Genomic DNA, 113,267 nt, shown 5'->3' with positions numbered 1-113,267 from the left:
GGATGGCCATGACGACGATCGTCGGACGGATCGCCGGGAGCGTGACGTGCCACAGCTGCCGCCACCGTCCCGCGCCGTCCATCCTGGCCGCCTCGTACAGCTCGTGGTTCACCCCGGCCAGCGCCGCCAGATAGATGATCGTGGTCCACCCGGTGGTCTTCCAGAGCGTCTGGAGGATGATGATCGGCCGGAACCACTCCGGCTGCGCCACGTAGTCGATCTTCTGCCCGCCCACGATCTCGTGGATCCAGCCGGCGAGCACGCCGTAGTCGACGGAGAACAGGATGTACGTCAGCGACGCGACGATCGTCCAGGACAGGAAGTGCGGGATGTAGATCAGCGACTGCACCGAGCGCTTGAGTATGTTGATCCGCAGCTCGTTCAGCATCAGCGCCACGATGATCGGCGCCGGGAAGACGAAGACGATGTTCAACAACGCCAGGACTAGCGTGTTGTACATCAGACGGCCGAAGTCGGGCCCGGTGAACAGGTCTTCGAAGTGCTTGAAGCCCACCCATTGGCTGCCGTTGTAGCCCAGGAACGGCACGAAGTCCTGGAAGGCGATCTGCAACCCGCGCATAGGGACGTACTTGAAGACCAGGAAGTACGCCAGCCCGGGGATGAGCAACAGGTACAGCCATCGGTAGCGCCACAGCGCGCGGCCCCTGCTGGGCTTGCGCCGGTCTACCCTGGCCGCCTTGACCGGTGGCGGCGCCAGGTCGGTGGCCACTCGGCCTCCTTCTTTCTAGGGGAGGGGCCCGTTGCGGGCCCCTCCCGGGTCACATCACTGGCCGAGCTTGGAGACGAGGTCGTTGATCTCCTGGGCGATCTGCGTGCCGCCGCTGTCGTACCAGCGCTTGATCTCGGCCTTCAGCTGATCCTCGGTGATCTGGCCGGCGAGGTACTTGATGCGCGCGTCGGTGACGATGGGGTTGAGCGTCGCGCCCTTCTCCACCGCGGTCGGCGAGACCACCGGAAGGCTCGGGTCGAACACGGCCGTCTTCAGGTCCTCGGCCACGCGCTCCTTGCGCTCGGCCAGGTCCTTCCGGTACGGCTCCTCCGGGGGAACGCGCGGGTAGGCGATACCGGCGGTGCCGGTGCTGGCCTGGGTGCCGAGCTGGATGAACGCCTTGTCGACGTCGTCCTGGAGCTGCTTGACCTTGGGGTCGTCCTGGTTGATCAGGACGGCTTCGCCGTTCTCGACCTTGAAGTTGCGGCCCTCGATGCCGTTGGTGAGCAGGATCTGGCCTTCCTTGCTGGCCAGCTTGTCGAGGGTCTTCAGCAGCTCGTCGAGCTGGGCATCGGTCCTCACGCGCTGCTTGGAGACGGCCAGGATGTCCTTGTAGCCGCTGAACGGCAGGGAGAACTTCTTGCCGTCCGGACGGGAGAGGTTTCCGACCGTGAGGACCTTGTCGCCGTAGTTCTGCGGGTCCTGCTCCTTGAGCAGGTCGAGCAGCTGGGTGGTGCGCACGTCGACGTCGATGATGATGCCGCCCTTGCCCTGGACGAACGGGTCGTTCCACTTGGCGGTGTCGAGCGTGTTCCAGTCGGGGTTGACGAGGCCCTCGCCGATCATCTTCTTCATGAAGCGGTTGGCCTCGAAGAACTCGGGCGTGTCGAACTCCGGCACGAGCTTGCCGTCGCGCTCGCCCCAGTTGTTCGGGGCGCCGAACCAGACGTCGATCACGTTGAACGGGCTGGAGGCCGCGAAAGTGGTGCCCGGCCACTTCGGAATGATCAGGCCGTAGGTGTCCTTCTTGCCGTTGCCGTCCGGGTCCTTCTCGGTGAAGGCCTTGGCGATCTCGTAGAGGTCGTCGGTGGTCTTGGGCGCCTCCAGGCCGACCTTCTCCAGCCAGTCCTTGCGGATCATGACCGCGGAGCGGAGCAGCGGCCTGGTCCGGTACGGGCCGTAGATCTTGCCGTTGATCGAGGAGTTGAGCAGGACCTTCTCGTCACCGACCAGGTTCGGGTACTTCTTGATCTTGTCGGTGAGGTCCCAGAACGCCCCAGCCTGCGCCGCCTTGCCGAACGCCGGCGACTTCGGATCGACCACCATGACGTCGGGGATGTTGGAGGAGGCCAGCGTGACGTTGACCTTCTCCTGGTATTCCGCGTTCGGGACCCAGGTGACCTTGATCTTCTTGCCGAGGAATTTCTCGATCGCCTGGTGCAGCTCCCCCTGAGGGCTGGGAGCGGTGCCGAACAGCTGGGTCATGAAGGTGATGGTGTCGGCGTCGGCCTGGCTCGACTCGCCGCCACCGCCGGTGCCGGAGCAGGCGGATGCCAGCAGGGCCGTCGTCAGCGTTAACGCACCAGCCATGAGGCGACTACGGGATGCGCTCATAGGTTCCCTTTCGAATGCAGGCGAGCCTCGTTCTCCTCGAAGAAGCGCAGGCAGAGCCAGGTGTTGATATAGATCCACGCGCCGATGCTGATCACCGGTGCGAGAACGGGCACCGTCGTGGTCGCATAGACGATCGCCCAGAGCGCGAACATCAGCAGCACGGTGGAGGCCGGCCGGGTCAACGCGAGAAGCGACGCCTTCGGGATGTAGCCCCAGAGCGGCAGCTCGTAGTGCGCGTACAGCGGTCCGATGTACGCCCCGACGGCGGCCAGGACGAGCAGCGCCGCGAACGTCGCGATCCGCAACGCGCCCGATCCCGGACCGAGGACGGAGAAGTACAGGTAGTTGCCCACCAGCACGGTGGCGACCAGCGCCATCGGCAGGACGAGCAACGAGGCCCGGACGAACTCCCGTCGGTAGACGGCCCAGAATTCTGTCCAAACCTGAAACGTTTCATTACGGGCGTGCCTCCGGGCCAGCGTGTACGCGGCCACAGTGGCGGGCCCGAGCCCGAGGATCACGCCTCCCGCGAGGGTGAAGACGATCCACATCAGGTTCAGCTGAACCGCCCAGATGAGCTCTGAGCAGGCAGCTTGAATCCTGATCGACATGGCGGGATGGTTCATCCGGCACCACCTTCTCGTGGCATGTGCACGGATACGGGGGTGGGTTGTTGCACCGTGGTTCCTGCCTAGTTACAAGCCAGTGAACGGCGGTTGGTGCGAAATTAGTGTTGAATCGACTCAAAGTCAATGACGGAACACGCGGAGATTTTGGTACTCGCCGATGAGCGGAGCCATCTGGCGGAAGCCGATTTTGCCTCCTGCCAGGGCGGAGCCGCCGATCGAGCCGTCGTCCTGCCAGCGGAACGAGACCAAATCGTTGATTGAGAAGGTGATCTCCGACCCCTTGACGTCGAGGCGGATCGCGTACGGGCCGTCGGCGTCCAGCGCCGCCGGCAACGGGTCCGGGCCCTGTGCGACCAGGTGGAAGCCGTGACTCTTGCGCAGGTTACAGGTGTGTAGGGCGCGTTCGGAGGCCCACATACGGCGGAAGTAGGAGACGTGGTAGGCGTCGATGTCGCCGTGGTGATACTGCTCGTACGGGCCGGTTCGGGCGGCCAGGGCAGGGTCGAACAGGTCCTCGCCGTTCCTGCCTCTGGCATGGAAGAACATGATGGCCAGGCCCGGCTCCCTGACCGGCCAGAAGTCCCACTCGACGCGGATGTCCGCCGGGAACTCCTCGGGACACCAGAGCACCAGGTTGGCCGCCTGGCCGTCGGAGGGCGGCCGCAGGCTCTCCAGCCGCATCCGGCCCTGCGGGAACGACAGCGCGCCGTCACCCTCCATGCGGAAACCCTCCAGGTCGTCTGGGGTGGCGAGGGGGTTGCTATAGATGATCTCGGGCAACGGGGGTTCCTTCCGGTGGGCACGCCGGCAGGGGCCCTCACCCCTGGAAACGGCATGGCCCGGAATCGGTTGCGGGAAAGCGGTGGAGCGTCAGGCGTCGCGGCGCATGGCGCTGGACTCGCGGACCACCAGGTCCGGCTGGAAGATGACCTGTCTATGGCGATGTTGCTCGGGCTCGGCGACCTCTTCCAGCAGCAGGTCGATGGCCGTGCGCCCGAGCAGCTCGCGCGGCTGCCGCACCGAGGACAGCGGCACCGCGGCCGCCGCGGCGAAGTCGATGTCGTCGTATCCGATGATGGCCAGGTCGTCGGGCACGCGCAGCCCGTGGCTGGCCATCGCCTGTAAGAAACCGAGCGCCATCATGTCGTTGGCGCAGAAGGCCGCGGTGGGACGTTCGGCGGGGGGCAGCGCCGCCACGCGTTCGCCGATGGCCCGCCCCTCGGCGACGGTCAGGGCGGGCGCGGTGGCGGTGAGCAGCTCGACGGCGCCGTCGGCGGCCGCGACGGCGCTGGCGACGCCCGCGTGCCGGTCGGCCACCTGTTTGATGGACGGCGGCCCGCCCACGAACATGATCCGCCGATGCCCGCGTTCGATGAGGTGGGCACCGGCGATCTGCCCGCCGAGCCGGTCGTCGACCGCCACCGAGCACTGAAGCCCGGTGGCGGGGCTGTCGACCAGCACCACGGGCGTGCCCCTGGCGATCAGCTCCTCCAGCCAGGTGTTGTCCGTCTCGACCGGGGTGATCAGTATGCCCATCACCCGCTGCTGTTCGAGCTGGTCGAGGTGGCGGCGCTCGCGGCCGGGGTCGCCGGCGCTGTTGCACAGCACCACCATCGTGTCGTGGTCGTCGGCCACGGACTCGGCGCCCTGGGCCACGTCCACGAAGAACGGGTTGGCCACGTCGAGCACGACGAGCCCGACCGTCCTGCTGCGGCCCACCCGCAGGTGACGGGCCACTTCATTGCGGACGAAGCCGAGCTTCTTGATCGCTTCGAAGACGCGTTCGCGTGTGGCGGGGGACACGATCTCGGGGCGATTGAGCACGTTGCTCACCGTGCCCACCGAGACGCGCGCCAGCTGCGCGACCTCCTTGATGTTCCTGGTCGCCATCGATCCTCACGAGGCCGTGCTGCTGAGAACTCGCTCATCATAGCGGGGTTCAAGATTCTTTTGAATCGTCTCAAAACCTCAAATCGGTCACGACGGCGATGTTGCCGCCACGGCCTTCATGCCGTCGAGCATCAGACCCAGGTATTTCACGGGGCTCGCGGCCACGGGCGCGGGCAGCCGGTCGGGGTGGCAGGTGAACACGTTCAGGAGGTGGATCAGGTCCTCCACGCCGACGTCGGCCCGCATCGAGCCCTCCGCCTGCGCCCTGCGGACGAGGGCGTCGAACTGCTCCACCCACCGCCCCCGCGTCCGCGCGAACTCCTCCCGGTCTGCGATCGCCTCCTCGGGGAGCTCGGCCAGCGCGGTCGCCAGGGCGGCGCGGCCCGGCTCGGCGACCCAGGCGACGAAGTCCCTGATCGCGCTCCAGGCGTCGGACGTGCTCGCCGCGGCCTCGTCCAGGGCGCCGGCCATCGTGTGGACGTAGTGGTCGCCGACGGCCGCGATCAGCGCGTGACGGTCGGGGAAGCGGCGGTAGAGCGTGCCGACGCCGACTCCGGCGCGCTTGGCGATGACCTCCATGGGCGCGTTCACGCCGCGTTCGGCCACGACCTCGGCGGCGGCCGTGACGATCTTGTCCAGGTTCCGCCTCGCGTCCGCACGCATAAGAGACTCCAAAAGTGGACGATCCTATTCCGCTTAGTGTAGCGTCCGACTAACCGGAATTCGATATTCCACTTAGGAGGCGCAATGATCGTGGTAACCGGTGCCACCGGCTCCATCGGCCGCGCGCTGGTCGAACGCCTACGCGGGCACGACGTGCTCGCCGTCGTCCGCCGGCCCGCCGACGACCTGGGGTGCGACTACGCGCTGGCCGACTTCGACGAGCCGGAGACGATCGGAAGGCTGCTCTCACCAGGCGACCGGCTGTTCCTGAACAGCTCGCTCTGGCCCGGTTTCGTCGCGGCCCATCGCGCGGTGATCGACCTGGCGGCGCAGGCGGGCGTGGCGCAGGTGGTGACGGTGTCCGTACGCGGCGCGAAACCGGGGCAGAAGCTCGGCGGCGGCATGCACGGCGAGGTCGACGCCCACCTCAGGAGGTCGGGCGTGCCGTGGTCGATCCTGCAGCCGACCGGGTTCATGCAGAACCTGCCGCGCGACGTCCAGGACGGCCGCCTCTTCGGCTCCTACGGCCCCAAGCAGGTCAACTACATCGACGCCAGGGACATCGCCGAGGTGGCGGCCACCCTGCTCACCCAGCCCGTCGGTCCGGACAGCGACTACGTCCTGACCGGGCCGGAGTCGCTGTCACACGACCAGATCGCCCAGGAGATCAGCGCCGCGCTCGGCCGCCCGGTCCGGTACGTCGACCTGCCGGTCCCAGAGATGGCCGCGCACCTGGAGCGGAAGGGCTTCCCCCAGCCATACGCCACCGACCTGGCCACGCTGATGGCCGAGACCGGCGACGGCCGCTGGTCCAGCACCACCACGACGGTCGAGGATCTGACGGGCCGCCCGCCCCACCCCCTGTCCGTCTTCCTCGCCGACCACAGGGACGCGTTCTCCTGACCGACCGCCCCGCACTCCCCCACGGCCGCCGTGATCGGCATGCGGGGAGTCGATCTCCGACGTCTTCCTCAGCCCTGCGGGCCTCCGGCTCTGCCGGTCGCCCCGGATGACACCGGCAGCGTGAGGCACTGCTGTGTTCCCTGGCGGATGAGTGGATAAGGCTGCCCTGTCTCGTCAACGGGGATGATCGCGCCGCTGGCGGGGAAGCAATCCTCCGCAACGGATCCGACGCCTTGGGCACGGTTGTAGTACACCCGGATGGGCCTGGTCGCGTCCGCCGTGTCCGTGCGGTAGGTGTTCCCTGACAGGCGCAGTTTGGTGCCGCAGTAGTTGATCTGCCCGTACGGCTGGCCCCTGGGCGCCGCGTGCGGGATGAAGACGTCGTTGTCCTTTACGGTGATGTCCTGCCCCCACACGTGTCCGGCGCTGCACGTCGCGCCGGGAGCGCCGGAGAAGAAGGTCATGTGCCCGAAGACGGGGTAGTAGAGGCTTTCCGGAGGCGCCGGCAGGAGGGTGCCACGGATCGTGTTGCCAACGATCCGCATCACCGGCGGCGCGTCCTGGCACAGGAACTTCGTCCCCTGACCTTTGATGACATTGTCGCGCAAGGTGCTGGAGAAGGCGGGATCGGTCTGCCGCTGGACTCGCCGCGCGATGGGAGACGGGTCACTCGCCAGGTCCTGCAGGTGCCGTACCCAGACCGGTGAGGTCAGCTGGATGGAGGATCCTGCGGTGACACAGTACAGGGCGAAGCCGTTCTGGCTGTCGAGCGTGGAGTCCTCCACGACGCCGCCGACGATGCCCATGCCGACGACGTCGCCGCTCTTGCCGAGCGGGTTCTACAGGAACGAGTTGCGCACGGTGACGTTCGCCGTGACCTCTCCGTGCGCCATGGCGATTCCGCCGCCGAGGTTGCCGGTCGCCCGCACCCGGTCGAACAGGATGTTCCCCGTCATCCCGACGGTGTCGCTGCAGGCCGCGTCAATCGGCCTGCCGGTGCCGGGGTCGATCGGAGTCCACTCCGCGTCCCTTATGAAGAGATCCCGGAACTTGACGCCCGTTCCGCTGATGAGGAGAATCCGTATTCGTTCCTTTCGCACAGGGTGACGCTCAGGTCGGACTGCGTCATCTGTTCGACGTTGCCATCGATCTCGAATCCGGAAATGGTCAGATCGTTCGCGTTCTGGAAGGCGAACGGGGTGAACTGGAACTTGTCCGCCTCCATGAACTTTCTGTCCGGCGAGCAGGCCGTCTCACTGACCCTTTTCTCGAAGTCTCCCTTGACCTCGATCTTCGCGCCACGCCCTCTGATCTCCACGTCCCGGCAATCCTGGTAAAGGATGCTTTTGGCCCTGAGATCGGTGGAGAATTGCGTGGCCAGATCGACGATCTTGTCGATGTTGTAGACGCCCGGCGGGTAGAGCAGGGTGGTGCCCGGGTGGGCGCACAGGTGGTCGGCGGCTGCCTGCATCGCCGCGGAGTCGTCCCGGCCGTCGGCCGGGACGGCGCCGAACTGCAGCACCGAGACGGTCCTGCGCCGGGTCGCATCCGGCTCCGCCGCCACCGGGAGCGCTGTTCCCACCACCACAGTCGCCACCGCCACGGGCACCGTCATCCGTCACCATCGCCGCGCCGATTTCTGCCCCATCCATTGCCCCCTTCCCGTCAGAGGGCCATGCGGATGCGCACCTTTTATCCCATCTGACGGATCCCTGTTTTCCCCCGGCCGCCAGCATGCTATCTGACCTTTTCCACATTTACGGGAAGTGCTGCGGTGTGTTTTGCCGCGAATAATGGGCCGCGTTGCGGATTAGTCGCTCTTCGACTTCATCGGGCTATGAGGGCTATGTCGCGGCGGGCGAACGCGGGAGGCGTTCGACGGAGTCGGCCAAGGGTGGGTCCACCACCCGGATCCGGACGGCGCGGAAGGACGCCGGCGTGTCGCGGAGCACGGCCAGTTTGGGATCCGGCACCACCAGGAACGGCTCGGCCTCCAGCGCGAGCAGCGGGGCAAGGCGCCGGTCGCCGCGCAGGGCGTCCACAGCGCGGCGGTCCCCGCCGAGCACCACCGCGTCCAGCTCCCCCAGGTGCGGCGACAACACCCGCACCGCCGTCTCCACCGCGTCGTCGAACGCCTTGTCCGCCTGGTTGCGCCGCCGCCTGGCGAAGCGCTGCTGCGACCAGCCGCCGGCCGCCGTGCGGCCCTGCACCAGCCGCGAGCCGACCTTGGACGCCACCAGCGCCGGACCGTGGAAGACGCCGGCCGCGTAGCCGCCGAGCCGCACCAGGAACACCCCCACCCGCCGCTCGGCCCGGGCGTGGGCGACGAGGTTGCTGACGTGGGGCGGGCCCGGCCGCATGGGCGGGAAGGGCACGTGGAGCTCGGCCAGGGCACCGTCGGCGGCGCTCAGCCGCACCACCTTGCCGTCGCCCGTCGCGGAGAAGGGCCCGTGGCGTTCGGCGAAGCCGTCGATCCACGGGTGCACGCGCTCGGGCGGCACGGTGACCCACCGGCCACCACCCTTGGCCGGACGCGCACTCATGCCTCGAAGGCTAGCGGACCGTGGGACGGGCGACGCATCCGCAGGTCAGCCGCGCCCCGGATACCGAACCGGATTCCCCTCTCAGTTAGTGGGGAACTAAAGCGTAAATGTCGGTTAATTTTGTTTCGCGGGCCTTCTGTGACTCCAGATGATGGCCGGATGATCTGAGGGTGTCCTCCCTGCTCACCAGCCCCCTGGTGGACCTCGACACCGGGGCCGTCATCGCCAACCCCGCCGTCGTGGACCCCGCGGGCACGCTCCGGGCCACGCCGCTGCCCATGATCCTGGAGCTGCCCGTCCACGTGGTGCTGTCGGGCGCGGGGGCGCTCGCGCCGTTGCACGAGGCGCTCCGCCGGGCGGGCAGGCATCCTCGCGAGGCCATCCTGCTGCTCACTGGAGCGTGCCACGAGCAGGACCGGCCGCTGCTGAAGATCGGGCTCAACGGCCTGCGATCGATCGGCTACCTGCTGGGATTCGCCGACGTGGGCTCGTCCGGGGCCTCGCTGGAGGTGGTCACGGACTCCTCGCCGTACCTGCTGGCCCTGGACCCGGAGCTGGTGGCTCGGATCCCGGCCGACCACCGGGCGACCGCGGTGGCACGGTCGGTGGTCACGCTGGCGCGCGGCATCGGCGCGCACGTGATGGCGCCGGGCGTGGAGCGCGAGTCACAGGTCGCGGTGGTCCGCGGCCTGGGCGTGCGGCTCGCGCACGGCCCCCTGCTCGCGCCGGCCCCCGACGGCAAGGTACGGGTGCCGCTCCCGATCGCCGGCGCCTCGCCGGACGCGGCCGTCCTGGGCCCGCGCGTTCAGGAGCTGCTGATCCCCGCGGTGACCTTGCCGGCGGAGGCGAAGGCGGAGGAGGCCGTGGAGGCGTTCGGGCACGAGCCGACGATCACCAGCGTGATCCTGGTGGACGAGTTCCAGCGGCCCAAGGGCAGCCTCGACCGCAGCCGGTTCCTGCTGTCGTTCGCGGCTCGGTTCGGCCACGCCCTGCACGGGTCGAAGCCGGCTCACCGGCTGGCCGACCCGCCGCGTACGGTCCCGCGCACGACCCCGGCCATCGCGGCCATGCAGGCGGCGGGCAAGGACGCCGGCCGCGTCTACGACGACCTGGTCGTGACCGACGAGATGAACCGCTGCCTGGGGATCGTCCGCGTCTCCGACCTGATCAGGGAAGTGGCCGCGGTCAGAAGCTGACGAAGGCTCTCCGGCCCGATATGAAAGACGCATGCGCCTGAACAGACGGGCCCTCCTCGGCACGGGGGTGCTGGCCGGGGTGGCCGCCTGCACGCCCGTGCCCGCCACGCCCGCGCCGACCCCGAAGAAGACGACCTTCGACCCCACGGACTGGGTGTCCGTCCGGGCCCAGTTCATGCTGGATCCGGCGTACGCGCAGTTCGCCGCGTTCGTGCTGGCCCCGGCTCCGGCGGCGGTCCGCGAGGCGATCGGCAAGCACCGGGACGGCCTGGACGCCGACCCTGAGTACACGCCTCCGGGCAATCCCGACCAGGGGATTCGCGAGGTCGCCGCCCACTACTTGGGCGGCCGGCCCGGTGATGTCGCGCTGACCGACAGCACCACGATGGGCCTCGGCCTGCTCTACTCCGGCCTCCGGCTGCGCCCGGGCCAGGACGTGCTGACCACCGAGCACGACTTCCTCGCCACCCACGAAGGCCTGCGGCTGCTGACCGAGCGCACGGGCGCGAAGGTGCGCAGGGTCCGCCTGTACGACGACCCGGCGAAGGCCTCGGCCGACCGCATGGTGTCGGCGATCAAGGACGGGCTCGGCCCGCGCACGCGGGTGGTGGCGATCACCTGGGTGCATTCCAGCACCGGCGTCCGCGTGCCGGTCCGGGCCATCGCCGACATGCTGGCCGAGGCCAACAAGGGCCGCGACGAGGGCGACCGGGCGCTGCTGTGCGTGGACGGGGTGCACGGGTTCGGCGCGATGGCCGACGGGGTGGCGGACCTGGGCTGCGACTTCCTGGCCAGCGGCACGCACAAGTGGCTGTTCGGCCCGCGCGGCACCGGCATCGTGTGGGGCAGGGCCTGGGACGCGCTCGCCCCGATCATCCCCAGCTTCAGCCAGGCCGCCTTCGAGGCCTGGCAGAGCGGCGGGTCGCCGGGCGCGAGCACGGCCGAGCTGGTCACGCCGGGCGGCTACAAGGCCTTCGAGCACCGGTGGGCGATGCCGCAGGCGTTCGCGTTCATGACGGCCATCGGCAAGGACCGCGTCCAGGCGCGCACGCAGGAGCTGGCCGCCAGGCTGAAGGCGGGGCTCAAGGGGATCCCGCACGTCACGCTGGCCACGCCGCAGTCGCCGGAGCTGTCGGCGGGGCTGGTGTGCTGCTCGATCAGCGGCATGCAGCCGTTGGAGGCGGTGCAGCGGCTGCACGGGCAGAAGATCGTGACCAGCGTGACGCCGTACAGCGAGCCGCTGCTGCGCTTCGGCACCAGCATCGTTACCACGCCCGAGCAGGTGGACCAGGCGGTCAAGGCGGTGGCGGGGCTGCGATGAAACCTGGTGGACGGCAGGACGTGCCTGCCGTCCGGCGGCGGTCGCCGTTGCCCCCGCGAGCGGGGACGGAGATCAGAGGCGGCAGGCGTAGATGTCGGTGACCAGGATGGCTCGTGCGCCGATGTCCCACAGCTGATCCATGATCTGCTGGTGGCCCTTGCGGCGGACCATGGCGCGGACGGCGACCCAGCCCTCGCGGTGCAGCGGCGAGACCGTGGGGCCCTCGATGCCCGGCGTGAGCGCGATGGCCTCTTCGATGCGCTCGGCGCGGATGTCGTAGTCCATCATGACGAAGTCGCGGGCGTGGACGACGCCCTGCAAACGGCGGACGAGCTGGGCGGCGCCGGGCGTCTCCGGCACGCCCTCCCGCTTGATCAGCACGGCCTCCGAGTGCATGATCGGGTCGCCGAACACCTCCAGGCCGACGTTGCGCAGCGTGGTGCCGGTCTCGACGACGTCGGCGACCGCGTCGGCCACGCCGAGCCTGATCGCGGTCTCGACGGCGCCGTCCAGCTTGATCACGCGGGCGTCCACGCCCTCGTCGGACAGGTATTTCTCGAGCAGACCGGCATAGGAGGTGGCGATGCGCCGCCCGTTGAGGTCGTTGACCGACGTCATCGTGCCGGCCGCGGCGGCCAGGCGGAAGGTGGAGGCGCCGAAACCGAGCGGCATGACCTCCTCCACCGGCGCGCCGGAGTCGATCAGCATGTCACGGCCGGTGATGCCGACGTCGAGGGTGCCCTCCCCGACGTAGACGGCGATGTCGCGGGGACGCAGGAAGAACAGCTCGCAGCCGTTGTCCTGGTCGACGACGAACAGCTCCTTGCTGTCCCTGCGGGGCCGGTAGCCAGCCTCCTTGAGCATGTGCTGGGCGGCCTCGCTCAGGGCGCCCTTGTTGGGTACTGCCAGACGCAGCATGGTCAGGTCCTCGGTTTCTCTCGCATCTCCAGGGGCTGGCGGCGGGCGCTCGGCGCCCTACAGATGCTTGTAGACCTGGTCGAGACCGATGCCTTTGGCGATCATGAGCACCTGCACGTGGTAGAGGAGCTGCGAGATCTCCTCGGCGGCCCTGTCGTCCGACTCGTGCTCGGCGGCCATCCAGGCCTCGGCGGCCTCCTCGACGACCTTCTTGCCGATGGCATGGACGCCGGCGTCGAGCGCGGCCACGGTGCCCGAGCCCGCGGGCCGGGTCCGGGCCTTGTCTGACAGCTCGGCGAACAGCTCTTCGAAGGTCTTCATGATCACTCTCGTGGATCGGCTGACGTGCTTGACAAGCTTAGTCTGCGCCAGTGGGTGACGCCGCCTCGCGTCCGCCACGCGAGACGGCGCCGGATCACCCGAGAGTCTTCCTCGCCTTCCTTCTCGCCGGCGTAGTGGTTGCAGGCGGCGAAGTTGACCCCGTCGAAGTACGCCGGCGTCTCGAACACCGGCTCCACCCGCTCCTGTCAACGAACACCGGCTGCTCCTCTTCATGGGGCGGTGACGGCTGGCAAGACGCGGCGTACGAGATGTTCCCCGGCCACCGCTGATACGGTTCAGTGAAACGTTCAGAGAGGAGCACGGGTGAAAAGGCCGACGATCGCGGACATCGCCAAACGGGCGGGCGTGTCGAAGGGAGCCGTCTCCTACGCGCTGAACGGCCTGCCCGGCGTCTCCGAGGAGACCAGGGCGCGCATCCAGGCGATCGCCCGGGAGATCGGCTGGCGGCCAAACCTGGCGGCGCGCTCGCTCAGCGGCGCCAGGGCGGACGCCATCGGACTCGTCCTGTGCCGCCCCGCGCGTTTCCTCGGCGTGGAGCCGTTCTTCATGGAGCTGATCAGCGGCATCGAGGGCGAGCTGGCGGCCAGCTCGTGCGCGCTGATGCTCCAGGTGGTGCCCGACCACGAGGCCGAGATCGCGGTCTACCGGCGCTGGTGGGGCGAGGGGAGGGTGGACGGCGCGATCCTGGTCGACCTGCATGTGGACGATCCCCGGATCCCGGTGGTCGAGCGGCTCGGCATGCCCGCGGTCGTGACCGGGCACCCGTCGGGCACCGGCTCGCTGCCCGCGGTGTGGTCGGACGAGGTGGTCGTGTTGCGCGAGGTGATCGAGTATCTCGCGGCGCTCGGCCACCGGCACATCGCCAGGGTGGCCGGGCTGCCGGCGCTGCTCCACACCAGGATCAGGGACGAGGCGTTCGCGGAGATCTGCGCCGAGTCGGGCGTGACCGAGCATCAGGTCGTCCACACCGACTACACGGGCGAGCAGGGGGCCCGGGCGACCCGGCGGCTGCTCAGCTCCCGGGCCAGGCCCAGCGCGATCGTCTACGACAACGACATCATGGCGGTGGCGGGACTGTCGGTCGCCCAGGAGATGCGCCTCGACGTCCCCGCCGACCTGTCGATCGTGGCCTGGGACGACTCGCCGCTCTCCCAGGTGGTGCGGCCGTCGCTGACCGCGGTGACCCGGGACATCCCCGCCGGCGGCGCGCACGCCACGCGGGCCCTGCTCAGGCTGATCGAAACCGGGGAGACGGGGAGCCTGGAGGGGCCGCCGGCGAGCCTGCTGCCCCGGGGCAGCACCGCTCCGGCGGGGAAGCTGGCTTCCCCGGCACTCTGAACGCCTCATCCTCTTTGGATGTCCCGGGCGGGGGGCTTGCCCCGCGCGGGGATGTGACCGAACCGTTTCACAAGCCATGTAGCCACTGGCCAGAGGTCCTGTCGAGGAGAAACATCCCAGCAACCTTGGCGCCCACCTATTGTAACTTACCCGTTTAAGTGGTGAGATCCCTACACATATGAATTGGGCGCCGGTCGTGGGATGCCCTCGCACATCCGCACGCTCCCAGAAGGCGCCCATCCGACCGATAGATCGGATGGCCCATGCGACGAACGATGGCAGCTTGCAGCACGCTCCTGCTGGCGGCTCTGACCGCGGCCTGCGCCACCAGCGGCCAGACGCAGACCCAGCAGGCGGACCAGAACCAGAACGCCCCCGTGACCCTGTCCTTCTGGTCCACGGGCGGGGACGACGAGACCGCGACCTTCCAGAAGGCCGCCGACCTCTACAAGCAGAAGCACCCGAACGTGACGGTCAAGGTGCAGACCCTGTCGTGGTCCGACGCGTACGCCAAGCTGCTGGCGGCGGCCACCAGCCGCAACGGACCCGACATCATCTCCGGCGGCATGACCTGGACCATCCAGTTCGGCGCCAGGGGCGCCATGGTGGACCTGCGCAAGCACGGCGCCGACTCGCTCAAGTCGCAGGCCCTGCCCGCCCAGTGGGAGTCGGCCGTCTCCCCCGACGGCTCGGTCTACGGCGTGCCGCTGGACATGTCGACCCTCGCCCTCTACTACCGCACCGACCTGCTGGAGCAGGCCAAGGTCGAGCCGCCCAAGACCTGGGAGGAGCTGACCGCGGCCATCGGCAAGCTCAAGGCGGCCGGGATCAAGAAGCCCTACGGCCAGGACTGGGGCAACCTCGACTGGATCGGCTACTTCAACTACCTCTACCAGGCGGGCGGCTCCTTCTACACCCCCGACTGCAAGCCCTCCCTCAACACCCCGCAGGCCGAGCAGGCGCTGAAGTACTGGGTGGACCTCTACCGCGAGCACGGCGCGCCCACCGCCACCGTGGAGGGCGCCGACGCGCTGGACACCGGCACCGCGATGGTGGTGGCGGGCAACTGGATCGCCAAGGGCCTCGACGTCAACAAGCCCAAGCTGAAGGGCAAGTGGGCGATGACCACGATCCCCGCGGGCCCCGCCGGGCCGACCACGTTCATCGGCGGCCGGGCCATCGGCGTGACCTCCTTCAGCAAGTACGTCCAGACGGCCACGGACTTCGTCACGTTCATGTACACCGACGAAGCCATCACCGCGATCGCGGACGAGGCCAGGAAGCGGAACATCTCCTACATCCCGCCGCGCCCCGACAAGATCGTGAACGGCTCGGTGTTCACTCCTGAGCAGGCCCAGGTGTTCGAGACCGCGATCAAGACGGGCAAGGCCGCGCCGGGCTGCCCCGGCTGGGACGAGAGCGCGCCGGACGTGACCAAGCAGCTCCAGTCGGCGATCCTCGGCAAGGCGGACATCAAGACCGCGCTGGCGGAGGCCGCCAAGGTCATGGAGCGCAACGCCGGATAGCCACCCCGCGCCGGGACCGGCGTGGCCCGGTCCCGGCCCCTGATCCAGGAGTCTGACATGGCCTCCCCCATCCCCCTGCGCGGCAGGCTGCGCCGCTACGGCACCTCGTACGCGATGCTGCTGCCGTTCCTCGCCCTGTTCGCGGGGTTCCTGCTCTGGCCGCTGGCCAACTCGCTCTACCTGAGCTTCACCAAGTTCGACGGGATCAACCCCGCGACGTTCACCGGTGTGGAGAACTTCGTGCAGCTGGCGTCGGACGGCAGGTTCCGCCACGCGCTGGGCAACACCGCCCTGTACGTGGTGGGTTCGGTCGTGCTCGGCACGCTGCTGTCGCTGGGCCTGGCGCTGGCATTCAACGGCACCGGCTGGCTGCACAGGATCATGCGCACGGTCTTCTTCCTGCCCTCGGTGACCTCCTCCATCGCGCTCATGCTGATGTGGAAGTGGGTCCTGTACCCCAGCGACGTGGGCCTGGCCAACACGATCGTGGACTGGTTCGGCGGCAATGCCGTCGCCTGGCTGGCCACACCGGGCCTGACGATCCCGATCCTGGTGCTCATGTCGGTGTGGGGCGGCATGGGCTACGGCATGGTGCTGTACGTGGCCGGGCTCGGCTCGATCCCCCAGGAGTACTACGAGGCCGCCAAGATCGACGGCGCCTCCACCTGGCGGCAGTTCCGCCACATCACCCTGCCGCTGCTGCGCCCCGTCACCACGTACGTGGTGGTGACCGGCCTGATCGGCGCCTTCCAGGTGTTCGAGGCCGTCTACATCGTCTTCAGTCAGGGCGCCAACACCATCGGCGGCGTGCTCGACTCGGGCCTGATGATCGTCCCCTACCTCTACGACCAGGGATTCACCCACTTCAGGCTGGGCTACGCCTCCGCGATCGCCTGGGTGCTCTTCCTGATCATCTTCGTGATCAGCCTCATCAACCTGCGCGTGGGCCGCGCCATGAAGGAGCTGTGATGGCCGTCGCCCCGATGGACACGATCGCCCCGGTCCAGCAGTCCCCGCACAGGACGGAGACCGGCGGCGGCCGGCGCTCCCGGATCAACGGGCATCTGCTGCGCCTGCCGTTCTACCTGCTGGCGCTGACGATGATCGCGCCGTTCTACTGGCTGCTCATCACGGTGTTCAAACCACCGAGGGAGCTGGCCAGGACGCCGCCGTCGTTCGTGCCCGAGTCTCCCACGTTCGCCAACTTCTACGACCCGGAGTGGAGCCCGCACGCGATCAATCCCGGCCACCTGCAGGGCATATTCCAGCGCTATCAGGTGGACTTCGGGTTCTGGCGGTTCATGTTCAACAGCCTCGTGATAACGACCAGCATCACCGTCGGGTCGCTGCTGATCTGCTCGCTGGCCGCGTACGTGATCGCCAAGCACGACATCAAGGGGCGCAGGACCATCTTCCTGTTGATCATCGCCTCGATGATGGTGCCCTGGCAGACCACGCTGATCCCGAACTACGTGATCATGCGGAATCTGGGCTGGCTGGACAGCTACACGGCCTACATCGTCCCGGCGCTGGCCAAGGCGTTCGTGCTGTTCTTCCTGGTGCAGTTCCTGCAGTCGATACCGAACGAGCTGATCCAGGCGGCCAGGGTGGACGGCGCCGGGGAGTGGCGGATCTGGTGGAAGATCGTGCTGCCGCTGTTGCGGCCGGCGCTCGCCGCGATGTCGATCTTCATTGTGCTGGCGGAGTGGAACAACTTCCTGTGGCCGCTCATCATCGTGCAGAGCGACGAGATGGCGAACATCCCCGTCGCGCTGGCGAGGCTCAACTCCTACTTCGGGGGGCCCGACCACCAGGGCGCGATCATGGCGGGCGGGCTGCTCGCGTCGGTTCCGACGATCGTCTTCTTCCTGATCTTCCAGAAGTACTTCACCAAAGGCATCGCGCTCAGCGGGCTCAAGGGCTGACCCGGTGCGCCTGGAGGAGCTCCAGCAGGTCCCTGTCCACCAGGAACCCGTCGAGCTTCTCGAAGCGCGCGCCGGGCCGCCGGTGCCCGATCACCCCGAACGGCCCCTCGAACTGCCACAACGCGTACCCCCAGCCGAAGGAGGCGAACACGCCGAGCACGTCGGACAGCCAGCGCAGCGCGACGTCGTTCGGCGTGTGCTCGTAGCAGCCGAACTCGCCCACGTGGACGGGGACGCCCTGCCCGGCCACCGCCCGCCACGGGGCGTAGAAGTCACGCAGCCCGGCCCTGTCCCAGTGCCGTCCTTCGTAGTCGCAGGGATAGCGGGGCTCGCTCAGGCCCTGTGAGCCCGGCCACCACTCGGCCCGGTAGTGGCTGACCCTCATCGGCTGGTAGCCGCGGGTGCTGTGGACCACGCCGAGGTCGGCCAGCTCGGGCATGGCCAGATGGCCGCCGCCCAGCCCGTCGATCACGATCGGCCGGTCCGGATCCGCCTGCCGGACCTCGGCCACGACGCGGCGGATCACCGTCTCGTGGGCGGCCCTGGTGAAGCCCCGCTCCCCCACCGAGGGCGGCTCGTTGACGAGGTCGAAGGAGAGCTCGTCGGCGGGCACGCCCCGGTAGCGGCGGGCGAAGCCGGTCCAGATGGCGCTGAAGCCGTCCTGCGCCTCCCGGTCGGCCCAGAGGTTGTGGTGCTCGCTCTCCCAGCCGGTGATCACGTAGCCGGGGGCGCGGTGCAGATTGAGCGAGAAGTGCAGGCCGCGCTCGCGGCAGGCGGCGAGATAGGCGTCCAGCACCTCGATCACCCGCTCGTCCGGATGGGCGTAGTCCAGCCCGTCGGTCCAGAAGCGGTAGTCGCAGGGCATGCGGACGAAGTCGAAGCCCCAGGAGGCGATCGCGTCCAGCGTCCGTTCGTCCACGGGCGCCGGCTCCGCGCCCGGTTCCTTCCAGAACATCCACTGCAGGTTGAACCCGTACCGTCTCATCTCGTCACCACCTCGTTGACGCAGCGCAGCACCGGCGCGCGGACCAGGGCCCGCTCGTCCAGGCCGGCCGTGCGGATCAGGAACTCGGCCCGCTCGCCCGGCAGCAGCGTGACGAGCTGGTCGTCGACCTGCGCGTCCGGGTCCAGCCGGTCGGGGAAGACGGCCAGGTCGCGCAGAAGGGTGCGGGCGGTGACGGTCAGCCGGACCCCCTCCGGCACCCGCTCGGTCGCCGTGTCGTAGCGCGGCTGGGGCAGCCGCAGGTCCCGGTCGGGTGCGAAGAACCACAGCGCCCGCCCCACGGGCGGCCCGCCCGCCGCAGCGCTCGGCTCGGGCGACGGCCCGGCGTGCGCCATGAGCTCGACGGTGATCAGCTCGCTCGCCGGATCCTCCGCCGCGGCGACGGACACGGCAAGCGGCAGGGTGACGGCGGCGCGCGGCGGCACCTCCAGCGCGAGGTCCTGCGCCGCGAGCGCGGCGCCGTCGAAGCCGTGCCGTACGGCCCGCGCCGACGCCCGCCACGGGCGGCCGGTGTCGTTGACGGCCACCACCGCCAGGCCGCCGTCGCGCGGCTGCACGGTCAGCAGCCGGTCGGCGTAGGCCCGGCGCAGCGCGTGGAACAGCGGCTTCTTCCTGCCGTCCCCGTCCACGGCCGACCATGAGGTGACCGGCCAGCAGTCGTTGAGCTGCCACACCACGCTGCCCGCGCAGTCCGGCCACAGGGCCCTGAAGTGCTCGACCCCGAACTGGATGGCGCGCGCCTGGTTGACCTGGGTGAGGTAGTGCCAGTCGTCGAAGGTCTCGGGGACGGGGAAGTGCGGCTCGAGGCCGGCGGCCAGCTTGAGGTTGCCGTCGATCGCCTTCTGGTGGTGGAGCATGCCGCGGGAGTCGGGCATCAGCGGCTCGTCGCTGATCGCCCGGCGGATGGTGGCGTAGGCGGCAGGCCCCTGGAAGCCGAACTCGGCGGCCATGCGTGGCCGGTAGTCGCGGTAGACGGTGTAGTCGCGCCGGTTCCACACGTCCCAGATGTGCATGGTGCCGTGGCCGGGGTCGTTGGGCGGCAGGTCCATGGAGCCCGAGTACGGGCTGCCGGGCCAGTAGGGGCGGGTGGGGTCCAGCTCGGCGACGATGCGCGGCAGCGTCTCCAGGTAGAAGCCGCCTCCCCAGCTGCGTCCCCGGAGAGAGTCCTGCCAGCCCCAGTCGGCGTACCCCTCGATGTTCTCGTTGTTGCCGCACCACAGGACCAGGCTCGGGTGCGGGCTCAGCCGGGCGACCTGCTCGCGGGCCTCGGCCTCCACCTCGCCCCCGATCGGGTCCTCCTCGGGGTAGGCGGCGCACGCGAACGGGAAGTCCTGCCAGACCAGCAGCCCGAGCCGGTCGCACAGGTCGTAGAAGTCCTCGCTCTCGTACAGGCCGCCGCCCCACACCCGGACCAGGTTGACGCCCGCCTCGCACGCCTGGGCGAGCCTGACGCCGTAGCGGTCGCGGGTCACCCTGGTGGGGAAGCAGTCGTCGGGGATCCAGTTCACTCCTCTGACGAACACGTCGACGCCGTTGACGGCCAGCGTGAAGGCGCCGCCCTCGGTGCGCAGCCGCACCTCGCGGAGGCCGATCTCCCGGTGCCACACGTCCTCGCCGGCCGTCACCTCGAGGTCGTAGAGCGCCTGCTCGCCGTACCCTCTCGGCCACCACAGCTCCGGCTCCGGCACCTCCAGCGTGATGACGGCCTCGCTGCGGCCCTCGGGAATCACGGTACGTCCCGACACGCCCTTGATCGTCGCCGTCACCTCGACGGGTCCGGCCTTCTCCACCTGGACGTGGACGTCCACCCTGGCGGCCCCATCCCCGAGGGTGACCAGCGGCCGCACCTGGGCGATCCTGGCCCCGCTCCAGGCGTGCAGCCCGATGGGCCGCCAGATCCCCGCCGTGACCAGCGTCGGCCCCCAGTCCCAGCCGAAGTTGCAGGCCATCTTCCTGATGAACTGGTACGGCTCCGCGTACGACCCCGGCCGCTCCCCCAGCTCTTCACGGAGCCTTTCGGCGTATTCGTACGGCGAGCTGAACATGATTCTTAACCGGTTCTGTCCTTCGCGCAGGAGATTCCGGACGTCGAAGCGGTATGACCGGTGCATGTTGGCCGTCTCGCCCACCCGGGCGCCGTTCAGCTCGATCAGCGCCACCGTGTCGAGCCCTTCGCAGACCAGGTCGGTCCGCTCGTGGCCGGTCGGCGACCAGTCGAAGACGGTCTCGTAGCGCCAGGCCGTGCGGCCGATCCAGGCCAGTCCGTCTTCGTTGTCGTCCAGGTAGGGGTCGGGAATGAGACCGGCGGCGAGCAGGTCGGTGTGCACACACCCGGGCACGGCGGCCGGCACGGGGGCAGGCGCGCCCATGTCGCCGTCTACCGCCTGGACGGTCCATGACTCGTGCAAGGCGCGCTGAAAACCCATGGAACAACTCTCCGGACGTCGATTGAGGCAATAGGCAAGATATCAGCACCTATTCCCCTATTACAGTGCTCGGCAGCCCGGATTTCTGAACCGATTCATATGGTGTCGGCCCGCAAACGAGACTGCCCGCCGCACCTCGCGATGGACGAGGTACGGCGGGCAGGTTGACGCGGGATCGGGGCCTGCTCAGGCCCGTCGGTCAGCGCTCGTAGCGGCGGCCCGAGGAGTTGCGGCGGAAACCGCCGTTGCCACGGTCGTCGCCGCGACCGCCGCCGGAGCGGTAGCCGTCGCGCGGGCCGCGGTCGTCGGCGCGGACGCCGTCACGCGGGCCACGGTCGTCGGTGCGGAAGCCGCGGTCGCGGTCGGCCGAGAACGGGCGGCCGCGGTCGGCGCCGTAGCGGCCGCCGCGGTCCTCGGAGCGGAAGCCGCCGCCTCGCTGGCCGCGGTCGTCCTGGCGGAACGGGCCGTCCTGACGGAAGGGGCCGTCCTGGCGGAAGGGGCGGTCATCGGAACGGAACGGGCGCTCGTCGCGGTAGCTCCGCTCACCGCGGAAGCCGCCAGGACGGCCGTCGCGGCGGCGGTCGTCGCTGATCGTCCGCGGCTCCTGCGCGTGCCCGAACGGCCGCTCGCCCTCACCGTGCCGCCGACCGGCCCCGAACGGCCGGTCGCCGTCCTCGTGCCTGCGCGGGCGACGCTCATCCCCGCGGCCGGCCTCATCGTGGCGGCGGGGACGGCGCTCGCCGTCGAAGTCCCTGCGACCGCGGCGGCCGCGGCGCTCGGAACCCCCGTGCCCACCCTCGCGCCGGGGACGGAGCGGCTTGCGGACGTCCGGCTCCCACACCGGGATGGCCTCGCCGCTGGGCGTGCGGGCGCCCGTCACCTCGGCGACCCGCGGATGTCCCGGGGTGGCCTTGAGACGGAACGGGTGGATCCCGGCGCGCCGGGTGAGCGCGTCGGTCGAGCGGCGCTCGCTGGGCAGCACGAGCGTGACCACGGTGCCCTTCTCACCGGCGCGGGCCGTGCGGCCGCCCCGGTGCAGGTAGCTCTTGTGGTCCTGGGGCGGGTCGACGTGCAGCACCAGGCTGATGTTGTCGACGTGGATGCCGCGTGCCGCGACGTCGGTGCAGACCAGCACGTTGATGGAGCCCTCGCGGAACTCGGCGAGGATGCGGGTGCGCTGGTTCTGGCGCTTGCCGCCGTGCAGACCGCCCGCCTTGACACCGACCCTGGCCAGCTGCTTGCACAGCCGGTCCACGCCGTGCTGGGTGCGCACGAAGATGATGGTGCGGCCCTCACGGTTGGCGATCTCGGCGATGACGTCGAACTTGTCGTCACGCGTGACCTGCATCACGTGGTGCTCCATGGTGTCGACCGGCGAGGTCGCCGGGGCCACGGAGTGGGTGATCGGGTTCCTGAGGAAGCGCTGCACCAGCTTGTCGACGTCGCCGTCGAGCGTGGCGGAGAACAGCAGCCGCTGCCCGTCGGCCGGGGTCTGCGCGAGCAGCTCGGTGACGACGGGGAAGAAGCCGAGGTCGCACATGTGGTCGGCCTCGTCCAGGACGCTCACCTCGACGTCGGACAGCGAGCACTCGCCCTGCCGGATCAGGTCGCCGAGGCGGCCGGGGGTGGCGATGACGATGTCGACGCCGCGCCGCAGCGCCTCGATCTGCTTGCCCATGGACATGCCGCCGACGATGACCTTCATGCGCAGCCCGAGGCCGCGGCCGAGGGGTTCGAGGGCGTCGTGGACCTGGAGCGCGAGCTCGCGGGTCGGCACGAGGATCATCGCGCGGGGGCGGCCCGGCACGGGCTTCACGCCGGCGATGCGGACCATGGTGGGCAGGCCGAAGGCAAGCGTCTTGCCGGAGCCGGTCTGGCCGCGGCCGAGCACGTCGTTGCCGGCGAGCACGTCGGGGATGGTCGCGCTCTGGATGGGGAAGGGACTGTCGATGCCCTGCCGGGCCAGCCCGGTGACGAGCGGCTTGGGCAGGCCCAGCAGCTCGAACTCGGAGGGGCCGCGCTCCTGGGCCGCCTCGACCGGAGAGTCGGTGGCGGTCTCGTCGAGCGAGGGCATGACAGCGTCAAGCATGGTCACGAAAGATCGTGCCTTTCCGTCGAAGTGGCACGTCACTTCTGCGAAAGGACGAGCCGGGAGGTACGGCACACGCCGTACATGGTTCAGGACACCCGCCACCGGGGCGGGTCGATCACAAAGGGGGGATGCACCGGGCACCGGCCGCAGGCGATGCGAGACGTGTAATGAGACGTCGGGTACATCTGTTACCAACGCCGGGATGTTATCGGATATTTCCCGACCGGGTTCGGACCTTCCGAAAACCCTCTATTGGCACGCTGAAGCGGCTGACGCTTTACGTCAGCCGTTACAGCAGAAAAGATCAGACGTTGAAGCCTAGCATACGGAGCTGCTCGCGCCCCTCGTCGGTGATTTTGTCCGGCCCCCAGGGCGGCAGCCAGACCCAGTTGATCTTCACGTCGGAGACCATGCCGTCCAGGGCGGAGTGGGCCTGGTCCTCGATGACGTCGGTCAGCGGGCAGGCCGCGCTGGTCAGCGTCATGTCGATGGTGGCCACGGGCTTGCCGCCGTCGGCCGGGTCGAGGTTGAGCCCGTAGACGAGGCCCAGGTCGACGACGTTGATGCCGAGCTCGGGGTCGACGACGTCCTTGAGCGCCTCCATGACCTCTTCGACGGTGGCCTCACCGTCGAAATCGGTCGGCGTCTCCACTGGCTTGCTCACTGGGCTGCACTCCTCACAACAGCGTCCTTGTAGGCCATCCAGGAAAGCAACGCGCATTTGACGCGCGCCGGGAACTTGGCCACACCCGCGAACGCGACCGCGTCACCGAGCACTTCCTCGTCGGCCTCAACCTGTCCCCTGCCCTGCATGAGCCGGGTGAACTCCTCGACGACGGAGAGCGATTCCTCGACCGTCGAGCCGGTGGCGAGCTCGTGCAGCACGGAGGCGGCGGCCTGGCTGATCGAACAGCCCTGTCCGTCGTAGGAGACGTCCAGGATCTTGCCGGCGTCGCCCACCTTGACCCTGAGCGTGATCTCGTCGCCGCAGGTGGGGTTCACGTGGTGAACCTCGGTGTCGTACGGCTCGCGCAGCCCCCGCCCCTGCGGGTGCTTGTAGTGCTCCAGGATCAGCTCCTGGTACATCGACTCGCCGATCATGGCTATGCGAACACCTTCTGAACGTGATGCAGGCCGCGCACCAGGGCATCGATCTCGCCCGTGGTGTTGTACAGGTAGAACGACGCCCGCGTGGTCGCGGGTATTCCGAACCGCAGGTGCAGCGGTCGCGCGCAGTGGTGGCCGACGCGCACGGCGACGCCGAACTGGTCGTCCAGGATCTGCCCGACGTCGTGCGGGTGGATGCCCTCCAGCGTGAACGACACCGTCCCGCCGCGCCCCTCCAGCGTCTCCGGCCCGATCACGCGCAGGGTGGGCACCTCGCGCAGGGCCTCCAGCGCGTACGCCGTCAGCTCCCGCTCGTGCGCCTCGACGGCCTCCATGCCGACCACCGTGAGGTAGTCGGCAGCCGCGCCGAGCCCGATGGCCTCGACGATCGGCGGCGTGCCGGCCTCGAACTTGTGCGGCACCGGCGCGTACGTCGCACGGTCCATCCAGACCGCCTCGATCATCTCGCCGCCGCCCAGGAACGGGGGCATGGCCTCCAGCAGCTCGGCCCGCCCCCACAGCACGCCGATGCCGGAAGGACCGACCATCTTGTGACCGGTGAAGGCCACGAAGTCGGCGCCCATCTCGGCGACGTTCACCGGGTGGTGCGGCACGGACTGGGAGGCGTCGAGCGCGATGAGCGCCCCGGCCTCGTGCGCCATCCTGGCGAGCTCGGCGACCGGGTTGACGGTGCCGAGCACGTTGGACTGGTGGGCGATCGAGACGATCTTCGTCCGCTCGGTGATCACGCCGGGCGCGAGGTCGAGCCGCCCGTCGTCGGTGACGCCGAACCACTTCAGCGTCGCGCCGGTGCGCTGCGCGAGCAGCTGCCACGGCACGATGTTGGAGTGGTGCTCCATCTCGGAGATGACGATCTCGTCGCCGGGCCCGAGGGTGAAGCGCGGGTCGGTGTTGGCGGGGTTGCCGAAGGAGTAGGCGATGAGGTTGAGCGCCTCGGAGGCGTTCTTGGTGAAGATCACCTCGTTGCGCGACGGCGCGCCGACGAACGCGGCCACCTTGTCGCGGGCGCCCTCGTACGCCTCGGTCGACTCGGCGCCGAGCACGTGCATGGCGCGCCCCACGTTGCTGTAGTGCAGCGCCAGGTGCTCGCGCATGGTCTCGATGACCTGGTTGGGCTTCTGCGAGGAGTTGCCCGAGTCGAGGTAGACGAGCGGGCGCCCGTCGGGCAGCTCGCGGGAGAAGACCGGGAAGTCCTTCCTGATCCTCTCCACGTCCAAGCTGTTCACAGTCATGCAGATGCCTTCGTGTACTGCTCGTAGCCCTCGGCCTCGAGCTTCTCGGCCAGCTCCGGCCCGCCCTCCTCGACGATCCGGCCGCCGGCGAAGACGTGCACGAAGTCCGGCTTCACGTAACGCAGGATGCGGGTGTAGTGCGTGATCAGCAGCACGCCGGTCTCGCCGGAGGCGCGGAAGCGGTTGATGCCCTCGGACACCACGCGCAGCGCGTCCACGTCGAGGCCGGAGTCGGTCTCGTCGAGCACGGCGATCTTCGGCTTGAGCAGCTCCATCTGGAGGATCTCGTGGCGCTTCTTCTCGCCGCCGGAGAAACCCTCGTTGAGGTTGCGCTGGGCGAAGGCCGGGTCGATGGACAGCGCGTCCATGCCGTTCTTGAGGTCCTTGGCGAACTCGCGCAGCTTGGGCGCCTCGCCGCGGACGGCGGTGACGGCCGAGCGCAGGAAGTTCGACACCGACACGCCGGGGACCTCGACCGGATACTGCATGGCGAGGAACAGGCCCGCGCGGGCCCGCTCGTCGACCGACATCTCCAGCAGGTCCACGCCGTCGAGCAGCACCTGGCCGCCGGTGATCGTGTATTTGGGGTGACCGGCGATCGCGTAGGCGAGCGTCGACTTGCCCGAGCCGTTCGGGCCCATGATGGCGTGGGTCTGGCCCGCCGTCACGGTCAGGTTGACGCCGCGCAGGATTTCCTTGTCCTCGACGGCGACGTGGAGTTCGCGGATCTCAAGGGTGGACATGGTTGCTTATGACTCCTTCGAGAGCGAGACGAGCACGTCATCGCCGTCGATCTTGACTGTGTAGACGTTCACGGGCTGGGTGGCGGGCGGTCCGGTGGGCTTGCCGGTGCGGACGTCGAAGCACGAGCCGTGCAGCCAGCACTCCAGCGTGCCGTCGTAGACCTCGCCTTCGCTGAGCTTCACCTCGGCGTGGGAGCAGACATCGTGCAGCGCGAAGACCTCGCCGCCCTTGCGGACGAGCGCGACGGGGGTCTCCCCCACCTCGACGCCGAGGACACCCTGGTCGGGGATGTCATCGACCTTGCAGACCTTCTCGAACACGCTCATCGGGCAAGCTCCGCCTCCACCGCGTTCATCACGCGCTCGCGGATCTCCTCGATCTCGATCTTCTCGATGAGCTGGCCGAGGAAGCCCTTGACGACCAGGCGGCGGGCCTCGTCGTGGGGGATGCCGCGGGCCTGGAGGTAGAAGAGGTGCTCGTCGTCGAGGCGGCCGGAGGCGGAGGCGTGCCCCGCGCCGGCGACCTCGCCGGTGAGGATCTCCAGGTTGGGCACCGAGTCGGCGCGGGCGCCGTCGGTGAGGATGAGGTTGCGGTTGAGCTCGTAGGTGTCGGTGCCCTCGGCCTCGACCCTGATGATCACGTCGCCGATCCAGACGGCGTGGGCGTCCTCGCCCTGCAGCGCGCCGCGGTAGTCGACGTTGCTCTTGCAGTTGGGCTGCGAGTGGTCGACCAGGAGGCGGTGCTCCAGGTGCTGGCCGGCGTCCACGAAGTAGACGCCCATCAGGTCGGCGTCGCCGCCCGGCGCGGTATAGGACACGCTGGGCGACAGGCGCACGAGGTCGCCGCCGAGCGTGACCGCGAAGCTCTTGAACGTGGCGTCCTTGGCGAGCTGGGCGTGGTGGTGCGAGACGTGCACCGCGTCGTCGTCCCACTCCTGCAGGGTGACGACTTTCAGCGTGGCGCCCTCGCCGACCACGAACTCGACGTTGTCGGCGTAGACCGCGCTGCCCTCGTGCTCGATGACCACGGTGGCCTGCGCCAGCGGCTCGACCACGATCACGGTGTGGCCGTAGGCCGCGCCGTCGCCGCCCTGCCCCTTGACCTTGATGGAGACGGACTCGTCGGGCACGGCCTCCTTGGGCACGGTCACGACCAGCGCCTCCTCGAAGGCGGCGTACGCCTGGGCGCTGACGCGGTCGGCCGGCACGTACGCCTTGCCGATGCGCTCGTCGTCACGGCCGACCGTCTCGACGCGCACGCCCTCGGGGGCGAACGCCACGGCGCCGACCTTGCCGTGCGGCTCGGCCTTGCCGTTGTGCAGCCCCTTGAGGCGCGAGAGCGGCGTGAAGCGCCACGCCTCCTCGCGCCCGGTCGGGACCTCGAAGTCGGCCAGGTCGTAGGACGCCTTCTCGTGCAAGGTCGACAGGGGCTTCTCGTTCAGGCCCATTTAGCCGACGGCTCCTTCCATCTGCAGCTCGATCAGCCGGTTCAGCTCGAGCGCGTATTCCATGGGCAGCTCACGCGCGATCGGCTCCACGAAGCCGCGCACGATCATCGCCATCGCCTCGTCCTCGTCGAGCCCACGGCTCATGAGGTAGAACAGCTGGTCCTCGCTGACCTTGGAGACCGTGGCCTCGTGGCCCATCGAGACGTCGTCCTCGCGGACGTCGACGTACGGGTAGGTGTCGGAGCGGCTGATCTGGTCGACCAGCAGCGCGTCGCACTTGACGGTGCTGGCGCTGCCGTGGGCGCCCTCCTCGATCTGCACGAGACCGCGGTAGGAGGTGCGGCCGCCGCCGCGCGCCACCGACTTGGAGATCACGCTGGAGCTCGTGTGGGGCGCCAGGTGCACCATCTTGGAGCCGGCGTCCTGGTGCTGGCCCTCGCCCGCGAACGCGACGCTCAGCGTCTCGCCCTTGGCGTGCTGGCCCATCAGGTAGACGGCCGGGTACTTCATCGTGACCTTGGAGCCGATGTTGCCGTCGATCCACTCCATGGTGGCGCCCTCGTAGGCGACGGCGCGCTTGGTGACCAGGTTGTAGACGTTGTTCGACCAGTTCTGGATGGTCGTGTAGCGGCAGCGGGCGTTCTTCTTCACGATGATCTCGACGACCGCGCTGTGCAGGGAATCGGAGGAGTAGATCGGCGCGGTGCAGCCCTCGACGTAGTGGACGTAGGAGTTCTCGTCCACGATGATCAGGGTGCGCTCGAACTGGCCCATGTTCTCGGTGTTGATCCGGAAGTAGGCCTGCAGCGGGATCTCGACCTCGACGTTCGGCGGCACGTAGATGAACGAGCCACCGGACCACACGGCGGTGTTGAGCGCGGCGAACTTGTTGTCGCCCACCGGGATCACCGAGCCGAAGTATTCCTGGAAGATCTCCGGGTGCTCCCTCAGGCCCGTGTCGGTGTCGAGGAAGATGACGCCCTTCTCCTCGAGGTCCTCACGGATCTTGTGGTAGACGACCTCGGACTCGTACTGGGCCGCGACGCCGGCGATGAGGCGCTGCTTCTCCGCCTCGGGGATGCCGAGCTTGTCGTAGGTGTTCTTGATGTCGGCGGGCAGCTCGTCCCAGGAGGCGGCCTGCTTCTCCGTCGAGCGCACGAAGTATTTGATGTTGTCGAAGTCGATGTCCGTCAGGTCGGCGCCCCAGGTGGGGAGAGGCTTCTTCTGGAACAGCCGGAGACCCTTGAGGCGAAGGTCGAGCATCCACTCCGGCTCGTTCTTCAGCGCGGAGATCTCGCGGACGACCTCTTCGGACAGGCCGCGCTTGGCCGTCGCACCCGCGATGTCCGGGTCGGCCCAGCCGAACTTGTAATTCCCGAGGCCTTCCAGCTCCGGGCGGTCGGTGACAGTCACCTTCCGGTCTCCTTGCTCTTGTCTCTATGTGCGGATTCGCCCAGCGACTGTGGGCTCACGTGCGTCGTGCAGACCCCGTCGCCGTGGGCGATCGTGGCCAGGCGCTGCACCGGTGTGCCGAGCAGCTGCGCGAACGCCTCCGTCTCGGCCTCGCACAGCTGCGGGAACTCCGCGGCCGCGTGTGCCACCGGGCAGTGATGCTGGCAGAGCTGGTCGCCGCCCGACTTGGCCTTGGTGGCCGAGGCGGCGTACCCCTCCGCCGACAGCGCCTGCGCCAGCACGTGCACGCGCTGGTCGGCCGGCACCGTCCGCATGACCGGCTCCAGCCGCTTGAGCAGGCTCGAGACCTGCGCGCGGGCGAAGTCGGCCACCGCGTCCTGTCCCATGCGCGCGGCGATGTATCGCAGCGCGCTCTCGGCCAGGTCATCGTAGGCGTGCTCGAAAGCACTCCGCCCCGCGTCGGTGATGGCGAACAGCTTGGCCGGCCGTCCGCGGCCGCGCTGACCGCGCGGCCCCACCGTGCGAGGCTCTATCATCCCGTCGGCCAGCAGCGCGTCGAGGTGACGCCGGACGGCGGCGGGCGTGAGCCCGAGCCGCTCGCCCAGGGAGGCGGCCGTGACGGGACCATGCTCAAGAATCAGCCGGGCGACGCGGGCACGAGTGCCGCGCTCGTTGCCTGGCTCCATCATGGGCATGTTTTTCACAACATCAGTGTGCCGTAATTCCTTCCCGCTTCACAAACGAATCGGAGCAGGCCGGCAATGGAATTTGTCACGCAGGGTAGCCTTACCTAACCCATGGACGGGCCAGCACGGCGAAGCTCAGGGCCGCACAGGAGACGAGCCCGAGCATGACCCCCGCCATGGGCACCGCGGTGCCGGCGCCCGCCAGGCCGACCAGCGGGGCGGCCAGCGCGCCGAGCGCGAACTGGAGCACGCCGAGCAGGGCGGAGGCGCTGCCCGCGACCTGGGCGGGCTGCGAGGCGAGCGCGAGCGCGCCCGTGCCGGGCAGCACCAGGCCCTGGCCCAGCATGATCACGAACAGGCCGCCCACGATCCACCACAGGCCGAGCCCGGTGAGCGCGGCGGTCAGCAGCAGGCCGGCGCCGGTCAGTGCGGTGGTCAGCCCGGCGACGACCAGGGCGACCGGCGGCACCCTGCCCGACAGGCGGCCGCCGACCTGGGCCATGGCGGTCAGGCCGAGGGCGTTGAGTCCGAAGATGAGCGAGTACTGCTGCGGCGTGGCGCCGTAGACCTCCTGCAGCACGAACGGCGAGCCGGAGATGTAGCCGAACATCGCCGAGAACGCCAGGCCGCCGGTGAGCGCGTACCCCATGAAGGACCGGTCGCGCAGGAGCTGCCAGAACGTGCGCACGGTGTGCTTCAGCCCGCCGCTCTCCCGCTGGTCGGCGGGCAGCGTCTCGCGCACGCCCGGGAGCACGGCCAGCAGCAGCACCAGGCCCGCGACGCTGAGCGCCACGAACACGCCCCGCCACGAGGTGAACGTCAGGAGCTGCGCCCCCGCGATCGGCGCCAGGATCGGCGCCAGGCCGCTGACCAGCATGAGCGTGGCGAAGATGCGGGCGATGGCGGCGCCGTCGTACAGGTCGCGCACGACCGCGCGCACGATGACCAGGGCCGCGCCGCCGAGGATGCCCTGGAGCAGGCGGAAGGCGATGAGCATGGGCACCGACGGGGCGAACGCGCACAGCAGCGAGGCCACCATGAACCCCGCCACTCCGACGATCAGCGGCACCCTGCGGCCGCGCACGTCGCTCACCGGGCCGGCGATGACCTGGCCGACGGAGACGCCGATGAGGCAGGCGGTGAGGGTGAGCTGGACCTGGGCGGGCGCGCTGAGCATCTCGGAGGTGATGGCGGGCAGCGCGGGGAGGTACATGTCGATGGAGAGGGGTCCGATGGCCGACAGCGCGCCCAGGATCACCAGCAGCAGTCCGCGGCGGCCCTCCTGCTTCGGTCGGACGACGGTGGACGTGGCTTCTGCCACGGACATGCGTGATCCCCTCTCCCTCGCAGGCCGAATCCGGCCCACGGGGGCCCAGAGCTCAAACCCTAATCCGGTCCTCCGAATTCCCGGTCATCAGATATTTCCGCCACCGAAGTCCCGGCCCACCTGGCCGCGTGCTCGCTTGTCGGGGCGCCGTAGGTTCGTCGCGCAGTAGGCACGTCGAGGGTGCCTGCCGACTCCCCGCATCTGCGCATAGGCAGCCATCGCCTCTCCCGGCCTCCCTATACCAGGGCGTCCTTCGGCTCGCCCGCGTCTCGCTCGCCGGCGCGGACGCATCTGCCCACGTGCGCAGCCCGACGCACAGGCGCGGGCCGAGGCACATCAGACGGACGGTGCGGGCCACAGCTCGCGGACAGTGCAGGCCGTGGCCGCGGCAGGCGCGCCCGGAAACCTGGGGGCGCGCCCGGATCGGCGGTGACCTTACGCCGCCGCGGCCCTTACGAGTAAGCCACAGCCCTTACGAGGTCTCGTGGAGCTGGATGATCGAGAACACGGCGCCCTGCGGGTCCATGAGTGCCGAGAACGGCCCGGGCGGCGCGTCCATCGCCCTGACCAGCACCGCTGCGCCCGCCCGCTCGGCGGCCGCGGTGGTGGCGTCGAGGTCCGCGACCGCGAAGTACGTCATCCAGAAGGACGGCGTGCCCTGTGGGTAGTCGGCGGGCATCTCCATCATGCCGGCGATGGCCGGCTCGCCCGAGTGCCACTCGGTGTATTTCATGCCGCCCATGTCGAGCAGCTCGGGCCGCCATCCGAAGACGGTGGAGTAGAACCGCTCTGCGGCAGCCGGATCGCGGCTGACCAGCTCGTTCCAGCAGAGCGAGACGGGCTCGTTGACCAGCTCGGCGCCGTGGTGGTTGCCCGCCTGCCAGGCACCGGTGTGGGAGCCGTCGGGGGCGCGGAAGACGGCCATGCTGCCCTCCTCGAAGACCGCCATAGGCTCCATGACGACGGTGCCGCCCGCCTCCCGCACCCGGCCGGCGAGGGCCGCGACGTCGTCGGTGGCGACGTACGTGTTCCAGGCCGAGGGCATGCCCTCGGCCATGACCGGGCCCAGCCCGGCCACCTTCTTGCCCTGGTAGACGAACATGCCGTAGCCGCCGGCCGCCGGGTCGTCGACCATGTCGGCCTCCCAGCCGAAGATCGCGCCGTAGAAGCGGGCGGATGCGGCGACGTCGGTGCTGGACAAATCCACCCAGCACGGGACTCCGGGGTCATAACCACTACGTTGCGACATCGCAACCTCCTGGGACGTGGAGCTCACGGTCAGACTCTCACCCGGGTGCGAGGGTTTTCGGGAAACCGCCGGGTCAAGACCTGTCCATTTCCGGCCAAGCACACCTACGGCCCGGAGCGCGTGGCGTAGTCCCTAAACTCATGGCCATGGAATCCCCAGCCGTCGAGATCGTCGACCTGGTCAAACGCTACGGCGGCACCACCGCCATCGACGGCCTCTCCCTCCGTGCCGAGCGCGCCGCGGTGACCGCCGTCCTGGGTCCCAACGGCGCGGGCAAGACGTCCACGGTCGAGATCTGCGAGGGGTTCCGCGCGGCCGACTCGGGCACCGTCAGGGTCCTCGGGCTGGCGCCCGACCGGCCCGAGCTGCGGCCGCGGGTGGGGGTCATGCTTCAGGCGGGCGGGGTGCCGCCGGCGATGCGCTGCGGCGAGTGGCTGCGGCTGGTCTCGCGCTTCTACGCCCGTCCGCTCGACTCCGGCGCGCTGCTGGCGCGGTTGGGGCTGTCCGATCACGTGCGCACCCCGTACCGGCGGCTGTCGGGCGGGCAGCAGCAGCGGCTGTCGCTGGCGGCGGCCGTGATCGGGCGTCCCGAGCTGGTCTTCCTCGACGAGCCGACGGCCGGGCTGGACCCGCAGGCCCGGCACGCCTGCTGGGAGCTGGTGGGCGAGCTGCGGCAGGCCGGCGTGTCGGTGGTGCTGACCACGCACCACATGGACGAGGCGGAGCGGCTGGCCGACCACGTGGTGATCATCGACAGGGGGCGCGTGGTGGCCGAGGGCACGCCCGCCTCGCTGACCGGTGCGGAGCGGCAGCTCAGGTTCCGGGCCCGGCCGGGTCTGGCGCTGGAGGAGCTGCTCAACGCGCTCCCTGCGGGCAGCGCGGCCAAGGAGTCGCCCGCGGGGCACTACATCATCGAGGGCCTGGTGGGGCCGGAGCTGCTGGCCACGGTGACGGCCTGGTGCGCGGCCGAGGGCGTCACGGCCGACGACCTGCGCATCGAGCGGCGCACCCTCGAGGACGTCTTCCTCGAGCTGACCGGCAGGGAGCTGCGATGACCGCGTCCGCCACGATCCTCACCATCGGCAGGGAGCCCGCGACGAGCACGTCCGCCACGATCCTCTTCACCGGACAGCAGCCCGCGACAGGCGCGTCCCCCGCCGTCCTCCTCACTGGACGAGAGGCCGCGACGGGTGCGTCCTCCGCCGTCCTTCTCGCCGGATGGAGGTCGCGATGAGCGGGCGCGAGCGGGGCTCTGGTGGCGCGGCCGCGCTGGACTTCACCCCCGCACCGGGCGCGGCGCCGTTCCCGCGCATGGTGCTCGCCCAGGCGGGCGCGGAGATCCGCGCGATGCTCCGGAACGGCGAGCAGCTGCTGCTCACGCTGATCATCCCGGTGCTGCTGCTGGTCGGCTTCTCGCTGGCGCCGCTGATCGACGTCGGCGGCGGCCGCCGCATCGACTTCCTGGCGCCGGGCGTGCTGGCGCTGGCCGTGATGTCCACGGCGTTCACGGGGCAGGCCATCGCGACCGGCTTCGAGCGCCGTTACGGCGTGCTCAAGCGGCTGGGCGCGACGCCGCTGTCCCGGGCCGGGCTCATGATGGCCAAGACGGCCGCCGTGGTGGCGGTGGAGGGCATCCAGGCCGTACTGATCGTGGCCGTGGGGCTGGCGCTGGGGTGGCGACCGCAGGGGTCGTTCCTGGGCGCGGCGCTGCTGGTCGTGCTGGGCACGGCCGCGTTCAGCGGGCTCGGGCTGCTGATGGCGGGCGTGCTGCGGGCGGAGGCGACGCTGGCCGCGGCCAACCTCGTCTACCTGGTGCTGCTGGGCGCCGGCGGGGTGATCTTCCCGCTGTCGAAGTTCCCCGAGGGCGTGCGGCCGGTGCTGGAGGCGCTGCCCATCTCGGCGCTGACCGGCGGGCTGCGCTCGGTGCTCGCCGAGGGCGCGGCGCTGCCGCTGGGCCCGCTGGCCGTGCTCGCCGCCTGGGCTGTGGTGTCGCTGGCGCTGGTGTCGCGCACGTTCCGCTGGGAGTGACGCCCGGCCTGTTTCGCTGGGAGAGACGCCCGGCGCGGTGTGGGTGCGCGCGGTGCAGGTGCCCGCGATGCAGGTGCGCGATGCCGGGTCCGCGATGCGGGCGCGCGATGCCGGGTCCGGGACTCACTCGGGCTGGGGCTGAGGCCGGTCGGCCTGGAGGGCGCCGTAGCGGCGGCGGGTGAGGGCGGCGATCGCGGTCAGCGGGATCGCGGCGGCCGCGGCGATGCCGAACAGCAGCGGATAGCGTCCCGCCTCGGCCAGCGGCCCGGCCGCCCACGACGCGACCGCGCTGCCCACGAACAGCGCGGAGGCGAAGAACGCGATCGTGGTGCCCCTGGCCTCCGGCACCACCGAGGTGGCCCAGGTCTGCAGCGAGGAGTGCAGGAAGGACCAGCCTCCGCCGAGCAGCAGCGCCGTCACCGCCACGGTGACCATGTTCACGTGCGCCGACACGAGCGCGAAGCCCACGCACAGCTGCGTGCCGCCCACGGTCATCAGCACCGGCACCGGCCAGCGCCCCGACAGCCACTTGACCAGTTTCGACAATGCCCACAGGCCCAGTCCGTACGCGGTGATGCCGAGGCCCGCCACGGCCGCGGCCACGCCCGCGTGCTCCAGCGCGGTCGCCAGGAACGGCATGGCGCCGAGCATGATCGCGCCTTCGGTGAACGCCAGCGCGAAGACGAGCAGGGCCCACCGCTGCCCGAGGACCATGCCCACGTACCGGGACACGCCGGGTGCTGCTCCCCGGTGCCGGGCACGGGACGGCTCCGGCAGCGTGCGCAGTGCGAGAGCGCAGATCAGGGCGCAGGCGGCCGGCACGGCGAAGGCGACCCGCCAGTTCACCAGCCCAGCCAGAGCGCCGCCCAGGCCCGTGGCCGCGGCCGTGCCGAGCGCGGCGGCGCCCATCAGGTCCGTGAGCGCGCGCTGCCGCACGGCGGGCTCCACGGTGTCGCCCACGTACGTCAGGCCCGTGGGGATCACCGCGCCGAAGCAGGCGCCGGCCACGACCCTGGCCGCCACCAGCGCTCCCAGCGTCGGCATCAGCGCCGACACCAGCCCCGCCAGCGCCGCGACGAGCAACGCGCCGCGCATCACCCGCACCCGGCCGAACCGGTCGGACAGCACGCCCCAGAGCGGCTGCGTCAGCCCGTACGCCAGGTAGTAGCCGCTGGCGGCGGCGACGGACGCCGACAGCGGGACGTTCAGGTCGGTGGCGATCACCACGAGCATCGGGCTGACGGCGAAGCGGTCGAAGCTGCTGACGAACGAGGCGATCGACAGGCCGAGCGGGGGCCGGGCGAGGGCGGCGGGGGCTTCCATGTGGCACCACCCTAAGTCCGGGAATGTCACCCGCCGCGGGTAGGCTCGACCGGTCGTACTCAGACGTTCCTCCCGAGGAGTCCCGTGACCGCCTTCGCCCTCGACGACCCGTTCGATCGCGGCTCCGGCCTGTCCAGATCTGGCCACCTGCTGCGGACGGCCGCGGACTCGATCCCGCCCTCCTCACTGGTGCTGCTGGGGATCGTCTCGGTGCAGCTCGGCGCCGGGTTCGCCAAGGAGCTGTTCACGGCGCTGCCGCCGAGCGCCGTGGTATTCCTGCGCATCGCGGCCGGGGCGCTGATCATGGGCGCGTTCGTCAGGCCGCGGCTGAAGGGGCTGGCCTGGCGCGACTGGGCGGTGGGCCTCGGGTTCGGCGTGACGCTGGCCGTCATGAACCTGTCGTTCTACGAGGCGCTCTCGCGGCTGCCGATGGGCATCGCGGTGGCGATCGAGTTCCTCGGGCCGCTGGGCGTGGCCCTGGCGGCTTCGCGGCGCAGGCTCGACCTGGTGTGGATCGGGCTGGCGGGCCTGGGCGTGGTGCTGCTCGCGCCGTGGGGCGAGTCGGCGTCGGTGAGCTGGGTCGGCATCGGGTTCGCGATGGTGGCCGGCGCCTGCTGGGCCGCCTACATCCTGCTGTCCGCGGCGGCGGGGCGGCGCTTTCCGGGGACGAGCGGGCTGGCGATCGCGATGATCGTGTCGAGCGTGCTGATCGCGCCGGTCGGGATCACGACGGGCGGCGCCGACCTGCTGCAGCCGGAGCTGGTGCTCATCGGGCTGGGTGTGGCGCTGCTGTCATCGGTGATCCCGTACTCGCTGGAGCTGCAGGCGCTGCGGCGCATGCCCAAGCATGTTTTCGGCATCCTGATGAGCCTGGAGCCGGCGGTGGCGGCGCTGATCGGGGTGCTGCTGCTGAGCGAGATCCTGCATGTGCAGCAGTGGGCGGCGATCATCTGCATCGTGGCCGCCAGCCTGGGCTCGACGAGGCGGGCGAAGAAGTAGCAGCCCGGCGGGGCCGCTAAAGACGGCTGGGCGAGCCGTCGTCGTGGGAGGAGGGCCGCCGCGCGCCCAGGATGGGGTCTCTCGGGCGCGCGGCGGAGGGGCTCGGCGTCGGTGGGCGGGGTTGTGCCGAGCCCGCGGAAGGTCAGCGGAGTGCGGGGTTCCGCTTGACCAGGCTTGATGCCGCCCCTCGCCGAATCTCCGGCGGGCGGGCGGACGTGGCCGGTCCGGCGTGGGACCACGGCCACGGGACGGGCCTCCGGCGGTTTTCCTCGCTCAGTCAGCCCGGAATGAGAGTACCTCTATTGACGGGTGCCCGATCCCAGAATGTCGGAAATCAGTGTTCAGCCCAGATGCCGCGTACATGGCCGATGTGCTCGTCCATGATCTGCGCGACGGCCGCGCTGTCGCCGCTCTTGAGCGCGTCGAGCAGCGCCAGGTGCTCCCTGGCCGAGTCGCCCAGCGTGCCGCGCTCGGACAGCTGTGACAGGCCGTAGAGCCTGGCCCTGTTGCGCAGGTCGCGGACGACCGAGACGAGGTGGGCGTTGCCGGACAGGGCCAGCAGCTCGACGTGGAAGCGCAGGTCGGCGTCGACGTACGCGAGCAGGTCGCCCCGCTCGCTGGCCGCGACGATCTCCTCGGCGATGGGCCTGAGCCGCTCGAACTCCTCGGTCCGCGAGCTGTCGGCCAGCCGCGCCACCGTGGGCACCTCGATGAGCTGGCGGATCTCGGTGAGCTCGTCGAGGTCGCGGTCGGACAGCTCGGTCACCCGGAAGCCCTTGTTGCGCACCGCCTCGACCAGGCCCTCCTTGGCCAGGTCGAGCATGGCCTCGCGTACGGGCGTGGCGGACACGCCGAACTGCGCGGCCAGCACCGGCGCGGAGTAGACCACCCCGGGCCGCATCTCACCGGTGATCAGCGCGGCCCGCAGCGCGTGCGCGACCTGCTCGCGCAGGCTCTGGCGCTCCCCCACCATCGGCAGGTCGAGGCGATCCTCGGCAGCCATCCGCCCATCCCTCCTACTTCCACGCCTCGTAGGCGGCAGCCGCGACCACGAGGTCCTCCCACGCCATGCCCGTGCTCTTGAACACGCGCGGCCCAGGGCCGGCGAGCACCTCCCCGGCGATCAGCTCGGCGAGGTTCCCGGCGAGATGACCAGTGGTGATCGTACCTTGACGGATGGGGATGACCACATCTCCGGCCTCCGCCAGGGCGGCCGCCCTGGCCTCGACGACCACGGTGGCGCGGGCGACGAGGTCGCCGTCGAGCTCGCGGGCGCCGGGCTCGTGCGACCCGACGGCGACGACGGTTACGCCGTCGCGGGCGAGCATACCGGGGAACAGGGGTTTTCTGGCGGTGGTGCAGCACGCCACGAGATCGGCTTCCGCGACGGCCGCCGCCACCGCCTCGCTCAACCTCCACCCTGCCACGTCCGCCCGCAGTCGCCGGTCCACCCGTCCCCCTGTCTCACCGGCCCGGTGCCCGTGTGCCGGGCGTGCGGGCTCCCGCCGCGGTGACCCGGCCTCGCCTCCCGAGACGGCGGCCTCACCTCCAGTCCGGTCAGCGACACCTATGGGCAGAGCAGCGGCACCTCCGGAGACAGCGCCCTCGCGTCCGTACACGGCCGCCTCTCCTCCGGGCGGGGCAGCGGCGTGTTCGTGAGGAGCGGCGGCATCGCCGGTCGCCGCCGAGGGCGCGTGGCCGGAGGCAGCAGGCACACCCCCGGACGTGGGAGGCGCGCCGCCGGACGCATCGGACGCACCCCCGCACACGTGAGGCGCGCCGCCGGGTGCGGCGGGCGGGTGGTGGGTGAGGGCGCGGGACGGGAGGCCGAGAGTACGGCAGCGGGCGGCGAGGGACTCGGCGCGTTCCCGGTCGCGGCCCACGATCGTCACCTCGGTGATGGGGCGTACCTCCCGGAAGGCCACCACGTGCCCCCACGCCTGCGGCCCGCTGCCGAACACCACCAGCTTCCCCCCGCCCGGCTCGGCCAGATGGCGGACGGCGAGGGCGGAGACGGCCGGCGTGCGCAGGGAGGTGAGGGCGATGCCGTCCATGGCGGCCAGCGGCGCGAGCGTGTCGCCGTCCAGCAGCAGGTACGTCCCCTGGATCCGGGGCAGCCCCCGCTCCGGGTTGCCGGGCGCGATGGTGACGGCCTTCACGCCCACGTACCGTCCTGCCGCGGCGGGCATCAGCAGGAGCTGCCCCGCGGGCACGTCCACTACGGGCCGCTGCGGCGTGGCCTCGGGGTCGAGCCCGCCCCGCAGGGCGTCCTCGAGGACCCGGACGGCCCGCCCGACGGGCACCAGCCGCTCCAGGGCGGCGGCGTCGAGATACGGCAGAGCGCTCATCGCAGCGTGAACCCCGCGCCGATCGGATCCTCGGGATCCAGCTCGAACGTGTGCCGCCCGGTCCGGTACGCGATGCCCTCGATCTCCGGCACGACCCCCTCCGCCACGACCTCGGCCACCCGGGCCCGGAAGACGCTGCCGACGACGCTGCGGTGGACCAGCGTGCCGCGCAGACCGGAGTCGTGCAGCAGCGCCAGCCGGGCCGCCGTGCCGGACCCGCACGGTGAGCGGTCCACCTCCCCGTCGGCGAACACGGTGACGTTCCGCTGGTGCGTCGCACCCTCCGCATCCGGCAGCTCGTCGTAGAAGATCACCCCGTACACGCCGGAGAGCCGCTCGTCCGAAGGATGCCGGGAGGCCGGGTGACCGGCGAGGCCGGCCTTGATGCGGCGGGCGTGCTCGATGAGCGCCGTCAGATGCCGGGGCTCCACGGACAGCCCCAGGGCTCCGGCGGGGACGGACGCGTAGATCGCGCCGCCGTACGCCACGTCCACCTTGACGCCGCCGGCCGCCACGTCACGCGCGATCACGTACGACGGCACGCTCACGAACGTGACGGCCCGCACCCGCCCTCCGGACATGCGCACCCGGGCCGTGACCCGCCCGGACGGCACGTCGATCACCACGTCCGTCTCGCCGTCGGGCCCGGCCTGGACCAGGCCCTCCTGCACCGCGTACGCGCCCAGCGCGATCGTGCCGTGCCCGCACGCGGTGGAGAAGCCGTCCTTGTGCCAGAAGAGCGCCCCGAAGCGGGCGCCGGGGTCGTTCGGCGGGACGAGGAAGCAGCCGTACATGTCGGCGTGGCCGCGCGGCTCGTGGCACAGCAGCCGCCGCACGTCGTCGAACTTCTCCTTGGCGGCCTCGCGGCGCGCGAGCACGTCGGCGCCGGGGATCTCGCCCACGCCCCCGGTCACGATCCGGAACGGCTCGCCCCCCGTGTGGTAGTCGACGGTCGTAATCACAGTTCGAACCCAGCCGGGAACGGATCGCGCGGATCCAGGAAGTATTGAGCGGTGCCGGTGATCCAGGCGCGGCCGGTGATCGACGGGACGACCGCGGGAGCGCCGCCCACGGAGGTCTCCTCCAGCAGCCTGCCCACGAACCGGGTCCCGATGAACGACTCGTTGACGAAGCCCCGGCCGAGCGGCAGCTCGCCGCGGGCGTGCAGCTGCGCCATGCGGGCGCTGGTGCCGGTGCCGCACGGTGAGCGATCGAACCAGCCGGGATGGATGGCCATGGCGTGCCGCGAGTGGTGGGCGTCGGAGCCGGGGGCGGCGAAGTAGACGTGGTGGCAGCCGCGGATGCGGTCGTCCTCGCGGTGCACGGGCTGGTCGGCGGCGTTGATCGCCTCCATGGTGGCGAGGCCGGCGGCGATGATCTCGTTCTTGGCCTTGCGGTCGAAGGGCAGGCCGTAGGAGTCGAGGTTCACGATGGCGTAGAAGTTGCCGCCGTACGCCAGGTCGTACGGGATCTCCCCGAATCCGGGCACGGTGACGACGGCGTCGAGCCGGTCGCTGTAGGAGGGCACGTTGCGCAGCGTCACCGACATGGCCATCCCGTCCTCGACGGCCACGTCCACGACCACGAGCCCGGCCGGCACCTCCAGGCGCACGGTGGTGACCGGCTCCACGACCTCCACCATGCCGGTCTCGACCAGCACGGTGGCCACGCCGATCGTGCCGTGCCCGCACATCGGCAGCAGCCCGGACACCTCGATGAACAGCACCCCGAAGTCCGCGTCCGGCCTCGTGGGCGGCTGCAGGATGGCGCCGCTCATGGCCGCGTGGCCGCGCGGCTCGGTCATCAGCAGGGTGCGGATGTGGTCGAGGTTGTCACGGAAGTACACGCGCCGCTCGGCCATGGTGGCGCCGGGGATCACGCCCACCCCACCGGTGATCACGCGGGTGGGCATGCCCTCGGTGTGGGAGTCGACGGCGTGGAAAACCCGTTTGGTCCTCATCTCAGCCCTTCTGCCAGTGCCTTCTCGGTCGCGGCCCGTACGACGGCGGCTTGCTCGTCCGTGAGCGGCTGCCTGGGGTGCCTGCACGGCCCGCCGTACCGGCCCGCGAGGTCCATGGACAGCTTGATGGCCTGGACGAACTCCGTCTTGGAGTCCCAGCGCAGCAGGGGATGCAGCTTCTTGTAAAGAGGCAGCGCGGTGGCGAGGTCGCCGGCGACCGCGGCCCGGTAGAGCGCCACGTTGGAGGCGGGCAGCGCGTTGGGGTACCCGGCGATCCATCCGACCGCCCCGGCCACGGCGAGCTCCAGCAGCACGTCGTCGGAGCCGATGAGCAGGTCGAGCTCGGGGGCCAGCTCGGCGATCTCGTACGCGCGCCGCGGGTCCCCGCTGAACTCCTTGACCGCCACGATCAGGCCCTCCTCGTGCAGCCTGGCCAGCAGCGCGGGGGTCAGGTCGACCTTGGTGTCGTACGGGTTGTTGTAGGCCACGATCGGCACCCCGGCCTTGGCGACCTCGCGGTAGTGCGCGAGGACGGCCCGCTCGTCGGCCCGGTAGGAGTTGGGCGGCAGGAGGAGCACCGAGCCGCAGCCCGCCTCGGCCGCCTGCTCGGCCCAGCGGCGCGACTCCGCGGCGCCGTAAGCGCCCGCCCCGGCCATCACGTTGGGACCCCCGACGGCCTCGACCGCCGTCTCGATCACCCGGGTCCGCTCCTCGGGGGTGAGCGTCTGGTACTCGCCGAGCGACCCGTTGGGCACGACGCCGTCGCAGCCGTTCGCGACCAGCCAGCGGCAGTGCGCGGCGTAGCCGTCGAAGTCGACGGACAGGTCGTCGCGCAGGGGCAGCGCGGTGGCCACCATGACGCCCTGCCAGGGCTTGCTGCGATGTTCCATCAGGAGTCCTCCATGTCGGGTGTTCCAGAGTGCGAGGGGCTGTCGAGGTCGCTCAGGGTGCCGTCGAGGGTGCCGTCCAGGGCGCTGAGGGTGCCCAGGGTGACGGGCTGGGCGATGGGGCGGCGCGGTGGCTGGGGCGGCTCTCCGGCCAGGCAGGACACGGCGTAACCGCAGACGCGGCCCTGGCACCAGCCCATGCCCGGCCTGGCCAGCAGCTTGATCGAGCGGGCGTCGGTGGCGCCGAGCTCCTGCGCCTCACGTACGCGCGCCAGCGGCACCTCCTCGCACCGGCACACGAGCGTGTCGTCACGCAACCACCCTTGCCAGCCCGGTTTGACGGGGTATGCCCGCTGCAACGCCTCCCCGAACGCCTGCCACCGCGCCCGCCGCCGCACCCACACCCCGGCCACCTCCCCGGCCGCCACCTCGCCCCGGCCAGGACCCGCGACACCGGAAGGCTCCGCCACACGGGAGCCTCCTCCGGCACTGGCCGACCCTGCGGCACTGACGAGCCCTGCGGCGCTGCCGAAGTCCGTGCGGTCAGCGTCAGCGCGGCCAGCGTGGGGGCGGAAGCCGGCGTCAGCCCGGCCGGCTTCGGGGCGGCGGCCGGGGTCAGCGCAGCCGGCCTGGGGGCGGCGAGTGGCGGCGACGACGGAGCGGCCGGCGATGCGGCCCTCCAGTTCGGCCAGGCGCCAGCCGCCCACGCCGGTGGGCTCGCCCGCCGCCCAGACGCCCGGCACGCTCGTGCGCTGCGCGTCGTCGACCCGCAGCACGGGGCTGCCGTCCACGTCGTACCGGGTCCCGCAGCCGAGCTGCACGCCGAGCTCGATCTGCGGCACGAACCCGTATCCGACCGCCACGGTGTCGCACTCCACGACGCGGGTGGCGAGAACGTTCCACTCCCGGTCGAGGCGGGCCACGGTGACGGCCTCCACCTCGCGCTCCCCGTGCGCCGCGACCACCGCCTGCCGCGTAAGGTACGGAACCCGGTGCCGGGCCAGGCTCACCGCGTACCCGGCGGCCTCACCGAGCCTGCCCAGGGCCAGCACGGGATGCCTGGCCAGCCCGAGACCGCGATTGGCCTCGAACACGCCGAGCACCCGCGCCCCGGCCTCCGCCAGCCCGGCCGCCACGGGCAGCAGGAACGGCCCGGTACCGGAGACGACGACCCGCCGGCCCGCCACCACGCCGTTGCCCTTGAGCAGCGCCTGCGCGCCGCCCGCCGTGAGCACGCCGGGCAGGTCCCAGCCGGGGAACGGCAGCGGCCGGTCGTACGCGCCGGTTGCGATGAGCAATCGCCGCCCGCGCAGGACGACCGGCCGCTCTCCCCGCGCACCCGCGGACGCTGCGGAGTCCGGCGAATGCGGGGAGCTCGATGGGCCGTGCGGCGTCACGCAGTGCACGGCCAGGGCGCCGTCCGGCTCGCGTGAGACGCTCCACACCTGGTGCCGCGGCAGCACGTCGGCCCGTTCGCCCAGGGCGCGCGCCAGCCGCAGGAACCGCTCCAGCCCGGACGCCCTGCCGGGAACGGCCGGATGCCGGAAGTACTGGCCGCCGAGCCGCGCCGAGGAGTCCACGAGCGCCACCCGGAGCCCGGCCAGCGCCGCCGTGAGCGCGCCCGCCACTCCCGCTGGCCCGCCGCCGACGACCACCAGGTCGTACGCCGCATCCCCGCCGTCCCCACGCCTCCGGGCCACGTCGTCAGTCATGACGTCGTCACCTCGTCCCCTGGCGCCGCCTCGGCCAGGCAGGCGCGTTCGGGCGCCCGCCCGTTCACCGAGACCAGACAGTCGAAGCAGACCCCGATGCCGCAGAACAGCCCGCGGGGCCGCCCGCCGAACCGGGTCGTGCGCCACGAGCGCACGCCGGCCGCGTGCAGCGCTGCGCCGATCGTCTGGCCGGGCACGACCGGCACGGGCCGGCCGTCGACCGTGATGTGGAACGTCACTGGGACTCCAGGGGGAAGCGGTCCGGGCGGAAGGGGCGCAGGTCCAGGTCGGGCCGGACGCCGGTGAGGACCTGCGCGAGCAGGTGTCCGGTGGCCGGGGCGAGCCCGATGCCGGCGCCCTCGTGCCCGCACGCATGGTAGAGCCCCGGCAGGCGTGGGTCGGGGCCGATGACGGGCAGGTGGTCGGGGCAGTACGGCCGGAACCCGCAGTACGACCGGATGGCCCGCACGTCGCGCAGCGCGGGGAAGAGCGCGACCGCCTGCGCGGCCAGCCGGGCGAGCACCGGCACCGACGTCGTCCGGTCGAACCCCACCCGCTCCCTGCTGGCGCCGATCAGCACGGTCCCGGCCAGGGTGCCCTCGACGACGGCCGACGTCTCCAGCCCGGCGGAGTCGCTGGCCACGTTGGTCACGTACGCGGCCGTGTAGACCTTGTGCCTGATCAGCGGCTCCCGCAGCGGCTCCGTGACCAGGATGAACCCGCGCCTCGGCAGGACCGGCAGGCACACGCCCGCCAGCGCCGCCACCTCCCCGCCCCAGGTGCCGGCCGCGTTGATCACCGCGCCGCCGAGCACGTCGCCGCGCGAGGTGCGCACGCCGGTCACCCGCTCACCCGACCGCGTGAAGCCGGTCACCTCGGCCCCGAGGCGCAGGCGGAGCGTGCCGCGTCCGTAGCGGTCGGCGCCGTGCTTGAGCAGGGCGGCGGCCGCCAGCATGGGCTGGACCTGGGCATCCTGGGGGTAGTAGACGCCGCCGGCCAGGCCGTCGGCCAGGTGGGGCTCGTAGTCGCGCAACGCGTGGGCGGGCACGACGGCGTGCTCGACGCCCTGCTTGGCGGCGAGGCCGGCGAGCCGCCGCTGGACCTCGGGGGTCTCGGCGACGACCAGCCCGCCCTTGGCCTCGAACTCGAACCCGCCGTGCTCGGCCAGCGCCCGCCAGAGCCGGTTGGACAGCACGGCGAGCTCCAGCTCCGGCCCGGGCTCCTTGTCGGACACCAGCACGTTGCCCTCGCCCGAGCCGGTCGTGCCGCCCGCCACGGGCCCGCGGTCGACCACGGTCACGTCGAGTCCGGCCCGCGCGGCGTAGTAAGCGCAGGCCGCTCCCACGACGCCGGCTCCGACGACGATGACGTCGGACATCACCACCTCCCCATCGGTAATATGTCACATACCTTCGTGAGGGAAAAGACCTCTTCCTTTGTCCGGCGCTTGCGGGGTGTCCCGCAGGGAGCTCTTCCTTTGCTCGGATTTGCGGAGCGCCCCCGCAGGGGCTTGAGAAGCCCGTTCCCGGTGACGGGACCGGCCGGTCAGGCCCGTACCATCGATGACGTGAAGCTACCCACGGACCATCCCAACCCTCTCGTGCGCCGCCTGTTCTCCTTCTGGGCGCCGACCACGCAGTCGATGCGGGGCTGGGCGATGGCGTCCGTGGTGGTCAACGCGGGCATCGCGGTGACCGGCGCGGGCGTGCGCGTCACCGGCTCCGGGCTCGGGTGCCCGACCTGGCCGAGGTGCACGCCGGACAGCTTCATCCCGGTGCCGCACCCCGAGGTGTCGATCTTCAACATGCTGATCGAGTTCGGCAACCGGCTGGTCACGTTCCTGGTGCTGGCCGTGGGGGCGGCGTGCGTGATCGCCGCATGGCGCATGGCGCCGCGCCGCAGGTCACTGGTGCGGCTGGCCCTGCTCCAGCCGGCGGGCGTCGTGGTCCAGGCCCTGTGGGGCGGGCTGGTGGTCAACACCATGCTCAACCCGTTCACGGTGGGCATGCACTTCCTCATCTCGGCCGGGCTGATCGCCGCCTGCTGGATGCTGTACGCCCGCGCGGGCGAGGGCGACGGCCCGGTGCGGCGGGTGGCGCACCGCGACATCCGCAGGCTCGGCCACGTGCTGCTGGCCGCGGTGTTCGCGCTGCTGGTGGCCGGCGTGGTGGTGACCGGCACGGGGCCCCACTCCGGCGACGCGATGGCATCGCGCTTCGACCTCGACATCGAGGCCGTGGCGAGGGTGCACGCCGACGTCGCCTATGTCGTCGTGGGGCTGACGTTCGCGCTGCTGTTCGCGCTCCACGTGAGCGACTCGACGCGGGCGGCCCGGCGGGCGGCGCTGGCGCTGTTCGCGGTGGAGCTGCTGCAGGGCGTGATCGGCTACACGCAATACTTCCTGGCCGTGCCCGCCGCCCTGGTCCTGCTGCACGTGCTCGGCTCCACGCTGGTCTGGATCTTCACCCTCAGGGTCGTCACCTCGCTCCGCACCCGCGAGCCGGCGCCGTCCCCGGCCCCCTCCCCCACCGAAGCACCCGCCACTGTCTGAGCGGATGTGCCAGGGTTGATGGCGGAATGTCGGCCACTCCCCCGGCCCACGGAGGGTGTTCTTTGTTACGAAAGGTCCGCCCCTCTCGGAAGGCGCTGCGCCGGACGTACCAAGGTCTGGTGCTGCTCAGCGTGCTCGCCCTCGCCCCCATGACGTGGGCCTGGCTCAGCAGTACGGGGCACCGGGTGACGGCCGAGCACGAGCGCTGGCTGGAGCGGGTGCCCGCGGCTCAGGCCGCGCTGGTGCTCGGCGCGGGACTGTACGGCACTCAGCCCACCCCGATGCTGGCCCGCAGGCTCGACATCTCCGCCGAGCTCTACCGGGCCGGCAAGGTGCGTGCCCTGCTGCTGTCGGGCGACAACAGCCGCAAGGAGTACGACGAGCCCACGGCCATGCGCGACTACCTGCGGGCCAAGGGTGTGCCGGACGCGGTGATGGTGCTGGACTACGCCGGTTTCGACACGTGGGACTCGTGCGTGCGGGCGCGCAAGGTGTTCGGCGCCGCCCGGGTGACCGTGGTCACGCAGGAGTTCCACATGCCGAGGGCCGTGACGCTGTGCCGCACGGCCGGGCTGGAGACGTTCGGCGTGGGCGACGACTCGTCGCGGCAGTGGCCCGGGCCCACGTACGTGTACGCCGCCCGCGAGTTGTTCGCCACCGCCAAGGCGTTCGCCGACGCGAAGATCCTGGACTCCGACCCGGTGTTCCCCGGCCCGCGCGAGGTCTCCCTGACCCGCATCCTGAGTCAGCCGGGCGCGCCGGGGGCGTAGCCGGGCGGCGGCGTGCCCCTGGCGACCGACCCGGCGTGCATCGAGGGCACCGGGAAGTCGGCGCGGGCGGTGCTCATGCACTCCAGCAGTGCCCGCTGCTCCTCGTGGAAGGTCTGCTCGTCGACCATGTGACGGGCGGCCCGCTCGTGCAGCAGCCCCAGCTCGGTGGCGGCCAGCTGGTAGTCGCGCATCGCGCGCAGCCCCCGCTTGCCGCCGTGGGCCCTGGCCCACTGCCTGGCCTGGCGGCGCCGGGAGAACGCCGACAGCATGTAGATGTCGGCCTCGCCGACGAGCTTGGTCGGCTCGTACGGCGGCAGATAGCGCTGAATGAGCGCCACGATGCGCCGCCGGTCCCTGAACACCACGCCGATGAGCACGATCAGCACCATCAGCAGCGTCAGATAGGCCACGATGAGCCCGGGGAAGCCGCCGTAGGAGGCCAGGCCGTTCCACAGGCCGTGCAGGATCATGGCGCCCGACCAGCCGGCCAGGATGTAGAACACCCGCTCGGAGCCCCGACGCTGGGCGGCGTACGCGACGGCGACGCCGATCATCGAGCTGAACAGCGGATGCGCCAGCGGCGACAGGATGCCGCGCAGCACCACCGTGACCGCCAGGCCCTTGACGCCCGAGGTGGACAGGGCGGCCAGGTAGTAGCTGACGTTCTCGCTCATGGCGAAACCGAGGCCGACCATGCTGGCGTAGATGATGCCGTCGGTGGGCCCGTCCAGCTCGGCCCGGCGGAATTTGAGCAGGCCCAGCAGCACCAGGCCCTTCATCGTCTCCTCGACCACGGGGGCGCCGAACGTGGCCGCGATGTTGCGCGCGCTGTCTTCCGACAGCTTGACGACGTCCTTGATGTAGTCGAGGTTGAGCGAGTTGACCACGCCGGCGACCAGCACCGCGATGCCCGCGCCCCACGCGAAGGCGAAGATCAGGTTGCTGCGCGGCTCCGGCTCCAGCCGGTCGAGCGCCAGCACCGCCGCCAGCAGCAGCGGCACCGGCGCCAGCGCCATCGTGAGCGCGATGAAGAACTGCACCGGAGCGCCGTTGAGCACGTCGAACGAGAAGGACACGAGGGTGCAGATGCCGGTGAGGACCAGCCCGATGATCAACGCGAACGACGGGCGGTCCTTCAACACCCAGCGTGGATCACGGCTCGCCATAGGGTGACTTTACTGGATCAGAGTGCGGGAGGCCGTGCTCGCCGGCACAGTGACGATCAAGGCCACGGCCTGTGTCGCAGGTCCGGAGCACGGTGTGGCCGGCGGCGGACCGGTCGTGCAGCAGGTCGGGACGGCGGGTGCGCCCGCCGTGGCGGCCCGGCCCCTTCGCCGCGGTCACGAGGGCCGGCGGCGCCGGATAGCCACTCGTCACCGTCCGGACATGGCGTTCGTGCACTTCCACCACGTCCGATTCCACGGCGGGGACCCGTCCGATCTCGCCCGGAGCAGAGGCCGGGCGGATCAGGCCAGCAGCGGGTCGATGGCGACGGCGAGGAAGAGCAGCGCCAGGTAGGCGTTGGACCAGTGGAAGAAGCGCATCGGCCGCAGGTCGACACCGGTCTTGCCGGCGTTGAGCCGGGCCAGCAGGCGGTGGACCTCCCACAGGCACATCGCCCCCAGCGCGCCTGCCGCGATCGGGTAGAACAGCGTGGTGCCCGCCACCGGCCACAGCGCCAGCGAGCACAGCACGGTCGCCCACGTGTAGGCGATGGACTCGAGGATGACCCGCCGCTCGGTGGCCACGACGGGCAGCATCGGCACCTTGGCCGCCGCGTAGTCCTCCTTGTAGCGCATGGCCAGCGTCCAGGTGTGCGGCGGAGTCCAGAAGAACACCACGCCGAACAGCACCAGCGGCGCCCAGTCGAGCCGCTCGGTGATGCCCGCCCAGCCGATCATCACCGGCATGCAGCCCGCGATGCCGCCCCACACGATGTTCTGGGCCGTGCGCCGCTTGAGGATCATCGAGTAGACCAGCACGTAGAACAGGATCGCGCCGAGGGACAGCAGGGCCGCCAGCCAGTTGGTGGTGACCCAGAGCCCCGCCGTGGACAGGACGCCGAGCACGATGCCGAAGATCAGCGCGCCCCGCGGCGACACCTGGTGCCGGGCCAGCGGCCGGCGGCGGGTGCGGCGCATCTTCTGGTCGATGTCGCGATCCACGTAACAGTTGAGCGCGTTGGCGCTGCCCGCCGACAGGGTGCCGAACACCATGACCGCGATGGACGTCCACAGCGGCGGCAGGCCGCCGGCCGCGAGGAACATCACCGGCAGCGTCGTGATCAGCAGCAGCTCGATGATCCGCGGCTTGGTGAGCGCGATGTAGGCCTTGACGATCATGCCGATCGAGCGCGGCGCCTCCACCTGCGGTGATGGGGCCGTCGCGTGCCTGTTGGTCAGCACCGTCAAGGCGCTTCCAGCCTGTGCGGGGTCAACGCGTAACCTCTGATAAGAGCGGATCCATGGGTGGGCGCCGGTGACGCCTCTGCGAACCCAACAAACTGTAGTCGCAGGGTGGGCCGGTCCGGCCAATGGGGGGCTTGCGCCAGTCATGGACACGCGAGGGTGGATATGGAATTGATCGCCAACTCCACTCGGTTAGGGTCCCATGTGGGCGGGATAGCCAACCGGCACAACCGATGACAACTAGATTCCGGAGATCGAGCACTTGAGCACCGAACTCGTGCCAGCCCTTGAATGGACCGACCTGGACAAGCAGGCGGTCGACGTCGTTCGAGCACTGGCGATGGACGCAGTGGAGAAGGCGGGCTCGGGTCACCCCGGCACCGCCATGAGCCTGGCCCCCGCCGCATACCTGCTGTTCCAGCGTGTGATGCGCCACGACCCCACCGATCCCACCTGGATCGGCCGGGACCGTTTCGTGCTGTCGTGCGGCCACACCAGCCTGACGCTCTACATCCAGCTCTACCTTTCCGGCTACGGTCTGACCCTCGACGACCTCAGGCGCCTGCGCCAGTGGGACAGCCTCACGCCGGGCCACCCCGAGTACGGCCACACGGCCGGCGTCGAGACGACCACCGGCCCGCTCGGCCAGGGCCTCGGCAACGCGGTCGGCATGGCGATGGCCGCCCGCCGCGAGCGCGGCCTGTTCGACCCCGACGCCGAGCTCGGCTCCTCGCCGTTCGACCACCACATCTGGTGCTTCGTCAGCGACGGCGACATCGAGGAGGGCATCAGCCACGAGGCCAGCGCCCTCGCCGGCCACCAGAAGCTGGGCAACCTCATCGTCGTGTGGGACGACAACCACATCTCCATCGAGGACGACACGCTGATCGCCAAGTCCGAGGACGTGGTCAAGCGCTACGAGGCCTACGGCTGGCACACCGAGAGCGTCGACTGGACGGCGGGCGACGACTACCACGAGGACGTCCAGGCCCTCTACGACGCCCTCCAGGCGGCCAAGGCCGAGACCGACCGGCCGTCGTTCATCCGCCTGCGCACGATCATCGGCTGGCCGGCGCCCAACAAGCGCAACACCGGCAAGATCCACGGCTCGGCCCTGGGCGAGGCGGAGATCGCCGCCACCAAGGAACTGCTCGGCATGGACCCGGCCGTGACCTTCCACGTGCCCGACGCGGTGATCTCTCACGCCCGCGAGGTCGCGCAGCGCGGCCGCACCGCGCACGCCGAGTGGGAGAAGGGCTACGCCGAATGGCGTCTGGCCAACCCCGAGCGCGCCGAGGAGCTCGACCGCATCTCCCACCGGGTGCTGCCCAACGGCTGGTACAAGGCGCTGCCGTCGTTCGACGCCGGCGCGTCGATCGCCACCCGCAAGGCGTCGGGCGAGGTGCTGAGCGCGCTGGCGCCGGTGCTGCCCGAGCTGTGGGGCGGCTCGGCCGACCTGGCCGAGTCCAACAACACCACGATGAAGGGCGAGCCGTCCTTCATCCCGGAGGAATACCAGACCAAGGAGTTCCCCGGTAACCGCTACGGCCGCACGCTGCACTTCGGCATCCGCGAGCACGCCATGGGCGCCATTCTCAACGGCATCGCCCTGCACGGCGGCACCCGCCCGTACGGCGGCACGTTCCTGGTCTTCTCCGACTACATGCGCCCCGCGGTGCGCCTGGCCGCCCTCATGAAGCTGCCGGTCACGTACGTCTGGACGCACGACTCCATCGGCCTGGGCGAGGACGGCCCCACCCACCAGCCGATCGAGCACCTGTGGTCGCTGCGCGCGATCCCCGGCCTCGACGTCGTGCGCCCGGCCGACGCCAACGAGACGGCGCACGCCTGGAAGACCGTGCTGGAGCACAAGGACCGTCCCGCCGCGCTCTGCCTGACCCGGCAGAACCTGCCGGTCTACGAGGGCACCAGCGCCGACGGCGTGGCCCGCGGCGGCTACGTGCTGCGCGAGGCCTCCGACGGCCAGCCCAGGGTCATCATCATCGCCACCGGCAGCGAGGTGCAGCTCGCCGTGGAGGGCCGCGAGCTGCTCGAGGCGCAGGGCATCCCCACGCGAGTGGTCTCCATGCCGTGTGTCGAGTGGTTCAACGGGCAGGATTCCGCATACAGGCAGACCGTTCTGCCGTCGTCGATCAGAGCTCGGGTCGCGGTCGAGGCGGGCGTCGCGCTCGGCTGGCACCAGTACGTCGGGGAATGCGGCGAAGTGGTCAGCCTCGAACACTTCGGTGCGTCGGCTCCGTACAAGACTGTGTACGAGCAGTTCGGGCTGACGGCCGAACGCGTGGCGGCGGCGGCACATGCGAGCCTGGCCAAGCTTGGCCAGGAAAAGGGCGAGACGACGGGAAACTGAAGAGAACATGAGCGAGATCCTCAACAAGCTGTCCGGCCAGGGCGTGGCCATCTGGCTCGACGACATCAGCCGTGAGCGCCTGCGCAGCGGCAACCTCGAGCAGCTGATCAAGGAGAAGAACGTCGTCGGGGTCACGTCCAACCCGACGATCTTCGCCGGCGCGCTCAGCAAGGGCGACGCCTACGACGTGCAGCTGCACGACCTGGCCGTCCGTGGCGTGACCGTGGACGAGGCGGTGCGCGCGATCACGACGTACGACATCCGCTGGGCCTGCGACGTGCTGCGCCCGGTCTACGACGCCACCGGCGGCGTGGACGGCCGCGTGTCGCTGGAGGTCGACCCGCGCCTGGCCCACGAGAGCGAGAAGACCGTGGCCGAGGCCCGGGCGCTGTGGTGGATGGTCGACCGGCCCAACCTGTTCATCAAGATCCCGGCGACGCTCGAGGGCCTGCCGGCGATCACGCAGGCCATCTCCGAGGGCATCAGCGTCAACGTCACGCTGATCTTCTCGCTGGAGCGCTACCGCGCGGTCATGGACGCCTGGCTGGCCGGCCTGGAGGCCGCGCAGGCCAAGGGGCTCAACCTGGCCACGATCGAGTCGGTGGCCTCGTTCTTCGTCAGCCGGGTCGACACCGAGATCGACAAGCGGCTCGACAAGCTGGGCAAGCCGGAGCTGAAGGGCAAGGCGGCCGTGGCCAACGCGCGGCTGGCGTACGCGGCGTACGAGGAGGTCATGAACTCCGAGCGCTGGCAGCGCCTGCGGGCCGCCGGCGCCCGGCCGCAGCGCCCGCTGTGGGCCTCGACCGGCGTGAAGAACCCCGAATACGCCGACACCCTCTACGTCGACCAGCTCGTCGCCCCCGGCACGGTCAACACGATGCCGGAGAAGACACTCGACGCGACCGCCGACCACGCCGACATCACCGGCGACACCGTGCGCCCGTTCTACGAGGACGCCTGGAACGTCATGGCGGCGCTCAAGGAGGCCGGCGTCGACTACGACGACGTGGTGAAGGTGCTGGAGGAGGAGGGCGTGCAGAAGTTCGAGGCGTCCTGGAACGAGCTGCTCGAGAGCGTCAGCAAGAACCTGGTTCCGTGATGGACGTGCTCTACCGCGACGGAGGGGTGGCTTCGGCCGCCGCCTCCGTCGCGGGGCGCCTCTCCGCCGACGGCGTGCCCGCCCGGCTCGCCGCCGGCGACCCCACGCTGTGGGGCGAGGACGCCGAGACGCGGGCGGTGCCGTTCCGCGTCTCCCGCGAGCTGCTGCCCGAGCTGGGCGAGCTCGCCGCCCGGGCCGGGGCCGCGGGCCTGACGAACGTGGTGCTGGCCGCGACGGGCGGCCCGGCGCTGGCCGCGGAGGTGATCTGCGACACCGCGGACGTGCCGCTCACCGTGCTCGACACGACCGACCCCGGGCAGGTGCGGCGCGCGCTGGCCGAGCCGCTGGAGCCGACGGTCCTGGTGGTGGCGGGCCAGGCTGTGGAGACCGACTGCGTGCTGCGGATCTACGAGGAGCTGTTCGCGCAGGCCGGCCTCGCGAGCGCCGACCGGATCGTGGTCGTGGCCGATCCCGGCTCGCCGCTGGGCCGGCGGGCCGCCGAGCGCGGCCACCACCTGGTGCCCGACACGACGACCGGCGGCCAGGGCCCGGCCGACGGCGTCTGGCGTCCGGCGCTGTCCGCGGCGGCGCTGGTGCCGAGCGCGCTGGCGGGCGCCGACGTGGAGCGCCTGCTCGACGAGGCAGGCGAGGTGCTGCCGCTGCTGTCACTTGACGAGGGCAACCCCGGGCTGGCCCTCGGGGCGGCGCTCGGCGGCGCGGCGCTGGCCGGGCGCGACAAGCTGCTGCTGGAGGACCAGCTGTCGGCCATCGCCGGGCTGCCCGGCTGGATCGAGCAGCTGATCGCCGAGGCCACCGGCAAGCAGGGCAGGGGGATCCTGCCGGTCGTGGGCGCCGACCCCAACCGGGCCGCGGACGAGCTGGTCGTCGCCATCGAGTCGGACGTCGGGGACGTGCGCGTGGACGGACCCCTGGGGGCGCAGTTCCTGGTCTGGGAGTACGCCGCCGCCGTCGCCGCGCTGCTGCTGGAGACCGACCCGGCCGCCCGGCCGGACCTGGCCGAGTCCGAGGACAACACCTCCGCCCTGCTGGCCCTGCCCGACCTGCCCACGGGCGCGCCCTCGCTGGTCGACGGCCCGGTCGAGGTGTACGGGCCGACGGGGGCCAAGGACCTGCAAGGCGTGTTCGCCGACCTGCTGCACGCGATCCCCGCGGACGGCTACCTGTCGGTGACGGCCTACCTCGACCGGCTGGCGGCGTTCGACGCGCCGGTGCCCGACGGGGCCGACTTCGAGCAGATGACCGACGCCTGGATGATGGCCGACCCGGCCACGCTGCGGGCGTTGCTGGCGCTGCGTACCGACCGGCCGGTGACGTTCGGGTGGGGGCCGCGGTTCCTGCACTCGACCGGCCAGTACCACAAGGGCGGGCCCCAGAACGGGGTGTTCCTGCAGATCACCGGGGTGGTGACCGAGGACGTCGCGGTCCCCGGCCTGCCGCACACCCTGGGCCGTCTCCAGCTCGCCCAGGCCCTCGGCGACCTGGAGGCGCTCGCCACGCGCGGGCGGCCCGCCGTACGCCTGCATTTGACCGACCGCGCGGCAGGAGTCGCGCACCTGCTCGCAGCCGCACAGGAGGTTTGAGATGACAGACCCGGCAGCACCCCCTGAGGAATCCGTCACCACGGCTGCGCCCGCGGAGGAGGCCGTCACCGCGGCGGCGGCCGTCGCGGGCACGTCGACCACGCTGGACGTGGTGGCCGCCAACCCGCTGCGGGACCCGCGCGACAAGCGGCTGCCCCGCGTGGCGGGACCGTGCGTGATGGTGTTGTTCGGCGTGACGGGTGACCTGGCCAAGCGCAAGCTGCTGCCGGCGATCTACGACCTGGGGAACCGGGGGCTGCTGCCGCCGGGGTTCTCGCTGGTCGGTTTCGCCCGGCGTGATTGGAAAGACCAGGATTTCGCCCAGCTGACGCACGACGCGGTCAAGGCGCACGCGAGGACGCCGTTCCGTGAGGAGGTCTGGAAGCAGCTGCTCGAGGGCATCCACTTCGTGCCCGGCGAGTTCTCCGACGACGGGGCCTTCGACGCGCTGGCCATGGCCTTGGCCGAGATCGACCAGACGCGCGGCACTGGCGGAAACTACGCGTTCTACCTTTCGGTGCCGCCGAAGTTCTTCCCCTTGGTGGTGGAGCAGCTCAAGCGCACCGGGCTGGCCGACGCGCCCGAAGGGTCGTGGCGGCGAGTCGTGATCGAGAAGCCGTTCGGTCACAACCTGCAGTCGGCCCACGAGCTCAACGAGATCACCACGTCGGCGTTCCCGGAGAGCTCGATCTTCCGGATCGACCACTACCTGGGCAAGGAGACCGTCCAGAACATCATGGCGCTGAGGTTCGCCAACAACCTCTACGAGCCGATCTGGAACCGCGGCTTCGTCGACCACGTGCAGATCACGATGGCCGAGGACATCGGCATCGGCGGGCGCGCGGGCTACTACGACGGCATCGGCGCGGCCCGCGACGTGATCCAGAACCACCTGCTCCAGCTCCTCGCGCTGGTCGCGATGGAGGACCCGACCTCGTTCGACGCCCAGGCGCTGCGGCGGGAGAAGGAGAAGGTGCTCAAGGCCGTGCAGTTGCCGGCCAACCTGGGGCTCAACACGGCGCGCGGCCAATACTCGGCGGGCTGGCAGGGCGGTGAGAAGGTCGTCGGCTACCTGGAGGAAGAGGGCATCTCGCGCGAGTCGATCACCGAGACGTACGCCGCCATCAAGCTGGAGATCGCCAACCGGCGGTGGGCGGGAGTGCCGTTCTACCTGCGGACCGGCAAGCGCCTGGGCCGGCGGGTGACCGAGGTGGCGGTGGTGTTCCAGCGGGCGCCGCACCTGCCCTTCAGCAAGGACGACGTCGAGATCCTCGGCCAGAACGCGCTGGTCATCCGGGTGCAGCCGGACGAGGGCATCACCGTGCGGTTCGGGTCCAAGGTTCCCGGGACCGCGATGGAGGTGCGCGACGTGTCCATGGACTTCGCCTACGGCGAGTCGTTCCTGGAGTCGTCACCGGAGGCCTACGAGCGGCTGCTGCTCGACGTGATGATCGGCGACCCGCCGCTCTTCCCGCACCAGCGGGAGGTGGAGTTGTCGTGGAAGATCCTCGACCCGATCGAGGAGTTCTGGGCCACGCAGGGCCAGCCGGAGCCGTACGAGTCCGGCTCGTGGGGGCCGGAGTCGGCGAACGCGATGATGGCCCGCGACGGGCGCGTGTGGAGGAGACTCTAAGTGACGACTTTCATGCTGTCGGACACGACGGCAGGCAAGATCTCGGCGCAGTTCACGCACCTGCGCCACCAGATGGGCGCGCCCGCCATCGGCATGGTCCTGACGCTCGTCGTGGTCTGCGAGGAGCGCCACCAGTACGACGCGCTGCGCGCCGCCAGCGAGGCGGCCCGCGAGCACCCGTCGCGCATCATCGTGGTGATCAACCGTGAGGTCGAGGAGCCCATCAGGCTCGACGCCGAGCTGCGCATCGGCGAGTCCACGCCGGGCGAGGTGGTGGTGCTGCGCCTGTACGGCGAGCTGACCCAGCACGCCGACTCGGTGGTCAGCCCGCTGCTGCTGCCCGACACACCGGTCGTGGCCTGGTGGCCGGGCAAGGCCCCGGACGTGCCGTCCAAGGACGCGATCGGGGCGCTGGCGCAGCGCCGCATCACCGACGCCAGAGGCTTCGATGACGGCGGCGTCACGTCGCTGGTGACCAGGGCCAAGGGGTACGCCCGCGGCGACACCGACCTGGCGTGGGCCCGCCTGACGCCGTGGCGGAGCCTGCTCGCGGCCGCGTTCGACCAGCCGGTGGGCAAGGTGTACGAAGGGGTCGTGGAGGCCTCCTCGGGCAACCCGAGCGCGCCGCTGCTGGCCGCCTGGCTGTCGGAGCGGCTCGGGGTGCACATCGAGGTCCTCGAATCGCCCGGCCCCGGGATCACCACCGTGCGCCTGAAGCTGGACGGGGGCGAGCTGTCCGTGGTCAGGACCGACGCCCGGCTGGCCACGCTCTCGCGCCCGGGCCAGCCGGACCGGAACGTGGCTCTGGCCAGGCGGCACACCTCGGAGCTGATGGCCGAGGAGCTGCGCAGGCTCGACAGCGACGAGATCTACGAGGCCGCGGTCAAGCGGTTCGCCCGGACGTACAAGGGATGACCCGAGAGATCGTGGCTGAGAAAGTAGGGTCTGTGAGCGTCCCCAACGTTGTCGTCCACCGCAGCGCCGACGTCCTGGCCAAGGCCGTCGCGGCGCGGATCATCACCCGCCTGGTGGACATCCAGTCGGCCAGGGGGTCGGCGTCGATCGTGCTGACCGGCGGCACGGTCGGCATCGCGACCCTGGCGGCCATCGCCGACACGCCCGCCCGCGACGCCGTCGACTGGCGGCGTCTGGACGTCTGGTGGGGCGACGAGCGCTTCCTGCCCTCCGGCGACAAGGAGCGCAACGAGACCGGCGCCCGCGAGGCCCTGCTCGACCACGTGGACGTGGACCCCGAACGGGTCCACGTCATGCGCGGTCCCGACTCGGGCATGACGGCGGAGGAGTCGGCCGAGTCCTACGCCGCCGAGCTGCGCGCCGCGGCCCGCCCCGAGGACCACGGCCCGGTGCCGAGCTTCGACGTGATGCTGCTGGGCATGGGCCCGGACGCGCACGTGGCCTCGCTGTTCCCCGGCATGCCGGCGCTGTACGACACGCGCTCGGTGGTCGCCGTCCACGGCTCCCCCAAGCCACCGCCCACCCGCATCTCCCTGACGCTCCCGTCCATCCAGGCGGCGCGGGAGGTGTGGCTGGTGGCGGCCGGCGAGGAGAAGTCGGGCGCGGTCCGCCTGTCCCTGTCGCACTCGGGACCAGTGCAGGTGCCCGCCGCCGGCGCCCGCGGACGCGGCCGCACCCTGTTCCTGCTGGACCGGGCGGCGGCGGCCAAGATCCCGCCGGAGCTGGGACGCCCGGCGTCACCGTGATTTCTCGACCGGCGGCGGTCCGCCGGGTTTGCACGAGAACATCTCTGCGAACCGCCGCTGGGCTATTTCCATGAGCTGGACGAGGTCGTGGTCCTGGTCCCGGGCCGGATTTTTTCTGACGTAGATGGTGATGAGCGAGTTCTTGTTCCCGCAACGGAACCAGGCTCCCACCGTGCGGTAGGGATGGAGCCTGATCTCATAGTCGCTCATCTCCCCCACGCCGAGCTCCCGAGGGATTTTCACCCGGCCTTCCTTCGCACCGCGCCTCATGAAGTTGTCAATGAGCTCCCGCCGGGCGGACACGTCGTAACTCGTGAGGACGATGCTCTGCTCCTCGTTGGAAATCCCGCAGTTATAGCCCTCGGGATCGCGTTTGTCGGAGCCGGCCTTGTAGGCGCCGGTGTATCCGGTCAAATCCGGCACGGCGGCCTGCGGGATGAAATAGCACAGGTAGGGAGGCCGGTCGGCGATGGGACGCCGGGCCGGCGACGTGGCGGATGTCGGGACAGACGTGGCGGGAGTCGGGATAACCGCTCCGTCCGGCGTACAGGAAGCGCTCGACATGACCATGGCGCCCAGACAAAGCGTCACCGCCAGAGGCCTAACCACCGGAGGCGTCCTTCGGCTTCTCGATGCCGACGTTCCTGTCGAAATCGTTCGCGCCGTTGAGGATGTTCGACTGCGCTTTTCCGAAGTCGTCCGGCACGGTGGAGTTCCTGCGCAGCCACTCCTCGAAATTCTCGTGTTCATGTGCGGTCATGTCCTCGAGAGCCTTGATCCGCGGCGGATCGCCCACCACGAAAGGCCCGCGCAGGTCATCACGACGGTAGTTTTCGTGGGCCACGGTGGAGGATTGGAGCATCTGTTTCACCATTTCCTGGGCGACTTGTTCGTTCGACGCCGCCTCCCCGTAGGCTTTGGCCGTTTTCCCGCCGCCGTGCCCGGCCTGCTCCGCGAGCCAGTCTCCAGCCTTCGCATAGCCTGCCTTGACGAAGTTCTCGTAAATGGTGCCGGCGGCCTTGATTCCCAGTTTCCCCACCTGGTTGGCCCCGGGAATCGGGACGAGCCCGATCCCGTCCTCAACCAATTTACGGAACTGGGCGTCCACCTCGTCCGCCTCCTTGCCGCGTGCGACCAATCCCTGCTTGCGGGCCTCCAGAAGGTGTCCCAGCGCATTGGAGCCGATCGTGATCTCGTTCTTGGCCCACGACGGGTTGCGTTGCGCCACCGCCTGGTCGATCCGGCCCCGCATGTGCGCCACCTGGCCGAGGAGCAAAGCTTGGTACGCCTTGTCGTCCGACGTGATGTCGAGCAGCACCAAATCGAGTTTCTTCTTGTCGAAACGGGCGAAGACCTCTCCGTCCACGTTCCCCGTGAGGCCGCCATCCGACGGCTTACGAGGAGTCATATAGGTCGCTCGGACGATGTCGTCGGAGTGTTCGGTGAGAATGCGGCCCATGTTGTCACGGATGCCGGCGAGCCGGTCGAGCTCCGAAGGGTTCTTGAAGCGGATTTGTCCGTTGCTGTCGAACGACACGTGCGGTTGTACGTCATCGGCGATGATGTGGGTGGCCGATGCCGCCAGCCGCTTCGACGCCTCGTCGGCGCCCTTCATCGCGGCTTCCATCGCCCCTCCGAGCGACTCTCCCCTGTCGCCCATCCCCCACTGGGGACGCCGGTCATGCAGGAGATACTTGAGCGTGTCCCCATGTCCCAGCAGCGTTTGGGCGTTCTCCCGCGACGCGCCTGCCAGAGTCATCAGCGCGGCGATGGGATCGGCCGCGGCGATGTCCGGCGAGCCCGCGACCGGCCTGGTGTCCATGGGTGCGACGAGGCCGTACGACGCGTCGTCCCGCGGCATGAACGGCACGTGATTCTTCTTCAGGTACTCCCGATCCCATGCGATCATGTCGCGGCCGATCGTGCTCATGAACCACGCGCTGTACTTCGCCCCCGGATCGGCCGCCAGGATCTGCCCGAACGCCCAGTACCCCGCGTACGTCTGCCCCTCCGCTCCCGGCGCCTTGCGTTCCTTCCTGCCCTCCTCGCGCAACGCGTCGAGGAAGCGTGTGCCGACGCGTGTGGGCCTGGCGGGGTCGGTCGCCGCGGCCAGGGCCTTGCTCAGCATGGACAGCAGCGCCCGGTTGTCGCGCCGCATCGCCTCCGTCCTGCCGGGTTCGGTCCCGATGGCCTTGGAGACCCGCGCCGCCATGAGGGCGGGCAGGCTGACGAGGGCCTGCGGGCCGATCTCCTCGAGCAGCGCGGTGGCGAACGCCGGGTCGGACATCCGGTCCTTGTAGGCCGCCAGCCGTTTGAGCGCGTCGGCGTCTCCCTGGGCGGCGGCATGGACCAGCGGCGCCGCCAGCGCCGCCTCGGCACGGACCTTGGCCGGGATCAGGCGCGACTCCTCGATCCGCACCTTCCCCGGCGGCACGACGGCGCCCGGCGCCGGGTTGCCGAACACGTCGGTCTTGACGTTCTGCGCCTCGTAGGCGAGATCCCGCCGCCGGTACAGATCGGGAGCCTGGTCGGTGAGCCAGCGCCCGGTCCGGTCGATCGTCGTGACGCCGGGGTGGGTCGTGCCGAGCATGTCCATCAGCCCGCGCAGCATCGCCGCGCAGTCGGTCAGATCCCTTCCCGCGGTCTGCACGCCGAGCCCGAGCCGGTGCATTTCCCGCGGATCTATGGAGGAGAAGCTCATCGGGCCGCCCCGTTCTCGGGCGGCATGCGCGCGAGCATGTCGCGGAGTTCGTCGATGATGTCCCGCAGTCCTCGCCAGACCTCCGACCGGCGCCGGGTCAGCTCGCCGGCGAAGGCGTCGGCGGCCGGCCCGGTCCAGGTGTTCCCGCTCGCCAGCCGGCTCACCGGGTGATCCAGGCAGTGCCAGTACTGGTCAGACAGCTCCTGGGCGCGGCGCAGGGCCATCACGACATCTTCTCGTGTCGCCATCATGGCCTCCCACCGACGTGGTACGCGCCGTCCGCCTCCTCGCGTTCAATCACATACCACGGTGACATGCCCGGAGCGGGGGCGTCACCCTGTCAGAAAGAGCCGGCATCGACGAGATCGTCGATCTCTTTCAGCAGTGCCTGTTTGCGCTCCTCGCCCAGGTACGAGGCCTGGACCCCGTTCTTGGCGAGCTGGGCGAGTTCCGCCTTTCCAAGGCCGAAGGCCTCCGCCGCCACGCGGTACTCGTTCGCCAGCGTCGTGGCGAACATCGGCGGGTCGTCGCTGTTCAGCGTCACGTACAGTCCCTCCTCCAGCATCCGCGGCAGCGGGTGGTCCTCGATGCGGGCGATCTGCCCGGTGCGGAGGTTGGAGGTCGGGCAGACGTCCAGCGGCAGCTGGGTGTCGCGCAGGTGGGCGACCAGGCGGGGGTCGGCGAGACAGTTGATGCCGTGGCCGATGCGCTCGGCGCCGTAGCCCTCGATGACCTCCCAGATGGTCTCGGGGCCGCTCATCTCGCCGCCGTGCGGGACGCTGTGCAGGCCGGCGGCGCGGGCGGCGGAGAACGCGGAACGGTAGGCGTCGCGATATTTCGGACGTTCCTGTTCGATGCCTCCGATGCCGAAACCTACCAGTGCGGCGGGAGGTTCCTGGAGGGCGTGCTCAACGGTGATCTTCGCGGCCTCCTCGCCGTACTCGCCGGGGATGTCGAAGATGTACGCCATCTCCACCCCGTGGTCGGTCAGCGAGCGGCGGGCGGCCAGGTCGAGCGCCTCGGTGACCTCGCGCATGGGCATGCCGACGACGTGGTGCGCGTACGGCGTGACCTGCAGCTCCGCGTACCGGGCGCCCTGCGGCGCGAGGTCGCGGGCCAGGCCGAGGACGAGGGTGGCCACATCCTCCGGCTCGCGCACCAGCTGGTTGACCGCCCGGTACACCTGGGCGAAGTGCGGGAAGTCGCGGAAGGTGTAGAAGCGGCGCAGTTCCTCCTCCGTCGAGGGGACCTCGCTGCCGGGGTGGCGGCGCGCCAGTTCCAGCACGGTGGGGACCGAGGCCGAGCCGACCAGGTGGACGTGGAGCTCGACCTTGGGCAGCGCGTCGATGAAGGCGTCGATGGTCATGGCCACGACCATAGGTCCGATATTTCTGCCTTAAACAGGGTTTCGCCTTGAATCTCACATAAGAATGTGAGGTTCTCCGGGTGCGTTACGCTAGGTCACGTGACCGACGCAGAAGCGTACGACCGCGGCTTCGCCCAGCTCAGCTCCCACACCGTCGGCCCGCTGCTGGCGCGGGCACACGGCGCCCGCCTGCTCGACGTCGGCTGCGGCACCGGCGTCGTGACAGCGGCGGCGCTCGCCCTGGGCGCCGAGGTCACCGCGGTGGACCCCGATCCGGCCATGGTCGAGCTGGCCGCGCGGCGTCATCCCTACGCGACGATCCGGAAGGCCGCGCTCCCCGATCTGCCGTTCGCGGACGAGGCATTCGATGCGGTGGCCGGAAATTTCGTGATCAATCACGTGCCCGACACCGCCGAGTCGCTCAAGGAGCTGCGCCGGGTGCTGCGCCCGGGCGGGGCGCTGGCCCTGAGCTGGTGGAAGACCGGCGAGATGACCGCCACGAGCGTCTTCGCCGACGCCATCGAGGCGGCCGGGGTGACGTACGAGCCGCCGCCCCGTCCCTTCACCGGCGACGACACGCCTGACCGCTTCACCGCCCTGCTGGCGAGGGCGGGGTTCGAAGGGCCGGCCGTGGAGACCGTGCGGTGGCGGCACCGGGTGGATCTCGACGTCTGGTGGGCGAGCATCGTTCGGGAGCGCGGGCCGCGGTTCGGGGTGATCTCCAGGCAACCGCCGGAGACCGTCGAGCGGATCAGGTGCCACTACACGCGGCTGGCGGCCCCGTACGCCCGCGAGGGCTTCCCGGTGTGCGCCTACCTGGCCCACGCCACCCGCGGAGCCTAGCCCCCGGACCAGGCGTGCACCACTGGCGCCAGGACGCCGTCGACCGACTCCGCGACGAACGCCTCGTCGAACGGCGGCCCGCTGAAGATCATGCGGTGCCACACCAGCGCCTCCGCCACCGCGAACAGCCGCGCGGGATCGACCGGGCGGGCCAGCTCCCCCCGCTCCACCGCCCGCTCGATCAGCGCCTTGACGTCGCCGAGGTCCTTCGTCGGCATGTGCGCGCGCAGCGTGCGCGCCAGCTCCTGGTGGGACACCAGCGTCGAGGAGAGCCCGATGATCAGCGTGTGCTTGCGCTCCACGGCCTCGCACAGGCCGCGGAAGATGGCGGCCAGATCACCGCGGAGCGTCCCGGTGTCCCGCCCCGTCGGCGCGTCCATGTCGAAGCGCCGGCAGATGACGTCGACCACCAGCTCGGGCTTGCCCGCCCAGCGCCGGTAGATGGTGGCCTTGCTGGCCCTGGCGCGCTTGGCGATCTGATCGACCGACATGCGGTCGTAGCCGACCTCTGACAGCAGCTCCATCGTGGCGTCGAGAATGGCCCTTTCACGCTCGGGGTCGAGTGAAGCCACGTACACGTCCTTCTAGCTGTAGGCGATCTCTTCGAATCGTACGCCCGTCAGCTCGGTGGACACCTCCCACAGCCGCCTGGCCACCTCCTCCGACCTGGCCGTCCGCGACGGCGTGAGGCGCTTGAGCCTGGGGCCGATGAACTCGCCGCCACGGATGTCGGGCGAGGTGGCGGCGTACAGCGAGGGCACCGCGCCGGCCGAGGCCGACTTCATGAAGATCCCCATGAGGAACTGGAAGGGGCCGAGCTTGACGATGTTCGTGGCGGTGACGCCGGGGTGGGTGGCGACGGAGACGAGGTCGGCTCCGGCCTGCTCGGCGCGCCGCTTCAGCTCGTACATGAAGAGCAGGTTGGCCAGCTTGGAGCGCCCGTACGCGCCGAAGAGACTGTACTTGCGCTCCAGCCCCAGGTCGTCGAAGTCGATTCTGCCTGCGGCGTGCGCGTCGCTGGAGACGGTCACCACGCGCGCGCCGGGGCGGGCCAGCAGCTTCGGCAGCAGGAGCCCGGTGAGGGCGAAGTGCCCCAGGTGGTTGGTGCCGAACTGCAGCTCGAAGCCGTCCTTGGTCTCCTGCCTGGAGCCCGAGAGCACGCCCGCGTTGTTGATCAGCAGGTCCACCGTGTCGACGCCCGCGGCGAACTCCCTGACCGAGGCCAGATCCGCCAGGTCGAGGCGGCCGTACTCGACCTGCGCCCCGGGCACCTCCCCCGCTATCTGCGCGACCGCGGCGCGGCCCTTCTCGGGCGAGCGCGCGGCCACCACGACGCGGGCGCCGTGCCGGGTCAGTTCGAGCGCCGTGGGCAGGCCGATGCCGCTGTTGGCGCCGGTCACGACGGCGGTCTTGCCGGTCAGGTCGGGGATGGAGGCGGGGGTCCAGGTCATCACCACTCCAAGGACGGCGTACGAAACCGTTTCGTACACCATAGCTCATTGATCCAGCCGCTGCCGGGCATGGCGCTCCTCGCGCCGCGCCACCTCCAGCCGGTTCCTGGCGTCGTCGAGCTTCCTGCGGGCCTTGGCCAGCTTCCGCTCCAGGCCGGAGACCCGCTCGGCACGCTGGTCGTACTCCTTCTGCGCCGCCTCCAGCGCCTCGCGCCACTCCCGGTGCGCGGCCTCCGCCTCCGCGCGCTCCGCGGCCCTCCTGGCCTCGGCCTCCTCGCGCTCCCTGGCCTTGGCCGCCTCGTCCTCCGGCGAGGGCTTCTTCCTCCTGGCGGGCCGCTCGCGGAGGATCGGGGCGGGCGCGAAGCCGGTATAGCTGAGTGGCTTGGACAGGTGGCCGCGGCGCACCTGCTCGGCCGCGTCGGCGTCGACGACGGCCGCCTCCAGGGTCTGGCCGGCCTCGGTGACCGCCGCGGTGGACAGGTCGCCCGACTGCCTGATGAGCCTGCCCAGCTTGCCGGTGACCGCACCGCGGCGCTGGGTCAGCTCGGCCAGTGTGTCGGCGTCCTGCTCCTGCCAGGCCGCGCGCAGCCGCTCCCCCAGGTCGAGCAGCTCGGCCAGGTCGTCCGGGTGCTCGCGGACGAGCCTGTTCACGGCCCAGGCCGACACCGTGGGCTTGCGGAGTTTCGCGATGTCGCGGGCGAGCGGTACGTCGCCCGCCTCCTTGGCCGCGCGGGCCTCGGCCTCGCGCGCGGCGGTGAATTCCGGCGGCGGGAGCGCATAGAGGCGGTCGGCCACCTCGTCAAGATCCACACAGGTCAAATACCCCACATGGCCGGGTTTCTAGCGCATAGTGGAGGCAGCCCCAGCCGAACGGAGGCCTCCGGTGTTCGAACGCTTCACCGACCGCGCGCGCAGGGTCGTCGTCCTCGCCCAGGAGGAGGCGCGGATGATGAACCACGGCTACATCGGCACGGAACACATCCTGCTCGGCCTCATCCACGAGGGCGAAGGGCTGGCAGCCCTGGTGCTCGACAGCTGCGGCGTGGAGCTGGAGCACGTACGCGCCTTCGTCGAGCGCGAGACCCGCCACGGCGCCAGCCCCCCGGCCGGGCACATCCCGTTCACGACCCGGGCCAAGAAGGTGCTGGAGCTGTCGCTGCGCGAGGCGCTCCAGCTGCGCCAGAACTACATCGGCACCGAGCACATCCTGCTCGGGCTGATCAGGGAGGGCGACGGGCTGGCCGCCCAGGCGCTCGCGGACGCCGGCGCGGACCTGGCCGACGTACGGCAGCGCCTGCTCGACCGGATCGGCCACGGCTCCAAGGAGCGCCCGAGCACGATGTTCTTCGCCGGCGGGTCCACGCTGGGCGAGCGGCTCACGCGGATCGAGGAGAGCCTCGAGCGCATCGAGCGCCACCTGGGCATCCAGCGGCCGGAGGAGAAGCCCGAAGAAAAGCCCGGGGAACGGCGCGACGACGACGACGAAGGCGTCGGCTGAGCCCTCGATCGGAGGCCGGCCCTCTCAGGCGGACGCCTCCGTTCGGAGGCAGAAGCCCCGTTCTCAGGCGGAGGCCAGCGCGCCCACGGGCAGCCTCGCCTCGATCACGCCGGGGTCCTCGGTGTAGCCGAGCGTTGCGCCGAGGGAGATGAGCAGCCTGCGCATCCTGGCGTTGTCGGACAACATGGTGGCCCTGACCTCGGCGTACCCGAGATCGCGGGCCGCCCGCACGAGCATCCTGGCCAGCGCCGTGCCCAGACCGCGCCCCTGCCAGCGGTCCTCGACGAGGAAGGCCATCTCGGCGATGCCGGGATCGGGCGTGAACAGCAGGTTGGCCATCGCCACGACCTGGCCGTCGTGCCCCGCGACCAGCGAATATCCCCGGCTCCTGTCGCAGAGCCGGTCGAACATGCGGGCCGGCAGCGTGGGCATCGAGGTGAAGTAGCGGAACCTGCGCGACTCCGGCGAGCACCTGTCGTGCAGGTCGCGCACGGCCTCGCGGTAGATCGAGGTGAGCGGGCGGACCGTGACCTCCGCGCCGTCGGCGAACTTGACGGCGCGCTCCGTGCCGTTCTGCTCGGCCGCCGGCTGGGCGAGCCGGGCGAAGGCGGCGGCCCTGGCCGCCTCGGTCAGCGTGAAGGGCAGGTCGGCGCGGCGCAGGCGCACCGCTCGGCGGGCGGCGACGGGCACGACGAGCTGGGTCGGGTCGGGTAGATCACTCACCGCTTCACCATAGATCCACCGGGCGTCGTCCGCGCGCAGCAGCTCGGCCAGCAGCTCGGGCAGCCGCCACGGCATCGAGCGCAGTCTGGAGGCCAGCAGCAGCGCCCTGGTGGGCTCGTCGGTCAGCTCGTGGGCGGTGGCAGGCACCACCTGGACCCGGCGGCCGCCGGCTGCCTCCAGGGCCTCCCGCACGGTCTCGGGGTTGGCGGGGATGTCGGCGACGAACTCGTCGACGGTTCCGTCGGTGTCGGACTGAACGCTGAGGCCGAGGATGTTGCCGCCCCTGTCGGCCAGGGCCGAGGCGAGGGAGGCCAGCCGCCCGGGCCGTTCGTCCACCGTGGTGCGGATGCGCAGGAATCCCATGGGTATGAGCATGCCCGGGCGCTGTTACGCCTCCGCTAACGACGTGTTTCATCGCGGAATGAACCTATATATCCGGATCCTGCCCGAGGATGGCCGTCTTCTCCGCGCGCTCCGTACGTCCCGGGCCGAGCACCGAGGCTCCGTTGAGGATCCATCACGAAATTCGTCGTTAGATGCGCCGCAGTGTCCGTCTAGAGGTCCGGATATAGCAGGATACGGGGGCATGAGCGTGCGTGTTCCCTTGTCGTCGGAGTTCGTCAACGGCGACGTGTCCTTCTGGTACCGGTCAACCGGCGTGCCCGCCCCCGGCCCCAGGCTCGACGGCGACCTGGAGGCCGACGTGGCCGTGGTCGGCGCCGGCTACACGGGCCTGTGGACCGCGTACTACCTGAAGCGCGCCCGCCCGTCCCTGCGCGTCGTACTGCTGGAGCAGGAGTTCGCCGGATTCGGCGCCTCCGGCCGCAACGGCGGCTGGCTGACCGGCGACCTGGCCGGCTCCCACGAGCGGTACGGCGAGGACGCGCGGCGGCTGCAGCGCGAGATGTACGCCTCGATCGACGAGGTCATCGCGGTCTGCGAGAAGGAGGGCATCGACTGCGACCTCGTCAAGGGCGGCGTCGTGAACGTGGCCCGCACCCCCGCCCAGGCCGCCCGGCTGCGCGAGACGGTGTCGGCGGCCCGCGCGTGGGGCATCGGGGAGGAGGACCTGCGGCTGGTGGACCCGGCGGAGCACGTACGGGTGGCCGGGGCCCTCGCCGCCTCCTGGAGCCCGCACTGCGCCCGCATCCAGCCCGCCAAGCTGGCCCAGGGCCTGGCCGGGGTCGTCCGCGACCTCGGCGTGCCCATCTACGAGCGCACCCCGGTCACGGAGATCGCCCCGGGCCGCGCGGTCACGCCGTACGGCACCGTGACGGCCGGGCACGTGATCCGTGCCACGGAGGGCTTCACCGCGCGCCTGCCCGGCCTGCGCCGTCAGTGGCTCCCCATGAACAGCTCCATGATCGTCACCGAGCCCCTCCCGCCGTCGTTCTGGGACGAGGTCGGCTGGCGCGGCGCCGAGTTGCTCGGCGACATGGCGCACTACTACATGTACGCCCAGCGCACCGCCGACGACCGCATCGCCTTCGGCGGCCGCGGCCGCCCCTACCTGTACGGCTCCCGCATCGACGCCCGCGGCCACACCCACGAGTGGACGGTCGAGGCGCTGTGGGGCCTGCTGACCGAGTTCTTCCCGGCCGCCCGCTCGACGTCGGTCGCGCACGCCTGGTCGGGCGTGCTCGGGGTGCCCCGCGACTGGTGCTCGACCGTGCACCTGGACCCCGCGACGGGACTCGGCTGGGCCGGCGGCTACACGGGCCACGGCGTCACCACGACGAACCTGGCCGGTCGCACGCTCCGCGACCTGATCCTCGGCGAGCAGACCGACCTGACGACGCTGCCGTGGGTGGGCCGCAAGGTCCGCCGCTGGGAGCCCGAGCCCCTGCGCTGGCTGGGCGTGCACGCGATGTACCGGCTGTACAGGGTGGCCGACCACCGCGAGCGCTCCATGCCCCGCACCTCGGCCCTGGCCCGCTTCGCCGACCTCATCACCGGCCACTGACCATCTCGCCGCCCCTCCGCCGGCCGGCACGCCGGTGGAGGGAGGATGGACGCCGTGCGCCGGTGGAGGCGGCGGCGGTGAGCGACCACTGAAGGAGACTTGATGAACATCCTCTTCCGAGGAGGGCGTGTCTTCACCCCTGAGGGCGTCCGGGGGGCGGCCGTGCTGGTGAGCGACGGCGTGATCGCCGCCGTGGGCCCGGAGGGGGAGCTGGCCCGCCGGGCGCCGTCCCACGAGACGGTGGACCTGGAGGGCGGCCTGCTGACGCCGGGTTTCACGGACGCCCACCTGCACCCGGTCCAGGCGGGCCTGGAACGGGCGAAGTGCGACCTGTCCGAGGTCTTCGGCCTGGACGCCTACCTGTCGACCATCCATGACTATGCCGCGAGAAATCCGGACAAGGAGTGGATCGATGGCGGCGGCTGGGACATGTCCGCGTTCCCCGGCGGCCTCCCCCACCGCGACCACCTGGACTTCCTCGACCGCCCGGCGTACCTGATCCAGCGCGACCACCACGCCGCCTGGGTCAACACCCGCGCCCTGGAGCTGGCCGGCATCACGAAGGACATCCCCGACCCGGCGGACGGCCGCATCGAGCGCGACGCCGGCGGCGTCCCCACCGGCGTCCTCCACGAGGGCGCGATGGACCTCGTCGGCCTGCTCACCCCCCGCCCCACGGCCCAGGACCTGGACGACGCGCTGGCGGACGCCCAGCGGCACCTGTTCTCGCTGGGCATCACGGGCTGGCAGGACGCCATCGTGGGCTCGTACGCGGGCTCCCAGGACCAACTGCCCACCTACCTGTCCGCGGCCCGCGAGGGACGTCTGAGGGCCCGCGTGGTGGGCGCCCTGTGGTGGGACCGGACGCGCGGCCTGGACCAGATCGGCGACCTGGTGGAACGCCGGGCCTCGGCCGAGGGCCTGGACAGGTTCAGCGCCACCTCCGTCAAGATCATGCAGGACGGCATCACGGAGAACTTCACGGCCGCCACGCTGGAGCCGTACTGCCTGTGCGGCGGCACGGGCCTGTCGTACGTGGACCCGCACAAGCTCAAGGAGTACGTCGCCGAGCTGGACAGGCTCGGCTTCCAGGTGCACTTCCACGCCATCGGCGAGCGAGCCGTCCGCGAGGCCCTGGACAGCTTGGAGGGCACCGACCCCGCCAACCGCCACCACATCGCCCACCTGCAGATCATCGAGCCCTCGGACGTGCCGCGCTTCGCCGCGCTCGGCGTCACGGCCAACCTCCAGCCCCTGTGGGCCACCCACCACGCGCAGATGGACGAGCTGACGCTGCCGTACCTGGGTGAGCCGCGCTCGTCCTGGCAGTACCCCTTCAAGGACCTGCTCGACCACGGCACGCGCCTCTGCGCCGGCAGCGACTGGCCGGTCTCGAACGCCGACCCGCTCCAGGGCATGCACGTGGCCGTCAACCGCACCGAGCCGGGCGGCTCCGTCCACGCCGGCTACCCGACCGCGCAGACGCCGTTCCTGCCGGGCCAGCGCATCGACCTGGCCACCGCCATGGCGGCCTACACCTCCGGCTCCGCCTGGATCAACCGCTCCCCCGCGGGCGCGATCGAGCCCGGCCGCCCGGCCGACCTGGTGGTCCTCGACCGCGACCCGTTCGAGCTGCCGCCGGAGGACATCTGGACGACGCGCGTGCGGATGACGTTCGTGGACGGCGAGGCGGTCCACACCCGATGACAACGGCGAAGGGCCCCGGAACGCGTGTTCCGGGGCCCTTCGCTTCGACCCGACTACCAGGGGGACTTGTTGGCGCGCAGGCGCTCCAGTGCCTCCTCGAGGATCGCCTTGCCGTCCTTGTCGCTCCTGCGCTCCTTCACGTACGCAAGGTGCGTCTTGTACGGCTCGTTCTTCGGCGGGGCAGGCGGGGCCTCCTCGTCCTGGCCGGCTGGGAGGCCGCAACGTGGGCAGTCCCACAGCTCGGGGACCGCCGCGTCACTGGCGAAACTGGGGCGCGTCTCGTGCATGTTGGCGCACCAGAACGAGACCCGCACTCTCGGAGCTGCCTCGCCGCGCTCGGCCTCCCCCATAGGGCCGGCGCCGACTCGGCTGCCACGGATCGCGTTGCCACTACCCACGGATGAACTCCTCGCTCGATCGCCCCGCGCAGGAACACGGGGGGAGAATCACTGTCACGCGTTAACTTGTGTGCTCAGGGCCTCATGAGCAGGCCTAGAGCGATGATGCAGACGAACCAGATGGCTCCCGTGATCACGGTCAGCCGGTCGAGGTTGCGCTCCACCACCGAGGAACCGCCGAAGTTCGACGAGAAGCCGCCGCCGAACATGTCGGACAGGCCACCACCCTTGCCCTTGTGGAGCAGGACGAGCAGGATCATGAGAAGGCTCGCCAGGATGAGGACGCTGGAGATTGCGATTTCCACGGTATGCCTGTTCCTTCAATGCTCTGTTACGCGTGACGATTCAAACTTGCCTCTTGAGGGTACGACCTACTGTCAAGTCGCACCCCCAGAACGGCTCAGTTAGCCGGGCATATCGGAAAATCGGCAGATCTTGGCGAACTCCCCGGCATCGATGCTGGCACCGCCCACCAGCGCGCCGTCGACATCCGGTTGTGCCATGATCCCTGCGATATTGCCCGACTTGACCGAGCCACCGTAAAGGATACGGACCGCCGAGGCCACTTCGGCGTCGTAGAGCTCAGCGAGTCTGACTCGCAATGCTCCGCAGACCTCCTGGGCGTCCTCGGGGGTGGCCACCTCGCCGGTGCCGATCGCCCACACCGGCTCGTAGGCCACCACTATCGATTTTGCCTGCTCGGCCGAGATCTTGCGCAGTGCTCCGTCGAGTTGGCTGAGACTGTGCGCGATGTGGCCGCCCTCTTGGCGCACCGACAACCCCTCGCCGACGCAGAGGATCGGGGTCAGCGAGTGCCTGTAGGCGGCCTGGACCTTGGCGTTGACGAGGTCGTCGTCCTCGCCGTGGTATTGCCGCCGCTCGGAGTGGCCGATCACGATGTAGGTGCAGCCGAGCTTGGCCAGCATCGCGCCCGACACCTCGCCGGTGTAGGCGCCGCCGTCGTGCTGGGAGAGGTCTTGCGCGCCGTAGACGATCCTGAGCTTGTCGCCGTCGACCAGGGTCTGGACGCTGCGCAGGTCGGTGAACGGCGGCAGGACGGCGACCTCGACCTTGTCGAAGTCTTTGTCGTTGAGGGCGAAGGCCAGCTTCTGGACCAGCGCGATGGCCTCGAGGTGGTTGAGGTTCATCTTCCAGTTGCCGGCGATGAGGGGCTTGCGTGGTGTCAACTCACTCCTCCAGGGCGGCGAGTCCGGGAAGGGTCTTCCCCTCAAGGTATTCGAGGCTGGCCCCGCCACCGGTGGAAATGTGGGAGAAACCGTCCTCAGGGAGCTCCAGCTTCCGTACGGCGGCCGCGGAGTCGCCGCCGCCGACCACGGTGAAGGCATCGGAGGCGATGAGCGCCTCGGCCACCGCCCTTGTGCCGCCGGAGAACGCGTCGAACTCGAACACGCCCATGGGCCCGTTCCAGAAGACGGTTTTGGCGTCGGCCAGCTTGGCGGCGAACAGCTCGCGCGTGCGCGGCCCGATGTCGAGCCCCTCACGGTCGGCCGGGATCGCGGTGGCCTCGACCGCCTCGTGCTCGGCGTCGGCCGCGAACGTGACCGCGGCCAGCACGTCCACCGGCAGCACGAGCTCGACGCCCCGCCGGGCGGCCTCGTCGAGGAAGCCGCGCACCTGGTCGAGCTGGTCCTCCTGGAGCAGCGACCTGCCGACCTCATAGCCCTGGGCCTTGAGGAAGGTGTAGGCCATGCCGCCGCCGATCAGCAGCCGGTCGACCTTGGTCAGCAGGTTGGCGATGACGCCCAGCTTGTCGGAGACCTTGGCGCCGCCCAGCACCACCACGTAGGGCCGCTCCGGCTCTTCGGTCAGCTTCTTCAGCACCTCGACCTCGGCCACGACCAGCCCGCCCGCCGCGTGCGGCAGCAGCTTGGGCACGTCGTAGACGCTGGCGTGCTTGCGGTGCACCGCGCCGAACCCGTCGCCCACATAGAGCTCGGCCAGCCCGGCCAGCTTCTCGGCGAACGCGCCGCGCGCGGCGTCGTCCTTGGATTCCTCGCCGGGCTCGTAGCGCAGGTTTTCCAGCAGCGCGACCTGGCCGTCCTGGAGCGATTCGACCGTGCTACGGGCACTGTCGCCCACCACGTCGGCGGCGAAGGCCACGTCCTGGCCGAGCAGCTCGCCCAGGCGCGCGGCCACCGGCCTCAGCGAGTATTTCGGGTCGGCCTTGCCCTTCGGCCGGCCCAGGTGGGCGCAGACCACGACCTTGGCACCGCTGCCGGCCAGCGCCTTGATCGTCGGCACCGACGCGCGGATGCGGCCGTCGTCGGTGATCGTCTCCCCGTCGAGGGGGACGTTGAGGTCGGCGCGCACGAGCACGCGCCGCCCCTTCACGTCGAGATCGTCGAGCGTGCGCATGCTCATGCTCCCGTAACCGTCGCAGCCCACATCAGAGGCCGCGGCCCACCAGCTCGATCAGGTCGGCGAGGCGGTTGGAGTAGCCCCACTCGTTGTCGTACCAGCCGACGACCTTGACCTGGTTGCCGATGACCTTGGTGAGGCCGGCGTCGAAGATGCAGGAGGCCGGGTCGGTGACGATGTCGGAGGAGACGATCGCGTCCTCGGTGTAGGTGAGGATGCCCTTGAGCGGACCCTCGGCGGCTGCCTTGAGCGCGGCGTTGACCTCCTCGACCGTGACCTCGCGGCTCACGTCGACGGTGAGGTCGGTGGCCGAGCCGGTGGGGATCGGCACGCGCATGGCGAAGCCGTCGAGCTTGCCCTTGAGCTCGGGCAGGACCAGGCCGATGGCCTTGGCGGCGCCGGTGGAGGTGGGCACCACGTTGAGCGCGGCGGCGCGGGCGCGGCGCAGGTCCTTGTGCGGGCCGTCCTGCAGGTTCTGGTCCTGCGTGTAGGCGTGGATGGTGGTCATCAGACCCTTCTCGATGGTGAAGGAGTCGTGGATGACCTTGGCCATCGGGGCCAGGCAGTTGGTGGTGCAGGAGGCGTTGGAGATGATCGTGTGCTTGGCCGGGTCGTAGGCGCCGTCGTTGACGCCCATGACGACCGTCACGTCCTCGTTCTTCGCCGGGGCGGAGATGATGACCTTCTTGGCGCCGTTGTCGGCGTGCACCTTGGCCTTGGTGGCGTCGGTGAACAGGCCGGTCGACTCAAGGACCACGTCCACTCCGAGGTCGCCCCAGGGCAGCTTGCCCGGGTCGCGCTCTTCGAAGACCTTGATCGCCTTGCCGTCGACGGTGATCTCATCGCTGGACGACTTCACCTCGTAAGGCAGGCGGCCCAGGATGCTGTCGTACTTCAGCAGGTGAGCGAGCGTCGCGTTGTCGGTCAGGTCGTTGACCGCGACGATCTCGATGTCCTTGCCGCTGGCGGCGACAGCGCGCCAGAAGTTGCGACCGATGCGGCCGAAGCCGTTGACGCCTACGCGGATGCTCACGGGAACCGAACTCCTCGAACAGATGGCGGGCTGAACCTCAATCACGAACCTTATCGGACCCAAATTGGTTTAGACCACTGCAGCCCCTGCCCTGTGAATGACCGTTCCACACACGCGTTTTGCGACGTTCGAGTAAAGTGCCCGACTCATCGGAGTAAATTCGTGCATTCTCTGGGGGCTGAGATGTCACATAAGCGGTCAGGCGTGCTTCGCGGGCTGGCCATAGGTCTCATGGCCGCGCTCATCTGCGCGGCCGCCGTGGGGGCGGCCGTCCTGTTCCAGAACCGCCTCCCCTCCGCCGTCAGGATGTTCGGCAACGGCTACCCCTTGTCCGTGGCGCTGTCCCTCGTGATCGCGCTGGTCGTCGTCGTGGCCATGGGCAGGCCGCGCGGCCTCGTCCTGCCGGTCGTGGCCGCGCTGTACGCCGGCGGCGCCGTGGCGGCCGGCCAGATCGCCGGCTCGTCGATCATGTGGAGCGCCACGTCGCGCGGGCAGGGCGCTCCCCTCGAGCCGGCCGACATCACCCTGGACGCCCTCTCCGGAGGCCTCCCCCAGGCGCTGTCGCTCTACCGCGCCGGCCTGACGGAGTCGTGGCCGGCCTGGCTCTCCATCGCCGTGGCCGCGCTGGCCGCGCTGCTGCTGCTCGCTCTGCGGGTCGCCCGCGTCCGCCGCGCCGAGACGGCGGCCGAGGAACAGGAGGCGCCGGAGTACCGGGCCCCGTTCGAGCCCGCGCAACGCCCGGCCGAGAGCTCCCCGGGCGACCTCTTCACGCCCCGCAAGCCCGCCCGCGACTGACCCCTACCGCACCGCGCCGCAGCACCACACCCCAGTGAGGGCCGCCACCCCCTGTCACGCCGACGCGGCTGCGCTCACCAGCGTCGTGCCCTCGTCCGCATACCTGCGGCGGCTGCTGCCGGGTTACCACAGGTCAACAGCCGCCGTGCGAGCCGCGCATCCCAGGAGCCGCCACACGGGCCCAGGCCGCCACCCCGCACAGCCGTCACGCGGGCCCAAGCCCCCGCGCCCCACAGCCGTCACAGGGACCCAAGCCGCCACCCCCACCAGCCCGTCGTGCGCCCCAGCCGTCCCGCACGGCGAGCCGTCCCCCATCGGAAGCCGCCCACCGGCCCCGTTCACTCCTCGCGGCATGACCCCGGCCCCGTGCCGTGGCGCCGCGCTCTCCGTCCCGGCGCGGCACCGCACCGATGCCATGGGAGCCCCTGAAGCCGGGCGCCGACACGCTCAGGGGGCGAGCATGTCCACGGTCAGGTTGGCTTCGGTGTTGGGGATGCCGAGGTCGGAGGCGCGCTTGTCGGCCATGGCGAGCAACCGCCGGATCCGCCCCGCGATCGCGTCCTTGGTCAGCGGTGGATCGGCGATCTGCCCCAGCTCCTCCAAAGACGCCTGCTTGTGCTCCACCCGCAGCCGCCCGGCCACCACCAGGTGCTCAGGAGCCTCGTCCCCGAGGATCTCCAGCGCCCGCTGCACCCGCGCCCCCGCCGCCACCGCGGCCCGCGCCGAGCGTCGCAGGTTGGCGTCGTCGAAGTTGGCCAGCCGGTTGGCGGTGGCCCGCACCTCGCGGCGCATCCGCCGCTCCTCCCAGGCCAGCACGCTGTCGTGGGCGCCGAGCCGGGTCAGCAGCGCGCTGATCGCGTCGCCGTCGCGTACCACGACCCGGTCCACGCCGCGCACCTCCCGCGCCTTGGCGTGGATCTTCAGCCGCCGCGCCGAGCCCACCAGCGCGAGCGCCGCCTCCGGCCCCGGGCAGGTGACCTCGAGCGACATCGACCGCCCCGGCTCGGTGAGCGAGCCGTGCGCGAGGAACGCGCCGCGCCAGGCGGCCTCGGCGTCGCACGCGGCCCCCGCCACCACCTGGCGGGGCAGGCCGCGCACCGGGCGGCCGTGGTTGTCGATCAGGCCCGTCTGGCGGGCGAGCGCCTCACCGTCGCGGTAGACGCGCACGACGTAGCGAGAGCCCTTGCGCAGGCCGGCGGGTGCGAGCACGAGCACCTCGGCCTTGTGGCCGAACACCTCGCCGATGTCCTTGATCAGGCGCCGCGCGGTGGCGTTGGTGTCGAGCTCCGCCTCGATCACGATCCGTCCGCCCACCAGGTGCAGACCGCTGGCGAACCGCAGCAACGTGGAAACCTCCGCCTTGCGGCAGCACGGCTTCAGCACCGGCAGGCGGCTCAGTTCGTCTTTCACCACACCTGTCATCGCCATAAGCGTTAGTCCTCTCCCCCATTCAGACCGGCTCTCGTCAGTCTCTCGCACCTTCGCGCCACGCCGACCAGGATCAACGCTTCTGGAGGAAAATCTCGTCCAGGACGGAGGCAAGACGTCGTGGGTCGTGCCTCGGCGAGCCGTCGGCGGCGGCCACGTCGGCCATGACGAGCCGGGCGCCGAGCGCCGCGGCCGCCTTCTCCAGGGCGCCGGGGTCGTCGACCACCCCGGTGTCGGCGAGCACGACGTCGATCGACAGGTCAGGCGCGTGCTGACCGAGGACCTCCAGGTGCTGCTGGGGGGAGAAGTCGTCCGTCTCGCCCACCTGGGGAGCCAGGTTGAGCGTGACGAGGCGCTTGGCCCGGGTCTCGTGCAGGGCCCTGGCCAGTTCGGGCACCTTGAGGTGCGGCAGCACGCTGGTGAACCACGATCCGGGGCCGAACACCACCCAGTCGGCCTCCAGCACCGCCGCCACGGCCTCGGGCCGCGCGGGCGGGTCTTCGGGGACCAGCGAGATGGCCTGGACGCGACCGGGCGTCAGGGCGCACGCCACCTGACCGCGTACGGTCGAGATGACGCCGTCGAGCTCGACCTCGGCCACGATGTCCAGCGGCACCGACGCCATGGGCAGCACGCGGCCGTGCGCGCCCAGCAGCCGCCCGACCCAGTCGAGCCCGGCCACGGGGTCGCCGAGCAGCTCCCACAGCGCCACGATCAGCAGGTTGCCGACGGCGTGCCCGTGCAGCTCGCCCTCGCTGCGGAAGCGGTGCTGCACCACCTCGCTCCAGGTGCTGCCCCACTCGTCGTCCCCGCACAGCGCGGCCAGCGCCATCCGCAGGTCGCCGGGCGGCAGCACGCCGAGTTCGCGGCGCAGCCGCCCGCTGGAGCCGCCGTCGTCGGCGACGGTCACGACCGCGGTGAGTCGGTCGGTGACCATCCGTAATGCCGAAAGGGACGCGAACAGGCCGTGCCCGCCGCCCAGCGCGACCACGCGCGGCCCGAGCTCCACCTGCCGGCCACGCGCGTACGCCTCGATCCTGGCCGCGCCCGGGCGGACGGCCGCCTCATCGGGGCCACACCCGTCCCTGACCACGCGCCCAGCTGGGGCCCCGGCCGCTCCCGGGCCCTCGTCCCCGACGTCCTCAGCGCCATCTCGTGCCATCGCCTCGGCCGCACGCCCTTTCCCATGGCCCCCCGGAGACACGTCCCCGGGAGCATTCTCGTCCGCGAGGCTCCCTGAGGTCCCGTCCCCAGGCGCTCGCCGCGCCGGGGACTCGCCCGCACAGCCTCCCGACGGCGCATCCCCGGCCACACGCCCTGCCGGCGCACCGGCCACATACGCTCGCGGTACAACGCCTCCGGCGCCATTCCCCACCGTCGTCCGGACTGCACGCCTCTCCGACGCGCCACCGACCGCAAGCTCTCCGGCCGGCCCGGCCTCGTGCTCTCCGGCCGGCCCGGCCGCCGCACGCCTTCCGGAGACACCGCCGCCGATCGCACGCAGCTCCGCAGCCCCGTCCCCGGGCTCATGCCCTCCCGGCGCCTTGCCCGCACGTCCCTCTGCGGCGACGCCGCCGACCGGCTCGGCCGCGCCGCCCCAAGGCTCGTCCCCGGGAGAACGCCCAGCCGAGGCCCCGTGCCCTTCCAGATGCCGATCGCCGGCCACGTACCCCTGCGACGTCTGGTCCCCGGCCGCACGCCGTTCCGGCGACAGGTCGCCGTCGGGGTGCGGAGGGCGCGCTAGGCCGCCGCCGGTGCGTGGGTCCGCCGGGTCCGGCGAATCCGCTGCCTCGAAGCCGTCATCGGTCACTCCCGCCCCACATCCCGGTGGCTCACCTGGACCTCCACCCCACGGTCGCGCAGGCGGGCGGCGACCTGCTCGGCCATGGCCACGCTGCGGTGCTTGCCACCCGTGCAACCCACCGCCAGCGTCGCGTAGCTCTTGCCCTCGCGCGCGTAGCCGGTCGCGACCACCCGTAGGACCTCCTCGTAGGCGTCGAGGAACTCCTTGGCCCCGGGCTGGCCCAGCACGTAGTCGCGGACCGGGGCCTCCAGCCCGTTCATCGGCCGCAGCTCGGGCACCCAGTGCGGGTTGGGCAGGAAGCGGCAGTCCACGACGAGGTCGGCGTCGACCGGCAGGCCGTACTTGAAGCCGAAGGACACCACGTTGAGCCGCAGCCCCGGCCGGTCCTCGCCGCCGAAGTACGCGACGATCTTGTTGCGCAGCTCGTGCACGTTGTGCGAGGAGGTGTCGATGACCAGGTCGGCGTTGGCGCGCACCTCGCGCAGGATGCCGCGCTCGCGGGCGATCCCGTCGACCAGCCGCCCCTCGCCCTGCAGCGGGTGGGGCCTGCGGACGTTCTCGAACCGCCGCACCAGCTCCTCGTCGCTGGCCTCCAGGAACACGACGCGCACCCGCACGCCGCGCCCTTCGAGCTCCTCGATGGCCGCGTTGAGATCGGTGGTGAAGGCCAGGCTGCGCACGTCGACGACGGCCGCCACCTTGTCGGCGGCCAGCTTGACCTTGCCGGCCTCCTCGGCCATCGCGAACAGCAGCCCGGGCGGCAGGTTGTCGATGACGAACCAGCCCAGGTCCTCCAGAGCCTTGGCGGCGGTGCTGCGCCCCGCGCCGGACATGCCGGTCACGATGACGAACGCCGGCCCGGCGCTCATCGCCTCTTTCCGCCCGTCAGCCCGGTCACCGGAGCTGCCCTCACGGGTGTCCATGTCAACGCCCTTCCCGGCCGGCCACGTCCGCCGGCCCAGCGATCCGGGCGCTCACCGCACGGCGGCCGACCTGCACACCCGGCTCGGTCATCGCGGCACGCCATCCACCATAGCGGCTCGGCCCTACGGCTCCGGCACCCGCGCCGGAGCATCGTGGCGTGATCACGGTGACTCTCCCTTCAGCGTCGACACGATCACCTCGGCGAGGGACGGGCCGATGCCGGGGACCTCGCAGATGTCCGAGGCGGTGGCCTCACGCAGCTTCTTCACGGAGCCGAAGTGCTTGAGCAACGCCTGCCGGCGGGCCGGGCCGAGGCCGGGCACGCCGTCGAGCGCGCTCTCCTTCACCGTCTTCGACCTCTTGGAACGATGGTAGGTGATGGCGAACCTGTGTGCCTCGTCTCGTACGCGTTGCAGCAGGTAGAGGCCCTCGCTCGACCGGGGCATGATCACCGGCTGGTCGTCGCCGGGCAGCCACACCTCCTCCAGCCGCTTGGCGAGCCCGCAGACGGCCACGTCGTCCATGCCGAGCTCGTCGAGCGCCCGCTGGGCGGCCGCCGCCTGCGGGCCCGCGCCGTCGACCACGACGAGGTTGGGCGGGTAGGCGAACTTGCGCGGCTTGCCCGTCTCGGGGTCGATGGGGCCGTGGGCGTCCTGGTCGTCGGGGGCCAGCTCGCCGGTCGCGGAGCGTTCTTCCAGGTAACGGCGGAAGCGCCGGAGGATCACCTCGTGGATCGAGGCGACGTCGCCCTCCTTGGTCTTGACGGCGAAACGCCGGTATTCGCTCTTGCGCGCCAGGCCGTCCTCGAAGACCACCATCGACGCCACGACGTTTTCGCCCTGCAGGTGGGAGACGTCGTAGCACTCGATGCGCAGCGGCGCCTGGTCGAGGTCGAGCGCGTCGGCGATCTCCTGAAGGGCCTTGCTGCGGGTGGTCAGGTCGCTCGCGCGGCGGATCTTGTGTTGCGCGAGCGACTCCTTGGCGTTGCGCTCGACGGTCTCCATCAGCGCCTTCTTGTCGCCGCGCTGCGGCACGCGCACCTCGACCCTGGCGCGGCGCTGCTCGGCCAGCAGCTCGGCGACCGCCTCGTGGTCGGGCGGCAGGGCGGGCACGAGCACCTCGCGGGGCATCGACTCGGGGCTCGCCTCGGCGTACATCTGCAGCAGGAACTGCTCGACCAGCTCGCCCGGCGAGGGCTCCTCGACCTTGTCGACCACCCATCCGCGCTGGCCGCGGATGCGGCCGCCACGTACGTAGAAGACCTGGACGGCGGCCTCTAGCGGGTCTTCGGCCAGCGCGATCACGTCGGCGTCTGTGCCCTCGCCGAGCACGACGGCCTGCTTCTCCAGCGCCCGCTGCAGGGCCTGGATGTCGTCTCTGAGCCGGGCGGCGCGCTCGTATTCCTGCTCGGCGGCGGCCTCGCGCATCTCCTTCTCCAGCCGCCTGATGAAGCGGCTGGTGTTGCCCGCCATGAAGTCGCAGAAGTCTTCGGCCAGCGCGCGGTGCTCCTCCGGGGTGACCCGGCCGACGCAGGGCGCCGAGCACTTGTCGATGTAGCCGAGCAGGCAGGGCCGCCCGATCTGCCCGGCCCGCTTGAACACGCCCGCGCTGCACGTGCGGACCGGGAAGACCCGCAGCAGCAGGTCGACGGTCTCCCTGATGGCCCAGGCGTGGGAGTAGGGGCCGAAGTAACGCGTGCCCTTGCGCTTGGCGCCGCGCATGACCTGGACCCGCGGGAAGTCCTCCCCCAAGGTGACCGCGAGGTAGGGGTAGGACTTGTCGTCGCGGTATTTCACGTTGAAGCGCGGGTCGAACTCCTTGATCCAGGAGTATTCGAGCTGCAGCGCCTCGACCTCGGTGCCGACGACGGTCCAGTCGACGTCGGCGGCCGTGGTCAGCATGGACTGCGTGCGCGGGTGCAGCGCGGAGAAGTCGGCGAAGTAGGAGTTGAGCCGCTGGCGCAGACTCTTGGCCTTGCCGACATAGATCACCCGGCCGTGCGCGTCCCTGAACCGGTAGACCCCCGGGGAATCGGGGATCGAGCCCGGTTTGGGCCGGAAACTCAAGGGGCTGCCCGCTGATCTCGCCACGACCAAAGCCTAGTAGCCCTCACCGACAAGGTGGTCCCGCCAGGAGGGCCGCCCGCCGAACCCCATCCGGCACGGCGGCCCATCCCGGCACGTACGCCACTACGCGAGCGTGATCTGGTCGCCCTCGACCTTGATCTGCTGCGCGGGCAGCGGCTTGTCGGCCGGTCCGGCCGTGACCGCGCCGTCGGTGATGTTGAACTTGCTGTTGTGGCACGGACAGACGATCGCGCCGCCCTCCACGCTCCCGACCGAGCACCCCTGGTGGGTGCAGACCGCGCTGAACGCCTTGAACTCGCCCTCGGTGGGCTGCGTGATCACGACCTTCTGCTCCTTGAAGATCGTGCCGCCGCCCACGGGGATGTCGGCGGTCTTGGCCAGCGCGGCGCCCGCCTGGGGAGCGCTGGACTCAGGCGCGCCCGATGCGGTCGCGCCCGAATCGGTGGTGCCGGCGGTCGATGCGGTGTCGGTGCCACCGCCGCAGGCGGTGATCGCCAGTGCGAGGCCACCGGCGCCCACGCCGGCGATCACCGCCCGGCGGCTACGAAGGTCTTCTGTCATGCGCTCACCCAAGCGCACGCAGGTGAGAAAATGATGAGACGCCTCTTATGTAACGCTTATGCGAGGCGAATCTTGTCCCCGTCCACCGTGATCTTCTTCTCCTCGAGCGGATCGCTCGCAGGCCCGGCGGTGGGGGAACCGTCCTCGATGCTGAACTTGCTCCCGTGGCACGGACAGTTGATCGTCTTGTTCTGGACGCTGGCGACCGTGCAACCCGCGTGGGTGCAGACCGCGCTGAACGCCTTGAAATCACCCGCCGTCGGCTGCACGACCACGATCTTCTGAGCCTCGAAGACCTTTCCGCCGCCTTCGGGGATGTCACTGGTGTCCGCCAGCGCCTTCGCGGCCGGCTTCTTCTTCGGTGCCGCGGACGACGCCTCCTCGGCCGGGTATTCGGCCGGGTCTTCGGCGGGCGCCTCGGCGGGCGGCTCCACGCTCGCCTCCGTCGTCGGCGAGCCATAGCTGACGCACCCCGACAAGACCGCCGCGAGCCCGGCGCCTCCTGCGCCGATCATCATCCTCCGGCGCGTCGTATCCGTCATGGTTGTGTCCTCCCAGGTTGGTTCTACTTCAGGTACGGCCGGCGCCCTCGCGCCGGTTCAGCATGCCCGAACCCAATCCCGGGGGACTGCGCACAATTACGCGTTCACGCCACCACGATGCCGTCGCCCTGGACCTTGACCTGGAACGCGGCCAACGGGGCGGTCGCGGGCCCCTTGGTGGGCTTGCCGCTGTCGGCGGCGAACTCGCTGCCGTGGCAGGCGCACCGCATGACGTTGTCCTTGGGCGTGCCGACCGCACAGCCCTTGTGCGTGCAGATCGAGCTGTACGCCTTGTAGACGCCCTGCGCGGGCTGCGCCACCACGATGTTCAGGTCCTCGATCACCTTGCCGCCGCCCACGGGCACGTCGGCCGTCTTGGCGATGACCTTGCCCTTGAGATTGAGCTGCGCCTTGGTGTCCCTCGTGCCGCAGCCGGCGAGAGCCAGCCCGCACGCCGCGACCCCGGCCGCACCCAGCACCTCGCGCCGCCCGAGACCGTTTTCGGGCATGGCTGCGCCCCGTTCATCGACCGTCATGACTCCCCCGCGTCGCCGCCGACCCCTGCAGGTCAGGTCTCTACGGGGAACAACTTTATTGGCAGGACGCCTCGGTCCCGAGATCGGGTGCCGCTCCCGGCAAGCCGCCGCAACCCGCTGTGACAGGCCCGAGCGACGCGCCACCCGCCCCTCCTGCGGCCGGCCCCGGCCGGGCGTGTCACCGTGGCCCTGACCGGCTCTCCGGGCGAACCGTCAGCGGCTGGTAGGCCCGTCGTCAGCGGGTGCCCGGACCCTCAGGACCATGAGCCTTTCGACAGAGCACCCGCCCGCCGCCCCCGCCCTGCGGCCCCGTCCCACCTGGTGGCGCCGTCCGTGGGTGACGCCGCTGGTGGTGGTGGCGGTCGCGTTCGTCGCGTTCTCGCTGCCGCCGTACCTCTCCCTGGACCCGGCCCAGTCGCGCGTGCCCGCGCCCGACTACTTCCCGCCGCACTTCGCGATCCTGTCCCTGCACGTCCTCTTCGGCTCCATCGCGATGATCACGTGCTGCCTGCAGATCTGGCCCTGGTTCCGCGCCCGCCACCCCCGCGCACACCGCAGGATCGGCCGGATGTACGTCTTCGCCGGCTGCCTTCCCAGCGGCGTGCTGGGGTTGATCGTCTCCGTCACCACCCCCTACTTCGGCCCGGTCACCGCCGCCAGCGGGGTCGTGCTGGCGCTCCTCTGGGTGGGCTGCACGCTGGCGGGCTGGCGGATGGCCAGGCAGGGCAGGTTCGCCGATCATCGCCGGTGGATGGTCCGCAGCTTCGCCCTGACCATGTCGATCATCACGAACCGCCTGTGGGGCGTCGTGTTCGTCATCGCCCTGTCGCCGCAGTTGGAGACGACCTTCCACGGCGACGAGAGGCTGCTGGCGAGCACGGTGGCGGGGCTGAGCGCCTGGCTGGGCTGGGTGCTGCCGTTGGTGTTCGCCGAGTGGTGGCTGGAGCGCGGCGACGCCGCCAGGCGCCGCCGCCGCGCCGCATGACCGCCGGCGTCAGGCGAGGATCTTCCGCAGGAACCGCCCCGTGTGGCTCTCCTCCACCAGCGCGACCTCCTCGGGCGTGCCGCTGGCGACGAGGGTGCCGCCCCGGGAGCCGCCCTCGGGGCCCATGTCGATGATCCAGTCGGCCGTCTTGATGACGTCGAGGTTGTGCTCGATGACGATCACCGTGTTGCCGCCGTCGACCAGCCGTCCGAGCACGCCCAGCAGCCTGCGGATGTCCTCGAAGTGGAGGCCGGTGGTCGGCTCGTCGAGCACGTAGATCGTCCGGCCGGTCTGCCGCCGCTGCAGCTCGGAGGCGAGCTTGACGCGCTGCGCCTCGCCGCCGGACAGCGTGGTGGCCGGCTGCCCGAGCCGGACGTAGCCCAGCCCCACGTCGTTGAGCGTCTGCAGGTGGCGCTTGATCGCGGGGATCGCGTCGAAGAAGCCCAGGGCCTCCTCGATCGGCATGTCGAGCACCTCGGAGATCGTCTTGCCCTTGTAGTGGACCTCCAGCGTCTCCCGGTTGTAACGGGCTCCGTGGCAGACCTCGCAGGGGACGTAGACGTCCGGCAGGAAGTTCATCTCGATCTTGATGGTGCCGTCACCGGCGCACGCCTCGCACCGGCCGCCCTTGACGTTGAAGCTGAAGCGCCCGGGCTGGTAACCGCGGACCTTCGCCTCCGTCGTGGCCGCGAACAGCTTGCGGACGTGGTCGAAGACGCCGGTGTAGGTCGCCGGGTTGGAGCGCGGCGTGCGCCCGATCGGCGACTGGTCGACGTGGACGACCTTGTCGACGAGGTCCATGCCGTTGATGCGCGAGTGCCGCCCCGGCACCGTGCGCGCGCCGTTGAGCTCCTTGGCCAGCGCGTTGTAGAGGATGTCGTTGACCAGCGTCGACTTCCCCGACCCCGACACGCCGGTCACGGCCGTGAACAGCCCCAGCGGGAACTCGATGTCCACGCCCTTGAGGTTGTGCTCGCGCGCGCCCTTGACGGTGATCTGCCGCTTCTTGTTGCGCGGGCGGCGGATGGCGGGGATCGGGATGCTCCTGCGCCCCGACAGGTATTGCCCGGTCAGCGACGACTCGCTGGAGAGGAGGTCCTGGACGGTGCCGGACACGACGACCTGGCCGCCGTGCTCGCCGGCGCCGGGACCGATGTCGACCACCCAGTCGGCGGCCGCGATCGTGTCTTCGTCGTGCTCGACCACGATCAGCGTGTTGCCCATGTCGCGCAGCCTGATCAGCGTGTCGAGCAGCCGCATGTTGTCGCGCTGGTGCAGGCCGATGGACGGCTCGTCCAGCACGTACAGGACGCCGACCAGGCCGGAGCCGATCTGCGTGGCCAGCCTGATGCGCTGCGCCTCGCCGCCCGCGAGGGTGGCGGCGGCGCGGTCCATGGTCAGGTAGTCGAGGCCGACGTCGAGCAGGAAGCCCAGGCGTGCGTTGATCTCCTTGACGACCCGCTCGGCGATCTGCATGTCGCGGTCGGAGAGCTTGAGTGCGGCCAGGAACTTCGCGCACTCGCCGATCGACATGGACGCGACCTCGGCGATCGACTTGTCGGCCACCGTGACGGCCAGGGTCACCGGCTTGAGCCTGGCGCCCTTGCAGGCCGGGCACGGGATCTCGCGCATGTAGCCCTCGAACCGCTCGCGGCTCGAGTCGCTCTCCGCCTCGGCGTGCCTGCGCTGCACCCACGGGATGACGCCGTCGTAGGTGGTGTAGTAGGAGCGCTGCCGGCCGTAGCGGTTGCTGTAGCGGACGTGGACCTGCTCGTCGTAGCCGTACAGCAGCGCCTTCTGCGCCTTCTTCGGCAGCCGCTCCCACGCCGTGTCCGGTGTGAAGCCGACCGCGTGGCCCAGCGCCTCGATCAGCCTGATGAAGTATTCGCTGGTGTGGCCGCCCGACCACGGGTGGAGCGCGCCCTCCCGCAGCGTCAGCTCGGGGTCGGGCACCACCAGCTCAGGGTCCACCTCCATCTTGGTGCCCAGGCCGGTGCACTCGGGGCAGGCGCCGAACGGCGAGTTGAACGAGAACGAGCGCGGCTCCAGCTCCTCGAACGACAGGTCGTCGTAGGGGCAGTAGAGATGCTCGGAGTAGAACCGCTCGCGGCCCGGGTCGTCTTCGGGCAGGTCGACGAACTCGAGCGTGATCGTGCCGCCGGACAGCTGCAGCGCCGTCTCGACCGAGTCGGTGAGCCTGCGCCGCGCCGACTCCTTGACCGACAGCCGGTCGACGATGACCTCGATGTCGTGCTTTTCGTACTTCTTCAGCGTCGGCGGCTCTTCCAGCCGCACGACGGTGCCGTCCACCCTGGCCCTGGCGAAGCCCTTGGTCTGCAACTCCCGGAACAACTCGGCGTATTCGCCCTTGCGGCCGCGCACGACCGGGGCCAGCACCTGGAACCTGGTGCCCTCCTCCAGATCCATCACGCGGTCGACGATCTGCTGCGGCGTCTGCCTGGCGATCGCGCGCGAGCACACGGGGCAGTGCGGCTTGCCGATCCTGGCCCACAGCAGCCTCAGATAGTCGTAGACCTCGGTGATCGTGCCGACGGTCGAGCGGGGGTTCTTGCTGGTGGCCTTCTGGTCGATCGACACCGCCGGCGACAGGCCCTCGATGAAGTCGACGTCGGGCTTGTCCATCTGACCGAGAAACTGGCGGGCATAGGCCGACAACGACTCGACGTAGCGCCGCTGACCCTCAGCGAAGATCGTGTCGAAGGCCAGGCTCGACTTGCCCGAGCCGGATAGGCCGGTGAAGACGATCAGAGAGTCTCGCGGCAGCTCGAGCGAGACGTCCTTGAGGTTGTGTTCTCGTGCACCACGCACGATCAGGCGGTCTGCCACGGCGATCCCGGAAGTCGAAAGGCGGATAGGTCCACGGGGGATGGTAGACGGGGGCTCCGACAATTTCGGGTGCCCGCTTCGCGGCCCCCGAAAATCCGTCCCTCACAGGTTACGGCCATCCACCACCTCGGCAGGAGGCCTTCGCCTATTAACGCTCCGACCGGGGGTTTTATGCCCGTCATCAGCTGAAACACCCTACGTGGGGAAATATCCAGACATGACCGTCCTACCCGCGCTGCAGGCCGAACTCGCCTCGGCCACCAACCAGCTGCTGGCCACGGCCGCGTCCCTCTCCGACGCCGACATCACCGCCCCCTCCCTCCTGCCCGGCTGGACCAGAGGCCACGTGCTCGCCCACGTCACCAGGAACGCCGACTCCCACCTCAACCTCCTGACCTGGGCCCGCACCGGCGTCAGAACCCCCCAGTACCCCTCACTCCACGCCAGAGCCACCGAGATCGAGGTTGCGGCCGCCCAGCCCGCCGCCCGGCACCTCGCCGACCTGGAAGACAGCGCCGCCCGACTCGCCGCCGCCATCCGCGACCTCCCCGAGCAGGCGTGGTCCGCTCAGGTCGAGGGCATGCGCCCACCACCCCACCCCGCCTGGTACGTCCTGGTACGCCGCCTCCGCGAGATCGGCTTCCATCACGTTGACCTCGACGCCGGATACCGCCCCGACGACTGGCCGGAGCCGTTCGTCCGGCGCGAGCTCCACGACTGCCTGGCCACCTGGTCACACGAGCGCAGCACGGTGAGCGAGATCGTCCTCCTCGCCGATCGAGCATCGACGCGAACGACCGCCGAACCGGCGGAAGCCTGCGGCGAACCACCCCATCCGCCCGACGAGCACCCGAGCCACGTCATCGCCCGATGGCGCGATCTCGGCACCGGGCCCGCCGTCCAAGGGATGCCACGGGACATCCTGGCCTGGCTGACCGGCCGGTCGGACGGCAAGGGCGTTAGTCTGGTGCCCGTGGGGCAGCCGTTCATGCCAGGCCCCGGAGGGACGGGCCTTCCAGAGCCGCCGCCGTGGCTGACGATGCCGGCCCCCGCGGATCTGCCCACGACGCCTCCGGAGGGCTACCCATGACCTACACAGGTGACGTCCAGGTCGGCGGTCCCGCCGACGTGCGTGAGCTGCCGGCGTTGACGATCTGCAAGCTCGCCGTCGGCCCGTACGACAACAACGCCTATCTTCTGCGCTGCACGGAGACCGGCGACGGCCTGCTCATCGACGCCGCGGCCGAGTCCGACCGACTGCTCGCGCTGATCGCCGACCAGCCGATCGCCGCGATCGTCACGACGCACCAGCACGGCGACCACTGGCAGGCGCTGGAGCAGGTGACCAAGGTCACGGGCGCGCAGCTGATCGCCCACCCGCTGGACGCGCCGGCCCTCCCGCTGCCGGTGAACCGCACGGTGGAGCACGGCGACACGATCACGTTCGGTGAGGTCACTCTGGAGGTCGTCCACTTGCGGGGGCACACGCCGGGCTCGATCGCGCTCCTGTACGACGGCGGCGAGGCGGGCGGGACCCACCTGTTCACGGGCGACTCCCTGTTCCCCGGCGGCGTGGGCAACACCTGGAAGGATCCGGAGCGCTTCAACCAGCTCTACAACGACGTGGTCGAGCGCATCTTCAACCGCCTCCCCGACGAGACCTGGGTCTACCCGGGCCACGGCAAGGACACCACGCTCGGCGCCGAACGCCCCGCTCTCCCGGAGTGGAAGGCCCGCGGCTGGTAACCGACCTCCGCACCTGACCGTCCGCTGCCTGTGCCCCATGTGCGAACCCACCGGTCATCCGGTGCCCGCTGCGATCGCGGCCCGGGACCGCCGCCTTGCCTGGCGCCTCCGCCGGCACGTCCTCGGCGCTCGCGCTCTCGTGCCCGTGACCCGGCCGTTGCCGCGCCCTGTCGGCGCCGACGGCACTGTTTCCGACGTATCAGGCGGTGTGGGGCCGTCCCCGTCGCGCGCGTCGAGACCTGGTGGTGTTCACTGGCGGGCGGCGAGGACGCGGACGATGCGTTCGGCGGCGAGGGCCGGGTCGTCGGCGAGGCCGACGAGTTCGCCCCACGACCACCGGTAGAACCACCCTTCGGAGAGCGGCACGCAGTCGATCGTCTCCACCAGCATGACGGTGTCGGGATCGCTGATCCGCAGCGCGGGCGGGTACGGCCGCAGCGTCGCCGTCAGCCCGCGCTGTTCCAGCTCCGTGGCCAGTTTGCCGAGATAGTACGTGCGCGTGTGCTCGCGCGGCGTGGCCGACATGGCTCCATCAAAGCCGAAGTAAGGCGAAAAATCCCGCCGGTCAGTACTTGACGCGCTCGGCTTCCCGCCGCTGCTCGCGTTTGTAGAACAGCATCCGCAACGGAATCGCCGCCACGAGCGCGATCTGCATGGTGGCACCGATCTTGATCGGCAGGTCACCGCCCTCGGGCCAGGCCACCCACAACGTGAGGAACGCCACGTTCACCATGATCCACCCGAGGACCACCGCCGCGAGCTGCCCCTTCGGCTTGGGGTATTCGATGCGGCTGACCATGAGCCACGCCACGCCGAGCACCGCGAGCAGGGCCCAGATGCTCGGCTGGAACAGCAGCACGATGGAGATCACGGTCATGGCGCCCATCGGGATGGGCAGCCCCATGAAGTCGCCGCTCTTGGTCTTGACGCAGGCGAACCTGGCCAGCCGGACGACCCCGGCGACCAGCACGGACGCCGCGGCCACGAGCACGGCGGCGAACGGCACCTGGTCGGTGAACCCGCCCCAGATCACGACCATGAACGCGGGCGCGAACCCGAAGCTGATGACGTCGGCCAGGTTGTCGAGCTCCGCCCCCATCGCGGAGGCGCGGAAGCGCCGGGCGACGAGGCCGTCGAAAAGGTCGCACGTGGCCCCGATGAGCAGCAGCACGATGGCCGTGGCGAAGTAGCTCGGGTTCGGTGTGAACCGGCCGCCCTCGACCTGGAGCTGCTGGATGGCGGAGTACGCCAGGACGCACACCGCGAGGAACCCGCAGACCGCGTTTCCCAGCGAGAGGGAGTCGGCCGCGGAGAGGCGGAACGCCTTGCCGACGGGACCCCGAGGTTCTTCTTCCTCTTCCGCCTGCTGCCAGCTGCCGGCGTCAGCCGCGGTCAATTCTGGTCACCCCCGCTACCGTCTTCTCGCCCACGGACACCGCGGGAGACATCCCTTCGGGAAGGTAGAGGTCGACCCGCGAACCGAACCGGATGAGTCCGATCCGCTCGGCCTGCTCGACCTTCGCGCCGGCGCTCAGGTACGGCACGATCCGGCGCGCCACCGCGCCCGCGATCTGCACCATCTCGATGTCGCCCAGCGCGGTCTCGAAATGCCACACCACGCGCTCGTTCTGGTCGCTGTCCTTGTTGAACGCCGGCAGGAACCCACCTGCCACATGCTGCACGGAGGTGACATTTCCCGCAAGAGGGGCCCGGTTGACGTGAACGTTCAGCGGGCTCATGAAGATCGCTACCCGGGTGCGGCCATCGGGCCACGGGTCGATGCTCTGCACCACGCCGTCGGCGGGCGACAGGACGCGGCCCTCTCCGGGGGTCCGGTCGGGGTCGCGGAAGAACCACAGCATGCCCCCGGTGAGCGCGCTCAGCGGCACCGCCGCGAGCGCCCATCGCCGGTCCTTGCGCGTCAGCAGCGCAGTGGCGGCCGCCGCGGCCGCCGTCGGGAAGAGCCACGGGGAGACCCCGCGTGCGAGCCTGACGCGGCTCGACTTAGCAGAATCGTCTGACACGAACAACCTTTGGTGGTGACTGGACTGGGCGCTTTGCCGTGATGTTACAGAATCAGCAACTATGACACGGCACAACTACACAAGCAAAGCGCCTCGAAGCCCTTTCGGCTAGACCTGCTCAGGGTGCGTCTCCTCCTCGCCCTTCCGCGCGTCCATGCGCGCCTTGACCAGGCTGGCCACGGTGGTGACGACCATGGTGACGCCGATGATCGTGAGCGAGACCCAGATGGGAATTTCGGGCGCCCAGGAGACATGGCTGGTGTGCAAGGCCTCCAATACCAGCTTAACCCCGATGAACCCGAGGATGAACGCCAAACCATAGCTGATGTAGACGAGCCGCTGCAGCAGACCGCCCAGGAGGAAGTAGAGCTGGCGCAGTCCCATCAGGGCGAACGCGTTGGCCGTGAAGACGATGAAGGGTTCCTTGGTGAGGCCGAAGATCGCGGGAATCGAGTCGAGCGCGAACAGCAGATCGGTCGTGCCGATGGCGACCATGACGATGAGCATCGGGGTGACCATGCGACGGCCGTCGATCTTTACGGTGATCTTGGACCCGACGTACCCCTCGGTGGTGGGGAACGCCCTGCGCACCCACCGGAGCAGGATGTTCTCGTTGAACTCCTCATCCTGGCCCTTGAGGTGGTCGCGGACGATGCTGATCGCGGTGTAGACGAGGAAGGCGCCGAAAACGTAGAACAGCCAGCTGAACCGCTCGAGCGCCGCGGCGCCGAGCGCGATGAAGATGCCCCGCATGACCAGCGCGAGCAGGATGCCGACGAGCAGGACCTTGTGCTGGTAGGCCCGCGGCACGGCGAACCTGCTCATGATGATGAAGAAGACGAAGAGGTTGTCGACGCTCAGGCTGTATTCGGTGATATAGCCGGCGAAGAACTCACCGGCAGCTCCCGCCCCGTACACGGTCCACATGACCACGCCGAACACCACGGCGAGGACGACGTAGAACGTCACCCAGTAGCCGGCCTGCCGCATGGAGAACTCGCGTGCTTCTCCGCGGTCGACGATCCACAAATCGATGGCGAGGACAACGAGGAGACCGCCGATCACGGCGATCCAGGCCCACGTGGGTACGATCACGTTATTAAACCCTCCGGCATGCAGGACTCAGTGCCGGAGGTCTCTCCCGCCCGCCGATGACCGCGGACCGGCAGCCCCGGGGGCCCCGTGGATCGGGGCTGCACCGTGATGACGAGGCTGTCGCGAAGGGATACTCCCCTCCCTAACCCAGGCAGTATACGAGAACGCCTTATGCCCACCTAATCATCCATTGGATCTTCGCGGCCGTAGACCCCCAGCACGCTCTCCACGGCGTCGTCGCCGCCGGGCATCTCGCGCCCGCGGCGCGCGGCCGCTTCCGCGAGCGTTTCCGCAGCTCCGGGGTCCTCCAGCAGCGTCCGTACGGCCGCGCGCAGCCCGTGGACGTCCCCGTAGGGAACGAGGATCCCGGCGTCTCCCACAATTTCTGGAACTCCTCCCACTGATGTGGCAATCACCGGCTTCCCGGCCATCAGCGCCTCCCTGATGCTCAGCGGCTGCCCCTCCCAGCGGGTGGCGGTGAAGACGGCGGTGGCGGCGCCGAGGAGGTCCGGGATGTCGTCCCGGTTGCCGATCAGGCGCACGGGCAGCCTCTCGCCCTCGATCCTCCGCTCCAGCTCCGCGCGCAACGGCCCCTCCCCGGCGACCACGAACAGCGGCTCACCGGTCAGCTCCTTCCGCCAGGGCCCTGCGGCGACGTCGAGGAGCGTTTCCAGCCCCTTCTGCTGGGCGAGCCGGGCGATCGTGAGCAGGATCGGCCGTTGCCCGGCCCCGAGCTCGTCCCTGACCTCCTGGGGGGTGCGTTTGGCCGGCGGGGGTGGAGGAGCGGGCACCACGGCGGCCCGTACGTCCGGAGCGCCGAGCCGGGTCATGCGCTCGCCGAGATCGGGCGACACCACCAGCACCCGATCGGCCCGCCTGGCGACGATCCGCTCCAGCACCCCGTAGACGAACCCGACGAACCCGCCTGCCGTCAGCGCGTTGTGCAGGGTGACGACCAGCAGCCCCCCGGCCCGCCGTCCCAGGGCGGCAGGCACGGCGCGCCGCCGTCCCAGGGCGGCCAGCGCCCCCGCCCTGAGCCCGTGGGCGTGCACGACGTCGGCGTCCCGCGTCAGCCGCCTGATCGCGAGCACCGCCCGCAGGTCGTTGGCGGGATGCGGCCGATCCGAGACGGCCACCTCCACGAATCTGGCCCCCGCGTCGGTGAACGCGAACCGCTCCTCGACGCTTCTCGGCCCGGCGACGAGCACCCGGTGCCCTCGCCGCACCAGCCCTTCGGCCAGCATCCGCACGTGCCGCCCGGTGCCGCCCGACGTGGTGCCCAGCACGAACGCCACCCGCACAACCCACTCCTTCCTCACCAGCCCCGCCTCTCACCACAAGCCCGGCCCATCCCTGCGCCTCAGCTCGCCCCGCGACGTCTGAGGAGGCCCGTCAGGGCGCGGGCGTCCGGCCGGTCGAGCGCGGTCACGATCGCGGCCCCGGCCCCCAGCGCCACGACGGCGGCCAGCGCCGCCGCCCCGGCACTCGGCCACATGCCCTGAGCCCCGAGCCACCGCACCACGGCGTCGCCCGCCAGGTAGCCCGCCGACCCGCCGGCGGTAGCCGCGCCCACGGCCCGCCACAGCCCGGTGACGGCCCCGCCTCCCCGGGCCCGCACCACCGAGGCCAGCAGCAGGGCCCCGCCCGCGCTCATGCCGACGCTCATCCCCAGCGCCATCCCGCCGATCTTCCACTCCCCGGGCAGCACCACGGCGAAGACGGTCTGCGCGACCATCACGACCACCCATCCGGCGACGGTCCCGGTGGCCGCCGCCCTGCCGCGCCCGGCGGCGTAGAGCACGCGGCTCAGGTGGGCGATGAGCCCGTATCCGATCAGCCCGGGCGCGAACAACGCGATGGCCCGCGCCAGCTCCACCGGCTCCACGTCGGTCTTGGCCCCCAGGAACACCACCGCTCCCGGCCCTGAGGCGGCCGCCAGCGCCCCGGCGGCCAGCCCGGACACCAGCACCACGGCCCGCGTGGTGCGCGCGGCCAGCGCGGAGAAGGCCGCCGCGTCGCCGGCCCGCGCGGACAGCAGGGGGAAGGCGCTGGTGGCGATGGGGACGGCCAGCACCGCGTACGGCACCAGGTAGATCGCCCACGCGTAGTTGTAGACGGCGATGGCCGCACCGCCGATGGCCTTGTTGGACAGCACCAGCACCACGATCATGGCCGCCTGCTGGGCGAGCAGCGCGGCGATGCCCGCAAGGGCGAGCCTGCGCACCTGCGCGGCCACCCCCTCGGGGAACCGCAGGACGGGCCGCCACCGCAGCCCGAGCCGGGCGATCGGCCCGATCACGGTCAGCACGAGCGACAGCACGCCCAGGCTGGTGCCCACCGACAGCGCCAGCTCGGCGGGCCCGGGCAGCTCGCCGGGATCGCTCTCCCCGCCGCTGAGCGGCACGAACAGCAGGTAGGCCACGATCACCACGATGCTGGACACCAGCGGCGCGACCGCCGGCCCGGTGAACCGCTCGTGCGACTGCAGCACGCCGTAGAGCACCACGGCCACGCCGTACAGGGGGATCTGGGGGGCGAAGACGACCAGCATGCGGGCGGCGACCGCGGCCACCTCCCCGGCGTCCGGGCAGCCGGCGAGGCCGGGGCCGAAGAAGAGCCCCATGATCGGCCCGGCGAACACCGCGGTGAGCACCCCGAGCGGGACGAGGACCAGCAGCACCCAGGTCAGCAACGCCGAGCTGATCCGGCTCACCCGCTCGGCGGCCTCTCCCCCGTCACCGGAGATCCGCTCGGCGGCCGCTGCGGCGAGCACCGGGACGACCATGCCGGCCAGCGCCCCGCCGACGACCACCTCGAACACGATGTTGGGGATCTGGTTGGCCGTCATGTAGGCCGCGGCCAGGCACTTGGTGCCGACGGTCTGCGCGAAGGCGTATTGCTTGGCGAAGCCCGTGATGCGCGCGAGCACGGTGATCGCGCCGATGAGCACGGCTCCACCGGCGACGCCCCGCGCCATCACGACACCCACACGGCCTCCTCGGTCCACGCGGACCTCATCCTGGCAGGCCGCACCGACGATCGCGTCCCCGCGTCACGAGGCCTCCTTCGTCGGCCCCGCGACCAAGGTGCTGTGTCTGATTGTTCCCTCGCTTCGCTCGGTCACAGGGGATCGGCGGGGCGGCGGCCGAGCATGTCGAGGCGGTTGAGCACGGGGTTCCCGGCGATGACCTTGGTGAAGCTGATCTTCTCCGAGGCGGCGGTCAGCGCCGCGACGGTGCCCAGCAGGACGTATCGGCCGGGCCTGCCGAGCCTGGTCACCGCGGCCAGCCCGAGCAGCGCGCCCAGGGCGTTGGCGCCCGCGTCGCCCAGCATGGCCCGCTCGCCGAGGTCGTCGGGCAGCAGCGCGGCGGCCGCCCCGAGCGGCACGGCGGCCAGCGCGGCGGCGGGCGCGTCGCGCAAGAGCGAGGCGGCCAGCAGCGGACCGCCGGTCAGCAGCCCGACCTTGATGGCGCGGCCGGGGCGCAGGTCGAAGAGGTTGGCGAGGTTCGCGGCGCCGGCGATGGCCGCGCCGTTGACCAGAGTGTCGACCGGCCCCTTCGAGACGAGGGCGGCGGCGCCGAGGCCGATGGCGCCGATGCCGAGGATCTTGACGGCGCCGCTGGTGACCTCGCCGCGGGCGAGCGCCGTCAGGTGGCCTTTGAAGCCCTTGGATGACGTGGTGCCGTACAGGTCGTCATAGGCGCCGAGCGCGCCGCTGCCGACGCCCGCGGTGAGGGCGGCCAGGCGGAGGCGGCCGGGCAGGCCGGGCGTGAGCGCGGCGGCGGCGCCGGCACCGGCCACGAACGCGGGGCCTTCGAGCAGGGTGATGGGCTCGCCCCGGTGGTTTTTGCGTGTCCAGCGGCCGGTCAGGTCGGCCGGCCGGTTGCGGGTGAAGGCGGCGTAGGCGGCGCGGGCGGCCGCGGCGCCGATCGCGGCGCCGGCGAGGGCGTAGAGGAGGCCACGGGCCCGTCTGGCAGGCATGTCAGCTCCCTGACTGGGTGGGGGTGGTGCTGGGGCTGGGAGACGTCACGGGCGGCTGGGGTGCGGTGACCCCCTTGCCGATGCCGTACTGGCCGGCGCGCCCGCTCAGTTGCTCCTGGAGAGCGTAGACGATCACGACGCGGCCCACCGGCATGTCGGCGGTGTCGACGGTGGAGACGCGCTTGGAGATCTCGCCGTCGTCGCGTACGGCGCTGATCGGGTCTCCGGGGACGGCGGCGGTGACGGGGGCCCCGGCGAGGACGGCGCCCTTGCCCGCCGTGTCGAAGGCGTCGGCGACCGAGACCAGGGCGCCGGCCAGCGTCTCCGCGGTGTCGCCCTCGTAAGGCTTCTCCGGCGCCAGCATCACGGCGAGCGTGGCCCGTTTCTTGGCGGGCTCGTCCTCGGTGGTGAGCAGCCCGCCGGTCTCGAACGTGCCGGCCACGTCGGGTGAGGTGGCGCTGGGGGTGCCCGCCTGGGCCGGGTCGTTGGTCATGAGGGCGGAGGCGAGCAGCGTGGCGGCGCGATCCCAGGTGGTGGCGGTGGGCGCGAACATCATGTTGGCCGGTTTGAGCTGGTTGACCAGGCCGTCGATGACGCCTTTGCCGGTGGGGTCGAGGAACTTCTCCGTCAGCGTCAGCCGCCCGGTGACCTGCGCGCCCGCCTGCTCGAGCACCTGGCCGACCGCCTCGCGCACCGCGGTGCTCGAGCCGGGCGACTCGATGAGCAGCACCTTCTGGCCGGCCAGGTCGCCGGAGACCATCTCCGGCGTCTGGGCGATGATGAAGGCATCGTTGCCGGCCTCCCTGCCGCGCAGGGCGTCGAGGTCGGCCCGCAGGCCGACGTTGGCGTTGGTGAGCTCGTCACTGGTCCTCTTGGCCAGATCGAGCGCCGGATCCTGGAGCAGCGAGGTGCCCAGCACGATCCCCACCGCCAAGGCCAGGAAGATGGCGACGATGGAGACGAGGTGGTAGCGGAAATCGATCACGAGAAAAGTCCGACCAGCCAGAAGATGAATGCGTTCCAGACGTCTTGCACGCCGTTGAGCCACGTCTTGCCGAGCGGCGTCGAAAGGAGCGCCACCACGATGGTGATGAGCGCGGTGATCACCAGGAGCAGCAGCTGGGGCGTGGAGATGCGGCTGCGGTAGAGCCTGCTCACGCCTTTGGCGTCGATGAGCTTGCTGCCGATGATCAGCCGGGTGAGGAAGGTGCTGGCCATGCCGGAGCGTCCCTTGTCGAGGAACTCCTCCAGCGTGCCGTGGGTGCCGACGGCGACGATCAGCTCGGCGCCCTTGTCGTCGGCCAGGAGCATCGCGATGTCCTCGCTGGTGCCGGTGGCGGGGAAGATCACCGCTTCGCGGCCGAGCTGGTGGACGCGCTCCAGCCCGGGGGCGCGGCCGTCGCGGTAGGCGTGGACGACGAGCTCGGCGCCGCAGGTCAGCGCCTTGGTGGAGACCGAGTCGAAGTCGCCCACGATCACGTCGGGGAGGTAGCCGGCCTCCAGCAGCGCGTCGGCGCCGCCGTCGACGCCGACCAGGACCGGCCGGTATTCGCGGATGTAGGGCCGGAGCGTGGCGATGTCCTCTTTGTAGTGGTAGCCGCGGACGACGATGAGGACGTGCCTGCCCTCCATGGGCGTGCGGATCTCGGGTACGCCGACCCCGTCGATGAGGAGCCTGCCCTCACCGCGGACGTATTCCATGGTGTTGACGGCGAAGGCCTCGATCTGGACGGCCAGCCCGGCGCGGGCCTCGGCCATGGCGGCCTCGACGGCCTCGGCCGTCTGCTCCTCGCCCTTGGCGACGACGTCCTCGTCGAGGTAGACCACTCCGTCGCAGAGCCGGATGACGTCGCCGTCCTTGACCCGCTCGAACAGCTCCTGACTGGCGTTGTCGACGAACGGCACGCCGGCCTCGATCAGGATCTGTGGCCCCAGATTGGGGTAACGGCCGCTGATGCCGCAGGCGACGTTGATCACGGCCGCGGCCCCGCATGCGACGAGCGCCTCCGCGCTGACCCGGTCAACGTCGACATGGTCGATAATCGCGATTTCCCCGGGCTGGAGGCGCTTGGTGAGCCTCTTGGTCCGCCGGTCGATTCTCGCCACTGCCGTTATGCCGGGAAGGTCACCGACCTTCCTGCCGCGGAGGCCCGGCATCTTGCTCCCCGGAACCTTCATCAAGACCATCCTGCCAGAGCGAAACAGCGCTGAGGCCACGCATTACGCGGCGTGTCCGCTATGTCACCTGGAATCACCTGTCGGCGGCGGCCAGGCCCAGCAGTTCCTCGGCGTGCGCCCGGCCGAGCTCGGAGTCCTCCAGGCCGGCCAGCATGCGCGACAGCTCGCGGACGCGGCCCTCGTGGTCGAGCGCGGTGACGCCGCTGCGCACGACGCTGCCGTCGCTCGCCTTCTCGACCACCAGGTGCTGGTCGGCGAAGGCGGCCACCTGCGGCAGGTGGGTGACGACGATCACCTGGGCGGTGCGGGCGAGCCTGGCGAGGCGGCGCCCGATCTCCACCGCCGCCTTGCCGCCGACACCGGCGTCGACCTCGTCGAACACGAACGTCGGCACCGGATCCGCGCCGGCGAAGACGACCTCGATCGCGAGCATCACCCGGCTCAGCTCACCGCCGGAGGCGCCCTTGTTGAGCGGCAGCGGCGGCGCGGCGGGGTGTGCGGCCATCCGCAGCTCCACCTCGTCGACGCCCTCGGGACCGAACTCCGCGCTCCGCGTCAGCTGGACCACGACCCTGGCGTGGGGCATGGCCAGCGCCGTCAGCTCCTCGGTCACGGCCTGGCCGAACCGCTCGGCGGCGGCCTGGCGCACCCGGGTCAGCTCGGCGGCGAGGTCGGTGAGCTTGTCGGTCAGCTCGTCGTACTCGCCGGTGAGCTGGTCGATGCGCTCGTCGTCGCCCTCGAGCTCGGCCAGGCGGGCGGCGGCCCGCTGGGCCCACGCCAGGACGCCCGCGCTGTCCTCGCCGTATTTCCGGATCAGCCCGGACAGCACCGACCGGCGTTCCTGCACGGCCGCCAGCCGCACGGGATCGGCCTCGATCGACTCCGCGTACGCCGCCAGATCGGTGGCCACGTCGGAGATCAGGTATCCGGCCTCGGCCAGCCGGTCGGCCACGCTGGCGAGCTGGGCGTCGAAGTCGCGCACCGCCTCCACGGCCGCGCGGGCCTCGCCGAGCAGCGAGATCACGTCGTGGGGGCTTCCCGCGGCCTCCATGGGGTCGCCGAGCAGCGCCGTGTGGGCGGTGGTGGCGGCGCTGCGCAGGGCGTCGGCGTGCGAGAGCCGCTCCTCCTCGCCGCGCAGGTCGGCGTCCTCGCCCGGCTTGGGGTCGACCTTCTCGATCTCCTCCAGGCCGAAGCGCAGCATGTCGGCCTCCTGCGCCCGCTCCCTGGCCCTGGTGGTCAGCTCCTCCAGCTGCGCGGCGATCTGCTTGTGCCGTTTGTAGGCCTGCGTGTAGGCCCGCAGCGGCTTGACGAGCTCCTCCCCGGCGTAGCGGTCGAGCGCGGCCCGCTGCCTCGCGGGCTGCAACAGCCGCTGCTGGTCCATCTGCCCGTGCACCGCCACCAGGTCGTCTGCGAGGTACGTCAGGGTGCCGACGGGCACCGTGCGTCCGCCGAGCCAGGCCCTGGACCTGCCTTCGGCCGACACCGTGCGGGAGATGATCAGTGTGCCGTCCTCGGCCTCGCCACCGATGTCCTCGACCTGCTGGGCGACGCGGCCGCCCGGCTCGATGACCAGCGTGCCCTCCACCGACGCCCGGTCGGCCCCCGGGCGGATGCGCGAGGGATCGGCCCGGCCGCCGAACAGCAGCCCGAGCCCGGTGACGACCATCGTCTTGCCCGCGCCGGTCTCGCCGGTGACCACGTTGAAGCCCGGCGAAAGCTCTAGGACGGCCTCGTCGATGACGCCGAGCCCTTGGATGCGGACCTCCTCGACCCTTGGTCGCACTGCCCACTCCCGTCACTGCCGTGTCTTTTGGTCACACGGATCGTCTCCGAACACCTGCGAGGGCGAACGCCTCCGCCTGCGGGCGGGCCGCTGTGCGCGACCCGCCACGCCCACGTGATCCTACGCGTTCTGCATCCCATTCACTCAGGGTCGCACCCTTCCGCGCCAGCCCTGAACAGGTAGCTCGAACTTCGCGACCAGCCGGTCGGTGAAGGGCGCGCCGGTGCTCTCGACGCCGTGCAGGCGCGCCAGGCGTACGGGATCGGCGCCCCTGCGGACCTCCACCCGGGCGCCGGACGGGAGCTCGAAGCGGCGCCGCCCGTCGCACCACAGGACGCCGCCCGGCGTGGCGGGCAGGATCTCGACGGCCAGTGTGGAGCGGGGCGAGACCACCAGCGGCTTGGCGAACAGCGCGTGGGCGCTGATGGGCACCATGAGCAGCGCCTCGACCTCCGGCCACACGACCGGGCCGCCCGCCGAGAACGCATAAGCCGTCGAGCCGGTCGGCGTGGCGCAGATCACGCCGTCGCAGCCCCACCGCGACAGCGGCCGGCCGTCGATCTCGGCGACCACCTCGAGCATGCGCTCCTGCTTCTCGACGGTGGCCTCGTTGAGCGCCCACGTGTCGGCCAGCACCCGGCCGTTCAGCCGGGCGAGAACGTCGATCGTCATGCGCTCCTCGACGTCGTAGCGGCCCGCCACGACGTTGTCGACGGCCGTGGCCAGGTCGGCCACCTCGGCCTCGGCGAGGAACCCGACGTGCCCGAGGTTGACGCCCAGCAGCGGCGTGCCCGCGGGCCTGGCCAGCTCGGCGGCGCGCAGCAGCGAGCCGTCGCCGCCGAGCACCATCATGACCTCGGCGTCCTTGGCCGCGCTCGGGTCGCCGGGCACCGCCACGGTCCCGCGGCAGCCGAGCTCGTCGGCCTCGGACTCCAGCACCCTGACGGTGATGCCGGCGTCGACCAGCCGGTTGATGACCAGGCGGGCGCTCTCGACGGCGGCGCCCCGCCCGGTGTGTACGGCGACCAGCACGGTCCGGTTCATCACGACCCTTCCGCGGCGCTCTCGACGGTGACGCCACGCCCAGTGTCTACGGCGTCCAGCACGGTCCGGTTCATTGGGGCCCTTCCGCGACGGCACGCTGGATCTCGGCTTCGAGGTCGGCGATCGGCGGCTCGCCTTCTCCCTTGCCCAGCCAGAGGAGATATTCCACGTTTCCCGACGGTCCGGGCAGCGGGCTGGCGGTCACCCCGCGCACGGTCAGCTCCAGCTCCCGCGCCTTGGCCGCGGCCTCGCGCACCGCGCCGGCCCGCAGCGCGGGGTCGCGGACGACGCCGCCGGCGCCGACGAGGTCCTTGCCCACCTCGAACTGCGGTTTGACCAGCAGCACGAGGTCGGCCCGCGGCGCGGCCACGGCGGCCAGCGCGGGCAGCACCAGCCGCAGCGAGATGAACGACAGGTCGCCCACGATGAGCGTGGGCGGCTCGCCGACCATGTCGGGGGTCAGGTCGCGGACGTTGACCCGCTCCATCACCGTCACCCGCTCGTCGGTCCGCAGCGACCAGGCCAGCTGGCCGTAGCCCACGTCGACGGCCAGCACGTGGGCGGCGCCGCGGCGCAGCAGCACGTCGGTGAACCCGCCCGTGGAGGCGCCCGCGTCGAGGCACCGGCGGCCCTCGACCGTCAGGCTCCGGAACGTGTCGAGCGCGCCCAGCAGCTTGTGCGCTCCGCGCGAGACATAGTCGGGGCCCTCCTCGGAGGCGGCCACGACGATGGCGGAGGCGGTGTCGACCTGGGTGGCGGGCTTGCGCGCGGTCTGCCCGCCGACCGTGACCCGGCCGGCGTCGATGAGCTGGGCCGCCTGCTCGCGCGAGCGCGCCAGGCCGCGGCGCACCAGCTCGCTGTCGAGACGGATCCTCCGGCTCACCGGTCTCCCTGGGCCAGGTCGTCCACGGCCGCCGCCAGGGTGGCCTCCAGCTCGGCAAACGCCTCCTCGAAGACCGGCACGTGCGCGCCGACGGGCAGCTCGCCCAGGCGGCCGAGCCCGGCCACGATGGCGGCGACCCGCTCGTCGCCGCTCTCCTCCGGCAGCTCACTCATGACTCGACCGTAACGCCTCCCGCGAGCGTCCGGGGACCTTGGCAAGTGTGTTAAGCGTTGAAGGTCATACGGGGGTGCTAGTGATGTGGAACGCTACCGTCCGCAAAGAGAAAGAAAGGATGCACATCATGGCAAGCGTCGAGGAGTGCCGGGCGGCACTGGCCAAGCTCGTCGCCCAGTTCGACGAGATCGACGAGGAGGACCGCGCCAAGCACGTGGTCGAACGTACGGTCAGCTGCCGGGTGTCCGACCTCGACGTGACCTTCTACGGCCGGCTGCACCACGGGGGGCTGGAACCGTTCAGGGAGGAGCCGCCCGCGGACGGCAAGCCCGCCGACGTCAAGCTCACGATCGTGAGCGACGACCTGATCGCGCTGGTCGACGGGGAGCTGGACCTGGCGCGCGCGCTGCTCGGCGGCCGCGTGAAGATCGACGCCAGCTTCGGCGACCTGCTGCGCCTGCGGAGGCTGATCTAGCCGCCCGTTGACCGCCCTCGCCCTCCAGTTATTTAATGGAAGCGTTAATCATTGGGCGATGGGTGAACGAAATGGGTCTGATCATCGAGGCCGAACGGCTGAGCCGATCCTTCGGCGGCCACGCCGCCGTCGACGGGCTCGCCCTGACGATCGCGCCCGGCGAGATCTTCGGCCTCCTCGGCCCGAACGGCGCCGGGAAGACGACCACGATCAGGATGCTCGCCACCCTGCTCCCGCCGAGCGGGGGCGCGGCCCAGGTGTGCGGGTTCGACGTGGTGCGGGCGGCCGGAGAGGTGCGCAAGCGCATCGGGTACGTGATGCAGCAGGTCTCCCCCATGGGCTCCTACCTGCTGACCGGCAGGGAGAAGGCCGAGATCGAGGCGTCCCTCTACCACGTGCCGAGGCGGCGGGTGAAGGCCAGGGCCGCCGAGGTGCTCGACCTGGTGGGGCTCTCCGAGCACGCCGACCGGCTCGTCCAGGAATACTCCGGAGGCATGCAGAAGCGCCTCGACCTGGCCTGCGGGCTGCTGCACCGGCCTGAGCTGCTGATACTCGACGAGCCGACGCTCGGTCTGGACGTCCACTCGCGCCACCGCGTCTGGGACCACATCCGCGGGCTCTGCGCCGAGGGCATGACCGTGCTGCTGGCCACCAACTACATGGACGAGGCCGACCGCCTCTGCGACCGCCTGACGATCGTCGACCACGGCCGCGAGGTGGTGAGCGGCACCCCCGCCGAACTGAAGGACGCCCTGGGGGCGCCCACGCTCGACGAGGTGTTCCTCCGGCACACCGGGCACGCGCTGCGGGAGGGGGAGGCAGGGTGATGTGGGCGCAGGAGGTCCTGGCGCTGTCGAGGCGGTGGCTGCTCATGGTGCTGCGCGAGCGCCTCAACCTGCTGTTCAGCGTGCTGCAGCCGGCGGTGTGGCTGGTGTTCTTCGCCGGGGCGCTGGGCGGCGCGGTCGATCCCCGGGTGGTCGGCACGGGCGACTACATCGCGTTCGCGGTGCCGGGCGTCATCGCGTTCACCGTGGTCGGCAACGGGGTGACGGCGGCGATGCCGCTGCTGTTCGACAAGGAGACCGGCTATCTCGACAAGCTGCTCAGCATGCCGATCAGACGCAGCTCGCTGATCGTGTCGCGGTTCGTCTTCCAGGTGGGCATGAACTCCGCTCAGGTGATCGTGATCCTGCTGGTGGCGCTCGCCCTCGGGGTGCGCCCCGCGTCCGGCTTGCTCGGCGTGCCGGCGATCCTGGCGGCGACGGCGCTGCTGACCCTGGCGCTCACGGCCGCCGCGATGGCGCTGGCCTGCGCGGTGCGCTCGCACGGGACGTTCTTCGCGATCACCGGGTTCGCGTCGCTGCCGCTGCTGTTCATGAGCAACGCGTTCGTGCCGCTGACGGCCATGCCGGGGTGGATGGAGGCGGTGGCGCGGGCCAACCCGCTCACGTACGCCATCGAGGCGATGCGGCTGCTGGTGGTGGACGGGTGGAACGGCCGGGTGCCGCTGTCGCTGGGCGCGCTCATGGTTGCGTCGGCGGCGCTGCTGGCGGTGGGCGCGTGGCAGTTCACGAGACAGACCCGCGAACGCATCGCGTGACGCCGCGGCCATCGGGCCACGAAGGCTCCCGGGCCACGGAGGCGCCGGGCCTCCGGGGCCAGAGGGCCGCCGCGCCGGCGAAGGGCTATCCGAGGCGGTCGAGGACGGGCTTGACCGCGTCCTCCTCGAGCCGCCCCTCGCCGGCCACCGCCCACGCCGCGTCGCAGGCCGCCCGCAGCCCGTCGATCCTGCTCCCGTCCCCGTCCAGCCGCAGCGCGCCGTCCTGCCAGCGGGCCCGCCACCCTCCGCAGGCGCCGTCCCGCACCTCGGGATAGGGCAGGTGCAACGCGTCCAGGGTCTCGGCGACGTAGGCAGGCCGGTGCCGGGGCTCCGCCGTCAGCACGTCGGCGGCGGTGGCCACCCCTGTGAGGACGAGCAGGCTGTCGACCCCGGCGTTGGAGGCGCCCTCGATGTCGGTGTCCAGCCGGTCTCCCACGACCAGCGGCCGCCGAGCACCCGTACGGATCATCGACTCGCGGTGCAGCGGCGGGTCCGGCTTGCCGGCGTACACCGGCTCCACCCCGGTGGCGGCGGCGATGACCCGCACCATCGCCCCGTTCCCCGGCAGCTCCCCGCGCCCCGTGGGCATCGTGCTGTCGCTGTTGGCGGCCACGAACCACGCCCCCTGCCGCACCGCCAGCGTCCCCTCGGACAGCAGCCCGTACGACAAACCGGGCGCGATCCCCTGCACCACCGCGACCGGCGAGTCCAAGGCCGTCGAAACCGGGCGGAGCCCACGGTCCCGTACGGCCATCCGCAGCCCGGATCCGCCGACGACGAGCACGTTCGACCCCGGCGGCACCCGCTCGGCGATCAGCCGGGCGGCGGCCTGCGCGGAGGTCACCACGTCCGCGGCCGTGGCCGGCGCTCCGAGCTCACGCAGGTGGGCGGCGATGGCGGCAGGCGTGCGGGAGGCGTTGTTGGTGACGTAGGCCAGCCGCACTCCCCTCCCGCGGGCCCGCTCCAGCGCGGCCGGGGCCCCCGGGACCGCGTGGGCGCCCAGATAGACCACGCCGTCGAGGTCGAGCAGCAGGGTGTCGTACCCGTCGATCAGCACAGCGCCTCTTCCCGTTTGACTCTCACGCCGCGTGAGACTTTAGCGTCGCCTCCGTAGACACCTACGAAGGGATGACAAATGTCCGCAAAGCTCAACCTCACTCCTGAGGAACGCGCGGAGCTGTTCGGCGATTTCAACCCCGACGACCACGCCGCCGAGGCGGAGCGGCGCTGGGGCGGCTCGGACGCCTGGGCGGAGTCGCAGCGCCGTGCGGCCTCGTGCACGAAGGAGGACTGGAAGCGGTTCATGGCGGAGGCGGGCGACATCTCGGCCCGCATGGCGGAGGCGATGAGCTCGGGCGCCCCGGCTGACGGGGACCTGGCCATGGACCTCGCGGAGGAGCATCGCGCCCACATCGAGCGCTGGTGCTACACCTGCACGTACGAGATCCACCGCGGCCTCGGCGAGCTGTACGTCACCGACGCCCGCTTCACGGAGTCCTTCGACCGCATCGCCCCCGGCCTGGCCGCGTACTTCCAGGCCGCCATCACGGCCAACGCCACCCGCCACAACGCTCAAGGGTGACGGGAATCGGCCTACATCTCACGACGAGCCCGCAAAGTGGCGCGGACGCTCTTCAACGCCGACACGTAGTGTCGCTCGTCGGGGCGCATGGCAACCGCGATCGCCAGCGGTTCCTGCGCCCCTTCGACATCCCCGGTCCGCCACAACGACAATCCCAGCCCGAAATAGGCGTAGTCCTCGGCCGGATTGGCATCCACGATCTGCCGGAAACTGGCGGCCGCCTCGGCGTACTGGCGTGAGTTGAACTGCGCCCTGGCCAGCGCCTCCAGAATGCTGCGCGACTCGGGCTCCGCCGCGGCGGCACGCTCGAGCAACGCGGCCGCGGCGGCCGGGCTGCCCTCTTGGAGCAGCTTGACCCCGCGCTGGTACCAATCGTAAACATTGCCCCGGGGAGTGCCCGGGTTCTCATCATTGACGTTTTCATCTTGAGCCATGGGTCAGGACTCCCTTCATCGCTGTACGAAACAACCGCCCTGCCTGCCGCGGGAACGGGCACGGTTGCAACCAAGGGGCGACTCCCGGAAGGCGCAAGCATTTATGGGAGCATGCCCGGTATGGGGACTCCTGAACTGCCGGTACCCGATGGACTGGTGCTACGGCCCTTCCGCGGCGTACGTTTCGCTGTCGAAGATCCCGCCAAGGTGACCTCCCCACCCTACGACCTGATCTCTGACGCGGACGTGGACGCCCTCCTGCGACTCCACCCGAACAACGTCGTCCGCCTCATCCTTCCCTGCTCCCCCCGCGGCGACTCCTCTTCTCCCCCGACGGGCCCGGAACCGCCGACCGCCCACCCCAGCCCGGAGCCCGTGACCGCACACCGGGCTGGCGCAGAGCCATCAGCCACAGAACGACTCAGCCGAGACCCCGAAGCCACACCACGAGCCATCACGAGCCCCACACCCGCACAACCCACGCACACGGAACCCGGAACCCCCCATCCACCCCACACGGAACCCACACTCGCACCCCCGACGCGCTCGGAACGCGGGACGGCCCCACCGCCCGCCCCTGAAGCGGGAGCCGCCCAAGCGGCCGACCCTGAGGCGACGATCTCCGAACCGGTGGCTCCAGGACAGGGGGACCAGCGAACAACCGACCTCACGAGGACGGACGCCGGTGCCGCCGCGTCAGCCCAGCCCTCAGCGAGCCCGCTCGAAGCCCGATACGCCGAAGCGAGAGACACGCTGAGAGCCTGGCTGGACGCGGGCATCCTGGTGCCGGACGAGGCGCCGGCGCTTTACGTGTACGAGCAGAGCGGCCCCGACACCGTGCAGCGCGGCCTGATCGGCGACGTGGCCCTGGCAGATCCGGGCCAGCACATCATCCTGCCCCACGAGGACGTCATGCCGGGCCCGATCGCCGACCGGCTCGCGCTCATGAGCACCACGCAGGCCAATCTCGAACCGATCTTCCTCCTTTACGACGGCGGCAACGGCACGGCCACCCGCCTGGTGGACGAGGTGGCCACGAAGCGCGATCCCCTCGTGTCCGCCCATACAGAGGACGGCCTCACGCACCGCCTTTGGGCGATCACGGACGAGACGGAGATCGCCGCCATCAACGCCGACCTTCGCCACCGGCAGGCGTTGATCGCCGACGGCCATCACCGGTACGCGACCTACCGCGTCCTGCAGCGTCAGGAACGCGCCGCCCACCCCCAGAAGGAAGGCCCAGCCCCGACATCCGCTGAAGCCCTGGTAGCCCCGTGGGACTTCGGACTGGCCCTGCTCGTCGATTCCACCGCGTACCCGCCCGACCTCAAGGCCATCCACCGCGTGATCCCCGGCCTCCCCCTGGCCGAGGCGACCGCCAAGGCCAGGAGCTCGTGGCGCGTCCAGGATCATGACGACCTGACGAAGGGCCTGGCCGCCCTCGAGAACGCCCGGGAACCGGCCTTCCTCCTCGCCGACGAGAAGGGCGCGCACCTCCTCACCGATCCCGACCCCGTGCAACTCGCCCGCGCCATGCCGGCCGACCACTCCGACCGCTGGAACTCCCTCAACACCTCCATCCTCTCCGAGTTCATCCTGCCGAGGGTGTGGGGCATGCGCGACGACGAGCAGGCCGTACGGATCGTCCACCACGACGCGAAGGCCGCGGTGCAACTGGCCACCCGCACCGGCGGCACCGCCGTGATCCTCAAGCCGCTCTCGACCAAGGATGTGCTGGCCGTCGCCGCTGGTGGCGAGCGCGTGCCCCGCAAGTCCACCTCCTTCGGCCCCAAACCCCGAACAGGCCTGGTCCTGCGCACGTTCGCGATCGACTGACCACCCGCTGTTCCCACGGTTGAGGTAGCGCAGGCCTCGGCCGTCGACCGAGGTAACCGCGCCCGCACGCGTCCCAGATCCCCACCCACACAAACTCGCCGGACCGGCCCTCTCCTCCGGTTGACCGATCAGCTTGCCCGGGCGAGACGGGCCCCTTGTCTGGGCACCAGGGCGGTCGCCATCGCCGGGGAATGCTCCTCGGCGGCGGAAAGCGCTGCCGTGTCAACGGGCTCCGCAGACGTACCCGCATCGACGGATCCAGACGGCTCGGCCCCATCGGGGGGCCCGGAGAGCGAGACCCCGTCCTCAGGTCTGGACATGCCGACCGCGCCCTCGGATCCGGAGACCGCAACCCCCTCCTCGGGTCCAGAGACCACGCCGCCGCCCTCAGGCCCAAAGACCACGCCGCCGCCCTCAGGCCCAGAGACCACGCCGCCGCCCTCAGGCCCAGAGACCACGCCGCCGCCCTCAGGCTCGGAGATCGTGGCCCGGCCCTCGGGCGCGGAAACCCCGTCCCCAGGCCGGAAGGACACGACCGCGTCCTCGGACTGGAAAATCGCAGCGATCTCGATCGACCGCGCAGACGCCGCATCGATCGTCTTGGAGCGCGCGACCGCGTCCTCCGGCTCGAGAAGCGCGGCCATCTCGACGAACCCAGACGACGCGGCCGCATCGAGGGGCTCGGAGCGTGCGACCAGGTCTTCGGGCGCGGCAAGCGGGAGCGCACCGACGGGCTCGGAGAGTGTGGTCACGTCAATCGGTTTGGCGGTGCTGACCTCTACCTCGTACTTCCAGATCTTGGCACCCGCAGGGCCGAACACGCGGCAGCGGAAGGCGCCGATCACCTCAACGTAGTCGCGTGGTTTGAGGCGGCGGAGCACGGCAGCCGCCTCACGGTTGAACGTGACGCACGGAACGCTGTCAGTGATCGTGCCCCCTCGCCGGTGCGGCCGACGGCGGCGCACGATGATGCGCCACTTGGTCACGGTGTCGCCGCTCGGCATGGGGTGCTCCTCGACGGCCGCGGAGAGCCTCCCCACCAGCAAGACCTCGTTTCGGTCCACTGTCGTCCTCCCATCGATGCTGTGGTGGAGATCACTCTTTACGATGAGGGGGAGGCCAGGTCGGCTGGAACGCCGTTCTGGGGACAACGGCTGCGCGCTCGGGAGTGCCTGTGGACAACATCACCGCTCTAGGCGGCGACGTCTATGAGATCGACACCAAGATGGCCGGGTACTCAGGCATCACGGCCGGCTATCTGATTCTGAGCGACCGCCCGTGCCTGGTGGAGACCGGCACCTCGACCTCCGCCCCGGTCGTGCGCGACGCGCTCGCCGCGCTGGGAGTCGGCCCGGAGGATCTGGCCACCGTCGTGGTGACTCATATTCATCTGGATCACGCCGGCGGAGTGGGAGACATCGCCAGATTCTTCCCGTCCGCACAGGTCGTGGTCCACGAGAAGGGGGCCCGCCACCTGGCCGATCCGTCCCGTTTGATGGCGAGCGCGCGGATGGTGTGGGGTGACAAGCTCGACGCCCTCTTCGGCGAGTTGTCCCCCACCGAGGCCGAACGCATCGTGGCCCTGGGCGACACCGGCGCCATCGACCTGGGCAACGGACGCACGCTGAACAGCCACTACTCCCCCGGCCACGCCAAGCACCACGTGGGCCTCGTCGACTCCGCCACCGGCGACCTGTACGTCGGCGACGCGGCCGGCGTGTACATGCCCCAGACCGGCGATCTGCGCCCCGCCACGCCTCCGCCGGACTTCGACCTGCAGACCGCCCTCGACTCGATCGCCTTGTTCGGGGCGCTCGCCCCTCAACGGCTCCTGTTCAGCCACTACGGCCCGGTCGAGGCGGTCCAGGAGACTCTCGAACGGTCCGCCGAGGAGCTTCGCATCTGGGTCGATCTCACCCGTCAGGCCCATGCCGAGGGCATGGACCTGGATCATGCGGTCGCGATGGTCAGGGACCGCACGAAGGAGCGGTACATCGCTCTGAAGTCCGAGGACGAGGCGACGGCAGAGCAGTTCGAGCTGCTGAGCGGCGCTCCGTCGAACGTGGCGGGCATCCTCCACTGGCTGGACCGCGTCGCGCCGTAGGCACCCCCGCAGCCACCGACCGGGGACCGGTCGCGACCCGGACCAGAGACCGGACGCGGTCCCGGCCAGGACCGGGCGCGGGTCCTCCGTAGTCGCATCCACCACCCAGCCACCGCGGTGGCGCCGTAGCTCCGCCATACCGGACGATTGCCACGGTACGGCGGAGCTACGGCGTCGTCAGTTGCGCGACTAGTCCTCCGACTTCGGCCGGCCCTGGCGGCGCTCGTCGTCCTCATCCAGCACGTCGCCGAAGTCGGGCTCGATGAACGCGGGCGTGATTCCCCGAGTCTCCGCCTGCGCCACCGCATTGGGAGCACCTGCTTTTGAGTCGTCCGCGCTCGGCTCCCCGGCCTCCGCATCGTCAAGAACGTCGCCAGGCTCGGCGCCTCCAGCGTCCGCGCCCTGAACATCGCCAGGCTCGGCGCCTTCAACATCCTCACCTCGAACATCGGCAGGCTCGGCGTCGCCAGACTCCCCGCTCCGAGCCTCGGCATCGACATCGGTATCGGCAGGCTCATCGCCCTGTACGCCGACGGAGTCGTCCGGAAGCTCGCCCGCCTCAGGCTCCTCTTCCAGCAGGTCGCCCACGGCGGCGTCGGCCTCCTCGCTCGCGGCCACATCGGCGCCGTCGGACTCGGTCTCGTCGTCGAAGTCCTCTTCAACGTCCTCGATGACGGCGCCGGTCAGCTCGGCGTACCGCTCCGCCGCATCCGTCTCACCATCCTCGTCGAAGGCCATCGCCTTGCCGAACCAGTCGGTCGCCGCCTCCACGTGCCCCGCGTCGGCCAGCGCGTCCGCGTACGCGAACGCCAGCCGCGCCGACCACGGCTTGGGCTGCGGGTCGCGCAGCTCGGGCAGGCGCTGCAGGGTGATCACGGCGGCGTCGTGCTGGCCCAGGTCGCGGCGGGCGCCGGACTCGACGATGGTCAGCTCGATGCGGCCCACCCTGTCGAGTCGTTCGGCCTCCGGGGAACGTACGAGGTCGATGGCACGCTCCGGGCGGCCCAGCCCACGCTCGCAGTCGGCCATGACCGGCAGGTACGCCTCCGACCCCGTCAGCCTCCGAGCCGCCCGCAGGTCGCTCAGTGCCTCGGAGAAGTGCCCGGCCCGGTACGCGACGATGCCCGCGGCCTCCCGTACGACACCGATGCGGGCCGCGAACCGGCGCGCCACCTTCGTGTGCTCGTGCGCCCGCTCGGGGTCGTCCTCCTCCAGCGCCCGCTCGGCGGCGACCAGGTGACGGCCCACAAGGTCGGCCAGGTCGCCGGGCAGGGAACGGAGCTCCTCGAGCACTTCCTTGTCCAGCTCGTCCGCGGTGATGTCGGGAGCCACCTCGGGCAGCCGCTCACGCTGAGGGGCCTCACTCTCGCGGTCGGTACTGCCGTACCTGGCCCGGCCGGCCGCCGAGGGACGCTCCTCACGCCCGCCGCGCTCGTCGCGCGAGAACGGCCGGGACGGCCGATAGCCGCCTTCACGACGCGGCCCCCGGTCCTCGCGGAACCCACCGCCTTCACGACGCGGCCCCCGGTCCTCGCGGAACCCACCGCTCTCACGGCGAGGGCCACGATCGTCACGGAAGCCACCTTCACGGCGCGGGCCACGATCGTCACGGAAACCGCCCTCGCGCCTACCGCCGCGATCGCCATAGCCGCTCTCGCCCCTGGGTGCGTAGCCGCCTTCACGGCGCGGCCCCCGCTCCTCACGGAAACCACCGTCCCGACGGGGACCACGCTCCTCACGGAAACCACCGCCTTCACGACGGGGACCCCGATCCTCACGGAAACCACCGCCTTCACGACGGGGACCCCGATCCTCACGGAAACCACCGCCTTCACGACGGGGACCCCGATCCTCACGGAACCCACCGCCCTCACGACGCGGACCGCGATCCTCACGGAAACCGCCCTCGCGCCTACCGCCGCGATCGCCATAGCCGCTCTCGCCCCTGGGTGCGTAGCCGCCTTCACGGCGCGGCCCCCGGTCCTCGCGGAACCCGCCTTCACGCCTGGGACCGTAGCCTGCCTCACGACGGGGACCCCGGTCCTCGCGGAATCCGCCGCCCTCACGACGCGGACCGCGATCCTCACGGAAACCGCCCTCGCGCCTACCGCCGCGATCCTCACGGAAACCGCCCTCGCGCCTACCGCCGCGATCGTCACGGAATCCGCCCTCACGACGGGGACCCCGGTCCTCGCGGAAACCGCCGCCCTCACGACGCGGGCCACGATCATCTCGATCCCGGAAGGAACGGCGCTCGTCTCCGTCTCGACGCGAACCCCGATCGTCCCGGTCCCGGTCTCTGTCCCGGTACGGGCGCCCGTCGTCACCCCGCGGTCCCTCTCGACGCGAACCGCGGTCGTCGCGGAATCCGCCCTCACGTCGGGCGCCGCGGTCGCCACCGTACCGATTTCCTTCGCCACGGTCGCCGTATCGGCCGCCCTCACGACGGTCGCCATAGCCACCCTCGCGGCGCGAGCCGCGCTCGTCGCGGTAGCCCTCGTCCCGCCGCGGCCCTCTGTCCTCGCGCCCGTTGGAGCGGGTCCTGTCGTCGGAACGGAACGGACGGTCGCCACCGGAGTCTCGCCCGCGAGAGCCGTATCCGCCGCTCCTGCCGCCCCCGTTGGAGCGCCTCTCACCAAAGTCGCCGCGCCCGCGCTGTCCGCCGTCGGATCCGTTTTCTCTGTTCACTTCTGGTCCATTTCGTTGGGCTCACCCAGCGGACTCACAACGACGGTCCACCGTGGCTGGTCGCCGCCCGTCCCGGGCCTTACGCGACGAAGGCCACCCGTGGAGGTGGCCCGGTCTCTCCAGGGTAGCAAGCCGGAGAACGTCCATGAGACCGGCTCAAGCCCATAAATTGGCTCGCCCATAACCGTGCGGCCAGCCAGACTGCTGGTCATGTCACTGCGTTTCCATGAAATCGCCGAGTCCCGGCACCGGATACTGAACCCGTTGACGGACGACAAGCTCGCCCTGCTGGGCGACATCTGCCGCATGACCCCGGGGACACGTCAACTGGATCTGGCATGTGGAAAGGGCGAGATGCTTTCCCGCTGGGCGGCCGAATACGGCGTGCACGGCGTTGGCGTGGACGTCAGCCAGGTCTTTCTGTCGGCTGCCCGAGCCCGCGCCGAGGAGCTCGGCGTAGCCGACCGGCTCGAGTTCGTGGAGGCCGACGCCGCCACGTACGAGACCGCGCCGGAGTCGTTCGGCATAGTGTCCTGTATTGGCGCGACCTGGATCGGCGGCGGCCTGAAGGGCACACTGTCCCTCATGGGCCGGCACCTGCGTCAGGACGGCATCGCGCTCGTCGGCGAGTGCTACTGGATATCTCCGCCCCCGCCCGAGGCCTACGAAGCCTTCGGCATGGAGGAAGGTCTGTTCACCTCACTCGCCGGCACGAACGAGCGCATCGAGGAGGCCGGGTTCGAGCTGCTGGAAATGGTTCTGGCCAGCCCCGACAGCTGGGACAGGTACGTCGCCAGCCAATGGTGGACGATCAGCGACTGGCTCCGCGACAATCCAGCGGACGCCGACGCTCCGGCGATGCGCGACTTTCTCACCCAGGCCCGTCGCTCCCACCTCGAGTACGGCCGCCAGTATCTGGGGTGGGGTGTCTTCGTCCTCCGATCCCGGTAAACAGAAAAGCCCCCGACCGATCGGTCGGGGGCTTTCCCTATCAAAGATTGTCCGGCGGTGACCTACTCTCCCACACCCTCCCGAGTGCAGTACCATCGGCGCAGAGAAGCTTAACTTCCGGGTTCGGAATGTAACCGGGTGTTTCCTTCCCGCCATAACCGCCGTAACCCTGAGAAACAGCCGCTTGCTGTCTCAGAATTGCCTAGTGGACGCGAGCAAGATTTCTTTGATGTGGCGCAGCTCTGGACCCGGCGAAGAGTAACAGAACGCAGCACACACCAAAGCATAAAGCTTTGTGGTCAAGTCCTCGGCCTATTAGTACCGGTCAGCTCCACACGTTACCGCGCTTCCACCTCCGGCCTATCAACCCCATCGTCTATAGGGAGCCTTACCCCATCACTGGGTGGGAGACCTCATCTCAA

The 113,267-nt window shown here is 70.6% G+C and carries 107 protein-coding genes, 2 rRNA genes and 1 pseudogene (1 of these 110 running past the window's edge); 35 read left to right on the top strand and 75 right to left on the bottom strand.

The features are described 5' to 3' along the window. The 6 genes from ID574_RS38345 to ID574_RS38320 form a co-directional block, all read right to left on the bottom strand. Nucleotides 1-730, bottom strand: partial view of an ABC transporter permease gene (locus tag ID574_RS38345; RefSeq protein ID WP_223167510.1) — the 5' portion only. Its footprint begins 233 nt before the window's first position; the window shows 730 of its 963 coding nt (coding positions 1-730); it begins with the start codon at nt 728-730; the stop codon falls past the left edge of the window. A 54-nt stretch (nt 731-784) separates the two neighbouring features. Next, nucleotides 785-2,320, bottom strand: coding sequence for an extracellular solute-binding protein (locus ID574_RS38340; RefSeq protein ID WP_223167509.1), 1,536 nt, complete (start codon nt 2,318-2,320; stop codon nt 785-787). A 20-nt stretch (nt 2,321-2,340) separates the two neighbouring features. Continuing rightward, nucleotides 2,341-2,970 (bottom strand): YesL family protein, encoded by a 630-nt coding sequence (locus ID574_RS38335; RefSeq protein WP_223167508.1) that lies wholly within the window; start codon nt 2,968-2,970, stop codon nt 2,341-2,343. Nucleotides 2,971-3,093: 123 nt separating this feature from the next. Then, complete coding sequence (locus tag ID574_RS38330) at nt 3,094-3,753, bottom strand: DUF1961 family protein (protein WP_223167507.1); 660 nt, start codon at nt 3,751-3,753, stop codon at nt 3,094-3,096. Nucleotides 3,754-3,843: 90 nt separating this feature from the next. After that, entirely contained in the window at nt 3,844-4,863 is a 1,020-nt protein-coding gene (locus ID574_RS38325; protein WP_188193916.1) for a LacI family DNA-binding transcriptional regulator, read from the bottom strand. An 87-nt stretch (nt 4,864-4,950) separates the two neighbouring features. Beyond that, a complete protein-coding gene (locus ID574_RS38320; protein WP_188193915.1) occupies nt 4,951-5,526 on the bottom strand; it encodes a TetR/AcrR family transcriptional regulator in 576 nt (191 codons plus the stop codon). A gap of 84 nt (nt 5,527-5,610) precedes the next feature. Between ID574_RS38320 and ID574_RS38315 the strand changes: the two genes are divergently transcribed. Further along, nucleotides 5,611-6,429 carry an NmrA family NAD(P)-binding protein gene (locus tag ID574_RS38315; protein WP_188193914.1) on the top strand — a complete coding sequence of 273 codons (819 nt, stop codon included), beginning with the start codon at nt 5,611-5,613 and terminating at the stop codon, nt 6,427-6,429. A 68-nt stretch (nt 6,430-6,497) separates the two neighbouring features. Here ID574_RS38315 and ID574_RS38310 read toward each other — a convergent pair whose 3' ends face one another. From ID574_RS38310 to ID574_RS38300, 3 genes are all read right to left on the bottom strand, one after another. Next, the gene (locus ID574_RS38310; protein ID WP_188193913.1) at nt 6,498-7,235 is read right to left on the bottom strand and encodes a hypothetical protein; all 738 of its coding nucleotides are present in this window, start codon (nt 7,233-7,235) and stop codon (nt 6,498-6,500) included. A gap of 224 nt (nt 7,236-7,459) precedes the next feature. Next, a complete protein-coding gene (locus tag ID574_RS38305; protein ID WP_188193912.1) occupies nt 7,460-8,044 on the bottom strand; it encodes a glycoside hydrolase family protein in 585 nt (194 codons plus the stop codon). A gap of 229 nt (nt 8,045-8,273) precedes the next feature. Then, a complete protein-coding gene (locus ID574_RS38300; RefSeq protein ID WP_188193911.1) occupies nt 8,274-8,972 on the bottom strand; it encodes an acVLRF1 family peptidyl-tRNA hydrolase in 699 nt (232 codons plus the stop codon). Nucleotides 8,973-9,142: 170 nt separating this feature from the next. Here ID574_RS38300 and ID574_RS38295 point away from each other — a divergent pair, with 170 nt between their 5' ends. Together ID574_RS38295 and ID574_RS38290 are read left to right on the top strand one after the other, a co-directional pair. Beyond that, nucleotides 9,143-10,168: an EAL domain-containing protein gene (locus ID574_RS38295; protein ID WP_223167506.1), complete on the top strand. Its 1,026-nt coding sequence runs from the start codon at nt 9,143-9,145 to the stop codon at nt 10,166-10,168. 31 nt (nt 10,169-10,199) lie between these two features. Beyond that, nucleotides 10,200-11,489: an aminotransferase class V-fold PLP-dependent enzyme gene (locus ID574_RS38290; protein ID WP_188193910.1), complete on the top strand. Its 1,290-nt coding sequence runs from the start codon at nt 10,200-10,202 to the stop codon at nt 11,487-11,489. A gap of 72 nt (nt 11,490-11,561) precedes the next feature. Here the strand turns inward: ID574_RS38290 and hisG are convergent, their stop codons facing one another. Together hisG and ID574_RS38280 are read right to left on the bottom strand one after the other, a co-directional pair. Continuing rightward, nucleotides 11,562-12,407, bottom strand: a complete 846-nt coding sequence (gene hisG, locus ID574_RS38285) for an ATP phosphoribosyltransferase (RefSeq protein WP_188193909.1) — start codon at nt 12,405-12,407, stop codon at nt 11,562-11,564. Between the two features lie 57 nt (nt 12,408-12,464). Next, nucleotides 12,465-12,728, bottom strand: coding sequence for a phosphoribosyl-ATP diphosphatase (locus ID574_RS38280; protein WP_188193908.1), 264 nt, complete (start codon nt 12,726-12,728; stop codon nt 12,465-12,467). 324 nt (nt 12,729-13,052) lie between these two features. On the opposite strand from ID574_RS38280, the gene ID574_RS38275 reads away from it, so the two are divergent. From ID574_RS38275 to ID574_RS38260, 4 genes are all read left to right on the top strand, one after another. After that, nucleotides 13,053-14,087, top strand: a complete 1,035-nt coding sequence (locus ID574_RS38275; protein ID WP_188193907.1) for a LacI family DNA-binding transcriptional regulator — start codon at nt 13,053-13,055, stop codon at nt 14,085-14,087. Between the two features lie 263 nt (nt 14,088-14,350). Beyond that, nucleotides 14,351-15,613, top strand: coding sequence for an extracellular solute-binding protein (locus ID574_RS38270; RefSeq protein ID WP_188193906.1), 1,263 nt, complete (start codon nt 14,351-14,353; stop codon nt 15,611-15,613). Between the two features lie 57 nt (nt 15,614-15,670). Further along, nucleotides 15,671-16,582: a carbohydrate ABC transporter permease gene (locus tag ID574_RS38265; protein WP_188193905.1), complete on the top strand. Its 912-nt coding sequence runs from the start codon at nt 15,671-15,673 to the stop codon at nt 16,580-16,582. Beyond that, nucleotides 16,582-17,538 (top strand): carbohydrate ABC transporter permease, encoded by a 957-nt coding sequence (locus ID574_RS38260; RefSeq protein ID WP_188193904.1) that lies wholly within the window; start codon nt 16,582-16,584, stop codon nt 17,536-17,538. Before ID574_RS38265 ends, ID574_RS38260 begins: the two co-directional genes overlap by 1 nt. Here ID574_RS38260 and ID574_RS38255 read toward each other — a convergent pair. The 13 genes from ID574_RS38255 to ID574_RS38195 all read right to left on the bottom strand — a co-directional run bounded on the left by ID574_RS38255 (nt 17,528) and on the right by ID574_RS38195 (nt 32,285). Further along, nucleotides 17,528-18,523, bottom strand: a complete 996-nt coding sequence (locus ID574_RS38255) for a glycoside hydrolase family 5 protein (RefSeq protein WP_188193903.1) — start codon at nt 18,521-18,523, stop codon at nt 17,528-17,530. The two genes, ID574_RS38260 and ID574_RS38255, sit on opposite strands and share 11 nt — an antisense overlap. Next, the gene (locus ID574_RS38250; RefSeq protein WP_188193902.1) at nt 18,520-20,967 is read right to left on the bottom strand and encodes a glycoside hydrolase family 2 protein; all 2,448 of its coding nucleotides are present in this window, start codon (nt 20,965-20,967) and stop codon (nt 18,520-18,522) included. Before ID574_RS38250 ends, ID574_RS38255 begins: the two co-directional genes overlap by 4 nt. A 199-nt stretch (nt 20,968-21,166) precedes the next feature. Continuing rightward, nucleotides 21,167-23,056 carry a DEAD/DEAH box helicase gene (locus tag ID574_RS38245; RefSeq protein ID WP_223167504.1) on the bottom strand — a complete coding sequence of 630 codons (1,890 nt, stop codon included), beginning with the start codon at nt 23,054-23,056 and terminating at the stop codon, nt 21,167-21,169. 307 nt (nt 23,057-23,363) lie between these two features. Further along, nucleotides 23,364-23,663 carry a metal-sulfur cluster assembly factor gene (locus tag ID574_RS38240; RefSeq protein WP_223167543.1) on the bottom strand — a complete coding sequence of 100 codons (300 nt, stop codon included), beginning with the start codon at nt 23,661-23,663 and terminating at the stop codon, nt 23,364-23,366. A 56-nt stretch (nt 23,664-23,719) separates the two neighbouring features. After that, entirely contained in the window at nt 23,720-24,160 is a 441-nt protein-coding gene (sufU, locus tag ID574_RS38235; protein ID WP_188193900.1) for a Fe-S cluster assembly sulfur transfer protein SufU, read from the bottom strand. Nucleotides 24,161-24,162: 2 nt separating this feature from the next. Beyond that, nucleotides 24,163-25,419 (bottom strand): cysteine desulfurase, encoded by a 1,257-nt coding sequence (locus ID574_RS38230; RefSeq protein WP_270094316.1) that lies wholly within the window; start codon nt 25,417-25,419, stop codon nt 24,163-24,165. Continuing rightward, nucleotides 25,416-26,162, bottom strand: coding sequence for a Fe-S cluster assembly ATPase SufC (gene sufC / locus ID574_RS38225; protein ID WP_188193899.1), 747 nt, complete (start codon nt 26,160-26,162; stop codon nt 25,416-25,418). The genes ID574_RS38230 and sufC overlap by 4 nt, the downstream gene beginning before the upstream one ends. Nucleotides 26,163-26,168: 6 nt before the next feature. Next, nucleotides 26,169-26,489, bottom strand: a complete 321-nt coding sequence (locus tag ID574_RS38220) for a non-heme iron oxygenase ferredoxin subunit (RefSeq protein WP_188193898.1) — start codon at nt 26,487-26,489, stop codon at nt 26,169-26,171. Further along, entirely contained in the window at nt 26,486-27,610 is a 1,125-nt protein-coding gene (gene sufD, locus ID574_RS38215; RefSeq protein WP_188193897.1) for a Fe-S cluster assembly protein SufD, read from the bottom strand. The genes ID574_RS38220 and sufD overlap by 4 nt, the downstream gene beginning before the upstream one ends. Then, nucleotides 27,611-29,023, bottom strand: coding sequence for a Fe-S cluster assembly protein SufB (gene sufB / locus ID574_RS38210; protein ID WP_188193896.1), 1,413 nt, complete (start codon nt 29,021-29,023; stop codon nt 27,611-27,613). Continuing rightward, nucleotides 29,020-29,718, bottom strand: coding sequence for a helix-turn-helix transcriptional regulator (locus ID574_RS38205; RefSeq protein ID WP_188194075.1), 699 nt, complete (start codon nt 29,716-29,718; stop codon nt 29,020-29,022). Before ID574_RS38205 ends, sufB begins: the two co-directional genes overlap by 4 nt. 91 nt (nt 29,719-29,809) lie before the next feature. Next, nucleotides 29,810-31,036, bottom strand: a complete 1,227-nt coding sequence (locus tag ID574_RS38200) for a multidrug effflux MFS transporter (protein ID WP_188193895.1) — start codon at nt 31,034-31,036, stop codon at nt 29,810-29,812. 472 nt (nt 31,037-31,508) lie between these two features. Beyond that, complete coding sequence (locus ID574_RS38195; RefSeq protein WP_188193894.1) at nt 31,509-32,285, bottom strand: VOC family protein; 777 nt, start codon at nt 32,283-32,285, stop codon at nt 31,509-31,511. A 146-nt stretch (nt 32,286-32,431) separates the two neighbouring features. Between ID574_RS38195 and ID574_RS38190 the strand changes: the two genes are divergently transcribed. From ID574_RS38190 to ID574_RS38180, 3 genes are read left to right on the top strand one after another with little or no spacing between them, the layout of a single operon-like run. Then, a complete protein-coding gene (locus ID574_RS38190) occupies nt 32,432-33,340 on the top strand; it encodes an ABC transporter ATP-binding protein (protein ID WP_188193893.1) in 909 nt (302 codons plus the stop codon). Next, nucleotides 33,337-33,519, top strand: a complete 183-nt coding sequence (locus ID574_RS38185; protein WP_188193892.1) for a hypothetical protein — start codon at nt 33,337-33,339, stop codon at nt 33,517-33,519. The genes ID574_RS38190 and ID574_RS38185 overlap by 4 nt, the downstream gene beginning before the upstream one ends. Then, nucleotides 33,516-34,313: an ABC transporter permease gene (locus ID574_RS38180; protein ID WP_188193891.1), complete on the top strand. Its 798-nt coding sequence runs from the start codon at nt 33,516-33,518 to the stop codon at nt 34,311-34,313. Before ID574_RS38185 ends, ID574_RS38180 begins: the two co-directional genes overlap by 4 nt. Nucleotides 34,314-34,436: 123 nt before the next feature. Here ID574_RS38180 and ID574_RS38175 read toward each other — a convergent pair whose 3' ends face one another. Next, nucleotides 34,437-35,636, bottom strand: a complete 1,200-nt coding sequence (locus ID574_RS38175) for an MFS transporter (protein ID WP_188193890.1) — start codon at nt 35,634-35,636, stop codon at nt 34,437-34,439. An 84-nt stretch (nt 35,637-35,720) separates the two neighbouring features. Here ID574_RS38175 and ID574_RS38170 point away from each other — a divergent pair, with 84 nt between their 5' ends. Further along, nucleotides 35,721-36,635, top strand: coding sequence for an EamA family transporter (locus ID574_RS38170; RefSeq protein ID WP_188193889.1), 915 nt, complete (start codon nt 35,721-35,723; stop codon nt 36,633-36,635). A 334-nt stretch (nt 36,636-36,969) separates the two neighbouring features. Here the strand turns inward: ID574_RS38170 and ID574_RS38165 are convergent, their stop codons facing one another. From ID574_RS38165 to ID574_RS38125, 8 genes are read right to left on the bottom strand one after another with little or no spacing between them, the layout of a single operon-like run. Continuing rightward, nucleotides 36,970-37,638, bottom strand: a complete 669-nt coding sequence (locus ID574_RS38165) for a GntR family transcriptional regulator (RefSeq protein ID WP_188193888.1) — start codon at nt 37,636-37,638, stop codon at nt 36,970-36,972. Between the two features lie 13 nt (nt 37,639-37,651). Then, a complete protein-coding gene (locus tag ID574_RS60520) occupies nt 37,652-38,983 on the bottom strand; it encodes an ornithine cyclodeaminase family protein (RefSeq protein WP_223167503.1) in 1,332 nt (443 codons plus the stop codon). Next, nucleotides 38,980-39,945: a proline racemase family protein gene (locus ID574_RS38150; protein WP_188193887.1), complete on the bottom strand. Its 966-nt coding sequence runs from the start codon at nt 39,943-39,945 to the stop codon at nt 38,980-38,982. The genes ID574_RS60520 and ID574_RS38150 overlap by 4 nt, the downstream gene beginning before the upstream one ends. Continuing rightward, nucleotides 39,942-40,943, bottom strand: coding sequence for a proline racemase family protein (locus ID574_RS38145; protein ID WP_188193886.1), 1,002 nt, complete (start codon nt 40,941-40,943; stop codon nt 39,942-39,944). Before ID574_RS38145 ends, ID574_RS38150 begins: the two co-directional genes overlap by 4 nt. Further along, nucleotides 40,940-41,833: a dihydrodipicolinate synthase family protein gene (locus ID574_RS38140; RefSeq protein WP_188193885.1), complete on the bottom strand. Its 894-nt coding sequence runs from the start codon at nt 41,831-41,833 to the stop codon at nt 40,940-40,942. Before ID574_RS38140 ends, ID574_RS38145 begins: the two co-directional genes overlap by 4 nt. Then, a complete protein-coding gene (locus ID574_RS38135) occupies nt 41,833-43,542 on the bottom strand; it encodes an FAD/NAD(P)-dependent oxidoreductase (protein WP_188193884.1) in 1,710 nt (569 codons plus the stop codon). Before ID574_RS38135 ends, ID574_RS38140 begins: the two co-directional genes overlap by 1 nt. Next, a complete protein-coding gene (locus ID574_RS38130) occupies nt 43,539-43,781 on the bottom strand; it encodes a (2Fe-2S)-binding protein (protein WP_188193883.1) in 243 nt (80 codons plus the stop codon). Before ID574_RS38130 ends, ID574_RS38135 begins: the two co-directional genes overlap by 4 nt. Then, a complete protein-coding gene (locus ID574_RS38125; protein ID WP_188193882.1) occupies nt 43,778-44,920 on the bottom strand; it encodes an NAD(P)/FAD-dependent oxidoreductase in 1,143 nt (380 codons plus the stop codon). Before ID574_RS38125 ends, ID574_RS38130 begins: the two co-directional genes overlap by 4 nt. Before the next feature lie 189 nt (nt 44,921-45,109). Between ID574_RS38125 and ID574_RS38120 the strand changes: the two genes are divergently transcribed. Beyond that, nucleotides 45,110-46,093 carry a COX15/CtaA family protein gene (locus ID574_RS38120; protein ID WP_188193881.1) on the top strand — a complete coding sequence of 328 codons (984 nt, stop codon included), beginning with the start codon at nt 45,110-45,112 and terminating at the stop codon, nt 46,091-46,093. A gap of 62 nt (nt 46,094-46,155) precedes the next feature. Continuing rightward, complete coding sequence (locus tag ID574_RS38115) at nt 46,156-46,863, top strand: SanA/YdcF family protein (protein ID WP_223167502.1); 708 nt, start codon at nt 46,156-46,158, stop codon at nt 46,861-46,863. On the opposite strand, the gene ID574_RS38110 is transcribed toward ID574_RS38115, so the two are convergent. Together ID574_RS38110 and ID574_RS38105 are read right to left on the bottom strand one after the other, a co-directional pair. Continuing rightward, nucleotides 46,839-48,029 carry a PrsW family intramembrane metalloprotease gene (locus ID574_RS38110; RefSeq protein ID WP_188193879.1) on the bottom strand — a complete coding sequence of 397 codons (1,191 nt, stop codon included), beginning with the start codon at nt 48,027-48,029 and terminating at the stop codon, nt 46,839-46,841. The two genes, ID574_RS38115 and ID574_RS38110, sit on opposite strands and share 25 nt — an antisense overlap. 300 nt (nt 48,030-48,329) lie before the next feature. Beyond that, nucleotides 48,330-49,274 (bottom strand): heme o synthase, encoded by a 945-nt coding sequence (locus ID574_RS38105; RefSeq protein WP_188193878.1) that lies wholly within the window; start codon nt 49,272-49,274, stop codon nt 48,330-48,332. 259 nt (nt 49,275-49,533) lie between these two features. On the opposite strand from ID574_RS38105, the gene tkt reads away from it, so the two are divergent. From tkt to pgl, 6 genes are all read left to right on the top strand, one after another. Next, entirely contained in the window at nt 49,534-51,642 is a 2,109-nt protein-coding gene (gene tkt, locus ID574_RS38100) for a transketolase (protein ID WP_188193877.1), read from the top strand. 7 nt (nt 51,643-51,649) lie between these two features. Beyond that, nucleotides 51,650-52,741 carry a transaldolase gene (tal, locus tag ID574_RS38095; protein WP_188193876.1) on the top strand — a complete coding sequence of 364 codons (1,092 nt, stop codon included), beginning with the start codon at nt 51,650-51,652 and terminating at the stop codon, nt 52,739-52,741. Further along, nucleotides 52,741-54,342 (top strand): glucose-6-phosphate isomerase, encoded by a 1,602-nt coding sequence (locus ID574_RS38090; protein WP_188194074.1) that lies wholly within the window; start codon nt 52,741-52,743, stop codon nt 54,340-54,342. Before tal ends, ID574_RS38090 begins: the two co-directional genes overlap by 1 nt. A gap of 178 nt (nt 54,343-54,520) precedes the next feature. Then, nucleotides 54,521-55,975: a glucose-6-phosphate dehydrogenase gene (gene zwf, locus ID574_RS38085; protein WP_223167542.1), complete on the top strand. Its 1,455-nt coding sequence runs from the start codon at nt 54,521-54,523 to the stop codon at nt 55,973-55,975. Then, the gene (locus ID574_RS38080) at nt 55,976-56,890 is read left to right on the top strand and encodes a glucose-6-phosphate dehydrogenase assembly protein OpcA (RefSeq protein ID WP_188193874.1); all 915 of its coding nucleotides are present in this window, start codon (nt 55,976-55,978) and stop codon (nt 56,888-56,890) included. A gap of 32 nt (nt 56,891-56,922) precedes the next feature. Further along, the gene (pgl, locus tag ID574_RS38075) at nt 56,923-57,696 is read left to right on the top strand and encodes a 6-phosphogluconolactonase (protein ID WP_188193873.1); all 774 of its coding nucleotides are present in this window, start codon (nt 56,923-56,925) and stop codon (nt 57,694-57,696) included. On the opposite strand, the gene ID574_RS38070 is transcribed toward pgl, so the two are convergent. From ID574_RS38070 to add, 4 genes are all read right to left on the bottom strand, one after another. Beyond that, nucleotides 57,688-58,110, bottom strand: a complete 423-nt coding sequence (locus tag ID574_RS38070; RefSeq protein ID WP_188193872.1) for a hypothetical protein — start codon at nt 58,108-58,110, stop codon at nt 57,688-57,690. The genes pgl and ID574_RS38070 overlap by 9 nt on opposite strands. Nucleotides 58,111-58,297: 187 nt before the next feature. Next, nucleotides 58,298-60,160: a hypothetical protein gene (locus ID574_RS38065; RefSeq protein ID WP_188193871.1), complete on the bottom strand. Its 1,863-nt coding sequence runs from the start codon at nt 60,158-60,160 to the stop codon at nt 58,298-58,300. A gap of 233 nt (nt 60,161-60,393) precedes the next feature. Beyond that, entirely contained in the window at nt 60,394-60,645 is a 252-nt protein-coding gene (locus ID574_RS38060; RefSeq protein ID WP_188193870.1) for a hypothetical protein, read from the bottom strand. A gap of 92 nt (nt 60,646-60,737) precedes the next feature. Further along, nucleotides 60,738-61,763, bottom strand: a complete 1,026-nt coding sequence (add, locus tag ID574_RS38055) for an adenosine deaminase (RefSeq protein ID WP_188193869.1) — start codon at nt 61,761-61,763, stop codon at nt 60,738-60,740. A 99-nt stretch (nt 61,764-61,862) separates the two neighbouring features. On the opposite strand from add, the gene ID574_RS38050 reads away from it, so the two are divergent. Next, a complete protein-coding gene (locus ID574_RS38050) occupies nt 61,863-62,606 on the top strand; it encodes a class I SAM-dependent methyltransferase (protein WP_188193868.1) in 744 nt (247 codons plus the stop codon). On the opposite strand, the gene ID574_RS38045 is transcribed toward ID574_RS38050, so the two are convergent. The 3 genes from ID574_RS38045 to ID574_RS38035 are packed head-to-tail and all read right to left on the bottom strand — an operon-like array spanning nt 62,603 to nt 64,867. After that, the gene (locus ID574_RS38045) at nt 62,603-63,178 is read right to left on the bottom strand and encodes a TetR/AcrR family transcriptional regulator (protein WP_188193867.1); all 576 of its coding nucleotides are present in this window, start codon (nt 63,176-63,178) and stop codon (nt 62,603-62,605) included. The genes ID574_RS38050 and ID574_RS38045 overlap by 4 nt on opposite strands. 12 nt (nt 63,179-63,190) lie before the next feature. Beyond that, nucleotides 63,191-64,057: an oxidoreductase gene (locus tag ID574_RS38040; protein WP_188193866.1), complete on the bottom strand. Its 867-nt coding sequence runs from the start codon at nt 64,055-64,057 to the stop codon at nt 63,191-63,193. Between the two features lie 45 nt (nt 64,058-64,102). Continuing rightward, a complete protein-coding gene (locus tag ID574_RS38035) occupies nt 64,103-64,867 on the bottom strand; it encodes a hypothetical protein (RefSeq protein ID WP_188193865.1) in 765 nt (254 codons plus the stop codon). 73 nt (nt 64,868-64,940) lie between these two features. Here ID574_RS38035 and ID574_RS38030 point away from each other — a divergent pair. Further along, nucleotides 64,941-65,396: pseudogene (locus ID574_RS38030) on the top strand (Clp protease N-terminal domain-containing protein); the annotation flags it as partial. A gap of 222 nt (nt 65,397-65,618) precedes the next feature. On the opposite strand, the gene ID574_RS38025 reads toward ID574_RS38030, so the two are convergent. Beyond that, nucleotides 65,619-66,641, bottom strand: a complete 1,023-nt coding sequence (locus tag ID574_RS38025; protein WP_188193863.1) for a GNAT family N-acetyltransferase — start codon at nt 66,639-66,641, stop codon at nt 65,619-65,621. Between the two features lie 223 nt (nt 66,642-66,864). On the opposite strand from ID574_RS38025, the gene ID574_RS38020 reads away from it, so the two are divergent. Both ID574_RS38020 and ID574_RS38015 read left to right on the top strand, forming a co-directional pair. Next, nucleotides 66,865-68,241 (top strand): NAD(P)/FAD-dependent oxidoreductase, encoded by a 1,377-nt coding sequence (locus ID574_RS38020; RefSeq protein WP_188193862.1) that lies wholly within the window; start codon nt 66,865-66,867, stop codon nt 68,239-68,241. Nucleotides 68,242-68,343: 102 nt separating this feature from the next. Further along, nucleotides 68,344-69,948: an amidohydrolase gene (locus ID574_RS38015; RefSeq protein WP_188193861.1), complete on the top strand. Its 1,605-nt coding sequence runs from the start codon at nt 68,344-68,346 to the stop codon at nt 69,946-69,948. A gap of 53 nt (nt 69,949-70,001) precedes the next feature. Here ID574_RS38015 and ID574_RS38010 read toward each other — a convergent pair whose 3' ends face one another. From ID574_RS38010 to gap, 5 genes are all read right to left on the bottom strand, one after another. Beyond that, nucleotides 70,002-70,346, bottom strand: a complete 345-nt coding sequence (locus tag ID574_RS38010) for an RNA polymerase-binding protein RbpA (protein ID WP_127934367.1) — start codon at nt 70,344-70,346, stop codon at nt 70,002-70,004. Between the two features lie 74 nt (nt 70,347-70,420). Continuing rightward, the gene (gene secG / locus ID574_RS38005) at nt 70,421-70,651 is read right to left on the bottom strand and encodes a preprotein translocase subunit SecG (protein ID WP_188193860.1); all 231 of its coding nucleotides are present in this window, start codon (nt 70,649-70,651) and stop codon (nt 70,421-70,423) included. 99 nt (nt 70,652-70,750) lie between these two features. After that, complete coding sequence (gene tpiA, locus ID574_RS38000) at nt 70,751-71,533, bottom strand: triose-phosphate isomerase (protein ID WP_188193859.1); 783 nt, start codon at nt 71,531-71,533, stop codon at nt 70,751-70,753. A 1-nt stretch (nt 71,534) separates the two neighbouring features. Then, nucleotides 71,535-72,722, bottom strand: coding sequence for a phosphoglycerate kinase (locus ID574_RS37995; RefSeq protein WP_270094318.1), 1,188 nt, complete (start codon nt 72,720-72,722; stop codon nt 71,535-71,537). Nucleotides 72,723-72,753: 31 nt separating this feature from the next. Continuing rightward, the gene (gene gap / locus ID574_RS37990) at nt 72,754-73,758 is read right to left on the bottom strand and encodes a type I glyceraldehyde-3-phosphate dehydrogenase (protein ID WP_188193857.1); all 1,005 of its coding nucleotides are present in this window, start codon (nt 73,756-73,758) and stop codon (nt 72,754-72,756) included. 204 nt (nt 73,759-73,962) lie between these two features. On the opposite strand from gap, the gene ID574_RS37985 reads away from it, so the two are divergent. Continuing rightward, nucleotides 73,963-74,553: a hypothetical protein gene (locus ID574_RS37985; RefSeq protein ID WP_223167501.1), complete on the top strand. Its 591-nt coding sequence runs from the start codon at nt 73,963-73,965 to the stop codon at nt 74,551-74,553. 447 nt (nt 74,554-75,000) lie between these two features. Here ID574_RS37985 and whiA read toward each other — a convergent pair whose 3' ends face one another. The 7 genes from whiA to ID574_RS37950 form a co-directional block, all read right to left on the bottom strand. After that, on the bottom strand, nt 75,001-75,981 hold the full coding sequence (gene whiA / locus ID574_RS37980) for a DNA-binding protein WhiA (protein ID WP_026214667.1): 981 nt from the start codon (nt 75,979-75,981) through the stop codon (nt 75,001-75,003). A gap of 73 nt (nt 75,982-76,054) precedes the next feature. Beyond that, nucleotides 76,055-76,972 carry a gluconeogenesis factor YvcK family protein gene (locus ID574_RS37975; protein WP_188194073.1) on the bottom strand — a complete coding sequence of 306 codons (918 nt, stop codon included), beginning with the start codon at nt 76,970-76,972 and terminating at the stop codon, nt 76,055-76,057. 815 nt (nt 76,973-77,787) lie between these two features. Further along, nucleotides 77,788-78,654: an RNase adapter RapZ gene (gene rapZ, locus ID574_RS37970; RefSeq protein WP_188194072.1), complete on the bottom strand. Its 867-nt coding sequence runs from the start codon at nt 78,652-78,654 to the stop codon at nt 77,788-77,790. A gap of 216 nt (nt 78,655-78,870) precedes the next feature. Beyond that, entirely contained in the window at nt 78,871-80,775 is a 1,905-nt protein-coding gene (gene uvrC, locus ID574_RS37965; protein ID WP_188194071.1) for an excinuclease ABC subunit UvrC, read from the bottom strand. A gap of 123 nt (nt 80,776-80,898) precedes the next feature. After that, a complete protein-coding gene (locus ID574_RS37960) occupies nt 80,899-81,357 on the bottom strand; it encodes a Rieske (2Fe-2S) protein (protein WP_188193855.1) in 459 nt (152 codons plus the stop codon). A gap of 56 nt (nt 81,358-81,413) precedes the next feature. Further along, nucleotides 81,414-81,791, bottom strand: a complete 378-nt coding sequence (locus ID574_RS37955) for a Rieske (2Fe-2S) protein (RefSeq protein ID WP_223167500.1) — start codon at nt 81,789-81,791, stop codon at nt 81,414-81,416. 212 nt (nt 81,792-82,003) lie between these two features. Next, the gene (locus ID574_RS37950) at nt 82,004-82,408 is read right to left on the bottom strand and encodes a Rieske (2Fe-2S) protein (RefSeq protein WP_223167499.1); all 405 of its coding nucleotides are present in this window, start codon (nt 82,406-82,408) and stop codon (nt 82,004-82,006) included. A gap of 289 nt (nt 82,409-82,697) precedes the next feature. Here ID574_RS37950 and ID574_RS37945 point away from each other — a divergent pair, with 289 nt between their 5' ends. Next, nucleotides 82,698-83,420 carry a DUF2306 domain-containing protein gene (locus ID574_RS37945; protein WP_188193853.1) on the top strand — a complete coding sequence of 241 codons (723 nt, stop codon included), beginning with the start codon at nt 82,698-82,700 and terminating at the stop codon, nt 83,418-83,420. Nucleotides 83,421-83,429: 9 nt separating this feature from the next. On the opposite strand, the gene uvrA is transcribed toward ID574_RS37945, so the two are convergent. Then, nucleotides 83,430-86,267: an excinuclease ABC subunit UvrA gene (gene uvrA, locus ID574_RS37940; protein WP_188193852.1), complete on the bottom strand. Its 2,838-nt coding sequence runs from the start codon at nt 86,265-86,267 to the stop codon at nt 83,430-83,432. A 217-nt stretch (nt 86,268-86,484) separates the two neighbouring features. On the opposite strand from uvrA, the gene ID574_RS37935 reads away from it, so the two are divergent. Both ID574_RS37935 and ID574_RS37930 read left to right on the top strand, forming a co-directional pair. Then, entirely contained in the window at nt 86,485-87,357 is an 873-nt protein-coding gene (locus ID574_RS37935) for a maleylpyruvate isomerase N-terminal domain-containing protein (protein ID WP_188193851.1), read from the top strand. Continuing rightward, nucleotides 87,354-88,013, top strand: a complete 660-nt coding sequence (locus ID574_RS37930; RefSeq protein WP_188193850.1) for an MBL fold metallo-hydrolase — start codon at nt 87,354-87,356, stop codon at nt 88,011-88,013. The genes ID574_RS37935 and ID574_RS37930 overlap by 4 nt, the downstream gene beginning before the upstream one ends. A gap of 249 nt (nt 88,014-88,262) precedes the next feature. Here ID574_RS37930 and ID574_RS37925 read toward each other — a convergent pair whose 3' ends face one another. The 13 genes from ID574_RS37925 to ID574_RS37865 all read right to left on the bottom strand — a co-directional run bounded on the left by ID574_RS37925 (nt 88,263) and on the right by ID574_RS37865 (nt 101,174). Continuing rightward, a complete protein-coding gene (locus tag ID574_RS37925; RefSeq protein ID WP_188193849.1) occupies nt 88,263-88,538 on the bottom strand; it encodes a hypothetical protein in 276 nt (91 codons plus the stop codon). A 40-nt stretch (nt 88,539-88,578) separates the two neighbouring features. Then, nucleotides 88,579-89,409 carry a CDP-diacylglycerol--serine O-phosphatidyltransferase gene (gene pssA / locus ID574_RS37920; protein WP_188193848.1) on the bottom strand — a complete coding sequence of 277 codons (831 nt, stop codon included), beginning with the start codon at nt 89,407-89,409 and terminating at the stop codon, nt 88,579-88,581. Next, the gene (locus ID574_RS37915) at nt 89,396-90,037 is read right to left on the bottom strand and encodes a phosphatidylserine decarboxylase (RefSeq protein WP_188193847.1); all 642 of its coding nucleotides are present in this window, start codon (nt 90,035-90,037) and stop codon (nt 89,396-89,398) included. The genes pssA and ID574_RS37915 overlap by 14 nt, the downstream gene beginning before the upstream one ends. A gap of 108 nt (nt 90,038-90,145) precedes the next feature. Then, nucleotides 90,146-91,132 (bottom strand): TerC family protein, encoded by a 987-nt coding sequence (locus tag ID574_RS37910; RefSeq protein ID WP_188193846.1) that lies wholly within the window; start codon nt 91,130-91,132, stop codon nt 90,146-90,148. 179 nt (nt 91,133-91,311) lie between these two features. Next, nucleotides 91,312-92,433, bottom strand: coding sequence for a glycosyltransferase family 4 protein (locus ID574_RS37905; protein WP_188193845.1), 1,122 nt, complete (start codon nt 92,431-92,433; stop codon nt 91,312-91,314). Nucleotides 92,434-92,492: 59 nt separating this feature from the next. Beyond that, nucleotides 92,493-94,121, bottom strand: a complete 1,629-nt coding sequence (murJ, locus tag ID574_RS37900; protein WP_188193844.1) for a murein biosynthesis integral membrane protein MurJ — start codon at nt 94,119-94,121, stop codon at nt 92,493-92,495. A gap of 131 nt (nt 94,122-94,252) precedes the next feature. After that, nucleotides 94,253-95,113, bottom strand: coding sequence for a hypothetical protein (locus tag ID574_RS37895; protein WP_188193843.1), 861 nt, complete (start codon nt 95,111-95,113; stop codon nt 94,253-94,255). A gap of 1 nt (nt 95,114) precedes the next feature. Beyond that, entirely contained in the window at nt 95,115-96,098 is a 984-nt protein-coding gene (locus ID574_RS37890) for a copper transporter (RefSeq protein WP_188193842.1), read from the bottom strand. Next, entirely contained in the window at nt 96,095-97,291 is a 1,197-nt protein-coding gene (gene steA, locus ID574_RS37885; protein WP_188193841.1) for a putative cytokinetic ring protein SteA, read from the bottom strand. Before steA ends, ID574_RS37890 begins: the two co-directional genes overlap by 4 nt. 73 nt (nt 97,292-97,364) lie before the next feature. After that, entirely contained in the window at nt 97,365-99,074 is a 1,710-nt protein-coding gene (gene recN / locus ID574_RS37880; protein WP_188193840.1) for a DNA repair protein RecN, read from the bottom strand. 144 nt (nt 99,075-99,218) lie between these two features. Beyond that, complete coding sequence (locus ID574_RS37875; RefSeq protein WP_188193839.1) at nt 99,219-100,118, bottom strand: NAD kinase; 900 nt, start codon at nt 100,116-100,118, stop codon at nt 99,219-99,221. A 70-nt stretch (nt 100,119-100,188) separates the two neighbouring features. Continuing rightward, complete coding sequence (locus ID574_RS37870; RefSeq protein ID WP_188193838.1) at nt 100,189-101,001, bottom strand: TlyA family RNA methyltransferase; 813 nt, start codon at nt 100,999-101,001, stop codon at nt 100,189-100,191. Beyond that, nucleotides 100,998-101,174 carry a hypothetical protein gene (locus ID574_RS37865; RefSeq protein ID WP_188193837.1) on the bottom strand — a complete coding sequence of 59 codons (177 nt, stop codon included), beginning with the start codon at nt 101,172-101,174 and terminating at the stop codon, nt 100,998-101,000. Before ID574_RS37865 ends, ID574_RS37870 begins: the two co-directional genes overlap by 4 nt. A 128-nt stretch (nt 101,175-101,302) precedes the next feature. Between ID574_RS37865 and ID574_RS37860 the strand changes: the two genes are divergently transcribed. The 3 genes from ID574_RS37860 (at nt 101,303) to ID574_RS37850 (ending at nt 103,250) form a co-directional block, all read left to right on the top strand. Continuing rightward, nucleotides 101,303-101,650, top strand: a complete 348-nt coding sequence (locus tag ID574_RS37860; protein WP_188193836.1) for an SCP2 sterol-binding domain-containing protein — start codon at nt 101,303-101,305, stop codon at nt 101,648-101,650. A gap of 71 nt (nt 101,651-101,721) precedes the next feature. Continuing rightward, nucleotides 101,722-102,477, top strand: a complete 756-nt coding sequence (locus ID574_RS37855) for an ABC transporter ATP-binding protein (protein ID WP_188193835.1) — start codon at nt 101,722-101,724, stop codon at nt 102,475-102,477. Then, nucleotides 102,477-103,250 (top strand): ABC transporter permease, encoded by a 774-nt coding sequence (locus ID574_RS37850; RefSeq protein ID WP_223167540.1) that lies wholly within the window; start codon nt 102,477-102,479, stop codon nt 103,248-103,250. The genes ID574_RS37855 and ID574_RS37850 overlap by 1 nt, the downstream gene beginning before the upstream one ends. A gap of 85 nt (nt 103,251-103,335) precedes the next feature. Here the strand turns inward: ID574_RS37850 and ID574_RS37845 are convergent, their stop codons facing one another. Then, the gene (locus tag ID574_RS37845; RefSeq protein ID WP_188193833.1) at nt 103,336-104,307 is read right to left on the bottom strand and encodes an HAD-IIA family hydrolase; all 972 of its coding nucleotides are present in this window, start codon (nt 104,305-104,307) and stop codon (nt 103,336-103,338) included. A gap of 78 nt (nt 104,308-104,385) precedes the next feature. Between ID574_RS37845 and ID574_RS37840 the strand changes: the two genes are divergently transcribed. Continuing rightward, entirely contained in the window at nt 104,386-104,832 is a 447-nt protein-coding gene (locus ID574_RS37840) for a TipAS antibiotic-recognition domain-containing protein (protein ID WP_188193832.1), read from the top strand. Between the two features lie 11 nt (nt 104,833-104,843). Here ID574_RS37840 and ID574_RS37835 read toward each other — a convergent pair whose 3' ends face one another. After that, nucleotides 104,844-105,266, bottom strand: coding sequence for a tetratricopeptide repeat protein (locus ID574_RS37835; protein ID WP_188193831.1), 423 nt, complete (start codon nt 105,264-105,266; stop codon nt 104,844-104,846). A 111-nt stretch (nt 105,267-105,377) separates the two neighbouring features. On the opposite strand from ID574_RS37835, the gene ID574_RS60515 reads away from it, so the two are divergent. Next, a complete protein-coding gene (locus ID574_RS60515) occupies nt 105,378-107,102 on the top strand; it encodes a DUF1015 family protein (protein WP_336245594.1) in 1,725 nt (574 codons plus the stop codon). A 128-nt stretch (nt 107,103-107,230) separates the two neighbouring features. On the opposite strand, the gene ID574_RS37820 is transcribed toward ID574_RS60515, so the two are convergent. After that, nucleotides 107,231-108,166: a single-stranded DNA-binding protein gene (locus ID574_RS37820; RefSeq protein WP_188193830.1), complete on the bottom strand. Its 936-nt coding sequence runs from the start codon at nt 108,164-108,166 to the stop codon at nt 107,231-107,233. Between the two features lie 110 nt (nt 108,167-108,276). Between ID574_RS37820 and ID574_RS37815 the strand changes: the two genes are divergently transcribed. Further along, complete coding sequence (locus ID574_RS37815) at nt 108,277-109,206, top strand: MBL fold metallo-hydrolase (protein WP_188193829.1); 930 nt, start codon at nt 108,277-108,279, stop codon at nt 109,204-109,206. A gap of 189 nt (nt 109,207-109,395) precedes the next feature. Here the strand turns inward: ID574_RS37815 and ID574_RS37810 are convergent, their stop codons facing one another. After that, entirely contained in the window at nt 109,396-110,499 is a 1,104-nt protein-coding gene (locus tag ID574_RS37810) for a hypothetical protein (RefSeq protein ID WP_223167497.1), read from the bottom strand. On the opposite strand from ID574_RS37810, the gene ID574_RS37805 reads away from it, so the two are divergent. Both ID574_RS37805 and ID574_RS37800 read left to right on the top strand, forming a co-directional pair. Beyond that, nucleotides 110,443-112,062, top strand: coding sequence for a hypothetical protein (locus ID574_RS37805; RefSeq protein WP_188194098.1), 1,620 nt, complete (start codon nt 110,443-110,445; stop codon nt 112,060-112,062). The two genes, ID574_RS37810 and ID574_RS37805, sit on opposite strands and share 57 nt — an antisense overlap. A gap of 42 nt (nt 112,063-112,104) precedes the next feature. Next, the gene (locus ID574_RS37800; protein ID WP_188193828.1) at nt 112,105-112,845 is read left to right on the top strand and encodes an SAM-dependent methyltransferase; all 741 of its coding nucleotides are present in this window, start codon (nt 112,105-112,107) and stop codon (nt 112,843-112,845) included. A gap of 49 nt (nt 112,846-112,894) precedes the next feature. Here ID574_RS37800 and rrf read toward each other — a convergent pair. Together rrf and ID574_RS37790 are read right to left on the bottom strand one after the other, a co-directional pair. Then, a 5S ribosomal RNA gene (gene rrf / locus ID574_RS37795) occupies nt 112,895-113,011 on the bottom strand. Between the two features lie 129 nt (nt 113,012-113,140). Then, nucleotides 113,141-113,267 (bottom strand): 23S ribosomal RNA (locus tag ID574_RS37790); the annotation flags it as partial.

The organism is Nonomuraea sp. SYSU D8015 (genome assembly GCF_008065375.1).
Taxonomy (GTDB): domain Bacteria; phylum Actinomycetota; class Actinomycetes; order Streptosporangiales; family Streptosporangiaceae; genus Nonomuraea.
Note: the sequence above shows the minus strand (reverse complement) of the source record. Positions and strands in the feature narration are given on the sequence as shown.

What these genes read in the sequence shown, in the direction of transcription:
- ID574_RS38340 (WP_223167509.1), bottom strand. Translation starts at nt 2,320, where the DNA reads ATGGCTGGTGCGTTAACGCTGACGACGGCCCTGCTGGCATCCGCCTGC.
- ID574_RS38335 (WP_223167508.1), bottom strand. Translation starts at nt 2,970, where the DNA reads ATGAACCATCCCGCCATGTCGATCAGGATTCAAGCTGCCTGCTCAGAG.
- ID574_RS38325 (WP_188193916.1), bottom strand. Translation starts at nt 4,863, where the DNA reads ATGGCGACCAGGAACATCAAGGAGGTCGCGCAGCTGGCGCGCGTCTCG.
- ID574_RS38320 (WP_188193915.1), bottom strand. Translation starts at nt 5,526, where the DNA reads ATGCGTGCGGACGCGAGGCGGAACCTGGACAAGATCGTCACGGCCGCC.
- ID574_RS38315 (WP_188193914.1), top strand. Translation starts at nt 5,611, where the DNA reads ATGATCGTGGTAACCGGTGCCACCGGCTCCATCGGCCGCGCGCTGGTC.
- ID574_RS38310 (WP_188193913.1), bottom strand. Translation starts at nt 7,235, where the DNA reads ATGGGCATCGTCGGCGGCGTCGTGGAGGACTCCACGCTCGACAGCCAG.
- ID574_RS38305 (WP_188193912.1), bottom strand. Translation starts at nt 8,044, where the DNA reads ATGACGGTGCCCGTGGCGGTGGCGACTGTGGTGGTGGGAACAGCGCTC.
- ID574_RS38300 (WP_188193911.1), bottom strand. Translation starts at nt 8,972, where the DNA reads ATGAGTGCGCGTCCGGCCAAGGGTGGTGGCCGGTGGGTCACCGTGCCG.
- ID574_RS38290 (WP_188193910.1), top strand. Translation starts at nt 10,200, where the DNA reads ATGCGCCTGAACAGACGGGCCCTCCTCGGCACGGGGGTGCTGGCCGGG.
- hisG (WP_188193909.1), bottom strand. Translation starts at nt 12,407, where the DNA reads ATGCTGCGTCTGGCAGTACCCAACAAGGGCGCCCTGAGCGAGGCCGCC.
- ID574_RS38280 (WP_188193908.1), bottom strand. Translation starts at nt 12,728, where the DNA reads ATGAAGACCTTCGAAGAGCTGTTCGCCGAGCTGTCAGACAAGGCCCGG.
- ID574_RS38270 (WP_188193906.1), top strand. Translation starts at nt 14,351, where the DNA reads ATGCGACGAACGATGGCAGCTTGCAGCACGCTCCTGCTGGCGGCTCTG.
- ID574_RS38265 (WP_188193905.1), top strand. Translation starts at nt 15,671, where the DNA reads ATGGCCTCCCCCATCCCCCTGCGCGGCAGGCTGCGCCGCTACGGCACC.
- ID574_RS38260 (WP_188193904.1), top strand. Translation starts at nt 16,582, where the DNA reads ATGGCCGTCGCCCCGATGGACACGATCGCCCCGGTCCAGCAGTCCCCG.
- ID574_RS38255 (WP_188193903.1), bottom strand. Translation starts at nt 18,523, where the DNA reads ATGAGACGGTACGGGTTCAACCTGCAGTGGATGTTCTGGAAGGAACCG.
- ID574_RS38250 (WP_188193902.1), bottom strand. Translation starts at nt 20,967, where the DNA reads ATGGGTTTTCAGCGCGCCTTGCACGAGTCATGGACCGTCCAGGCGGTA.
- ID574_RS38245 (WP_223167504.1), bottom strand. Translation starts at nt 23,056, where the DNA reads ATGCTTGACGCTGTCATGCCCTCGCTCGACGAGACCGCCACCGACTCT.
- ID574_RS38240 (WP_223167543.1), bottom strand. Translation starts at nt 23,663, where the DNA reads ATGGAGGCGCTCAAGGACGTCGTCGACCCCGAGCTCGGCATCAACGTC.
- sufU (WP_188193900.1), bottom strand. Translation starts at nt 24,160, where the DNA reads ATGATCGGCGAGTCGATGTACCAGGAGCTGATCCTGGAGCACTACAAG.
- ID574_RS38230 (WP_270094316.1), bottom strand. Translation starts at nt 25,419, where the DNA reads ATGACTGTGAACAGCTTGGACGTGGAGAGGATCAGGAAGGACTTCCCG.
- sufC (WP_188193899.1), bottom strand. Translation starts at nt 26,162, where the DNA reads ATGTCCACCCTTGAGATCCGCGAACTCCACGTCGCCGTCGAGGACAAG.
- ID574_RS38220 (WP_188193898.1), bottom strand. Translation starts at nt 26,489, where the DNA reads ATGAGCGTGTTCGAGAAGGTCTGCAAGGTCGATGACATCCCCGACCAG.
- sufD (WP_188193897.1), bottom strand. Translation starts at nt 27,610, where the DNA reads ATGGGCCTGAACGAGAAGCCCCTGTCGACCTTGCACGAGAAGGCGTCC.
- ID574_RS38205 (WP_188194075.1), bottom strand. Translation starts at nt 29,718, where the DNA reads ATGCCCATGATGGAGCCAGGCAACGAGCGCGGCACTCGTGCCCGCGTC.
- ID574_RS38200 (WP_188193895.1), bottom strand. Translation starts at nt 31,036, where the DNA reads ATGTCCGTGGCAGAAGCCACGTCCACCGTCGTCCGACCGAAGCAGGAG.
- ID574_RS38195 (WP_188193894.1), bottom strand. Translation starts at nt 32,285, where the DNA reads ATGTCGCAACGTAGTGGTTATGACCCCGGAGTCCCGTGCTGGGTGGAT.
- ID574_RS38190 (WP_188193893.1), top strand. Translation starts at nt 32,432, where the DNA reads ATGGAATCCCCAGCCGTCGAGATCGTCGACCTGGTCAAACGCTACGGC.
- ID574_RS38185 (WP_188193892.1), top strand. Translation starts at nt 33,337, where the DNA reads ATGACCGCGTCCGCCACGATCCTCACCATCGGCAGGGAGCCCGCGACG.
- ID574_RS38180 (WP_188193891.1), top strand. Translation starts at nt 33,516, where the DNA reads ATGAGCGGGCGCGAGCGGGGCTCTGGTGGCGCGGCCGCGCTGGACTTC.
- ID574_RS38175 (WP_188193890.1), bottom strand. Translation starts at nt 35,636, where the DNA reads ATGGAAGCCCCCGCCGCCCTCGCCCGGCCCCCGCTCGGCCTGTCGATC.
- ID574_RS38165 (WP_188193888.1), bottom strand. Translation starts at nt 37,638, where the DNA reads ATGGCTGCCGAGGATCGCCTCGACCTGCCGATGGTGGGGGAGCGCCAG.
- ID574_RS60520 (WP_223167503.1), bottom strand. Translation starts at nt 38,983, where the DNA reads ATGAGCGCTCTGCCGTATCTCGACGCCGCCGCCCTGGAGCGGCTGGTG.
- ID574_RS38145 (WP_188193886.1), bottom strand. Translation starts at nt 40,943, where the DNA reads ATGAGGACCAAACGGGTTTTCCACGCCGTCGACTCCCACACCGAGGGC.
- ID574_RS38140 (WP_188193885.1), bottom strand. Translation starts at nt 41,833, where the DNA reads ATGGAACATCGCAGCAAGCCCTGGCAGGGCGTCATGGTGGCCACCGCG.
- ID574_RS38135 (WP_188193884.1), bottom strand. Translation starts at nt 43,542, where the DNA reads ATGACTGACGACGTGGCCCGGAGGCGTGGGGACGGCGGGGATGCGGCG.
- ID574_RS38125 (WP_188193882.1), bottom strand. Translation starts at nt 44,920, where the DNA reads ATGTCCGACGTCATCGTCGTCGGAGCCGGCGTCGTGGGAGCGGCCTGC.
- ID574_RS38110 (WP_188193879.1), bottom strand. Translation starts at nt 48,029, where the DNA reads ATGGCGAGCCGTGATCCACGCTGGGTGTTGAAGGACCGCCCGTCGTTC.
- tal (WP_188193876.1), top strand. Translation starts at nt 51,650, where the DNA reads ATGAGCGAGATCCTCAACAAGCTGTCCGGCCAGGGCGTGGCCATCTGG.
- ID574_RS38090 (WP_188194074.1), top strand. Translation starts at nt 52,741, where the DNA reads ATGGACGTGCTCTACCGCGACGGAGGGGTGGCTTCGGCCGCCGCCTCC.
- zwf (WP_223167542.1), top strand. Translation starts at nt 54,521, where the DNA reads ATGGTGTTGTTCGGCGTGACGGGTGACCTGGCCAAGCGCAAGCTGCTG.
- ID574_RS38060 (WP_188193870.1), bottom strand. Translation starts at nt 60,645, where the DNA reads ATGGCGACACGAGAAGATGTCGTGATGGCCCTGCGCCGCGCCCAGGAG.
- add (WP_188193869.1), bottom strand. Translation starts at nt 61,763, where the DNA reads ATGACCATCGACGCCTTCATCGACGCGCTGCCCAAGGTCGAGCTCCAC.
- ID574_RS38040 (WP_188193866.1), bottom strand. Translation starts at nt 64,057, where the DNA reads ATGACCTGGACCCCCGCCTCCATCCCCGACCTGACCGGCAAGACCGCC.
- ID574_RS38025 (WP_188193863.1), bottom strand. Translation starts at nt 66,641, where the DNA reads ATGGGATTCCTGCGCATCCGCACCACGGTGGACGAACGGCCCGGGCGG.
- ID574_RS38020 (WP_188193862.1), top strand. Translation starts at nt 66,865, where the DNA reads ATGAGCGTGCGTGTTCCCTTGTCGTCGGAGTTCGTCAACGGCGACGTG.
- ID574_RS38015 (WP_188193861.1), top strand. Translation starts at nt 68,344, where the DNA reads ATGAACATCCTCTTCCGAGGAGGGCGTGTCTTCACCCCTGAGGGCGTC.
- ID574_RS37995 (WP_270094318.1), bottom strand. Translation starts at nt 72,722, where the DNA reads ATGCGCACGCTCGACGATCTCGACGTGAAGGGGCGGCGCGTGCTCGTG.
- whiA (WP_026214667.1), bottom strand. Translation starts at nt 75,981, where the DNA reads ATGGCGATGACAGGTGTGGTGAAAGACGAACTGAGCCGCCTGCCGGTG.
- rapZ (WP_188194072.1), bottom strand. Translation starts at nt 78,654, where the DNA reads ATGAGCGCCGGGCCGGCGTTCGTCATCGTGACCGGCATGTCCGGCGCG.
- ID574_RS37960 (WP_188193855.1), bottom strand. Translation starts at nt 81,357, where the DNA reads ATGACAGAAGACCTTCGTAGCCGCCGGGCGGTGATCGCCGGCGTGGGC.
- ID574_RS37950 (WP_223167499.1), bottom strand. Translation starts at nt 82,408, where the DNA reads ATGCCCGAAAACGGTCTCGGGCGGCGCGAGGTGCTGGGTGCGGCCGGG.
- ID574_RS37945 (WP_188193853.1), top strand. Translation starts at nt 82,698, where the DNA reads ATGAGCCTTTCGACAGAGCACCCGCCCGCCGCCCCCGCCCTGCGGCCC.
- ID574_RS37935 (WP_188193851.1), top strand. Translation starts at nt 86,485, where the DNA reads ATGACCGTCCTACCCGCGCTGCAGGCCGAACTCGCCTCGGCCACCAAC.
- ID574_RS37930 (WP_188193850.1), top strand. Translation starts at nt 87,354, where the DNA reads ATGACCTACACAGGTGACGTCCAGGTCGGCGGTCCCGCCGACGTGCGT.
- ID574_RS37925 (WP_188193849.1), bottom strand. Translation starts at nt 88,538, where the DNA reads ATGTCGGCCACGCCGCGCGAGCACACGCGCACGTACTATCTCGGCAAA.
- ID574_RS37895 (WP_188193843.1), bottom strand. Translation starts at nt 95,113, where the DNA reads ATGCCTGCCAGACGGGCCCGTGGCCTCCTCTACGCCCTCGCCGGCGCC.
- steA (WP_188193841.1), bottom strand. Translation starts at nt 97,291, where the DNA reads ATGAAGGTTCCGGGGAGCAAGATGCCGGGCCTCCGCGGCAGGAAGGTC.
- ID574_RS37875 (WP_188193839.1), bottom strand. Translation starts at nt 100,118, where the DNA reads ATGAACCGGACCGTGCTGGTCGCCGTACACACCGGGCGGGGCGCCGCC.
- ID574_RS37865 (WP_188193837.1), bottom strand. Translation starts at nt 101,174, where the DNA reads ATGAGTGAGCTGCCGGAGGAGAGCGGCGACGAGCGGGTCGCCGCCATC.
- ID574_RS37860 (WP_188193836.1), top strand. Translation starts at nt 101,303, where the DNA reads ATGGCAAGCGTCGAGGAGTGCCGGGCGGCACTGGCCAAGCTCGTCGCC.
- ID574_RS37855 (WP_188193835.1), top strand. Translation starts at nt 101,722, where the DNA reads ATGGGTCTGATCATCGAGGCCGAACGGCTGAGCCGATCCTTCGGCGGC.
- ID574_RS37850 (WP_223167540.1), top strand. Translation starts at nt 102,477, where the DNA reads ATGTGGGCGCAGGAGGTCCTGGCGCTGTCGAGGCGGTGGCTGCTCATG.
- ID574_RS37840 (WP_188193832.1), top strand. Translation starts at nt 104,386, where the DNA reads ATGTCCGCAAAGCTCAACCTCACTCCTGAGGAACGCGCGGAGCTGTTC.
- ID574_RS37835 (WP_188193831.1), bottom strand. Translation starts at nt 105,266, where the DNA reads ATGGCTCAAGATGAAAACGTCAATGATGAGAACCCGGGCACTCCCCGG.
- ID574_RS60515 (WP_336245594.1), top strand. Translation starts at nt 105,378, where the DNA reads ATGCCCGGTATGGGGACTCCTGAACTGCCGGTACCCGATGGACTGGTG.
- ID574_RS37800 (WP_188193828.1), top strand. Translation starts at nt 112,105, where the DNA reads ATGTCACTGCGTTTCCATGAAATCGCCGAGTCCCGGCACCGGATACTG.